This is a genomic window from Mucilaginibacter sp. OK283, assembly GCF_900110415.1.
In the GTDB taxonomy this organism is placed as follows: domain Bacteria; phylum Bacteroidota; class Bacteroidia; order Sphingobacteriales; family Sphingobacteriaceae; genus Mucilaginibacter.
The window spans coordinates 1036077-1121360 of record NZ_FODR01000001.1; the positions used below are offsets into that span (position 1 = coordinate 1036077).

Genomic DNA, 85284 nt, shown 5'->3' on the forward strand with positions numbered 1-85284 from the left:
TAAAAGTGGGCCTGCCTGCCGATACCAAACCCGATTCGGTAGTGTACCTAATGGAAGAAACCCGTTTAGGCGTAGCTAAAGATTCATCGGCCATCAGCGTGAAAACAGATACCATCCCCCTGGGTATAAAATTGATAACCGCCAAAGTTTACCAGGCAGGTAAAAGCCAGGATGTAAGCACCAATATATTGCTGCTGGCTGCAAAAGCACCTGAGGCTTATACTTATAAAGTAGAGAAAACTTATCCGCATGATACCAGTTCATACACCGAAGGACTGGAGTATTTAGATGGGATTATGTATGAAAGTACCGGTGAGGCTGGTCATTCTACTATTCGTAAAAACAATCTCGAAACCGGAAAAGCCATACAACTCACTAAATTAGGGGATCAGTATTTTGGCGAAGGGCTGTCAGTTGTTGGGAATAAGGTGATTCAGCTTACCTACCGCGAAAAAGTTGGTTTTGTGTACGATAAAAGTTCCTTGAAGCTGCTTAATACTTTTCCCAATAATGTTGGAGCCGAAGGCTGGGGCATGTGTTTTGACGGTAAAAAGCTTTACATGGACGATAGCACCAACAAAATCTGGTTCCTGAACAAGGATACTTACCAGGAAATGGGATCAATCAATGTATGCGATGATAAAAAACAAATAGATTCGGTAAACGAATTGGAATACATTGACGGAAAGCTATATGCCAATGTTTACCAAACAGACGATATCCTGGTTATAAATCCGAAAACAGGTGCTGTTGAGCAAAAAATTGACATGAAAAACCTGTACCCCGAATCGGAACGCCCCGCTGGCCGCGATTGGGGTAACAATGTACTTAACGGCATAGCTTATGATGCTGCAACCAAACGTGTTTTTGTTACCGGAAAAAAATGGCCCAAAATGTACCAGGTAAAGTTTAGCCCTAAAGCCCAATAAGCCCCCTAACCCCCTGAAGGGGGAACGAATGTGCGGATATGCAGATTTTTAAACAACAAAGGCCGGTTTCGAAGAAACCGGCCTTTGTTGTAATATGCTAATCAAAAAGCTCCCCCTTCAGGGGGCTGGGGGGCTTGGCTGCGTTCTTACCGCCACGCCTTATACAAATTAATCAACCCATTAGTTGATGAATCATGGCTGCTTATTTCGCTGTCGTCCTTCAATTCCGGCAGAATTTTGCCTGCAAGTTGCTTACCTAATTCAACACCCCATTGGTCAAAGCTGTAAATATTCCAGATAATGCCCTGAACGAAGATCTTGTGCTCATACATGGCAATTAACGAACCCAGGCTGTGCGGGGTGATTTTTTTAAGCAGGAATGAATTTGTTGGGCGGTTGCCTTCAAATACTTTGAATGGCGCTATAGCTGCAATTTCTGCTTCGGTTTTGCCGGCGGCTTTTAATTCTTCAATAACCACTTCTTCTGTTTTGCCGTTCATCAATGCCTCTGTTTGGGCGAAGAAGTTTGATAGCAACATGTTATGGTGCTCGCCAAGCGGGTTGTGCGATTGCGCCGGAGCTATAAAATCGCAAGGGATTAGTTTGGTACCCTGGTGAATCAATTGGTAAAAAGCGTGCTGGCCGTTGGTGCCGGGCTCGCCCCAAATGATTGGGCCGGTTGAGTACTCCACATGTTTGCCGTTACGGTCAACATGTTTGCCATTGCTTTCCATATCGCCCTGTTGAAAATAGGCGGCAAAACGATGCATATATTGGTCGTACGGTAAAATGGCATTGGTTTCGGCTTCGAAGAAGTTATTGTACCAGATGCCCAAAAGCGCAAGCGTTACCGGGATGTTTTCTTCAAACGGAGCAGTTTTAAAATGGTTATCTGTAGCGTGTGCGCCATCCAGCAACCGGGCAAAGTTATCAAAGCCGATGCTTAAGGCAATTGACAAACCAATGGCGCTCCATAACGAGTAACGACCACCAACCCAATCCCAAAACTCAAACATATTTTTTGTATCGATACCAAATTTTTCCACAGCGGCAGCATTGGTTGATAAGGCAGCGAAGTGTTTGGCTACATCAGCCTCGGTAGCACCGGCAGCTAAAAACCAGTTACGGGCGCTGTGGGCATTACCCATAGTTTCCTGGGTGGTGAAAGTTTTGGATGCTATCAGGAATAAAGTAGTTTCGGGGTTAACCGCTTTTAATGTTTCGGCTATGTGCGTACCATCAACGTTACTTACAAAATGCAGGTTAAGGTGGTTTTTGTAAGCTTTTAATGCTTCGGTAACCATTACAGGGCCTAAATCAGAGCCACCTATACCAATGTTTACCACATCGGTAATAGGTTTGCCGGTATAACCTTTCCAGGTGCCGGATATAATGGCTTCGCTGAATTCTTTCATGTGGTCAAGCACCCTGTTAACATCGGGCATTACATCCTTGCCATCTACATATATAGGTGTATTGCTACGGTTACGAAGCGCAATGTGCAGTACCGGACGTCCTTCGGTTACGTTGATGGTTTCGCCGGCAAACATGGCTTCTATTGCCTTATTTACAGAACATTCTTTGGCCAATTGTATTAATAAAGCTATAGTTTCATCGTCGATGCGGTTTTTAGAATAATCCAGCAGGATCTCCTCAAACTGGATAGAAAATTTATTAAATCGCTGATCATCAGCATCGAATAATTCTTTCAGGCTTTTTGATACGATATCAATGTAATGGTCGGCTAAATATTTATAGCTCTGGGTGGTTGTGAAATCGATATTTGGCAACATAGTTGAAGTGTTTTTGACAAAAGTAACAAGTTAATTGTTAGATGGATATTATTTATCAAACTTACTATTCTCAGTGTTATTTTAACACTACGCACATAGTGTTTAGTTTACACCTTTAAATTGCGAATTTTTAAAAAATATTTGCAAATTGTTTGGAGATTTAAAATTATTATTTAATATCTTTGTATTGTTGGTAATCAAATGAGTGATTTATCATCAATTTGTAAATTTCGGTATAAAATTGTTGCTGCTTATGTTTGGAAAACTTTTTTTGCTTGTAAAAAATAACGCCGGGACGGCTGTTATTAACAACCCCTCAATCCCTGTAAAACACCACGAAAGCGTGCTGATTGAAGCATCGAGCGCTATCATCGAGGTATTAAAAGGACAAATGGAAAACGGTAAATTGAAAGATTTAGTGAAGTATTTTCGCTCGTCGGGTATTTACAATCAATCATTGGTATCCAGTATGGTTAGCAGGTTTGCCAACCGGCTCAATACTTTTTATCATATCGACCCCGAGCAGGCGATGATCGCGTCAAAAGCATTGATTCCGGCTGTGATGACCGAGCTTGTAAAAGCTTCAAAAAGCGAGCAGGTTAAAGAATTTGGCCTTAAAAATATGCTTACCAAGCTAAATGGTAACCGAGCCGACTTAAGTTTGCTGGTTGACCGCGCTATGGTTGCTTAATATATTCATCTACCTTTTAAAAACGGGTCTGCAGGTTGCTAAACAATTTGCAGGCCTTTTTTTATTTATGCCGATAATCTAATTACCTATATTTGCCACATGACTAAAGAACAGATTCAGGATTTAAGGGATAGAGCAGCTTCCCTGAGGAGGCATCTTTGACATCGACAAGAAATTAGAGCTACTAAAAGCTGAGCAGGAAATAACCATTGGCCCGCATTTTTGGGATCACCCTAAAGAGGCCGAAAAGGTACTGGCATCCATCAAAGTAAAAAAAGTTTGGACAGATGAATTTCAAAAAGTATTGGCGGTAATTGAAGATACCGGCGTGCTGTTTGAATTTTACCAGGGCGGTGATGCTACCGAAGCCGAAATGCTGGAGCAGTATAATATGGCTATAAAGGCCGTAGAAGAGCTTGAATTTAAAAACATGCTGTCGGCCGAGGAAGATCAGTTTAACGCCGTACTGCAGATAACAGCAGGCGCAGGCGGTACCGAAAGCTGCGACTGGGCCGGCATGCTCATGCGTATGTACATTATGTGGGGCGAAAAAAACGGCTACAAAGTTACTGAGCAGGATTACCAGCCCGGCGATGTGGCCGGAGTAAAGACCGTAACCCTGCAATTGGAGGGCGATTTTGCCTACGGATACCTTAAAGGCGAAAACGGCGTACACCGTTTGGTCCGCGTATCGCCATTTGATGCCAATGCAAAGCGCCATACTTCGTTTGCATCGGTTTATGTTTATCCTTTGGTTGATGATACCATCGAGATTGATATTAACCCGGCCGATATCGAGTTTGAAACCTTTCGCTCGGGCGGTGCCGGAGGACAGAACGTGAACAAGGTAGAAACAGCCGTGCGTTTATACCACAAACCGTCGGGCATTATTATCAAAAACCAGGAGTCGCGCTCACAGTTGCAAAATAAGGATAATGCTATCCGCTTGCTGAAATCGCAGCTATACGAAATTGAAATGCGCAAGCGCATGGAAATAAGTAACGCTATTGAGGGTAACAAAAAGAAAATAGAATGGGGGTCGCAGATCCGCAATTATGTTTTGCACCCTTACAAGCTGGTTAAAGATTTGCGTACCGATCATGAAACCTCAAACGCCGCCGCCGTATTGGATGGTGAGCTTAACGAGTTTTTGAAGGCTTACCTGATGGAGTTTGGCGGGCCGAAGAGTTAGTAGTAAGTATCAAGTAGTAAGTATCAAGATCGCTTTTGCGTTCGTAAAAAATAGCAATATGATAGCGATGGGTTTATTCCATCGCTATTTTTTTTGCTGATGTTCAATACATAATTTGTAATTTGCCGATACCTTTTTATCTACCTAACAAATTATGAAAACTATTTTATCAGCCTTTGTTTTGACCATTGCAGCAACTATAGCCTATAGCCAGGAAAAACCGATGCCTTTATATCCAAAAGGCATACCCAACTCAAAACCAACACCGGCAGCCTATGTAGAAAAAACGGATGCCAATAACTGGATAACAGGTGTAAGTGTGCCAACCCTAACCACCTACCTGCCCGAAAAAGGGAAAGCCAACGGTGCTGCTGTTGTAGTTTGCCCCGGCGGCGGGTATTCTGGCTTAGCCAATGCGCACGAGGGGATGGCCATATGCCGGGAGTTTAATAAAATTGGTGTAACCGCCTTTTTATTAAAATACCGTTTGCCAAGTGATGATATTATGGTTGATAGGTCGATTGGCCCGCTGCAGGATGCGCAGATGGCTATATATACCGTCCGTAAAAATGCTAAGGAGTGGGGCGTTGACCCTGCAAAAATTGGCATCATCGGTTTTTCGGCCGGCGGTCACCTGGCATCAACCGAGGGTACACATTTTGATAAGCCTGTAATTGATGATAAAGATAACATTAGCCTGCGCCCCGATTTTATGATGCTGATATACCCGGTGATTAGCTTTGGCGAACAGGCCCACGTTGGCTCTCGCGAAAATTTGATAGGTAAAACACCATCGCAGGCGCAAGTTGATTTGTACTCCAACGAAAAACAAATTACCACCAACACCCCGCCCACGTTTTTGGTACATGCCAAAGATGATAACGTAGTACCTGTGCAAAACAGCTTGATGTTTTATGATGGCTTATTAAAAAATAAAATTAAAGCCGAGATGCACATTTTCCAGGAAGGCGGCCATGGCTTTGGGATGAATAACTCAAAAAACAAAGGCAAATGGTTTGACTGGGCTACAAGCTGGCTTGAAGAGAATGGTTTTTTGAACGGGAAGTAATTATAGGTCAGTAAGCCTGATGAAGAATTTTTTATTAACAATACTGCTGAGTGCCTTGGTTTTGCCTGTGCTGGCGCAAAAAATTACTTACAAAAGGGTTGCGAATGAAGGCCTTGTGGAAGTTTTGAATAACATAGAGAGTTATCATACAATTGAAGCAAATAGCTTTGCTGTTAATGTTTTTGTTGTGGCCAGGCCCCGTGAAAGTGCTGGAAACCCCGAGACAGATGAAACTATGGAAGCCATTTACATCGCCACTTCCGAATTTGATTTGGCACCGGAACAACATTTATTCAAGCTTACATCAGTTTATAATGCTAAAATTATCAGTTGGTCTAAGTCAAAAAAAAGTCCACAGTTTGTATTTACGTATGGGCCTGTGAATAAGCTAAAGAGTGTGATCGTTTCGGTATCTTTAAAGGGTTTGAAGATAGAAGAAAAAGCAATGTGAAAGGTAGTGCAGCATTGGGATGTATTTTAATTTATAAATCTTAATTTCCAAAACTTCACAAGCCTGGATTGGTTTAAATTACGATGCAACACAAACTGCCTTTTATAACTCTCCTTCTACTCGCTTTTCTTAAATCAAATGCCCAACAGCCTGTAGATAGTAATGTTACCAACCACCCCAAGCGCGAATTTCGCGGTGTTTGGGTAGCCACTGTCGAAAATATCGACTGGCCTGCTACACCCAATGAAACTACCGCCCACCAGCAACAGGAATTATTAACCATTTTAGATGCCCATCAAAAAACGGGTATCAATGCTATTATGCTCCAGATTCGGCCTGCTGCTGACGCTTTTTATGCTAAAAGTCGTGAGCCCTGGTCCAAATGGCTTACCGGGAAGCAGGGCCTGGCGCCTAACCCCGTTTACGATCCACTGGAGTTTGCTGTTAGCGAAGCGCATAAACGCGGAATGGAGTTGCACGCCTGGATAAATCCATACAGGGCAACTAAGGATAGTGCCTATTCGCAGCTTAGCCCACAGCATATTACCCGTATAAAACCCGAATGGTTTTTTACTTACGGCGGCATGAAGCTGTTTAACCCCGGCCTGCCCGAGGTAAGGGAGTACATCGTGCAGGTGGTGTTGGATATGATAACCAATTACGATATCGATGGTATTCACATGGACGATTACTTTTACCCTTACCATGTAGCCGGCCAGCAAATAAACGATCAGCAAGCCTATCAGCAATACGGCAAAGGTTTTACCAATATTGACGATTGGCGGCGCGATAATGTAAACACCCTGATAAAAATGCTGAACGATAGTATCCATCAGCATAACCCACGGATGAAGTTTGGCATTAGCCCATTCAGTATTTGGGCCAACAAAACCCAGCTGGCCAATGGTTCTGATACGCATGGCAGCGACTCTTATTACGCTCTGTATGCCGATTCGCGCAAGTGGGTGCAGGAGGGCTGGGTAGATTATATTAACCCGCAGCTTTACCGCCCCATTGATGATAAACTGGTGCCGTTTAAAACGATGATTGACTGGTGGGGCAACAATGCCTATGGCCGGCATTTGTACATTGGGCAGGCACCATACCGTATTATCGAAAATAAACTGCCCGGTTTCAGGTTGCCGGGCGAACTGCCGGGCCAAATAAAATACCTGCGTAAAAACGCGAGGGTGCAGGGCAGCGTATATTTTAGTTCCAATTCATTAATGAATAATCCGCTGGGTTTTACAGATTCGTTGCGGGCAAATTATTACCATTATCCGGCCCTGCCGCCGGTGATGCTCTGGCGCGATTCAATAGCGCCAAATGCGCCGGTAGGGCTTATCGCGAAGCCAGAGGCTAACGGCGTTAAACTGATGTGGCAAACACCATTGACAGCAAAGGATAATGAGCCGGTTTATGGCTATGTAGTTTATCGTTTTAGCACAGTTGCTAAACTAAACTTAGATAATGCCGAAAACATATTAAGCATTCAATATAACAGCAACACCTTCTATTTGGATACTACCGCAGAGAAAGGGAAAACGTATATTTATGTGGTTACTGCTATTGACCGGCTGAAAAATGAAAGTGAGAAAGCGTTCCCGGTTGAAGGGGTACGGTTATGATATGCCGATTGAAAATCACAGCCAGCTTATGAGTTTAAATCCCATTATAAAAAGTGTTGTCATTTCGATTCCTCGAAGGGATGGCCAAGGTTGGGAGGGGTAAGAATCTTATACCTCATGTATTCCAAGAAAAAACGATGTCATAAAACAAATCGTATAAGAGTTTTCGCTATGCTCAAGAGATAGTTTCTCACTCGTACCTCGTTTCGAAATGACAATTATTTTATTATACGCTGATTTATTCCTGGATTATTATCCAATATCCCCAACAATTCATTCAACTCCACCACCTTATCTGCCGCCCCTAAGTTTTCGTAGGCGCTTATCAGGTTACGGATAACGCGTTTAATAATATCGGTGTTGGAGCAGGGCTCATAAAACTGCTTGTCGAACTTGAGGTTAAGCTGCTTTAAAAACATATCTACATCGCGGCGGCCAAAAATAAAGCCTTTGTTAAAGGCATTGATATAAAACAGGATACCACCTTCAAAATTAGTTTCCATGCTTTCGTCAACATAGGCCAATATAAAGTGTTGCGGCAGGTTTACGCCGTATACCGGGATATCCAGTTTTTGGGCTATGATGGAGTAGATGATGGCCAGCGAGATCTGGTTGCCTTTTTTTGTTTCAAGAACCTGGCTCAGGTAGCTGTTTTGCGGGTCGAGGTGGTTGGAGGTATTGCCGCTGAAACCGTAGATATTGTAAAATACATGGTTGATGAGCTTGATCTGCTCCTTAGGGCTGGCCTCGTTCATCATCTGGATCCAGATATCGCGTTTAATGGATTCTACCTGGTTAATAACCCTTTGTTCGTCCAGGTCGGGGTATTGATAGCGGTTAATGATCAGGACGCCTTGCAGCAGGTCAAATGCGCCGCTTTGATGCCACAACTGCAAGTCGGTTTTTAACGATCCAAATTGAATTTCGTGCACCAGGTTAGCAATCCGCTCCTGTTGTATGGCATCAAAAGCCTGCTCAAAAGCGGTTTCCAGGTAGGCTATCACTTCGCTGCCGTAACCAAGCAATTTTTCGTGCACGTGATCATAGATCTCGTTATCGGGATCATCCAGCAATCGGATCAAAGAGTTTACTTCTGTCGGATTTATCATATGCTATAATGCTAAAATACTAAACTTTTTTACTTTTGCGGGGATGTGGAATCTCAGATTTGTGCAAGATTATTTACAACACCGGTTTACGGCCAATAACCGGCATGGCATTCACTCGCCATTTGTTTACAAACTGATTGACCACGTAATTTATGATTACACCGACCAAAAGGTATACCACGAGCCCGGATTTGTACAAAAAACAGGAGATGGAACTATAGGGTTAAAGCTCAAAATAGCCCGGCTAATTTACCGACTGGCAAAATATTTTAATCCGGCCAATATTATCGAACTGGGATCAAAAGGGGGTGAGGTAGGTGTTTATTTGCACCAAGCAGCTCCCAACGCCAATTTTTTCCTGCCGAAAAACGATGCTGAATTTGCGCGCCTTGATAAAACACAACCGGCTCTTGTGATTATTCATGGCGATAATTTACGGCAGGAAACAATAAGATACTTCGATCAATATCTGCCCGAAGTACATCCGGATACCATTATGCTTTTTACCGGCATGTACCTGAATAACCAACTGAAGCAAGCCTGGAACCAAGTTAAGCTAAACCCCAAAGTTACCCTCACCATCAACCTGTTTTGGATAGGACTGGTGTTTTTTAAGCAAGACAGGAAAGAAAAGGAACATTTTAAAGTGAGGTATTAAAAATACGCTCGTCGGGAAGGTTATCGCCTGGCATCACTCTGTTGCAGGGTTATTCTTCTGTTAAAACTGTAAACTCAAAATCAAGTGGTCCAAAATGGCGGATGAGTTCGTCAATGAACATTTGTCCCCATCTTACATACATCAAACCAAAGTTTTCGGTGCGTTCCTGCAAACTGTCTTTAGGGAAAAGCTCGGCTTTAACTACAGCCAATTGTTCGAGCCTGGTAGCATAGTTGCGTTTTTCTGCTTTGATCAGTTTTTTCTCCAGGTTATCTATGGCGTGTTTTAACCTTGCCTGTACTGCAGCTGCGGAAGGCGATAGGGTAGGGTCAATTTTATAGGAACGGAGTTTTATCTTTTCGAACAAGGCGCTCATTTCGCGCCATTCGCCTTCAAGGCTTAAGGTATGGTTGCTGTGTTTTTTTATCCAGTCGGTTTTAAGCGTATCGTTTGGTTTAAACAAATCGGCGGCCGTAAGGTCCATGTGTTTAACTTTGGCTGCCTGGTCCTTCTTTACAACCAGTGCCGAGTTACGCAGGATGAGTATGGGGAAATCAACCTTGTAGAAATCGAAATTAGATTTTAGTTCCAGCCAGTAAACCACCTCCGCACCGCCGCCAATGTAGGCTATGTTTGGCAAAATGCATTCCTGATACAGGGGGCGCATTACTACGTTAGGGCTGAAACGCTCCGGGTAAGTGGCTATTTCTTCCTTCAATTCCGCTTCAGTAAAACGGATTTCGGTATTCATCACCTGATAGCTGTCATGCTCAAATATTACGCGCTCGCGCAGGCTATCCTTCAGGTAAAAAAAGTTAATCTCGCGCGGGTTTACCTGGATGTGCACACTAAGTTTGTGCAGTTGCTCATTAGTGGCCGTGATGTTTTTAAAGCTGTTTTGATTGATGATATCCTGCTCCATAATTGGGGCAAACTGCTTTTTAAACTCATGGTCGTCGGCATCGATGATCACTAAACCATATTGGCCAAACAGCGCGTTTACCAGGTAACGGGTAGCATCGGCCAGTTTATCAAATTTGGTATAGGCGGTTTCTACAATTTCGGCAACCTCTACGGCGTGGCCCTCCATCCCTAACACACCTTTATACTGGTTTAGCGCCTGCCGCATAGTATCGGGATTGATACGGCCGGTTGCTCCCGAAGCTTCATACCACCAATGCACTTTTTTGCCGCCGATGTTGGTATAGTTGATCTCGGCAAAGTCATGGTCCTCACTGGCCATCCAGTAAACGGGCACAAAGTTTTTGTCGGGATGAGCAGCTTTTAATTGTTGGGATAATTTAATTGCGGTTGCAATTTTATAAAGAAAATAAAGCGGACCGGCAAAAATATTGAGCTGATGCCCGGTTGTAATGGTGTAGGTGCTGTCGAGTTTTAGGAGTTCTAAGTTTTGGGCGGTAAGTGGTTGTACGTTATACGTTATACGTTTTACGTTACCCTCACCTTCAGACTTCCCGACTTCCGGACTTCCCGACTTCCGGACTTCCTGACCTTCGGACTTCTCCGCGTATTGCTTTGATAAAACACGGTACAGAATTTCGCGATCGGCAACAACTTTTTTATTTTTCAGCAGTTCGGCAAATCCGTCCATATCCGGGCGGTATCCGTAAAAAGGTTGCAGGTCGGCCCGGTTTTCGATGTAGTCAATAACAGTGGGCGAAAAAAATCCGGTTTCTTTATAACTTATACAGGAGGCTTCCATCTTGATTTTGGATTTCGGATGTTCGATTTCGGATTTAAAAAATCAGATAAGAAACATCGGCTAAGCATCAAAATATTAAATGCTGGTGTCGAAATTAGATTTTTAATCTCAATTCACTCAACAGCAAGCCGCAAATTAATATTATTTTACAATTTGTCCATAAAGATCAAAGTCTTCGGCACTGTCTATCTTCACGTTAACAAAGCTGCCAACGGTTGCATAATCAATGCTGGCATCAATTAAAACCTCGTTGTCAACTTCCGGAGAATCAAATTCTGTACGGCCAACAAAGTAGTTGCCGTCTTTTTTATCAACCAAAACCTTAAATGTGTGGCCAATTTTTTCCTGGTTTTTGTCAAAAGAAATTCCCTGCTGAATTTCCATAATGGCGTCGGCACGTTCCTGTTTTAGGTCGTCGGGGACATCATCTATCAGCGAATGGGCATGTGTTTTTTCCTCATGCGAGTATGTGAAGCAGCCAAGGCGATCGAATTTGGTGTCCTCAACCCATTGGGCCATTTCTTCAAAATCTTGTTGGGTTTCGCCCGGGTAGCCGGTGATGAGGGTAGTACGCATGGCAATGCCGGGCACTTTATCACGAATCTGGTTTACCAGGTCGATAGTTTTTTGTTTGGTGATACCGCGACGCATAGATTTAAGCATATCATCGCTGATGTGCTGTAATGGCATATCCATGTATTTGCAAATGTTATCACGCTCGTTCATTACATCTAAAACCTCCATCGGGAAGCCGGATGGGTAAGCGTATTGCAGCCTGATCCACTCTACACCGTTAACGTCGCTCAGGCGGCGTAATAACTCATCCAGATTACGTTTACCGTACAAGTCGAGGCCGTAGTAGGTTAAGTCCTGGGCAATGAGTATTAGTTCTTTGGTGCCGTTTTTTACCAGGTTTTGGGCATCTTTAACCAATTGGTCAATAGGTGTGCTCAAATGCTTGCCGCGCATCAGCGGAATGGCGCAGAATGAACATGGGCGGTTACAACCTTCGGCAATTTTAAAATAAGCAAAATGCGACGGAGTGGTTAATAAACGTTCGCCAATTAGTTCGTGTTTGTAGTTTGCCCCTACAGAAGCCAGCAGGTTTTGCAGGTCATTGGTACCAAAGTAAGCATCAACGTTGGTTATCTCGGCTTCCAGCTCTGGTTTGTAGCGCTCGCTTAAGCAACCGGTAACTATTACCTTACCAACTTTGCCTTGTTCTTTAAGTTCGCTATATTGGAGGATGGTATCGATAGATTCCTGTTTGGCGTTATCGATAAAGCCGCAGGTATTGATAACGATGATGTCGTTTTTACCTACTTTTTCGGCCTCGTGCACCACATCAAACTGGTTGCCTTTCAGCTGGCCCATCAATATCTCAGAATCGTATATGTTTTTTGAACAGCCTAAAGTAACCACGTTAACACGTTGTTTAACAGGTTTAGCTATCGGCCGGGAAATTTCTTTTGTCTTCATAACACACTAATCGTTGCAATGAAAAAATTGTCATTGCGAGGAACGAAGCAATCGCGAACTATACAAGGTTGAATTGCAAGGGAAGAGATTGCTTCGTCGTTCCTCCTCGCAATGACATAATTTTTATTGTTTGAATAAGGAGTCGACAAAAGCTTGCCTGTCAAACAATTGCAGGTGCTCCATGCCTTCGCCTACACCTATATATTTTACCGGGATTTTAAACTGATCTGATATCCCTATTACCACACCACCTTTAGCCGTGCCATCAAGCTTGGTTAAGGCCAGGGCGTTTACATTGGTGGCCTCGGTAAACTGCTTGCATTGCTCAATTGCATTTTGACCGGTTGATGCATCCAATACCAATAGTATTTCGTGTGGCGCGCCGGGAATTACCTTTTGCATCACATTTTTAATTTTGGTAAGCTCGTTCATCAGGCCTACTTTATTGTGTAATCTGCCGGCAGTATCAATTATCGCTACATCATCACCGTTGGCAACAGCCGAGCGAAGGGTATCATAAGCTACAGAAGCAGGATCGGAACCCATTGGCTGTGCCACTACTTTTACATCAACCCGTTTGCCCCAAAGTTGCAATTGATCGACGGCTGCCGCACGAAAAGTATCGGCAGCGCCAAGCACTACTTTATTGCCGGCTTGCTTTAGCTTATGTGCCAGTTTGCCAATAGTAGTAGTTTTACCTACGCCGTTAACGCCAACCACCATGATTACATAGGGCTTATGATCGCCATATTCAAAATTGCGGAAATCGTTACTGTTATTTTCGGCCAGGAGTTTTTGGATCTCATCTTTCAGCAACACATTCAGTTCGCCGGTGCCAATGTATTTATCGCGGGCTACACGTTCCTGAATGCGTTCGATGATCTTGAGCGTGGTTTTTACACCCACGTCTGATGTTACCAGGATCTCTTCCAAATCATCCAGCACATCATCATCAACGGTTGATTTACCTGCGACGGCCTTGGTTATCTTTGAAAAAAAATTATCCTTGGTTTTTTCTAAACCGGTATCAAGGGCTTGCTGCTCCTGCTGTGTATTTTCCTTTTTCTTAAAAAAATCAAATAATCCCATTTTAGATGTGCAGATTTTAGATTACAGATGTGCAGATTGTTTTTCTGAACCCGAATTAAGCGAATTTAGGAATTAATAGAATTCTGGTAATTTTTTAATTCGTTTAATTCCGGTTCAGACCTCAACAAAAAAGCCCTCTCGTAAAAACAAGACGGCTTCGATATTTTGATCAAAAGTTTAAGCAAATATTATTTGCCTGCAATGATGTCCTTAACAGCGTCGTTAGGAACAATTTGCTCTTTGAATGAATAAGCACCGGTTTTTGGTGATTTGTTCATTGTGATAACTTTTGAATATTCTTTGCCTTTACCTGCTACTTTCAGTGTTGCAACTACTTTCTTTGCCATTTCTTTTAATTATTGAATTAGTGAATCATTGAATTAGTGAGTTAACTGATGGTCAGGGATCTAAACCTAATCAACCAATCAACTTAATCAACCAATTACTTAATCTCTTTATGAACAGTTACTTTCCTTAAAACCGGGTTGAATTTTTTCATTTCCAGTCTTTCAGTTGTATTTTTTTTGTTCTTGGTGGTAATATAGCGAGACATGCCTGGCATACCGCTTGTTTTGTGTTCAGTACACTCTAATATAACCTGAACCCTGTTGCCTTTTTTTGCCATTTTCTTTTTATGTTGTACGCATCACCGTCACGGCTTACGTAATTTTTCAAATTATACTGTACGTCGTTAATTTTACAAGTTGTAAAACCGTTAACGTACAACTACTAAATGTATCCTTTTTTTACAAATTTATTGATACAGGCAGTAATACCATTTTTGGTGATAGTTTTTACTGCTGAAGTAGATACCTTTAAGGTAATCCATTTATCCTCTTCAGGGATATAAAACTTTTTAAGTTTTAAGTTAGGATGAAATCTGCGTTTAGTTTTAACGTTTGAGTTAGAAACGTTGTTACCAACTATAGATGCTTTTCCTGTTAGATCACAAATTCTTGACATGACAAATATTTTTAATTATCAACCCTTTATTCAAAAAGAGTTTGCAAATATCAGACTTTTTAATCAAATATTCAATAGCGGTATTAAAAATAATTCAAAAAGATTTTAGATAGGCTAAACACCTCAATAATAGCTGATTTTACGGGTTATGGTATCGGTTCTCGGATCAAAATGTAGTGGAGGATAGGCTTTATATCGAACTATAGCCTTTATCCAGTTTTTTTTCGAATCTACGACAGTATATTCATAGGTCTTCTTGGATAAAAGTAGATCAACTGGTTCATATTCTGTTTCTTCAATAACGCGGTTTTGTTTATCGTATTTATATCTGGTTGCCGTAGGTTCAAGTTTTGTTTCCCATTCCGCGTATATAAATTCAATTAGATTACCATGCTTGTCGTATTTATAACGGTTAACGTTATGAGTTATAATTGTGTCTCCTTTGTCATCTATAGGACGGCCTAATGTGTCAAAGTTTAGTTTGGATGATTCTTTACTCCCATTTGTTATTGTTTCCCCAATCATTGATTTAACCTTGCCGTTTTTGTCATTGTAAGTATAAGTTGTATTTTCTTTCGTTATCGTAGTGTCAGTTCTATTTTCCAGTATTGCTATACTCAACGTATTTACACTTGAAGTTAGCGTACGCCCTTCCTGGTCAATTGTAAGCCTTGTAAAATCGTATTTTGAAGAATAAGAATATATTTCTTTCACGTGTCCATTTAATGTTTCTGTTTTGCCATTGATATTAACCTTGGTTTTTGTTGAGTCTGTTTTTTTACAGGTGAAAACTAACAAACTAATAATAAGCAATATTGATGTCTGGTACCTCATAATTAAGTTAACTCATGGTGAATGAAACAATTGTAGATTTGATAAAAAAAGGATATTTTAAAAAACATAAAAATAAATCAAAAAACGGCTATTAGTACCCAAATGATGGTATTCTGCTTGTTTGCCATACACTTACCTTTTAAATTTATACACTTTTTAAATAATTTTAAAAAGTTGCAGAATTAATATTTACATCATATATAAATTATTAAATTAGGCCCTCCATTATAAACACTATGAAGATTACATCATTTGACGAATACAAGCAAGTATACCAACAAAGTATTGAGCAACCCGAAGAATTTTGGGCCGGTATAGCCGAAAACTTTTTATGGCAAAAAAAGTGGGATAAGGTATTGGACTGGAATTTTAAAGAGCCTAAAATAAAATGGTTCCAGGGCGCCAAACTAAATATAACCGAAAATTGTCTCGACCGTCACCTTGAAACTATTGGCGATAAACCGGCCATCATCTGGGAGCCTAATGATCCGCAGGAAGATCACCGGATATTAACCTATCGCCAGCTGCACGATAAAGTTTGCCAGTTTGCCAATGTTTTAAAAAATAATGGCGCAAAAAAAGGCGACCGTATTTGTATTTACATGCCAATGATTCCCGAATTGGCTATAGCCGTTTTGGCTTGTGCCCGTATTGGCGCTATCCATTCTGTAGTATTTGGCGGTTTTTCGGCACAATCCATTGCCGATAGGATAAACGATGCCGAGTGTAATATAGTTATTACTGCCGATGGCGGCTTCCGTGGCAATAAGGCCATACCGTTAAAAGGTGTTATTGATGATGCGTTGGTGCAATGCCGGTCTGTTAAAAGAGTAATAGTATTAACCCGCAGCCGTACGCCGGTATCCATGATAAAAGGCCGTGACGTTTGGTGGGAAGATGAAGTTAAAAAGGTAGAAACCCAGGGTAACCCCGATTGCCCCGCCGAAGTAATGGATTCCGAGGATATGCTGTTCATTTTATATACCTCCGGCTCAACAGGCAAACCTAAGGGCGTGGTGCATACTACAGGTGGTTACATGGTTTATACAGGTTATACCTTTGCCAACGTATTTCAGTACAACAAAGGCGAGGTTTATTTTTGTACTGCCGATATAGGCTGGATAACCGGGCACTCATACATTGTTTATGGCCCGTTATCGCAGGGCGCAACAACCTTGATGTTTGAAGGCGTACCAACCTACCCGGATGCCGGCCGTTTTTGGGATATTGTAGATAAGTTTAAAGTAAATATATTATATACCGCGCCAACCGCTATCCGTTCATTAATGAGCTTTGGCGAGGAGCCTTTGAAAGGTAAAGACCTAAGTTCGTTAACCAAACTGGGTTCTGTAGGGGAGCCGATAAACGAAGAAGCATGGCACTGGTACGATGAAAAAATTGGCCACGGCAAATGCCCTATTGCCGATACCTGGTGGCAAACAGAAAATGGCGGGTTAATGATATCGCCAATTTGCAACGTTACCCCAACTAAGCCGGGGTATGCAACTTTACCATTGCCAGGTGTACAGCCGGTACTGGTTGATGAAAATGGTAAAGTGATTGAAGGTAACGGCGTAAGCGGCAACCTTTGTATCAAGTTTCCATGGCCGGGAATGCTGCGTACTACCTATGGCGATCATGAACGCTGCCGCACCACCTACTTTGCCACTTACGAAAATATGTACTTTACCGGCGACGGTTGTTTACGTGACGAAGATGGATACTACCGTATTACAGGCCGCGTTGACGACGTGCTGAACGTATCGGGCCACCGTATTGGTACCGCCGAGGTAGAGAATGCCATCAACATGCACAGCAGTGTGGTTGAATCAGCCGTTGTGGGTTATCCGCATGATATTAAGGGGCAGGGCGTTTATGCCTTTGTGGTATGCCCCAACCAGCATGGCGATGCCGAACTTGCTCGCAAGGATATCACCATGACGGTTGCCCGCATTATAGGCGCTATAGCCAAGCCTGATAAAATCCAGTTTGTGACCGGGTTGCCAAAAACCAGGTCGGGAAAAATTATGCGCCGTATTTTGCGCAAAATAGCCGAGGGGGAAACATCCAACTTAGGTGATACCTCTACCTTGCTTGACCCTGCTGTGGTTGAAGAAATTAAAGCGGGAGCTTTGTAGGGTAAGAATCAAGAATCCGGAGGCAAGACAAACAACGTCTTGCCTCTTTTTTTGTAACTTGCAGCACATATCTAACTGTATGCATAAACGAAATTTATGTCGTTTAATATTATTTGCCTGTTTTGCAGTCTTAATTTCCCTGTTTTCATTTAAAAGCCATCCAAATCCTTCTGCACGATACAGACTCGATTTTTTTACCAAAGAGAACCAGTTTTACCTTTGTGATTCGGCATTTACCGGCGAAACAGGCGACCCTGGTTTTTGGACATCCTCGGCATATAACGATAGGATGGCAACTGCAAAAGACAGGGATATAGTTGGCCTCAGCATTGGAAGCTTTGGTCATGTAAAAGCACAGCTTGATATACTGGATGCCCCGAGCAGGGAAAAAGATTTTAAAAAATACGATCACGTGGTTGAGGCGGGTGTAAGGATAAGCTCGGGAATACTGGAAGTGCTTGATTATCCGGATAGCAAAATTCAACTAAAAGCCATCGTAACGCCTGGCTACTACCGCATCAGGGTTTATTCGTACGATTTGGCCAACAACGATCCCGAAGCAGATGAGGGTACAGACCATTACAAAATAGAGCTATGGCCCTCTCATGATTTTGAACGAAAAGTGTTGAAGCAGTTTGTGGAAGAATAGGGGGAGAGTCAAGAGATTAGAATCAAGAAGCTGCCATGACATGCATTAATTTGGCTCTTTATGCTTTTCGTCTTAACTCTTGATTCTAATATCTTGCCTCTTCCTCAAAAACCATATAGTTTCCGGGGTGTTATACAAATACATCTAAATAGAAAACATCATGGATAAATTACAAATTAAGGGCGGCTGGAACGAGTTGAAGGGTAAAATAAAACAAGCCTACGGCGATCTTACCGACGATGATTTAACTTACGAAGAAGGTAAGGACGACGAAACATTAGGAAAACTCCAGCAAAAAACCGGTAAAACGCGCGATGAACTGGTGAAATGGATAAACAGTTTATAATAAGGAAAAAGGCCCCGGGAACGGGACCTTCTTATTTGAAAACCTTTTCAAGTTCTGTTGCAAAACCCGGCAAGATCATAGATTTGAGTGTTTCGCTTTTTTGCGCTTTTTGATGAAGGTAATAAGCGCCATCCCTTAACACATAAAGGTCGGCGTTTTGCGCTATAGGGTCAATAATGATGTATTCTTTTACACCGTATTTTTCGTATGTGTCTTTTTTAGGGCGAAGGTCATAATAGGCGTTCTTTTCCCATAGAACTTCAACAACTATATCGGGCGCGCCGTAAACATAATCCCTAATGATATCGCGCCTTTCTTCGGCAACGTAAACAATGTCTGGCTGAAAGGAGTTTTGATTGCCGAGTATTACTTCAATTGGTCGCATTAAATAAGTGCCTTCGTTTTTAACCTGTCTTCATAAGTTATAAAGGCTGTAGCTACCGCTGCAAGGGTAAGTTGATGATTTACTGTTCGGGATGGCCAATCAATCAAGCACCCGTTGATGTATTGGTAAGGTGCACCAACGGGCATCTGCAGATATTCATCAAGAGTTATTTCTTTTCAGTCGTCAGCATAAATCAAATATAATTAATTTCGCATGATGAAATCAATCAAACCAACCATACTCGTTGTTAACGATGATGGTATAACCGCCCCCGGCATCAAAGTATTAATTGAAGCCATGAGCGAGATAGGCAGGGTAGTGGTTGTTGCGCCCGATAGTCCGCAATCGGGCATGGGGCATGCCATTACCATAGGTAAACCCTTGCGTTTAGATAAGGTAGATATTTATGAGGGCATCGAAATGTACCGCTGCTCTGGTACGCCGGTTGATTGTGTGAAGCTTGCCGTAAATAAAGTATTTAAAGGGCTTAAGCCCGATTTATGCGTATCGGGCATTAACCATGGCTTAAATAATTCCATTAACGTATTGTACTCCGGCACCATGTCGGCAGCTGTTGAAGGCGCTATTGAAAGTATTCCATCTATTGGTTTTTCTTTAGATGATTATAACCTGGATGCTAACTTTAGCCATTGCGTTAAATATATTAAGGAACTTGCCCTGCAGGTTTTAGCCAATGGTTTACCGGCAAATACGTTACTTAACGTGAATTTTCCGAACACCCACGATATTAAAGGAATCAAGATTTGCCGGCAGGCTAACGCCAAATGGGCCGAAGAATTTGATGAAAGGGTTGATCCGCATAAGCGACCTTATTACTGGCTCACCGGGGTTTTTCAGTTAAACGATGGTGGCGAGGATACCGATGTTTGGGCTTTGGAGCACAATTACGCATCGGTAGTTCCTGTTCAGTTTGATATGACGGCGCACCACGCCATCCCGTTTTTAAACACCTGGGCATTTAATGTGTAAATTGCTGTGCTAAATAAAATACATGCTTAAAAATAACAGTATATTGGTTGGTTTACTTGGTGGCTCGATATTGCCGGGTATCAGCCTGTTTATTTTTTTATACCTGCTTAAAGGCAGCTTTTTGATATTAAATAAGCCGGGTATTCCGTATTTGGTTGCCATAGCGCTGAATCTTTTTATCATCCGATATTGTTTTAAGCAGGGGAAAGACAATACAGGCACGGGGATGATATTGATCACCTTTGTATTTACGGCAGCGGTGTTTTTACTCAAATTGCAACCCATCCGATGAAGTATTACCTGGTAGCCGGCGAAGCTTCGGGCGATTTACACGGGGCCAACCTGATGAAGGCGCTAAAGGAGCTTGATTCCGCGGCGGAATTTCGCTTTTTTGGCGGTGACCTGATGCTGGCTGAAGGCGGAACTTTGGTGAAACATTATGCAGATATGGCCTTTATGGGCTTTGTAGAGGTGGTTGTTAACCTGCGCACCATTCTCAAAAACCTGAAAGCCTGTAAAGAGGATATTGCCGCATATCAACCCGATGTTTTGGTGCTCATAGATTTCCCGGGTTTTAATTTAAAAATAGCGGAATATGCCAAAACCATCGGCTTGTCGGTTAATTACTACATTTCGCCCAAAGTATGGGCCTGGAACCAAAAACGGGTATTAAAAATCAAGCGGATAGTTGATCATCTGTTTTGCATATTGCCTTTTGAAGTTGATTTTTATAAAAGCTGGGGAATGGATGTTGATTATGTAGGCAATCCGTTGCTGGATGCAATAACTGCATTTGAGCCTAATCCCGAATTTTTAAAGCAAAATAATGTATCTGGTAAAAAGATCATAGCGCTGTTGCCGGGCAGCCGCAAACAGGAAATAAATTATTTATTGCCGGATATGATTGCCGTAGCCAGGCAGTTTAAAGACTATCAGTTTGTTATAGCAGGAGCGCCATCATTTAAGCCAGGGTTTTACAGCCAGTTTGTTAAGGATACCAATATTCCTGTAATATTTAATGCCACATACGATTTGTTAACCAACGCGCATGCCGCCATTGTTGCCTCGGGAACTGCAACTTTAGAGACTGCCTTGTTTAACATACCACAAGTAGTAGTATATAAAGGCAACGCGTTAACCATCGCGATAGCCCGTATGTTGGTAAAAATTAAATTTATATCGTTGGTTAATCTTATTGTGGATAAGGGCATAGTAAAAGAGCTTATCCAGGAAGACTGTAATGAGCTGAAAATAGCTGCCGAACTTGGTGCACTGATTAATGAAGGCAGTTACCGTGAAACGATGTTGAAAGATTATGATGCCCTTGACCAAAGGATGGGCCAACCCGGTGCATCGGCCAAAACCGCGAGCCTGATTGTTAAATACGCCAAAAAAAATAAAGCCCTGTTTTAGCAGGGCTCTATCGTTTTGATAGGTGCGATGTTGTACTTTAATAGGTAGATGTAGATATATGATGGTCAGGCAGCTTTACGTGTTGATTGTACTACTACCTTCTTGTTGTTGTGCACAAATTGATTTCTTACTTTGAAGTTCCTAAGATCTTCCAATAAAATGTTCAGTAACTCGTCGTCAAAGCGGGCAATTAATTCGCTGATGGCTGGATTTGTTTTAGAAGCTTTCATAGGTAGATGTTTTATATATAGGTAAGTGTGTTGTAAGTTTTAATTAGGCTGCGGTTGCTAAACGGGTTGCTTTAGCTTTTATAGATTTCAAATCATTCATCAGTAACAATTTTAATTCGTTATCAAAACGCGCTACTAATTTGTTGGTAGATAATTTTTTGGTGCTTTTCATAGTTTTAGTTTTTTTGTATGTTTTAAATGTCTTTGTTTAATCGTTTTTTTCAGTCTCCTGGTTTTCGGTAAGGTTATTTTTGCGGCGTTTTGCTTCATTGTATTGCCTTAAAATTTGCTCCTCATCGCGTGCATCTGTTGTTTTTGTTGGCTCCACCGGGTTTTCCCATTCCTTTTCGCTTTCCTTAACCGTTGTTTTCTTAGTTTCCATAACAGCTACGTTTGCTGAGTAGTATTCCAACAGCGTGCCAAAAAGTCAAAAAAAGTCATTGGTGGCTCAAGATATTTTTACAATAACATGTAAATATCTGTTTTTGAGTAACTTTTATTTTTAATAAAAATTCAAATTTTTGAAAGCGTGGATTTCAAAACGCAAAAATCACTGTTCGCTTAGTACTCAATAACCGAACACTTGCTTTAATTCCGAACGTTTTTTTTGTAGTTAATAAAGTGCGCAGCCAGCGCGATGGCTGCCAATGTAACACCAATGGCACACACGCCGGTCCACTGGTAAGTTTTCCAAACCAGGCTGGCCAAAAATGTGCCCGATGCGCCGCCTATAAAATAACACACCATGTATACCGTGTTTAGCCTGTTACGCGCCTCTGGGATCAAGCCGAATATGATAGATTGGTTAGAAATATGTGTAGCCTGCACACCCATATCCAATACAATTACCCCTATAATTAAACCAACGATGCTGCTGTTGGAGAAATAGAAGATGATAAAAGAAACGAGTACTAATAATAGTGTATATCCTGACAGTTTGTATGAATCCATTCTGTCGCTTAACCTGCCCATTAAGCCGGCTGCCAACGCGCCAAACGCGCCGACTAATCCAAAGAGGCCGGCAACAGAACTACCTTCGTTGAATTGGGGCTGTTTTAGTAAAAATACCAGCGTTGTCCAAAACGCGCTAAAACCGGCAAAGCATAGGGCCCCCCGGAAGGCAGCCATCCTGAGTTTTGGCTGAGTTTTAACCAGGTGGATGAGCGATTTCATCAGGTTTTTATAATTGCCTTTATAATCGGGTTCAACTTCGGGCAAAAAGAAAAATATCATTAGCCACATGGCCAGCATTAACCCCGTAGCTATATAGTACATTGTACGCCAGCCAAAATGTTGGCCAATAAAACCACTTAGCGTACGTGATAATAGTATACCTATCAACAGGCCGCTCATTACAAAGCCAATTTTTTTACCGCGTTCGGCCGGTTTGGCCAGGTGCGCGGCCATAGGTATCAGTAATTGTGGTATTACCGAAGATGCCCCCACTAAAAATCCGGCTATTGTTAACACCAGCACCGATGGTGCTACCGCGCTTATTAATAACGAGATAATGACAAGGGCAAAATCTATCAATATTAATCGCTTACGTTTAAGCATATCGGCCAGTGGTATAATAAACAATAAACCGGTTGCATATCCAATTTGAGTAAATAGCGAAACCTGCTGGGCTTTTTTATCAGAGATTTTAAAAGTGTGTGCAATATCGGCCAGCAAAGGTTGGTTGTAGTAAATATTGGCCACCACCAGACAAGTGGCAATGGTCATAATCCATAAAGTGAACGATGTTAAATGCGGGTGTGCTTTTGTAGGCGGGTTAGTTGTCATAAATTTAAAACTGTAAAACGCGCTGCAAAAATGAAGATGCAGTTTTTAAATTGTGCTTATTTAAAGTAAATTTTATCCCGGTGTTCACAATATCTTCAGATGTAGGAAGTTTAAATTGTCAATAAAAATTCGGATTTTTTTGATGGATGGGATTAAAAAAATGGATTTTATGTATTTTTTTATTTAAAGATGGTTTTTTGGAATAAAATTTGACATAAATTCAATTGAAAATCATTTTGAAATATTTTTTAAGTGATTTTTTGATTTTTATGCTGTTTGTTTCGACTTATTTTAACTTTTGATGGAAAAAAATGAAGGAAAGTATAAAATTATTTTTGTCTTTTTGGTTTTATAAAACGTAAGAATTAATTTTTTTAAAAATTATCACATTAATAATGAATTATTTGTATTTTTGAAAATCAAACAGCGGTATTAAGGTGTTTTGATAAAAGTTACAATAAAATTACAAAATAATTTTTAATAATATAAAAACTTAGTGTTACTTTTACACCGTAACACAAACACAAAAAAGTCTTCTCATAATTTAGGTTTATAATTGGTTAGTAAAGGCCCCTGCCCATCAGGGGCTTTACTTGTTTTAAGGACTTGAGTTTAAAACCATCATTTGAGTAATTTTGACGAAAATCTTCAGGGGTTAAAACTATTGAAGAATGCTTTCAGGGTTTATGTTTATATAATGGATTAAAATACTATGGAAAACAGAAATACTGATTTGACCATTCGGCTGGCATCAATCAAAGATGCCCAAGGTATACTTGATATTTACAATGATGCCATATTGAATACAACGGCCGTTTATAGTTATGAACCCCATACTATAGATATGCGCCTGCAGTGGCTGGAGGATAAGCGCCACCACAATATTCCTGTTTTAGTGGCCGAGGTTGATAGCATGGTAACCGGATTTGCAACTTATGGACCCTTCAGGGCGTGGCCTGCCTATCAGTATACCGTTGAGCATTCAGTATACGTTCACAAAGCCTACAGGCAACAAGGCATAGCCGAAAAACTTTTGCGGCAACTCATCGAAATAGTAAAACAGCAACCAATACATACTATCGTTGCGGGCATTGATGCCGGGAATGTCGCGAGTATTAAACTGCACCAGAAGCTTGGTTTTACAGAGATAGGTACTTTTAAGCAGGTTGGTTATAAGTTTGACCGTTGGCTGGATTTGAAATTTATGCAATTGATATTGGATAGCGATTTTAAGCCCGGTAGCTAATTTTTTAAAATCAAATTCTTTTTTAATACTTAAAATTATATATTTGCCACCCGCAACGGGGGATTAGCTCAGCTGGCTAGAGCGCTTGCATGGCATGCAAGAGGTCATCGGTTCGACTCCGATATTCTCCACTAAGATAATCAAGGCTTTACGATAATCCGTAAGGCCTTTTTTATTGTTAATAAAAAAATAAAAAATGTTGAAGCTGCCCGCAAAGAATCAACGTTAAATTTACTTACAGGAAAGTCTGGGTGTGATCATTAAACGTGACCTGCAACGATTTTTGGGCGGATTTATCCCTGTAAATTAAACAAGTCGCCAAAGAGTCAAAGATTATTGTACCCCAGACGAAGGAGCGCCTGATTATCAGGTGGTGATGGTGGTAAAAGGCTGTCTTGTGAGCAAACGGAATAATTTCGGTTTATTTTAATCCCGGCGCCGCCATTATTTGTATGGGGAACAGGCTTATCGCAAAAACTTATTAGTTATAACTGCTTGTATAACAAATTATATTGCGCCAATTTCCTTGCAGGTAAAATCTCAAATTACTTCTGTCTCAAATCTCATAACTCACATCTCAAATCTATCTTTTTAGCTAACTTAGCAGCGTTAAAAACACACAATGAAAAGAGATAAACTGATATTTAAACTTTTGGATGAAGAGCAACAACGCCAGGAGGAAGGCATTGAGCTAATAGCATCTGAAAATTTTGTAAGCCGTCAGGTAATGGAAGCAGCGGGTTCTGTTGCTACCAACAAATACGCCGAAGGTTTACCGGGCAAGCGCTACTACGGCGGCTGCGAGGTGGTTGACGAAATTGAAACCATTGCTATTGAGCGTGCCAAACAATTGTTCAACGCCGAGTGGGCAAACGTACAACCGCACTCTGGCGCGCAAGCTAACGCCGCGGTAATGCTGGCCTGCCTGCAACCTGGAGATAAAATATTGGGCTTTGATCTTTCGCATGGTGGCCACTTAACACATGGCTCCCCAGTGAACTTTTCCGGCAAATTATACGAGCCGCATTTTTACGGTGTAGTAAAAGAAACCGGTTTAATTGATTATGATCAGCTTAAAAGGGTTGCTTTGGAGCAAAAACCAAAACTGATCATCTGTGGTGCTTCTGCCTATTCACGCGATTGGGATTATGAATTTATCCGTGCCGTTGCCGATGAAGTTGGCGCTTTGGTATTGGCCGATATCTCGCACCCATCGGGCCTTATTGCCCGTGGCCTGCTGAAAGATCCGCTTCCGCATTGTCACATTGTTACTACAACCACGCATAAAACCTTACGTGGCCCGCGCGGTGGTTTAATTTTATTGGGTAAAGATTTCGAAAATCCATTCGGTGTAAAAACGCCAAAAGGCGAAACCAGGATGATGTCGTCCTTACTTGATATGGCTGTATTCCCTGGTACCCAAGGTGGCCCACTGGAGCATATTATTGCCGCTAAAGCCATTGCTTTTGGCGAGGCTTTAAGCGATAGCTACATGAAATATATTGTACAGGTTAAAAAGAATGCAGAAGCTATGGCCGAAGCATTTGTAAAACGCGGATACCAGATCATTTCGGGCGGTACAGATAACCACCTGATGCTTATCGATCTTCGTAATAAAAACATTACCGGTAAAGCTGCCGAGAATGCTTTGGTTAGTGCCGATATAACGGTAAATAAAAACATGGTGCCTTATGATGATAAGTCGCCGTTTGTAACTTCGGGTATCCGTGTGGGTACTGCTGCCATCACTACACGCCATATGAAGGAGAAGCATATGGAAGAGATTGTAGAGTTGATAGATGCCGTAATTTCTGACCCCGAAAACGAACATTCTATCAAGAAAATTCGTAAAAGGGTGCACAAACTGATGCACGACTTCCCGTTGTATCGCCAGGAAGGATCAGAATAAATAAATGGCAACAAAGCAGCATGGATTTATAGATGATGAGAAAGGGCGTTTAACCGCGCTGCAATCATACCATGTGCTTGATACACTGCCCGAAGAAGAATATGACGCTATAACGCGCCTGGCATCCTATATATGCCAGGCGCCTTTAGCCTTTATTACTTTTATCGACGATCACCGGCAGTGGTTTAAATCAAAAGTTGGCCTGCAGATTGATTATATCCCCAAAACTGATTCCTTTTGCCGCCATACTATTTTGGGCGATGATATAATTGTCGTTCCCGATGCCTCCAAAAATGATTTGTATGCCAATACCGATCTGGTAAACGGCGATATGGGGATCCGATTTTATGCGAGCGCGCCTTTGATTGACCCGCAAGGTTACCGCATAGGTACACTTTGCGTTTTTGATCAAAAAATAAAGGTTCTGAACGTTGAACAGGAAGACGCGTTAAAAACACTTGCCAAAGATGTGATGTCGCACCTTGAGTTGCGTAAACAGAAGCGCGAATTGGAGCACAACCTGCAAATTCATAAAGATTTTTACAACCTGTTTGATAGTTCGCCCGATGTTCATTGCATTATGGACAGGGATTTTAACATTGAACAGATCAATCGCTCGGTTGATACTGTTTTGGGTATTAGTCCCGAAAAGGCTATTGGTCAGCCCATCTGGAATTTTTTCCCCGAAGAAGAAAGGGTTCGGACTTTGAATGTGCTTAAAACAGGGCTAAGTAAGCAACAACGTAAATTTGATATTGAAACCATTGTTTTAACACCCGAAGAAGCTATTAAATGGGTAAGCTGGTCGGTTAAATTTAGCGGTGATAAATGGTTTGCCAGTGGACGCGATATTACCTATCAAAAACATATCTCGCAGGAGTTTGAACAATTGGCGCTGGTGGCAAGTAAAGTTAGTAACGGCGTTGTAATAAGCAACGCTGCCGATGAGGTTGTTTGGGTGAATGATGCATTTGAACACATTACTGGTTTTACCTTAGCCGATGTCAAAAATAAATGGTTGGGTGCTACACTCAAAGGCACCGTTGTAGATGCGGCTGCCGAGGCTAAATTGATCGCCTCGATAAAAAATAAAGAGTCATACGAGGTTGATCTTTTAATAACACCCAAAAACAGTAAGCCTTTATGGGTTACGGTTATTAATTCTGCAATACGTAACAGCAAGGGCGAAATCGATAAATATATCAGGGTGATTATTGATATATCGGCCCGTAAAAAAGTTGAGCAGGATCTGGAGATATTATCTTTTGCAGCCCGAAAATCGCCCGGAGGTATATTTATCCGTGATATCGAGGGGCGGTTTATGTGGATGAACCAGGCCCTTGAAACTATTATAGGTTATTCATTTGCCGAGCTGGAAGGGAAGGCAATTGGTACATCGTTGTTGGGAAAGGACTCTGACCTGAGTGTTTTTGAAGGCGCTGTACAGGCTGTTAAAGAAAACCGGCCGTATGAGGTTGAAATAAAAATATACAAAAAAGACGGCACGCCAATATGGGTCTGGCTTTCAAACAGCCCTATATTTAACGAAGTGGGGAAAGTTGACCGGCAGATAGGCGTAATGGTTGATATCACAGAACGTAAAAAGGCCGAAGAAGAGCTCACGCTGTTATCCCTTGTGGCAAGCAAGGTTACCAGTGGCATTGTTATTAATAATAGTGAAGGCCGGGTTGAGTGGGTTAATGAGGCTTTTGAGAAAATTACAGGCTACCGGATAAATGAGGTAAGTGGCAGGCATCTGGGCGATATATTAAAGGGGGCGCTAACCGATGTTGCCATTATCGAGCGTGCACGTGAGCTTTCCAGAAACAAACAATCTTTTGAGGTTGATTTGCTAATTTACCGTAAAGACGGCCAGCCTTTATGGGTTTCTGTAATCAATTCGGTGATATCAGATGCAAGTGGAAAAGTTGACAAATACGTTGAGGTAATTATTGATATTACCGAAAAAAAGAAGGCCGAAATACAATTGATTGCCGCCAAAGAAGAAGCGCTGCAATTGAGCAGGGCCAAGGATATGTTTATATCGGTAATGAGCCACGAAATTCGTACGCCGCTTAATGCCGTTATTGGCATGTCGCACTTGTTGCTGGATGAAGATCCATTGGAATCGCAGAAAGAAAATCTGGGCATTCTTAAATTTTCGGCCGAAAATTTACTGACGCTGATAAACGATGTGCTTGATTTTGCTAAGATGGAAACAGGTAATGTGGAACTTGAGTATGCGCGGATGGACCTGCGCGATATGGTACAGAGTATCAATAACTCATTGCAATACAAAGCAGTCGAAAAAAATATATATCTTAGCAAAAGCATTGATGACACTGTGCCGTCAATTATTTTAGGCGACCGAACCCGTTTAAGCCAGATAATTTTAAACCTGGTGAGCAACGCGGTTAAGTTTACCGAAAAAGGGGGCGTTAACGTTGATTTGAAAGTTATCCAGGAAACGGATAAGGATGTAAGGATTAGGTTTTCGATCACAGATACCGGTATAGGTATTGCGCCTGATAAAATAAATGTAATATTTGAGCAATTTAAACAAGCCGAAGCCGATACTACACGTAAATACGGGGGCACAGGATTAGGCCTGGCCATCAGTAAACGCCTTATTGAATTGCACGATTCGCGTATTAACGTGGATAGCGTGCCAGGTCAGGGTTCAACTTTTTGGTTTACCATTACTTTCAATAAAGCAGATAAGCAACTAAATAGCAATAATAACAAAGTGGAAGAAGGACTGAAAATTAACGTTTTAGTAGTTGATGATAACCAGATAAACAGGTTATTGATCAATAAAATCCTTAAAAAATGGGGCGCGGATGCTGATTTTGCCGAAAACGGGCTCGAGGCAGTAAACAAGGTTGTAGCCAACCAAAATTATAATGTAGTGTTGATGGATATACATATGCCCGAAATGGGCGGCCTGGAAGCTACCCAGGTGATCCGTTCAAATCCCGAACCATATTTTCAGCAATTGCCTATCATCGCTTTAACCGCATCTATGCTTAGCAACCAAATGGGCGAAATAGATAACGCCGGGATGAACGATTACATCCTGAAACCATTTGATCCAAAAATACTTTTCGAAAAATTGAGCAGGTATCAGCATCAATAGGCCCCCCAGCCCCCTGTAGGGGGAGCTAAAATAAACGCAGCTAACCGCTGCCGCGAGCTTCCAGCTCGTGGTTGCACATGGTTTCAGCTTTCAGCTGAACTTACTGGCAGGCTAAACCGCATAGGCAATTGTAGCAATACTCAGCTTCAGGCCAGGCACCTTCAATAACTCAATCCCACAAGCCTCCAGGGTCGATCCGGTAGTTACAATATCATCCACCAGCAAAACGTGCTTACCTTCCAGTCTGTCTGGTTTATCAACTGCAAATACTTCCTGCATATTTTCAAACCGGGCAAAGCGCGATTTATGGGTTTGGGTAACTGTGGCGACTTTCCGTATCAAATTATCCAATTCAACGGTAGCTGTCAGTTTATCAGCCAATCCATCGGCAAAACAGGCACTTTGATTGTAGCCGCGCTCTTTTAAACGCTTTTTATGAAGTGGAACTGGGATAATGTAATCTATGGTATTAAAAATCGGGTTCTCTTTTAATTGGTTGCCGGCAATATTTCCTGCAAGGTTACCAATTTGTTTCATGCCGCTATATTTAAAATGGTGCATCAGGTTTTGCACCCGGCCGCCTTTATTAAAAAAGTAAAGGGCATAGGCTGCTTCAATCTTTATTTTTCCATAAAACTGTTGCGCAACAATGTTATCGGCCTGGGTATGAAAGTTGGTAAATGGCAAATTATACCGGCAGTCCGAGCAAATGATACGCTCATTAGTTACCAGGCTGGCATTGCATGCGGGGCAAAGCTGAGGGAAAAGTAACGAAACAAAATCGGCAAGGTAGCCGCCTGGCAATTTCATGCCCTTAAGGTAAGGCTGATTTTTTTAAACTTCTACAGTTTTTGCTTTTTCTTTAATAGCAAGCTGGCCGCATGCCGCGTCAATATCTTTACCCCGGCTGCGGCGAAGGTGCGTATTAATACCTTGTTTAGTTAAATAGTTGGCAAAAGCCTCTACCTTATCCTCATCGGCATTAATATAACTGGCGAAAGAAATGGGGTTATACTCAATGATGTTCACTTTGCAGGGCAGGTGCTTGCAGAATTTGGCAAGCTCCATTGCATCCTGGATGCCGTCATTTACACCATCAAAAATAATATACTCGTAGGTTACCGGGTTTTTGGTTTTGGCGTAATAATATTTAAGGGCTTCGGCAAGCGCTTTTAACGAGTTTTGCTCGTTAATGGGCATAATCGTGTTACGCTTCTCGTCGTTAGCGGCATGTAATGAAAGTGCCAGGTTAAATTTTACTTCGTCGTCGCCCAGTTTTTTTATCATTTTAGCTATCCCTGCAGTTGATACGGTGATGCGCTTTGGCGACATGTTTAAGCCATCTTCGGCGGTTATGCGTTCTATCGAGTCCATTACATTTTTGTAATTCAGCAATGGTTCGCCCATTCCCATGTACACAATATTTGATAGCGGGATGCCATAATTTTCTCGTGCTTGCTGATCAATCAGCACCACCTGGTCGTAAATTTCGTCGGGATTAAGATTTCTTTTACGCTCCATGTAGCCCGTAGCACAAAATTTACAGGTAAGGCTGCAGCCAACCTGCGATGATACACAAGCCGTCATGCGGCCGGGGGTTGGAATTAAAACACCCTCAATTAGGTGAGTATCGTGTAAAATAAAAGAATTTTTTATAGTTTTATCAGCACTAACCTGTGACGTGTTTATTTTAACGTTGTTGATGACAAAGTTTTCATTCAGTTTAGTGCGCAGTTCTTTTGAAATATTGCTCATTTCATTAAATGAGAAACATGATTTTTTCCAAAGCCATTCATAAACTTGTTTAGCCCTGAAACCTTTTTCGTCCATGCGGATAAAATGTTCCTGTAAAGCACTCAAACTCAGGCTGCGGATGTCTATTTTGTTTTTTGCAATATTCACGTTGCAAAGGTACTTAATTTAAAAAAATGTTTTTCTTTTTTAAAGTCATTCTTTTTGATGATAAAAAACAATAACTAAAAGTTAATTGTATTAATTGAAATTGGGCATATTTTGGAAAAACTTTTTTAGACAGATACCAAGTTTTACAGATGAATGAAAAGTTTTAGAGCCGATTACATTTTCCCAGTTTATGCCGATCCTATTAAGAATGGAATTGTTACCGTTGATGATTTTGGTAAAATAATTTCGGTTACCGATTCAAACAACCCGCCAGGCGGCCCGATAGAAAATGTTAGCGGTATTATTTGCCCCGGATTTGTAAACACCCATTGCCACCTTGAACTTTCACATCTAAAAGCCAAAATTAAAACCGGCGGTGGGCTGGTTTCTTTTATAAAAGATGTTCAGGCTTTCAGGAATTCCGACGAGCAGTTGGTGACAGATGCCATTGAAAAGGCCGATCAGGAAATGTATAACAATGGCATTGTTGCTGTTGGCGATATTTCAAATACCAATTTAAGCTTAGCCACAAAAGCTAAAAGCAAACTTTATTACCACACTTTTGTAGAAACCTTTGGCTTTTTACCGCAAAATGCCGCAGATGTTTTCGATAAAGCTATGGCCTTGCTTAATGAGTTTAAGCCACTATCAGCTTCTATAACGCCACATGCGCCATACTCTGTATCCAAAGAGCTGTTTAAGCTGGTAAGGAAACACAGCGAAGAAGGGCACAATCTTATCAGTATCCATAACCAGGAGTGCGAAGACGAAAATAAGTTTTATCGTTATAAGCTCGGCGGCTTTTTGGACCTGTACCAGCATTTTGGCCTCGATATCAGTTTTTTTAAGCCTCAGGCCCGCAACTCTGTGCAATCAATTATTCCGCTGCTTAGCAATAAGCAAAAGGTGCTGTTGGTGCATAATACCTGTACCAATTTAAAGGATATCTATTTTATTAAACGTTTTGACCGAAAAGTTAATTTTTGCTTTTGCCCCAATGCCAATGTATATATTGAAGGCAAACTGCCTAAAATTGAACTTTTTGTTGACCAGGGTTTTAATATTACCCTGGGCACCGATAGCCTGGCATCCAATGATAGCTTATGTATATTAAGCGAAATGCGCGCTATTCAAAAAAAATTCCCGGCTTTAAGTACCGAAAGATTAATAAAATGGGGCACTCTTAACGGGGCTGAGTTTTTAGGAATCGACGATGAAAAAGGCTCGTTGCAAGTTGGCAAAACACCCGGCCTTAACTTAATAACCGGCCTTGATGGTTTGAAGATAACACCGGAAGCGAAAGTGAAGAAATTAATTTGAGAATTTGAAGATTTGAGAATTTGAAAATAAAGAACTTTGCAAATCATTTTCAAATCTTCAAATTCTCAAATCAAAATGATGAAACATCTCAATATAACAGTTAAAGGTAAAGTGCAGGGCGTTTCCTTTCGTAAATCAACGAAGGCAACGGCCGATCAGTTGGGTGTAAAGGGCTTTATTTTGAACGAACCAAATGGCGACGTATACATTGAAGCCGAGGGCGACGATTTTGCGATGGGCATGTTTATGGATTGGTGCAATGAAGGCCCCGAGTATGGCGAAGTAACTTCTGTTGAAACCCATGAGGGCGAATTAAAAAACTATCGTAATTTTGAGGTTGTAAAAAGGCGCCCGTAATTGTAACGGAAGCAGATTAATTACACTGAACATCAACATTGTCAACCGCTAAAAAATTTGCAGGGCAAACCGCCGTTTATGGCTTAAGCACCATTGCCGGGCGAGTGCTTAGTTTTTTCCTCACCCCGATTTATACTCACGCCTATGCCGCCGGTGTTTACGGCATATTAACAACTATGTTTGGCTGGGTTTCTATCTTAAACGCGGTATTGTCTTTCGGGATGGAGACAACTTTTTTCAGGTATCTGAATAAGTATCCCGAAAATAAAAAACGGGTTTACAATAATTCCTTTATAGCCATTTTTGCAGTTACACTGCTCTTTTTATTAATTACTCTTCCTTTTTTAAATTTTATAACTGGCTTTATTAAAGTTGGTGAGCTTACCAGTCACGATGATTTTTTAATTTTTATAAAAATCTTCATAGCCATATTGGTATTAGATGCCTGGGGCACGGTACCGTTTGCCAAATTACGAGCTGATGGCCGTCCTGGCCGGTACGGAGCTATTAAGTTTTTGAACATTATCATTTTTATCGGTTTTAATCTTCTTTTTATTTATGTGCTGCCGTTTTGGCTTAGTCATAATCTTGTTGGTGCGGCTTGGATACATACGTGGTATGTGCCGGGTTGGGTAGGGTATGTTTTCGTATCTAACCTTATAGCCAGTATTTTTTCATTACTGATGCTGTTGCCCGAGTTTTTAAGACTTAGTCTCGATTTTGACAGGAAGATGTTTGCCGAAATGTTTAAATATAGCTGGCCTGTGCTTATAGCCAATTTATCTTTCCTGATTAATGAAAATTTAGATAAAATACTTTTGGGCAAGTTGCTGCCCCAGCACATCAGCGTACGCGAGGTTGGCATTTACGCTGCTTGTGCCAAGATATCCTTATTCCTGAGCATTTTTGTACAGGCGTTCCGATTGGGGGCCGAGCCATTCTTTTTTAGTCATGCTAAGAATAAAAATGCGGGGCAAACCTACGCCCGCATTATGGATTACTTTGTAATTACTGTGTGTATAATATTTGTAGCCCTGGTGGCCAATATCGAAATCCTTAAGTACTTTGTTAAGGGGCACGATAAAACGCAAACTGATTTATATTGGACTGGTTTAAAGGTGGTACCACCTTTGGTGTTCGGGTATGTCAGTCTGGGTATTTATATGAATCTTTCGGTATGGTATAAGCTATCCGATCAAACTAAGTATGGTCTGTACATTTCTGGTATAGGAGCAATTTTAACCATTGTTTTAAATGTATTGCTTATACCCAAATACAGTTATATAGCCTCTGCCTGGATTTCGTTTGCTGCATATACTACCATGATGATATTATCATACATCTGGGGACAAAAAAATTACCCAATCCCGTATAATATCAAAAAAAATCTGGCTTACATTGTAGCGTCAATAATACTGGTGTACATATCGTTCACTATATTTAAACGAAATATATTTGTAGGCAACGCTTTAGTCCTTTTGTTTGCGGGCACAGCTTTTTATTTTGAACGTAAACCGCTTTTAGCTATTTTAAAAAGATAATGAACATACGCATAATCAACAAATCAAGCAACAGCTTGCCTGCCTACGAAACCGCCCACGCCGCGGGTATGGACTTACGGGCCAACCTGGAACAATCCATTCGGTTGAACCCAATGGAGCGCAAACTGGTGCCAACTGGTTTGTATATCGAATTACCGGTAGGATTTGAAGCGCAGATACGGCCACGTAGTGGTTTGGCGTTTAAGCATGGTATAAGTATTGTTAATTCGCCGGGCACTATTGATGCCGATTACCGGGGCGAAATAAAAGTACTGCTCATTAATTTGGGCGCAGAGTCATTTGAGATTAACCATGGCGACAGGATAGCCCAGATGGTAGTTGCCAAACACGAAACCGTAAGTTGGACTCAGGTAGAATTATTGAATGATACCACCAGGGGCGAAGGCGGTTTTGGGCACACAGCGGTAAAATAGAACCAAGAGATTGGAGTCAGGAATCAATACTTTTTGAGAATAGGTGAGCAGGCGAAATGAGCAATTTAGTGTAAATTTGAATATGAAGGACAAGGGTTTGGGATATAGGAATACAATAAACAGGACATGGCACTTGCAAATTGCAGTTGTCTTGATTCTTGGTTCTTGCTTCTTGCCTCTTCACCTCATTGCCCAAACCACTGCTGCATCAAAACAAATGGGGGGCCTCGATAGCAGCGAAATCAGGCAGCTGTTTTTCTCGGCTTTGCGAGAGAAAACGGTAGAAAACTTGAAGCATGCATCAGAGTTGTTTGAGCGCGTGATTCAGGCCGATCCGGCGAATGATGCCTCACTGTATGAACTGGCCAATCTTAAAAAAATACAAAACGATTATACCGGTGCACAACCATTACTTGAACGTGCCGTTGCCGTAAAACCTAATAACGAATGGTACTGGAGCGCACTTGCCGATAGTTATGAAAAAAGTAACAACATCAATAAATTGGAGAACGTGTTTAACCAGCTTATTCGCCTTAATCCAAGCAAGCCCGAGTATTATTTTGATAAAGCCAATGCATTAGTTATTTTAAAAAGATATGATGATGCGTTAAAAGTTTACGATCAGTTAGAGCAAATTACCGGTCCCAATGACGACCTGTTAGGCAGCCGTCAAAAAATATACCTTAAACAAGGTAAGGTTGACCAGGCCGCAGCCGATGTTGAAAAAGCGATAGCCAATAATCCAGGTCAAATTCGTTATTACCTGTTACTTTCAGAGATATATAACTCAAACGGCTTTGGCGATAAGGCGTTAAAAGTTTTGCTGCAGGCCGAAAAAATTGATCAGGGTAACGGCATGGTGCACCTGGCGCTTGCAGATATTTACCGGGAAAAAAAGAATAATGATGCAAGCTATAAAGAACTTACCCAGGCGTTTGCCATACCCGAGGTCAGTATCGATCAAAAAATAAGAATCATAACCGGTTATTACCCCAAATTTCCAGATCCGAATGCCAAAGCCAGCGCACTTGAGTTAAGTCGTATACTCACAATTACGCATGCCAGGGATAGTAAAGCTTTTGCCATGTATGGCGATATGCTGCTACAGAGCGATAAATTGAAGGAAGGAAAAGACGCCTACAGAAAATCGATAGAACTGGATGGGCAGGTATACCAGGTACATGAGCAATTAGTGCGTATTGAGCTAAGTATGAATGATTTGGATGGTGCTGTTAAAGACGGGGAGAACGCCCTTTCGCTGTTCCCGAACCAGGCCTGGATGAATTATTTGGTAGGCGTGGCCTGGGCGCAAAAAAAAGATTTTAATAAAGCGTTGGGTTATGTTAAAAATGCAACTTCATTAGAAATTCAGGATAAGGAACTACTTTCGCTAAGCTTTTCGTTATTAGGAGATTGTTATCACGACCTGAAGAACAACAAAAGTTCGGATGATGCTTATGATAAGGCCCTGGCCATTAATCCCGATAATGCATATACCTTAAACAATTATGCTTATTATTTATCGTTAAGAAATGAACAGCTGGATAAGGCGGCCCAAATGTCGGCAAGATCAACACAGCTGCAACCAAACACGGCATCATTTGAAGATACTTATGCATGGATACTGTTTATGCAGAAAAAATATCCCGATGCCAAAGTGTGGATGGAGAAGGCGCTAACGCACGATAAAGATAAAAGTGCAGTTAAGTATGAACATTACGGCGATATTTTGTTTTACCTTGGTAAAGCAGATGAAGCAGTAGATAACTGGAAAAAGGCCAAAGGCTACGGTGAGCAATCGCCGGTTTTAGATCGAAAGATAAATGAAAAAAAATATTTTGAATAGGTTGCTGATAGTTTGCGGTTTGCTTGCCATAGTAAGTTGTAAAGCACGCAAGCAGGTTATGGTAGCCCGCAAAGCCGATGTTGTTGCTACGCCCGATAATAAAATAAACACAAAACTGGCAGCTATAAAAGCGCAGCAGGTAAACTTTAATACATTTTCGGGCAAGGCCAAAACTAACCTGGATATTAACGGCAACAGTAATGATGTTACACTCAATATCCGCATCAATAAAGGAAAAAAAATCTGGGTATCTATTACGGCGATATTGGGTGTAGAGGTTGCACGAGCGGTGATTACGCCCGATAGTATATTGCTGATAAACAGGCTGGAAGGTGTTTACCTCAAAAAGCCATTTAGCTATGTTTACGCATATGCCAGCAAGCAGGTGAATTATAAAACACTTGAATCATTACTGATAGGTAATGCTATTCCTGAACTGCTTACCGAAAATGCCGATTTTACAACCGTGAACGGCAACACTACGCTAAGCGGTACCCTTGATGATTTGCTTTACAAATTGATAGTTGGGGCCGATAATAAAGTAACGCAAACCAACTTGAACAGCCAAAGCGAAGGGCAATCATTACAGGTAGCCAATAATACTTTTATACAGGCCAATAACCGTATCCTGCCATCGCAGATAGATATAGCATCAACAGTAAAAGATAAAAACATCCATGTAAACCTGCATTATACCAGGGTCGATTTTGACCAGCAACAGGAGTATCCATTTAGTATTCCGGATAGATATGAGCCGGCCAAATAATTCCTATTTTTGTTTGATGAAATTTTTAAAAGCAATTCTCTTTTTTATAGCAGTACTAATCGCTGTCGATGCACATGCACAAAGCAGTGCCGAACTAAAGCGCAGGCGCGATAAATTATCAGAAGAACTTGACCAATTGAATAAGGATTACCAGGAAACGTCAAATAACAAAAGGGCGACATTAAAGCAATTAAGCTTGCTAAAGGCGCAGATAAGCCTGAGAGAGGAAAAAATAAGCAACATTAACTCCGAAGTAAGAAATTTGGATAGCCAGATATCCGAAAGCAATAATACTGTACATAGCTTACAAAGCCAGCTGGATCAGTTAAAAAAGGAATACGCGGGAATGATACTTTTTGCCTACCGTAACCAAAGTGCTTACAATAAGCTGATGTTTATTTTTGCATCAAAAGATTTTAACCAGGCTTATAAACGGCTAAAATATTTACAGCAGTTTGGCGCCTACCGTGAGCGCCAGGCCGGTTACATACAGGGAACGCAAAAAGAACTGCATGTAAAAATAAACGAACTTGATAAAACCAAGCAGGAAAAAAGCAATTTGCTTCAAGACCAGGAAAAAGAAAAGAAAACCCTGGGTGCGCAGAAAAACGATCAGGTTAAAGTAGTTAAAGACCTATCTCAACATGAGGGGCTGTTAAAGCAGCAACAAAAGGAGGTTCAAAACAAACTTGCTAAAACAAACCGCGAGATTGCCAATGCTATCCGCCGGGAGATAGAAGAAGCACAGCGCAAGGCAGAAGCCGAAGCGCGGGAAGCAGCAAGGTTAGCCGCCGCGAAAGCCAAGGCCGAAAATAAGCCGGCCCCGGTAGCTCCAAAGGCGGTTGCCAAAACAAGTTCCGGGTATTTGAACGCTACCCCCGAAGCGGCAAGGCTATCTAACGACTTTTTGGGCAACAAAGGCCGTTTGCCATGGCCGGTAGCCAACGGTATAATAACCCAGGGATTTGGAACTTATACTTCTGAAGGTATCAGGAGCGAAAATACAGGGGTAGACATCCGCACGAATGCCGGCAGTGCTGTAAGAGCAGTATTTGAGGGGGAAGTGATTAGGGTAGTTGATGTGAGCGGTACCTACCTGGTAATGATAAAGCACGGAGAGTACTTTACAGTGTATGGAAACCTACGCTCGGTTACGGTGGCGCGCGGGCAAAAAGTAACCACCAAACAAAATTTAGGTGTTGTTGCCACCGACCCTTCAACGGGCGAAACTGAAGTTAACTTTGATATATATAAGGCTAAAGATGCGCAGAATCCTAAGTTTTGGCTGGCGCCTAATTAGTTGTGAATCAAAAAAAATCAAGAATTAAGACAGGAAACAATAATAGGCTAACTTATGCTCAGCTTAGCTGAAGAAACAGCTTACAAGGCAGTAATTTAATATAAAACTTTTTTGCTGTTATCTTAATTCCTGACTCTTAACTCTTGATTCTTAATTATAAAGATATTAATTGTTTATATTTGTAACCTTAAAAAAAATGCAATGCTAAGTACAGTTTTTTTATTTTTAAATATTGGTACGGGCGAGATGGTACTGATACTTTTTGCAGCATTAATGCTATTTGGTGGCGAAAAGCTTCCGGGTATGGCGCGTACGCTGGGCAAAGGCCTGCGCGATTTTAAAGATGCATCCGAGGATGTTAAACGCGAAATCAATAACCAGATCAATAATTTTCAGGAAAAACCGGAGGCTACTAAAACTGTTGAGCCGGTAATTGAAGAGCATGTAACGCCACTTATTGAAGAACACTCTGTTGACGAAACGCCGGTTGCCGAAAGCGTAGAGCATCATCCCAACCCGGTGATTGCCGAAAATAAAGTTCCAAATACAATCCCTGCAGCCGAGTTTCACGTAGGTACCGATCAGGAACCGGTTACTGAATCAAAAATCGACCTTAACAAACACTAAAAAAGCTGCTTCGGCAGTTTAATAAAAAGGACATTCTATCATTAATAATAATATTAACTTATATAAAACTTAAAATCATGGGTTTAGGGGCACCAGAAATTATTCTTATCATCTTGGCAATTCTTTTATTATTTGGCGGTAAAAAAATACCCGAACTAATGAGAGGTTTAGGAAAAGGCGTTAAAGAATTTAAAGACGCGCAGAACAACGAAGGCAGCACATCTTCTACAGAAGAGAAACCTAAAGTTTAATACTTTAGACCGCTGTTTTTTAATACCTTATTTACGATATAAACTTATCTGTTGAATTAATTTGTTATTTCAACGGATAAGTTTTTTATTTTAGCCCCATGGCTAAATTTTATTCCTCTTTAACCGAGATAAAGAGCGGGTTGCTGCGTGCGGAAATTACTGTTCAGGGCTTGGTAAAAAACTATTTGGGCGAAATTAAAAAGAACGCCCATTTAAACGCTTTTAATGAAGTGTTTGAAAAAGAAGCGCTTATCAATGCAAAAAAAGTTGATGAACGGATAAAAAACGGAACAGCCGGTAAACTGGCCGGTATGGTGATAGCCATAAAAGACAATATTTGCTACAAAGGACATCAGGTAACCGCCTCGTCAAAAATCCTTAAAGGTTTTACGTCCATATATTCATCAACTATAGTTGAACGCCTGCTTGCCGAAGATGCCGTAATTATAGGCCGTTGTAATTGCGACGAGTTTGCTATGGGAGGCTCCAATGAAAATTCATTTTACGGACCGGTAAAAAACTACGCAGATGAAAAACGGGTATCGGGTGGTTCATCAGGTGGTTCGGCGGTTGCTGTACAGGCCAATATGTGCCATGCGGCCATCGGTACTGATACCGGAGGCTCTGTTAGGCAGCCGGCTGCGTTTTGTGGGGTGATAGGCTTTAAACCTACTTACGGTCGCATCTCCAGGCACGGCATTATTGCCTATGCCTCGTCCTTTGACCAGGTTGGCCCAATTACCCGCTCGGTTGAAGACACCGCCCTGTTGTACGAAGTAATGGCCGGTCCGGATGATTACGATAATACGCTGATCCAGCAAAAGGTATCGCCAATAACCGTTGATACTGAAAAACCAGCAAAGAAAAAGATAGCTTATTTACAGGAAGCCTTGTCAAGCCCAGGCGTTGATGCCGAGGTTAAGGATGTCCTGGTACAATACATTGAAAAATTACGCGCCGAAGGCCATACGGTAAAACCCATCGCGTTTGAACAATTGGATTACCTGGTACCTACTTACTATATATTGGCAACGGCCGAAGCTTCGTCAAACCTGGCGCGTTTTGATGGCGTGCATTACGGGTACCGAAGCCCGGCTGCCGATGATTTGCAATCAACTTATAAACGTTCGCGTTCCGAAGGTTTTGGCAAGGAGGTTAAGCGCCGCATTATGCTGGGTACCTTTGTACTTAGTGCCGGGTACTATGACGCGTACTACGCCAAAGCCCAAAAAGTACGTAGGTTAATTAGGGAAAAAACCAACGAGATACTGAACGAATACGACTTTATACTTATTCCAACCGCGCCCGAACCGGCCTTCCCGATAGGTGCCGAAGAAAAAGATCCCGTGGTAACGTATCTTTATGACATTTTTACCGTACAAGCATCTTTAACCGGGGTACCCGCCATATCGTTGCCAACCGGCAATAATAGCCAGGGTTTGCCGTTAGGATTACAATTATTAACAAAACATTTTAACGAACAACAACTGTTAGATTTTGCTGAATATTTCTTAAAGCTATAAAAAAGCCATATTTTAGTAAAATTAACCGATGCAGGAAGCATCATTACTTAATCAAATCCCACTAATGAAGAGATTATTTACGCTTACCATCTGCCTGTCGCTGTTACAAATCATTCAAGCCATTGCCCTCCCGTCTGTAAAGCAAAGCAACCATTTTGCTGCTTTTCATGGCGAAATTAATGCCGATACCACCATTTTGCCGATTATAAACCACCCGCTGCCTATAGGCGCGCAAGGTAACGTTTATAAGCGCCGGCTTGATTCGGTCAAAAAAGATATCCAGCTTGATTATAATGAATATGTACAAAGCTACATCGACCTTTACATGCACAACCGCGATGAAATGGGCCAGGTTGCCGGTTTGGCCAGGTACTATTTCCCAATTTATGAGAAAGCTTTTCATGATGCCGGCATCCCCGATGAAATAAAATTTTTATCGATTGTTGAATCTAAACTTGATCCTAATGCGGTATCAAGGGTAGGTGCAACGGGTTTGTGGCAGTTTATGGGCACCACCGCGAAAATTTATGGCCTTAACATGAACGAGTATGTTGACGAACGCCGCGATCCGATACAAGCAAGCTATGCTGCAGCAGCCTATTTAAAAGATGCCTACCAGGAGTTTGGAGACTGGCTTTTGGCTATAGCATCATATAATTGCGGCAAAAGCAATGTGGAGCATGCTATGGAAAAGGCCGGTGGCGGCAGCGATTTTTGGGCTATACGCCAATACTTACCCGCCGAAACCCGTGGTTATGTACCTGCTTTTATAGCCATGAATTATGTGATGAATTATTTTGGCAAGCACAACATTATAGCTCAGGCATGCAACTTTTCGTTAAAGACGGATACCGTTATGGTTAAAAAGTTTGTGTCGTTGGGTAATGTTGCCCGGGCTTTAAATGTGGGCATCGGCGAAATAACCATTCTTAACCCAGCCTATCGCAGGTTAATTGTAAATGGTACGCCAAAAACTCCACGCAGGCTTATCCTGCCGCAAACCTCAAAAGAAAACTTTACTGCTTTATATAATGTGCTGAACAGTGCCGGCGATGCGGTGGCCCCTATGGAGTTTGCCAAACCTACCCCGGTTTATGCAGTAGCGGCTCCTGCGGCCCATCCTGCTTATGTGGACCTGCCTAAGTCTGATCGTAAGATAACTACCTATCATAAAGTAAAAAAAGGGGAGACTTTGGCTGGTATAGCCGACTTGTTTGGCTGCGAGGTACGTGATCTTAAATTATGGAACAACCTGGAAAGTAACCGCGCTCCCGTTGGCAAAACAATAAGAGTAGCTGCCGGCGGCGATATTTCGGCAAGTGTATCTGCCGATATAAAACCTACGTTGTAACCGCAGGATAATATCCGGTAAAAGCATAGCCCGATTTTGACATGTTTCAAAACCGGGCTTTTTTATTTCAGGTTACCATAAAAAGAATTGTAATTTTGAGCGCTTGAATTTTGAGAAGATGAACAAGAACAACCGTAAACAGGACGCGCTGAATTACCACTCCATGGGCCGCCCTGGTAAGATACAGGTAGTGCCCACCAAGCCTACCAATTCGCAACGAGATTTAACCATGGCCTACTCGCCTGGTGTTGCCGAACCCTGCTTGCGCATAGCCGAAAATGTTGATGACGTATATAAATATACTGCTAAAGGCAACCTCGTAGCCGTTATCAGTAACGGTACAGCCGTGTTAGGCCTGGGCAATATTGGTCCCGAGGCCAGTAAACCTGTCATGGAGGGCAAGGGCCTGCTGTTTAAAATTTACGCTGATATTGACGTGTTTGACCTGGAGGTGAATGCCAAAAGCGTAGATGAGTTTGTGGCGATAGTAAAAGCGCTTGAGCCTACATTTGGCGGTGTAAACCTGGAAGATATTTCGGCACCAACATGTTTTGAGATAGAGCGCAGGCTTAAAGCCGAGATGAACATCCCTGTAATGCATGATGACCAGCACGGTACGGCTATTATATCGGCCGCTGCTTTGATGAACGCGTGCGAAATTCAGGGTAAAAAACTGGATAAAATAAAACTGGTAGTTAATGGTGCAGGTGCCGCCGCGGTGTCCTGTTCAAAAATGTACCTTTCTATAGGGGTTAAAAAAGAAAACCTGGTAATGTTTGATATCAACGGCGTGCTCGACCAGCACCGTACCGATCTGGATGATATCAGGATGGAATTTGCCACCACCCGTACCGATGTGAAAACATTATCGGATGCCATGAAAGATGCCGACGTATTTGTTGGCCTGTCTGCCGGTAATGTGGTTACCCCGGCAATGCTCAAATCGATGGCTAAAAAGCCGGTGGTTTTTGCAATGGCTAACCCCGTTCCTGAGATTGATTATGATTTGGCAACTGCCGCCCGCGAAGATATTATTATGGCAACCGGCCGATCCGATTATCCTAACCAGGTAAATAACGTGTTGGGTTTCCCGTACATTTTCCGTGGCGCGCTTGACGTAAGGGCTACCGCTATTAACGAGGAGATGAAGATAGCCGCTACCCACGCTATTGCCGAAATGGCTAAAAAGCCGGTTCCCGAAGCCGTAAACCTGGCTTACAATATCACCAACCTTAAATTTGGAAGGGATTACATCATCCCAAAACCGATGGATCAGAGGTTGATAACTGAAGTATCTATGGCGGTTGCCAAAGCAGCTATTGATTCAGGTGTGGCCCGCAAGGCTATTACCGATTGGGATGCCTATGCAGAAGAGCTTAGGTCGCGTTTGGGTAACAACGACAAACTACTGCGCAACCTTACCAATAAGGCCAAGCAGAGCCCTAAAAGAGTAGTATTTGCCGAGGCAGATAATTATAAGATCCTAAGATCGGCCCAGATAGTAAAGGATGAAGGTATTGCTACCCCGATACTGTTGGGTAACATAGAAAAGATAAAACGGATCATGCGCGAAAACGAGCTTGACCTGGGCGATGTACAGATCATCGACCCGCGCGAGGGCTGCGAAAACATGGATGAATACGTTAATTATTTATACAATAAACGCCAGCGCCGCGGCATCACTATGTACGAGGCCAAAAAACTTATGGTCGACCGTAATTATTATGGTGCCAGCATGGTGCAGTTTGGCCGTGCCGATGCACTTATCTCGGGTCTTACAAAAGATTACGTAAGTACCGTAAAACCGGCATTGCAGATTATTGGTACCGAAGAGGGCGTAAACCGCGTGGCGGGTATGTACATGATGATAACACCCAAAGGCCCTGTGTTTTTTGGTGATACTACAGTAAACGTGAACCCAACAGTGCAGGAACTGGTAGATATTACCGTATTGATAGAACGGTCGGTAAAACGCTTTAACATTACCCCCAGGGTTGCTTTATTATCTTATTCCAACTTCGGATCGAACGAGGGCGTAATCCCCGAAAAAACAAGGGAGACGGTAAGGATACTGCACGAAAAATATCCTGATATGGTTGTTGATGGCGATATGCAGGCAAACTTTGCCCTAAACTCCGATTTGCTGGCCGATAATTTTCCTTTCTCGACATTAAACGGAAAGCCGGCCAATACGTTGATATTTCCTAACCTTGAATCGGGCAACATCGCTTACAAATTACTGCAGGAAATAGGCGGTGCCGAGGCAGTTGGGCCTATATTGTTAGGCTTAAAAAAGCCGGTTCACGTATTGCAGTTAGGTAGTTCAGTCCGCGAAATTGTGAACATGGTTACTATTGCCGTAATTACCGCGCAGGTTAAGGCAGCCAACCAATAGCTTTTTTGATAAACTAAAGAATAAAATAATATTTATGTACGATTATATTAGTGGTAAACTGGTTTCTAAAAACCCATCGCATGTTGTTATTGATGCCGGCGGTGTAGGTTATCACATTAATATATCGGTAAATACATATTCAAGGCTTGGCGCCGATGAAAGCTGTAAGCTATACATATGGCAACATGTAAAAGAAGATGCGCTCACCCTGTACGGCTTTGCCGATGATGGTGAGCGCCGCTTGTTTATGCACCTGATTTCGATATCTGGCATCGGGCCAAATACAGGCCGTATGATGTTGTCGTCTATAACACCTGCCGAGATCCAGGCAGCCATAGTGAGCGGTAATGTTTCGCTTATCCAACGGATAAAAGGGATCGGACCTAAATCAGCACAAAGAATCATTTTAGAACTCCAGGATAAGCTACGTAAAGAAGGGCCTGACACCTTAACTGTAGTGCCGGTAAATAAAACCGCTAAAGATGAAGCACTTACTGCATTGGTAATGCTTGGCTTTGCACGCAATACTGCCGAAAAGGTTTTGGAACAGGAAATGAATAAAAATAGCGGCGATTTAACTGTTGAACAACTTATTAAATTCGCTTTAAAAACCTTATAATTACGTATAAATTTCGACTTGACTTTTGATTAGAATATTTACTTATAATATTATTATAAGTGTATTGGTAATTCTCACTTTCGGTGTGCTTAACGGCGCTTATGCGCAGCAGATACCGAAAATAAGGACCGATACGACTCAAAAAAGCGCACCAATGGACTTAGCCCAACCCAAAAATGTTAGGGTCAGGGAAGGTATTTTTAGTTCCGATCCTCCGGGGCTTGTGCGTACAGTTGAATATGACGCCGCCACAAACCGCTATATTTTGTACGAACGTGTGGGTAACCTGCTCTACCGCCCGCCGCAGTACCTCACTTTTGCGCAGTATTTAAAGCTTACAGATAAATCAAAGCAGCGTAATTACTACAAGCAACTGGCAGATAACTATGCCTATGACTCGCAGCAGCCGGGCTTTATTCCTATCATCAAAGTAAGAAGCCGCACTTTTGAGCAAATTTTCGGTAGCCAGAATATCGATATCCGTCCGCAGGGATCAGCCGAGATGATATTGGCCGGGCAGGTAAACAAAAATGAAAATCCGTTATTTAACACCCGCCAGCGCAAGCAGTTCAATTTTAATTTCGATCAGAAAATTCAACTAAACGTAACCGGTAATATAGGCGATAAATTAAAAATTACCACCAATTACAATACCGATGCGCAGTTTCAGTTTGAAAACCAGGTAAAGCTGGATTACACCGGCTCGCCCGACGAAATCATCCAAAAGATAGAAGCAGGTACCGTGAGTATGCCGCTGCCTACCACACTGATAACCGGCAGCCAGGCGCTTTTTGGCGTAAAAACCAAATTGAAATTTGGAAGGTTGGATATCACCAGTATTTTATCGCAACAACGGTCACAGTCAAAAACCATTACTATAACCAATGGCTCCCAACAAGGCGAGTTCAGGCTAACCCCTGCGGATTACGAGGCCAATAAGCACTTTTTTTTATCACAGTATTTTCGCAATAATTATAACAAGGCGCTGGCCAATATCCCGATCATTAGTTCAAATATTAACATTACAAAAATTGAGGTTTGGACAACTAACCGAACCAATGTAACCACCGATTCAAGGGATATATTAGCTTTCCTTGACCTGGGCGAAAATAAACCATATAATACATCAAAGATACAAGGCGGGGCCGGCTTTAGCGGTTTGCCCGCCGGTTTTAAGGGCCCCGGCTTTGCACAGCAATCCAATTCTTTATTAAATAATTTACCAGCGGATGCAAGACATACCAACTCAAACGCCGTAGCCAGTTATTTTCAATCAACAGGTAATACAGATAACTATGCTAAGCTAACTTACGCCCGCAAGCTTACCGATAAAGAATATACACTGCACCCGCAATTGGGCTACATCTCTCTCAATTATCCTTTAAATAACGACGAGGTTTTGGCGGTTGCCTATCAATACACTATCAACGGTGTACAGTACCAGGTGGGTGAATTTAGCAGCGATGTGGCGGTTGATCCCAATACGCCTAAAGTGTTATTTGTAAAATTGCTAAAAAACGAACTGCTGAAAACCAATTTGCCATCCTGGGATCTGATGATGAAAAACATCTACTCGCTGGGCGCGTTCCAGATTGCTCCAACAAATTTTAAATTGACGGTGACCCGCCTGGACGATAAATCGGGGATCGAAAAAACGGTGATGGAGGAGGGGGCCAACCTTAAAGGCAAATTGTGGCTGCAGGTTGCAGGGCTTGATAATCTTGATCAGCAAAGCGCTAAACAACCTGACGGGTATTTCGACTTTTTGGAAGGCGTTACCATCGACTCGCAAAACGGCCGCATCTCGTTTCCAACCATTGAACCTTTTGGGTCCGATCTGGCTGCCAAATTTAACGCCGGCGAAACGGACCTTACCAAGCGTTACGTATACCAGCAGTTGTACGATTCTACGAAAACTATAGCACAGCAATATTTTCCGGCCTTAAACCGCTATGTCATTAAAGGTACTTACACTTCAACCGGCGGATCAGAATACCAGCTGAATGCCGTGAATATTCCACAGGGTTCAGTAACAGTAACTGCTGGCCAGCTTAAATTGACTGAGGGCACAGATTATACGGTTGATTACAACTCCGGCCGGATCAGGATCTTGAATCAGGCCTTGCTGTCGTCGGGCCAAACCATCAGCGTAAAGCTGGAGAATAATGAGTTGTTTGGGGTTCAGCAAAAGTCATTATACGGATCGAGGTTTGATTACCATGTGAACGATAAACTGAATTTGGGCGGTACGCTGATGCACCTTACCGAGCAGCCTATTACTCAAAATGAAACAGCAGGCGAGGAGTCAATCTCCAACACCATATGGGGTTTTGATGTTAACTACAGTTCAGATTCGCGGATGCTTACCCGCCTGGTTGATAAAATACCGCTGATCCACACCAAGGCGCCATCATCGGTTACCTTTTCGGGCGAGTTTGCACAGTTATTGCCCGGTAGCCCCGGGGCGTTAAATTTTGCAGGCTCAAAAAACGGTACATCATACCTGGATGATTTTGAAAACAGCCAATCCGTCATCGATATAAAAAGCGCCAATGCCTGGCAAATTTCGGGTACGCCGCAATTGTTCCCTGAAGCCAGCCGGTTTGACGACCTGAGCTATGGTTACAACCGCGCCCGCCTGGCATTTTATAATATCGACCCTATATTTTACACCAATTCAAATAACATCGCCATATCCAGGGCGGACTTATCCAATCATTACGCAAGGCAGGTCCTGGAGCAGGAAGTATTCCCTTACAAGCAGTCGAGCACCGGGCAGCCATTAACCCTGGCTACTCTGAATATGGCATTTTATCCCAATGTGCGCGGTCCGTACAACTATACTACTACAGGCTTTAATCCTGATGGTACTTTGCAAAATCCAAAAACACGCTGGGGCGGTATGTTCAGGAAACTGGAAACCAATGATTTTGAATCGTTAAACGTATCATACATTGAGTTTTGGGTGCTCGATCCCTTTATTTACAAACCCAACTCGGCAGGCGGCGACTTGTATTTTAACTTAGGCAGCGTATCTGAAGATATATTGAAAGATGGCCGTAAAAGCCTGGAGAACAGTTTGCCCGTGAACGGCGATGTTACCCAGGTTGACGAAACTAACTGGGGTAGGGTATCTAAACTACAGCCGGTTATTAACGCTTTTGACAATAACCCCGATGCGCGCCGTTTGCAGGATGTGGGCCTGGATGGGTTGAATGATGCCGACGAGCAGAAGAAATTTGCGTCGGTAGTTACCCAGGTTAAAGGGCAACTGAGCGGGCAGGCGGCCACCAATTTTGCTAATGACCCGTCATCAGACGATTATCAATACTACCAGGGATCGGCACTTGACCAGGCAAGGTTAGGTATTCTTGACCGTTATAGCAAGTACAACGGTACCGATGGCAACTCCAAAACATCGCAACAATCGCAAGCGGAACTGGGTATTCAAAATTCGGCATCAACCTCGTTACCCGACGGCGAGGATATTAACCGCGATAATAACATGAGCCAGGAAGATTCGTACTTTCAGTACAAAGTATCTATCCGCCCTGGCGATATGGTTGTTGGGCAAAACAACATCAGCGATAAGGTAACGGCCAATGTTAAGCTGCCCGATGGTACAACACAATCAGTAAACTGGTACCAGTTCAGGATTCCGATTACGGATTACCAAAGCAAGGTGGGTAATATTGGCGATTTTAAAGCCATTCGTTTTATGCGGATGTTCATGACCAATTTTGCCGATACCGCCATCCTCCGCTTCGCGACATTAGAATTGGTGCGCGGCGAATGGCGGGCTTTTAATATCGAGAGAAATCCGCTTAATGTTATTGCCGATCCATCGATCAGCAACCCTCCTTTAGATAACTCGACACTCGATGTGCAGGCAGTGAATATCGAGGAGAATGGTAACCGTACGCCAATCCCTTACGTGGTACCGCCGGGTATTCAGCGGCAGCGTAATTATAATAACCTACAAACAAATACCAAGCTGAACGAGCAATCGTTATCATTAAATGTAAAAAGCCTGCGCGATGGTTATTCAAGGGCGGCTTTCCGGACATTTTATAACGATTTGCGCAAATACAAACGCGTACAAATGTTTGTGCACGCTGAAGGCGAGTTACTGAAAGATGATGACCTGAACGCGTTTTTACGCCTTGGCGTTGATTACCAGGATAACTATTACGAATACGAAGTGCCATTAAAAATTACGCAGCCGGGCACCAGCAGTCCTGATGCTATATGGCCCGACGCTAATGCCATCGACCTGGAGCTTGGCTTGCTTACCCGTGCAAAGCTTGCCCGCAACCACAGCAACATAGCCTTTAACCAGGTATTTAAATATACCGAAGGCACCCAAACTGTGTATATAAAAGGCCAGCCCGACTTAAGCCGCCTGCGTACCATCATGATTGGTGTGCGTAACCCTTTAAAAGGCAGCCAGGCAACCGGTACAGATGATGGGCTGGATAAAACAGGTACGGTTTGGTTTGATGAACTGCGCTTAACTGATTTTGATCAGCGTGGCGGCTGGGCCGCCACTGCCAGACTGGATACCAAACTGGCCGATTTTGCCGATGTTACCGTATCGGGCAGTAAAACAAGCATAGGTTTTGGAACGCTGGACTCGCGGTTGAACGACAGGAGCCAGAGTGATAACCAGGTTTACGATATATCGGCCACTGCCGAGTTAGGTAAGTTTTTTCCGGCTAAAAGCGGGATCAGCATTCCAGCCTATATCAATTTATCATCGCAAAAAAGTATGCCTCAATATGATCCGGGGTCACCCGATATTGAATTGAAGCAATCGCTTGCCGCAGCCACCAGCACTAAAGAACGTGACTCGATAAGGAACGCTGCGGTTGATTATACTTTCAGGAAGAGCTTCAACTTTACCAATGTACATAAAACAAAGCTTGACCCTACAGCTAAAAACCATGTTTGGGACATTGAGAACCTGAGCGCCAGCTATGCGTTTACACAATTTACCCATCATGATTTTACCACCCAAAGTGATTTGGAGAAAACTTATCATCTAACCCTTGCTTATAACTTTACCAATGCGCCCAAATATTATAATCCATTTGCCAAAATCATCAAAAGCAATTTATTGGCGCTGGCTCGCGACTTTAACTTTAGTATACTGCCATCAAGGTTAAACTTCAGTATTAACTTTGATCGTTTTTATTCGGAAAATACCTTGCGGGATAACGACCCTAACAATTTTATCCCTGTACCTACCACTACATTTAATAAGTATTTTAACATTACCAGGGTTTACGGAATAGGCTGGAATTTATCAAAATCCTTATCGTTAGATATTGATGCCACCAACCTATCGGTAGTTGATGAGCCGGCGGGGCGCATTAATGGATTAAAGCGCGATACCCTTTGGGATAACCTTAAAAAGCTGGGCCGCACTACCAACTACAACCACACCATCAATATAAACTATACCCTGCCTATCAACAAGATACCGGGACTGGATTGGACGTCGGTAACTACCCGGTACAGCACGCACTTTAACTGGCAAACCCAGCCCTTGTTTGCCATCAATGATCCATCATATGATGTGGGCAACAGCATCAGCAACCTGCGTGAGATACAGGTTAACCCTACTTTAAATATGGTATCGCTGTATAATAAGTTCCCGTTCATCCGCAAGGCTGCTAACCCAAATTCGCCGGGAGGGTTGGGTAAAGTATTAATAGGGCTGCTTACCAGTGTTAAAAATGTAAGTGCCACTTACTCGCGTAAACAAGGCACATATTTGCCGGGCTACCTACCGCAATCAGGAATTTTTGGCCAAAATGCCGATTATAACGCGCCGGGTATCGGGTTTTTATTGGGCAGCCAAACCGATATACGCGCCAAAGCTGTAGCCAACGGGTGGATAACTACCGATACCCTGCAAAATCAATTGTATACCACATCGCTTAATGAGGATATGCATTTCAGGGGCGTTATTGAACCATTTAAAGGCCTCAAGATTGACCTTATCGCTTTTAAAACACAGGATCATAACTACCAATCAAACTTTAAATACCTGGCCGCAACCAACAGTATTGAATCATTAAGCCCGGTTACCACGGGTAATTATAGTATCTCGTATTTAACTATAGGTACGGCGTTCAAAAAAACCACGGGTATTGATAACAAATCGCCACTGTTTCAGCAGTTGTTGGCCAACCGTACCATTATATCGCAAAGATTGGCCGCCCAAAACCCTAATTCAACACAACTGATAGATTCGGCCGGTTTTAGGGACGGATATGGACAAAATTCGCAAAACGTGCTGGTGCCTGCGTTTTTGGCTGCCTATACCGGCAAAAAGGCAGCGAAGGCCAGCACATCACAATTTCCTAAAATACCTATCCCCAACTGGGATATCAGGTACAGCGGCCTGGCCAAAATCCCTTTCTTTGCCGATGTTTTCGACTCCTTCGATCTGAGCCACGGTTACAGGTCGTCGTACAACGTAAATGGTTTTACTACGCTGTTGCAATACCGCGAGGCGGCCGGCGCAAGTAGCGCGCGCGATTTAAATAATGATTTTTTACCGCTTTACCAGTTTTCGCAGGTTACCATATTTGAGCAGTTTGTGCCTTTACTGGGCGCTAGCGCGAGGTTTAAAAATAGTATGACGGCCAACGTTGAGTTCAGGCAGAGCCGTACACTGAGCCTGAGCCTGCTCAATAGCCAGCTGGCGCAGCAGAACGAAAGAATTATTGTTTTTGGTTTCGGCTATCATACCAAAAATTTCCACTTCCCATTCGGATTGCTTCCGGGAGGCAGCCCTAAGGATGTTAACTTTAAACTCGATTTCTCGCTGCGCGACAACAAAACGCTCATTTACCGTGCCGATGTAGAAGCAGCAGAAATTTCGTCCGGCGCGCAAAACATTACCGTAAGGCCATCCATCGATTATGTGATAAACCAGCGTTTTAACCTCAACCTGTTTTACGATTCAAACATCACCCGGCCATACACCTCGCAAACGTTTAATACCGCGTTTACCAATTTTGGCATCAACCTGAAATTATTATTGCAATAAATTAAAACTGATTTGAAAATTTGAGAATTTGAAGGTTTGAAAATGCATTGTCAACCCCTTTATTTTTCAAATTCTCAAATCTTCAAATTTTCAAATCGAATTGATTTCCTTTGCCGCCTTTTTATCGGCCCTCCGTTTTTTACGCTCGGCTTTCCTTACTAATCTTTCCTGCTTGTTTTTTTTGTGTTCCGTTAGGCGCCCCATCGCAGCTTGCTGTGATTTTTCATCCAGACCGGCGCATTCTTTTATGCCCTGTAATAACGTGCGCCAAACGGTTTTAAAAAACGGCGAGTCTTTTGGCCGCAAATAATTAACATCCGAAAATCGGGGCGCTTTGCCTGCAACATCCGGGTTATTGCGTTTTATAACAAACAGGTTGGCAAATATGGATATCAGCTGTTGCTTTTTTAAGCGGTTGTTGGCGGTGTCGGCTTCCAGGATGGATACTTTTAAATCGTTATATAACAATGCTATCCGGCCTTTAAAAGCCTTGCGGTTGGCGTGGATATCAAAATTAAATTGGTTGATATTGCCCGATGTTATTTTGAGCATGGCCAGCGGCACAGTTGCCTGGTTAAGCTTGTTGGCCACCATATTGCCCAACGATCCGTTATAGTTGAATGAGCCATCAGCATCGGTTAAATTAAACAGGAACTGCACGTCCAGTCGCCCACGGTTCATGAAATAGCTGCTAAGGCGGACATCAGTAATGTTGTTTTTGGCAATTGCTACCTTGTTTGTAGTAACATTATGAAACTCGCCGCTGGTGTTATTAAATTCTACCGATCCCGTTTTTTTCGTCTCTGCATTAAATTCCGAATATGATACCTCGATGTGTTTTAACCGGATAGTATCTATTGTCAGGTCGGTATCTGTGTTACGTACCAACACATTGGGGAAGGTGGATACTTGATCTGCCGTCACCCGCTTACTTTTGTTGGGGTTGCCAAACACCCTTAAGTCGCCATCGGCAAGGTCAAGGCTTGATGCTTTAAGGCGCCGGTATTTATGGTAATTCAAAAAATCGAAGTTGTTGAGTTGTAATGAATCAACCCCCAGGGTAAAGCTGTCGCTTTGGCTTTTGTTAAAAAACAGGTCGTTTTTTGCGGCCTGCAATTGCAGGCCCCTAATGTTGAGCCTGGAGTACATGGTTGATAGCCTAAGGTAATTTATTTTATAATCGTACAACCCATTGTCGGTTTTGCCGCTATAATTATTAAGCTCCATAACAATATCCTTGCAGTACAACAGCCGCGATTTGTCAGTCTGGGTCGCCGAGTCGATCAGGAGGTCGGTAGCGCTTAGGTTCATCTCTTTAAGAGTAGATATAACCACCTTATGGCCCGAGTAATCCTCATACTTAAATTTCACATCGTTAAAGTAAATCTGGCCTACGCTTATGGAGCGTAGGGCTTTGGAAACTTTTTGCCAGGTTGTCTGGTAATCCTTTAAAACGGTATCCTGTGTATGGTTAAGCGTGTAGCTAACATTCAACTCGGGCTCGTTCAAAATAATTTGGCTGATATTTAACTTATGCCTGAAATAATAACTAAAGGGGTGAATATGTTTTAAAATTAGTTTTTTTACATGCAGGGTCACCAGGTTATTTGGCGCTATGTGCTGCTGTTTTTTGCGGTTGTACACCACAGTATCCGGTATAAGACTGATATTATATATGGTAACTTTTCCTTCTAATAAATGCAGCTCGGCTTTGGTAAAGTCGGCGTGGTACAGGCTATCGCTGCCGGTTAAAACAGCCTCACGCACCTGCGTGGCCAAAATGGGGGCCAGGTAGTGGTTAAGTATAAGGGCTATTATAAAAACAATGAGTACCGGTACCAATACAAAGCTAAATGCTATTTTTTGCCATTTGTGCCTTAAGAAATTCAGCTTCATTTATAAATATCCGTTTACTTTTATGGTGTTACTGGTACGCTTATACGTATAGAATCAGAAATATAACAATATTTTTTTGATTTTGTTAAATGCTGACAATATGTCATTCGCGTATTTAAATTTTGTGTATTTTTGCAAACTAATTTTTAATGGAATGATGGATTTGGTTCTTCCGGATAAGGTACATGATGAGAGTAGGCAAGGCGAGGCTTTGGTTTTGGAGCAACCGGTGACGGGTAAAAATAACGGCCGTAAACTTTATATTGAAAGTTATGGCTGCGCAATGAATTTTAGCGACAGCGAAATTGTTGCATCCATATTAGCTGAACAAGGTTTCGAAACCACCGGCGATCATAACATGGCCGATGTTATATTTATAAACACCTGTTCTATCCGCGAAAATGCCGAAACACGCGTGCGTAACCGCTTAAAGGAGTTTGCCATTACCAAGGTAAAAAATCCCGGCCTGGTGGTAGGCGTGTTGGGCTGTATGGCTGAACGCCTGAAATCGAAATTTTTAGAAGAGGAAAAACTGGTTGACGTAGTTGTTGGTCCCGATGCATACCGCGACCTGCCTAACCTGATAGACCAGGTTGACAGCGGCCAAAAAGCTGTTAACGTATTGCTATCCCGTGAGGAAACTTATGCAGATATAAGCCCGGTACGTTTAAACAGCAACGGCATTAACGCCTTTGTATCTATTATGCGTGGCTGCGATAACATGTGTTCGTTTTGCGTGGTTCCGTTTACCCGTGGCCGCGAACGCAGTCGCGACCCGCAATCAATAGTTGCAGAATGTACCGATCTGTTTGATAAAGGATACCGCGAGGTTACTTTGTTGGGGCAGAATGTGGATTCGTATAAGTGGAAAAAGAGTTCTGAGTCGGGAGTTCTGAGTTCTGAGTTGGAAGCGCAAACTGATCAAAAGGTTTCTTCTACCGGGCCAAATTTGGGAGTGGCTGATGCGCCCGTTACCAACTTCGCCAATCTTTTAGAGATGGTGGCGCTCATTAATCCAGATTTGCGCGTGCGTTTTTCAACCTCGCATCCGAAGGATATTACCGACGAGGTTTTATACACTATTGCCAAATACGATAATATTTGTAACTACATACACCTGCCGGTACAATCGGGCAATACCCGCATCCTTGATTTGATGAACCGTACTTACGACCGCGATTGGTATATTAACAGGATTGATGCTATTCGCCGGATTATTGGTGATTGTGCAATTTCTACAGATGTAATAACCGGTTTTTGTACCGAAACCGACGAGGAGCATGCCGATACAGTAAGTATGATGGATTACGTGAAATACGATTTTGCCTACATGTTTAAGTATAGCGAGCGCCCCGGAACATTGGCCGCAAAACGCTATGCCGATGATATTCCCGAGGAAGTAAAACAAAAACGATTAACAGAGATAGTAGCTAAGCAACAGGAGTACTCTTACTACCGTGCACAGGCACGCATTGGTAAGATAGAAAAAGTGCTTATAGAGGGCTTCTCCAAAAAATCAAAAAACGATTATTGCGGCCGCAGCGATCAAAACGCCATGGTGATTTTCCCGGTAGCCGATAATTATAAGCCCGGCCAATACGTGAACGTTTTGATTGAACGGACTACTACGGCTACGTTGATCGGGCAGGTTATCCCCCAAACCCCCTGAAGGGGAGTTACGTCCTGCGGCTGATTGGGCGGAATATGTTTTGGGGTAATTAATTAAATAAAATAATACACTTTAGTTCCCCCTTTAGGGGGGGTAGGGGGCATGGAAATACAAGAAATAAAACAACGCTTCGGTATCATTGGCAATTCGCCATTGCTTAACCGGGCCATAAATATAGCCAACCAGGTGGCGCCTACAGATATTTCGGTGCTGATTACCGGCGAAAGCGGGAGCGGTAAAGAAGTGTTTTCGCACATCATACACCAGATGAGCCCACGTAAGCATGGGCCTTTCATAGCGGTGAACTGTGGCGCTATACCTGAGGGAACTATCGATTCGGAATTGTTCGGCCACGAAAAAGGTTCCTATACCGGTGCTGTTGGTGAACGTAAGGGTTACTTTGAAACCGTAAATGGTGGTACCATATTTTTGGACGAAATTGCCGAGATGCCATTAGGCACCCAGGCACGTTTGCTTAGGGTGCTTGAATCTGGCCAGTATATTAAAGTGGGGTCGTCAAAGGTAGAGAAAACCAACGTGCGCGTTATAGCTGCTACAAATGTTGATGTTTACGATGCTGTAAAAAGTGGCAAATTTAGGGAAGATCTGTACTATCGTTTAAATACAGTACCCTTAAAAATACCGCCTTTACGCGATAGGAAAGAGGATATTTACCTGTTGTTCAGGAAATTCACATCCGATTTTACTGATAAATACCGTACGCCGCCAATTCAGCTTGATGAAGAGGCGCAACAGGTATTAATTAACTACAGCTGGCCGGGTAATGTAAGGCAGCTTAAAAACATGGCCGAGCAGTTAGCTGTATTGGAGCGGGACCGCATTATTACGGGGCCAACCTTGTTAACATATATCCCACAAGAGGCTAATGGCCGCAATTTGCCTATGCGTGTAGGTAACCCGGGTAAAGAAGATTTTTCGGAACGGGATATATTGTATAAGGTGTTGTTTGATATGAAACGCGATATGGTTGAACTGAAAAAGCTGGTGGCCGATATTATTGAGCATGGCGGTGTATCAGCCAATTACGCCAGTCACTCGCAAACGCTTAACCAGCTGTACCGCGATATTGAAATTCCGGGTAGCCCCGAAGGACAATTTACTTTGCAGCAACCCGTTAATACAAATAATAACAGCAATTTAGGCGGCAACGATGCGTATAACATAACCCACGAAGCCGAGGAGGTAGAAGAGTCACTATCGCTGATTGAAAAAGAATCAGACCTGATCCGTAAAGCTTTAAAAAAGCACAAAGGAAAACGTAAACTCGCCGCCAATGAGCTGGGCATATCTGAGCGTACATTGTACAGAAAAATTAAAGAGTTAAATTTATAGTTGATGAAAAGGTTATACGGAGCAATTATTGTTTTAAGTTTGGGTTTACTTTCATCGTGCTATACACTTAAAAACTCTGCCATACCCCTTGAGGTAAAAACCATCAACATCCAGTTTTTTGAAAACAACGCGCCGCTGGTGGTAAATAACTTGAGCCAAACTTTTACGGAGGCATTAAAAGACAGGATTCGTACCCAAAGCCGTTTAAGTATTGTGAGGAACGAGGGCGATGTGATCATGTCTGGTGCCATTATTGGCTACCAGATTGCGCCGGTATCTATCGAGGCTACTAATAACAATACGGCTCCAATTGCCGATGCCAATAAATTAAGTATTACGGTAAGGGTGAAATGCGTTTACGAGAAGGATAAAAAGGATAAAAATCTTAACTTTGAGGAAAGTATGACCCGGTTTGCTAACTACAGGGGAGATATAAATTCGCAAGAACAAAAGCTCATCCAGGAAATTACAAAGCAAATAACCGAAGATATTTTTAACAGGGCCTTTTCTAATTGGTAGGCATTTCGTACTTTCAACCACGTGGATCAATATTTAAATAACAGGCAAAACGAGATATTATGGGAGTTATTGGCCAATCCGGCCGATAATGGCCAGTTGCATAACTATGATTTGCAGCAGTTGGTTGATGAATTTCCGCAAAGTGGCATATTAAGGGCCATGCTTGCCCATGCAGGTAACGGAAGCGACCTAAAACACGCCGCCGCCTACTTTAGCCCCAGGTTGCTGCACAAACTTATTAACGATCCTGAGAACCTGCCTGTAGTTTCTGCCGGGCAAATTGCCGGTTTTAAAAATGGGGCGGCGCCTGTTTATACACCACCCGCCCGTGAAAGCGAAAACTATTTTAACATAGGTACGGCAACCGAAGTAACCGGGGAGCCGGAAGGCCTTAATGGATCGGAAGACCAATTTGAAATATTAACAGAGACGCTCTCGCCCGAATCTGTAACAAATAATGAAGCTGATGCGATAACTCAAGAGTTGGAAGAACCCGGAGCAGGGCCTGCTGTGGAAGAGTTATCAGCAGCAAATGATCAAACAGATGCTGAAGTACCGGTGTTTGTTGCAGAAGATGCGCCGCCTGTTGTTGTAAAGCCAGAGGTAGCCGACGAAAAAAACGAGGAAGATATCGAAGATGAGATTTTTGACGAAATTGTAGGCATTGAAAACATTAGTTTTGATGGCAGCTCATCAGATATAAAACCCGGGCAAGAAGTTAAAAACGATGCTGCAACCGAACAAGCGCCAGTTACCGCCGAAGAGCCTGACATGGGTGGGCAGGCCGTTGCAGAACCCAGGAAAAACCCGGCAGATATTAATTTTGAAACAGAAAAATGGATTATTGGGAGCATTGCCTCCACCGATTATTTTATGTTTGATAATTCGATAGCTGATCAAAAAGGAGCTGATAACCCTGCTTCGGTTGCTACAAGGGCGCTTCCTTTAGTTACCACAGGAGTTGATAATGCCCACGAAGCCGAAACTGTATCAAAGTATCATGATGAAAAGATGCCTTATACCTTTATGTGGTGGCTTGATAAAACACGTAAGGAGTACGCATCAACCTATCAGCCATATTTGTCTCCGGTACAACAGCAGGCGACGCAAGGGATAACTGCCGAAGAGAAAAAGGAGCACGCTGCCGACGAATTGCAACAGCAATATTTTGAAAATATATTTCACGACAAATCGCTTCTGGACCTGGAAAACGCCCCAATACCAGATGCTCCTGAGGTAAAGCGCAAGGAAGATATTATTATTGAAAAGTTTATCAAAGAAGAACCACAAATAAGGCCGCCATCAATAAACAAAATAGATAATGAGAATAAGGCCAAAAAAAGTTCGGAAGATAAAAATGAGTTGGTAAGCGAAACCCTGGCGCAGATATACGCCGATCAGATGCTATATCACAAAGCGATTGCTACTTATAAAAAATTGATGTTGAAATTCCCGGAAAAAAGCCGTTACTTTGCCCACCAAATTGAACAATTAGAAAAGAAAACGAATTAATATAAAATAAAGAAATGTACATTTTAATTATCCTTACCGTTATTGTATGCGCTCTGTTAGGGCTAATCGTATTGATCCAAAACCCTAAAGGCGGCGGTTTGTCATCTAATTTTTCAAGTTCATCGCAGTTGATGGGCGTTCAAAAAACAGGTGACTTTTTAGAAAAAGGCACCTGGGTATTGGCAATTACCGTAATGGTATTGGCGTTAGCCATTAACGTGGTAGCCAAAGGTGGTTCGGCAAGTACCGTAAACCCTTTGCAAAACCAGATTGATAAAGCTTCAAAACCTTCATCAACCGCGCCCGTATCACAGCCGTTGAATCTGCCTGCAACACAAACTCCAAATAAAACGAAATAAGCTTACGCTTAGTAAATAGTAAAAAACGGCTTTGGAACAATCCAAAGCCGTTTTTTTGTGCCCAGCTTAACTGACACGATGGCACGGGCAGGTTAAAATACTGTTAAGGGTAAAAAGTAAAAAAACGTTTTTGCTGCCATTACAACAGTTAAGTATGTCAATATTTGCCATTGCCGGCCCTTGGCATAATTGATGAGGATTTGGTGTTTGAAAAACTTAAATAAATAAACAGTTATAACTATGTCATTAAACATTAAACCAATCGGCGACAGAGTGGTTGTAGAGGCCGCAGCGGCCGAAGAGAAAACCGCCTCGGGAATCATTATCCCTGATACCGCTAAAGAAAAACCTCAGCGTGGAACTATCGTTGCAGTAGGTAACGGTAAAGTAGATGAGCCTTTAACAGTAAAAGTTGGTGACCAGGTTTTATATGGTAAATATGCCGGTACCGAAATTACCTACGAAGGAAAAGAGTATTTAATTATGCGCGAATCTGACGTTTACGCGGTATTGTAAATTAATTAGTGAATTATTGAATTAGTGAGTTAGTGAATGCCCGACTTGCTGATCAACAAAAAATCACTGGAATAATCAAAAAACAAAACGGAAAAACAATTATTGAGCGTGAAAATTAAATCACTAATTCACTAACTCAATAATTCAATAACTAAAAAAATGGCAAAACAAGTTAAATACAATGTTGAAGCACGCGACGCCTTAAAACGCGGTGTTGATATTTTAGCTAATGCGGTTAAAGTAACATTAGGCCCTAAAGGCAGAAACGTAATTATTGATAAAAAATTCGGCTCACCATCAATCACCAAAGATGGTGTTACTGTTGCTAAAGAAATCGAACTGAAAGATGCTTTAGAAAACATGGGTGCCCAAATGGTTAAAGAAGTTGCATCAAAAACTGCTGATATTGCAGGTGATGGTACTACTACTGCTACCGTTTTAGCACAAGCTATTGTAACCGCAGGTATTAAAAACGTGGCTGCCGGTGCAAACCCAATGGATTTAAAACGTGGTATTGATAAAGCTGTTGCAGCTGTTGTTGAGGATTTAAAAGCTCAATCACAAACTGTAGGCGAAGACAATAACAAAATAAAACAAGTTGCTGCAATTTCTGCAAATAACGACGAGATCATCGGTTCGTTAATTGCCGAAGCTATGGCTAAAGTTGGTAAAGATGGTGTTATCACTGTTGAAGAAGCAAAAGGAACTGAAACTGAAGTTAAAACTGTAGAAGGTATGCAGTTTGATCGTGGTTACCTTTCTCCTTACTTTGTTACCAATGCTGATAAAATGGAAGTGGAGTTAGAAAATCCTTACATCCTGATCTACGATAAAAAGATCTCGTCGATGAAAGAATTGCTTCCCATCCTTGAAAAACAAGTACAAACAGGTAAACCATTATTGATCATTGCCGAAGATCTTGATGGCGAAGCATTGGCTACTTTGGTAGTTAACAAAATTCGTGGTTCGCTGAAAGTTGCTGCTGTTAAAGCTCCTGGCTTTGGCGATCGTCGTAAAGCTATGTTAGAGGATATTGCTATCCTTACTGGTGGTACTTTGATCTCGGAAGAAAGAGGTTACAAATTAGAAAATGCTGACCTGACTTACTTAGGTACTGCCGAGAAAATCATTATCGACAAAGATAACACAACCATCATCAATGGTGCCGGTTCTGCCGATGAGATCAAAGGTCGTGTTGGCCAGATCAAATCTCAAATCGAATCAACTACATCTGATTACGACCGCGAAAAATTACAGGAGCGTTTAGCCAAATTATCTGGCGGTGTTGCTGTACTTTACGTAGGTGCTGCTACAGAAGTTGAAATGAAAGAGAAAAAAGATCGTGTTGACGATGCTTTACACGCAACACGTGCTGCTGTTGAAGAAGGTATTGTTGCTGGTGGTGGCGTTGCCTTCATCCGTGCGGTAGCTGCTTTAGCTGATTTGAAAGGTGATAACGAAGACGAGAACACTGGTATCCAGATCATCCGTCGCGCTATCGAAGAGCCTTTACGTCAGATTTGCCAGAACGCTGGTATCGAAGGTTCAATCGTAGTACAAAAAGTTAAAGAAGGTACAGGTGATTTTGGTTACAATGCCCGTACCGATAAATACGAAAACCTGATTGCAGCAGGCGTTATCGACCCAACTAAAGTTGGCCGTGTAGCTTTAGAGAACGCAGCTTCTATCGCAGCTATGTTGTTAACAACAGAAGTTGTATTGGCTGATGATCCTGAAGATGCTCCTGCCGGTGGCCCACCAATGGGCGGCGGTGGCATGGGCGGCATGATGTAATAGCCCCCCGGCCCCCTGAAGGGGGTGTCTGAAAATATATACTATTTGAAACCCTGTATGCTTTTGTATACAGGGTTTCGTTTTTTCATAGGGTGACTATAGTCATTTGAACGTAAACGGATGGTCATTAATTAATCATTTGATTAGTTTTTAAAATTATCTTAACAGCTAACCTGTATTTTTGCGTAACAATCCTGAAAGATAGTTTCTTAGGCACAGGATTTGAATAGCGTAGGATGATATGAAAAATATAACACAAAAATCAAAACAAATACACAGCGCCATAGTAGACTGGTTGTTGTTTAAGGGGCCCGAATTATTTATAACTATTTACGGTAAGTAATTAATTTTTACTTTTGCCTCCAGTTATGGAGTTGAAAGATTTTTATATTGATACACACAAATGGATAGTTGATAATTGGGTGCGCTATTCATTCGGATTAATAGTTCTGATTGTTGGTCTTTGGTTCATCAAATTTTTAAGGGCGCGGCTACGCAACCGGATGCTTCAAAGGCAGGTACACTCATCGTTACAACCTTTTCTTCTTAGTCTTACAATTACCAGTCTTTATATATTACTTATCATTTCGGTAATTAATATTTTTGGCTTCCAGCTTACCATTTTCACCACCATAATTGGCGCGTTTAGCGTTGCCGCCGGTTTGGCCCTTTCGGGGACATTTCAAAACTTTGCCGGTGGTGTGCTTATCCTGTTGTTAAAGCCATTTGAAGTTGATGATAGCATAATAGCCCAGGGACAGGATGGTAAAGTAGTATCTATCCAGATTTTTTACACGGTTTTGATTACTGCCGATAACAAGCAGGTAATTATTCCTAACGGAAAGCTTTTTAACGAAGTGATTGTAAACGTAACCCGCGAGGGTAAACGCCGGTTGGATTTTGAGATTAAGATAGCCTACGCCAATGACCTGGATAAAGTGAAGGGTATCATTAACCAGGCCATCAGTTCAACCCATGACCTGCTTACAGAGCCGGCCGCAAGGGTAGGAATTATCAGTATGGAAATAGACTCAGTACGTATTACCATAAACGTATGGGTGGAACCGGCCAACTTTTTAACCGCCAAAATAGCCCTGCAGGAAAAGATATTTAAGGATTTCAGCGCTAATGGAGTTGCGTTCCCGAAGGCGGGGTAGGGTAGCGTAGAGTTAAAAGGTTATAATCAACAATTAAAACCTTTTTCTGAAAAGGGAAGTTCTGTTGCAATTTCTCCCTGAAACCAAAGCACTCCCGTCACTAACATGCCCTTTAGTATTTTATTGGCTTTAATGTTAGCATTGGTCACGTATGCATCAATAATGTTGTTGCTGCCCGGACGATCGCTGCAATTAAGTTTTAATGCCATTATGCAGCCTATGCAAAAACGGTCAACCGAGGCAGCTTTTATATCGAGAATAACGCCTTCAAATGAAAAATAACTCTTATTGTCGTAATTTTTGTTTTGCTGCATTGCCCTTGGCTGCTGTCTGGTGTCGTTGGTGTTTCTTTTAACGTCAACAAGTTCCAGTACAAAGGCCGAGAGCCGGATCTCAATCTCCGGTCGGCTTTTGTATATAACCTGATTTACTGCATAGTCGGTTGCAAAAAAGCACAGGGGATATAGGTTATTTAATCTGCCCTCTATTTCAGCCTCCACAATCGGGTCGCCGTTATCCCATTCGGTAATCTGTTCGGTACGAAAGCTTATTTTGCTTGTAGTGCGGAGATAGGGGTATACGGCTTCTGTAAAGTTATTGATGGTAACAACACGTAAAAACGGATTTGTTGGGGTGCCACCCAATTGCGCAAAGGTGGATTGCCTTATGGCGGCCTCTTTATGTTGAATTATAGGCGCAGTATTCAAAGCCTTGTTGGCGATAGTTGACAGTAAGGCTCTGCCATTTATATTATAATAGCTATCAAAATTAGTTAAAGTACAAAAATGCAGGGCATGATCTTCGCCGGGATGTGTGTCCATTTTAATCGGCGTACTTGATACATTTTTTAGCGATTGTTCATAGAGTTCAAATACAGTGAGTTCAGGCTTACCCCCGGTTTCGTTAACCCATTTTTTGTAAGCGCGCTGGGCTTTATCTAATACTACGTCCAGGTGGTCTTCGTGTAACCCCTTTTTTAGCAGGTTCGCTTTAACTTCGTCTATTTTTTTGCCATCATTGATCATGGCATTTGTTGCAAAATCGATGTATTGTAAGATTGTTCTCGATTTTCGCCGGTATAAAGCCGAATCTAAATGTTGTACAGGCTCATCGTCTTCGGCAAGCTTAATAATGCCTTTTATAGCGTGGTATACTAAATGCAAAAGCATAACCCTAAATCTTCTGTTTAGCCTTTAATTCCAAATACTTGTTGATGGTATTAACCGTCAAATTTTGCGGCGCACTTAAAATAGATTGGATACCATATTTAGCCAGCTCTTTTACAATCAATTTTTTATCGTAAGCGAATTTTTCTGCGATAGTTTTTATGTAGATGCCTTCAAGGTCGGTTGCCTGTTTTTCGCTCAGGGTTTTAAGCTCGGTGTTTTCAAAAAAAACAACCAGCAGCAGGTGAAATTTGGCTATCCGTTTCAGGTAGGGCAGCTGCCGGTTAAGGGCGTTCATGCTTTCGTAATTGGTGAAAAAGACTACCAGGCTGCGCTGTTTTATTACTGTACGTACAGTGCTGTATAATAGTTCCATGTTGGTTTCCAGGTAACGGGTGCGCTCCTTGTACAAAACCTCCAGTATCTTATTCAATTGCGACGATTTTCTATCGGCAGGAATAACGGCGCCAATTTTTTCAGATGCCGTAATTAAACCGGCTTTATCTTCTTTTATCAGCGCAACACTTGAGAGTACCAGGCTGGCATTTATAGCATAATCCAACAGGCTTAAGCCTTCAAAAGGCATTTTCATCGCCCTTGACTTATCTATTATACAATATACGTGCTGCGATTTTTCGTCGGTATAGGAGTTAACCATCAGGTTGCCCTGCCTGGCGGTGGCTTTCCAGTTAATGGTGCGGTAGTCATCGCCGGCAACATAATTTTTTACCTGTTCAAATTCAAGGCTGTGGCCAATGCGACGTATTTTTTTGATGCCGATATCTGTGAGCCGGTTAGAGATAGCCATCAACTCGTATTTACGCATCTGGAGGAAGGATGGGTATACCGGCAATGTCTCGGATTGCTGAAAAGTATAACGCCTCCTGATGAGCCCTAATGGCGATTTGGCGTAAACCCGGATATCGCCAAATTCGTACTCGCCGCGTTTGGTAGGCCGCAAGCTATAGCTTATCAGTTTGCGCTCATGTGGTTTTAAGGTTGTTTTAAACCAGATGTCGCGTTTTTGAAACTGAAACGGAATCTCGTCGATAATGCCAATGCTGATATTAAAAGGATACCAGTTTTCACAATAAACACCCAGTTCGTTTTCGTCGCTGTTGCTTAATCTTTCGGGAGCATGGCGCTTGGCAAACACGCCTTTGGCGGTTTTATAAAGCATGAGCACATCAATCATAAACAGCAATACCAACGCCCAGAAAACCAATGCCGGTATTACCCCAAGCCAGGGAAAAAAGAATGATAGCACAAACACTACCACGCTTATTCCCAAACCGGTAAACAGGCGGTTGGTTAAAAAAAGATCTTTGTAAAACAGGCCGTAAATGTTTTTCACAAAAAATGGGTTATCGTGGTACCTCTATTTTTTGAATAATTTGCCCAATTACATCGTCGGGGCTCAGGCCTTCCATTTCCTTATCGGGCGTAAGCATTACCCGGTGCCTTAATACCGGGGCTGCGACATAAATAATATCATCGGGAGTAACAAAATCGCGCCCTTTAATGGCTGCCAGTGCCTTAGCCGCGCTAATCATAGCCAGCGAAGCCCGCGGTGAACCACCCAGGTATAATGATTTATGGTTGCGGGTTTCAAAAACAATTTTAGCTGTAAATTCCAACAGCTTGCGCTCAACATGCAAAGCCCGTACCTGTTGCCTTAAAGATATAATTTCTCCAGCCGATAATACAGGAGTAATATTGTTTAACTGATCTGTGTTTTTTTGCTGATGCTGTTGGGTAATTATAGCTATTTCCTCTTCCAGCGACGGGTATTTAATTTCTATTTTAAATAAAAATCTATCCAGTTGTGCTTCGGGCAGGCGGTAGGTACCTTCCTGCTCAACCGGGTTTTGGGTAGCTAATACAGTAAAGGGCTCCTGCATTTTATAGGTATGTCCGTCAATGGTAACCTGCTTTTCTTCCATCACCTCAAACAAAGCCGATTGTGTTTTTGCCGGTGCGCGGTTAATTTCATCTATCAGGATGATATTGCCAAATATAGGTCCCTGCTTAAATTCAAACTCAGTTGATTTAGGATTGAATACAGAAGTACCTAATATATCTGATGGCATCAAATCCGGAGTAAACTGAATGCGGGAGTATTTGGCATCAATAGCTTTTGAAATAAGTTTGGCGGTGAGTGTTTTGGCTACTCCGGGTACCCCTTCAATCAAAATGTGCCCATCAGCCAGTATGCCAGCTATCAGCAAGTCGATAGAAACAGTTTGCCCCACAATAATTTTACCCAGTGTAGCTTTTATCTGGTCAACAGCCAGGCTTAACCTGCTCATATCAGTTCGTTGTTCAAAAAAATCATTTTCCATTGTGTCCGGTTTGGCTGTAAAATTTCTCTATAAGTTTATTTAATCTAATTAATTCATGGTCGGTAACATGGTGTTGCGCACCTACAAAAATTACCGAATGCACCAGGTCGGTAATAAATTCGATGGCTACGCCCGTTTTTTTTGATAAAGTATCTATAAATTCATTATCAAGTTTGTTGGTTTTAAGGCGGTAATAGTCTCTGAAATGCTCCAATAAATAAATCACTTTTTTGTGGGCTATGTTGGCATTGTCGCGTTTTTCATAATAAACCTGCCCTACAACAGTTACAAACTCCAGGGTCGAATTTTGTAAAGGCTCTACTACCGGTATAACCCGCTGGCGGCGTTTCATTTCGAAAAAAATAAAAACTAAAATACCGCAAAGGCTCAGGTAATATGCCCATTGCAAAGCTGGGTTAGCAAAAAATACCCTTAATGGTGAAAGATCTTCAGGGATATCGCCATTTTGAAATTGGTCCCAATACAAATGGCCGGTAGCCGGTAGGTAGGAGAATGCTTTTTCGACAAAGTCGGATCCTTGCCTGGTTAATAGGCTGTAGTTGGTGAATAAGTCGGGTGTAGCACATAAATACAGGTGCCCCTTGCCAAAACTGTAACTCATAAAAGTGCAGTGGTTGGCATAATTTTGAGCCAAAACGGTTGCTTTGGCTGTATCAAGACTGCTAAAATATTGGTTTGCAATATCTCGGTTAAACAGGTAGTTACTTTGAGCCCGTAATTTGCTGTTAACAAAATTAAAAGATACGTTATGTTTAGCATACTCGGCCTGCGACTCAATTTTTAGCGAATCGGCAAGGTAGCCACTCCAATTAAATGCCGACATAAACACCGAGTTGCCTGCTTTGACGTATTTCATCATTTCGTCAAAATCAAATTTATTGAGCTTTATGTTTTTGGCTATAATGATGTAATTGCCCTGCTGCAGGCTATCGTTATGGAAAACGTTGTAAATAGATTTGTTGGTATTGACAATTTCGGCGCCGGGAAAAAGCTTTTCAAGCTGGTTATGCAAAATATAAGTACCAAACGGAATTTTATCGTTTTTGGCAAGTGTTGATTGCCAGTTAATAGCGTTGGGCTTATTGTACTGCGCAACAAGGTATACTATGAGCAGGATGCTGGCAATTGAAATATAGATTTTAAAATCCTTCATGATATCTCCTTTTTAAAATCTGTAAATAATGTACTGATGTTTTTAAAAACGGAGGCATCAATGCCAAACTCGCCATACCAAATATATTCAAACTGTAGTGTTAGGGTTTTAAATACCTGGCGCTGATTGGGGTTGGTTAATTCATTGATGTAGGCATTGTTTGTTTTATCAATTTGCCATTTAATAAGCTCTGCATCGCTCAGCTGCTTTAAGCATTTTAAATACAGCAGCCTTACAGCCAGGCGGTAATTGTGCTGCGCGATGGCTCGCTCCAATTCGTCGTCAAAATTGATGTCGTGGATGTTTTCCAACGATTCCTGGTAGGGCAAATTCGCCCCCATTGATTTGCGCCTGAACACATGCAGTAAATCGATACCGGCCAGTTTAAGAACCAGGAACACCACAGCCGCAAGCCCTGCGCCTATGAAAAGATACTGCAGTACATATAACAGCACCTGGAAAAACGGGTTCACTTTATTATCCGAAATTTTTGCTGGTTTAAACAGGTTTTTAAGCCAGGTCCAAAACCAATGCCAAAAGCGTGTCCACCATGATGGGTCTTTTTGTATTTCTTCATCGTATTTAAACTCGGGAAGTTTGCTGTAGGCTTTAATAGCTGCGCTATCCAGGTGCCGCACATTTACCTGTTGGGTGTCCAGCTTCAGTATTAAAGGTTTCGTGCTCTTTTTAGCAGGAACAACACCTTTAACTGAATGAACGGGAATAGCGAATGAAAAAAATATAAAGCAGAGCAGGCGCAGCATATTAATATTCTTCAAGCGGTAAATCATTCTCGGGCGTTATTGTGCCCACCTGGTTTATCCTGTTTAATAGGCTGGTGCCATCTTTACTTTCGGTTAAATTGAAATAGCAAAGGGAAAGGCTAACTACGGGTATAATAATAAATACCTGGCACACTTGCTGAAGTGCCGCGCCAATTACTGCAGCAGCTATTGAAAAATGTGCACCCCCTTTAACATGGGTTACTAAACTGATAGCATTAACAATGCTAACTGGCACAACGATAATTGCACGGCACACCGAGAATATTATCCAGGTAACTACCAATGCGCCAAAAGTTGCCCACCAGTTTTCCTTTATCAAAACAAAACTGCGGTTAAAAGCGTAGCCAAAACTGGTGTTTTCCATGATCATTATAGGGGCCACTAATGCCAGGATAGGAGACATGTATATACCAGGGATCAAACAGAATACAAAACCAACCGCCAGTAGGAGGTTGATCAATATTGAGCTGCCTAATATTTTTAGAAAATAAAATTTGATATAACCCCACATCTCTTCGGCTCCAGGCACCTGGTTGCCCTTCTCTTTATACAAAGCCATATAGCAAAAAACAGTAACCATTATGGCCGTAATGCTTAACAGGGTAAACACCATAGTTAACACAAACTCGGTTCCCAAAAAATTAAAAAAGGATGGCGCGTATTGGTTAGAATAAGCCCCGCTGGAAAGGTTATTAAAATTAGTGGTCATTTTTAGCTGCATCAGGCAAGCGCTAATGGTTGCTGCTACTATAAAAATACCGCAAAACGTAAAAAAGTAACTAAGCAGGGGCTTTAGGTTTTGTTTAATAAAAAGAAACGTGTCGCTTATTATTTCGCCAAAATCGCGGGTTTTAGCTAATTCAATTTTTGGTTGCATAGTGGTTTAGGGTTTTATAAATTTTATTGGGGTATATAATTACATACCAAATGATAAACAATAATGACGAAGTTAAAATGCTAACACTAAGCCAAACAGGCATTTCGGTATGGCGGGTAACAAAGCCTTCAAAAAAAGCGGCAACAATTAAAATAGGTACTATGCCAACGGCCACCTTCATACCGTCTTTAGCCCCTCTTTTTAAGGATACCATACGGGAAAAGGTTTTGGGGAATAAAAGGCTATTCCCTAAAATAATGCCGGCAGCACCGGCTATCATGATTGCTGAAATCTCTAAAGTGCCATGAATCCACACCACAAGGATTGATTTTATACCCAACCCCTTACTGAAAAAGTAGTATTGGAACGAGCCCAGCATCAGCCCGTTACGGAAAAGGAAGTAAATTGAGCCGACAGAAAATATAACGCCGCTTACAAACGTAACCAGCGATACATAGATGTTGTTGGCTGCTATAGCCAAAAACATCAATGTTTCGCCACCTTGTTTGTACACGCCAAACGGGTCGCCTTTGGCAATGTTTGCATTGGTCATGTCTATATAACTGTCGCCCAAAATAAGGCGCACAAAGTTTTCATCATATTTTGCCGATAGTGCACCTATCGAGCAAAATATGATGAAAAATATAAATGAGTATAGCAACGGCCTTTGATAGGTTTTAAACAAAATGGGCAACTCGTATTTCCAAAAGGTTAAGAAACGGTTGCTTTTTTCACTCTTGTTTTTGTAGATGGATTGATGTAAACCTGCTGCCAGCCCGTTAAGGTAGGCCGTGGTTTTTGATTTTGGATAAAATGTTTTGGCGTAAGCAAGGTCGTCGGTTATTTGGATAAACCTTTCGGCAAGCTCATCAGGATCGTCCGTTGGCGATTGTTCAAAGCTGCTCCATTTGGCAGCGTTTTGTTTTACAAAAAGAGGTTCGCGCATCAGTTATCCAACATTGAAATATTTTGTTAAAATAATTACAAATGCGATATATAACAACTAAAAAAAACATAATTAGCGTTTATATTTGATGATATGCAAACTATAAGGATAACCACATCACAAAACATTGATATTGACTACGAAGTTGCCGGCCTGGGCGAACGTATTGTTGCTTACCTGATTGACATGGCCATGTTTATAGTGATATTCATTGCTGCCATGATCGTAATGTCGATGTTAAACATCCTAAACTCCGAAGGCGCGCTAATTGGCGTTTTGGTTATTATATATGCATCGCTATACGTGTTTTATGATTTGGCTTGCGAAATTGCCATGAATGGGCAAAGTGTTGGCAAGCGCATCATGAAAATAAAGGTGATAAGCCTTGACGGTGCCCGGCCCCGGTTTAGCCAATACTTGCTGCGCTGGCTGTTCAGGATTATTGATTTTTTCCCGGGCACTATGCATTTGTGTGGGTTGATAAGTGTTGCTGTATCCGATAAATCGCAGCGAGTGGGCGATATGGTTGCCGGTACAACACTCATCCGCACCCAGGCGCGCACAAAAATCAACAATATAGCTTTTAGCCCCTCTGCCGATGATTATCAGCCGGTTTTTGCTGCCGCTGCCAGCCTTAATGATAAAGATATTGAATTGATAAATGAGGTAATAAATAGCTATATTAAAAATCGTAACAGCGTGCTGGTGTTTAATATGGCACAACGTATCAAAAACCTCTTAGGGATAACACCGCCAGCCGAAATGAACGATATGTTGTTTTTGCAAACCATTATAAAAGATTACAGCCACATTGTAGCTCAGGCAGATGTACTATAATGCCGGTAAAGGCTGTACATTTTGATGCAATAGCTAATAAGCACTATACTGCCAACAATCATAAACAGTGTTTTTTTTACCGCTGATTTTTTGGTGTCGAGCTTAAAATAGTTATCTGCAATACCGTAGGCAAAAAATAAAAGGAGAGGGATGGCAGGAGGGTATGACGTGAAGCTTTTATTTAAATCGCCTTGTACAAGGGCAATTACCGAACGCTGAAAGCCGCATCCGGGGCAATCAATACCGGTGAAATATTTAAACGGACAGGGTATTAAATGATTTTGCAGCCAGTGGATAAAACCCAACAGACTGCAAAATAATTGTAATGTGATAAAATTGGGCAGCATTAAGCTTGCGGCGGCGTATTAGGGTTAAACGGATCCTGATAATCTTTTGAAGGATCATATGGTTGAAAACCCGCAAAACCAGCACCAGCAGGGCCAATATATTGGTAATTACCAAAGCCGAGTATTGGATAAAATATAAATGGCAATAGTAATAAGCCTATGGTAAAACCTTCGCTTTGGCCGTAGCTTTTACTTAATAAGTTAGTTGACCATATAAAGAAAATAAGACTTGTACAAGGGAATATGATAAGGAAAATCCACCAGATTGGTTTACCGATAATTTCGAGGGTAACTATTGTGCTGTAAATCGGAATTAATGCTGCCCAACCTGGTTTTCCGGCTTTTTCATAAATTTTCCATTTTCCTACGGCCTGGATAACCGCCATGATCAAGATAGGAATAAACATCATGCCGAGAAGAGCCATAACAACACCCACAGACGCTGCCGACGAAGAATCGTAATTTTCCATTTTTTAAGGTTTTGAGTTTTTTGTAAGTTTTTAAGTTCCTGCAAAATATAAATTTTTTAAATAAAAATTAAGCACTCCATCATATTTATTACAAAGCTTAGTTAGCTTATTATTTTTAAATTTGATGCCGATGGTAAGGGAGCAAATTTCGGTATTTGATATGTTTAAAATAGGGATAGGGCCGTCAAGCTCGCATACCCTTGGGCCGTGGCGCGCTGCCCAGCAGTTTGTATTATCGTTGCAACAGCAGGAGGTGCTGCCGCTTGTTAACCAGGTACAAATACTGCTTTATGGCTCTTTAGCCAAAACGGGCCGGGGCCATGGTACCGATATCGCTATTTTGCTCGGCTTGAGCGGAGATGACCCTGTAACTTTTGAGGTTGACAAGATTACCCCTAAAATTAACCACATCACTACATCACATAAATTGATTTTAGGTGGAATTAAAGAAATTGAATTTTCGGTAATTAACGACCTGTTGTTTTTGTTTAACGAAAGTTTGCCTTTTCATCCCAACGCGGTTACTTTCCAGGCGTTTTTGAGTAATGGCAAAGCGGTGTCCGAAACGTATTACTCCATAGGCGGAGGATTTGTGGTTAAGGATGGCGCATCCGCCCAATCAAAACACGAGGTCGATCTGCCGTTCCCGATTGATACTGCTGCCGATTTATTGCACTGGTGTATAAAAACAGGCCTTCGGATTTCGGAAGTGGTGATGGAGAATGAGCTGGCGTGGCGTACTGAACAGGAAACCCGTGCAGGTGTGCTGAATATTTTTAAGGCTTTAAAAGAGTGTATGTACCGCGGCTGCCATACCACAGGCCAGTTACCCGGCGGTTTAAATGTGGCCCGGCGTGCCTTTAAACTGAATGCAAAACTAATAAACAACAGGCCTTACAGTAACTACGATGAATGGATTACCGCTATAAGGCAAACAGGCGATAGTTTTAAAAATATATTGGATTGGGTGAGTTGTTTCGCGTTGGCTGTAAACGAGGAGAATGCCTCTTTTGGTAGGGTAGTAACCGCGCCAACCAACGGCGCTGCCGGCGTTATCCCTGCTGTATTACAATACTATATTGTTTTTTGCGAGGGTAACACTGATGAAAAAGTCATCCAATTTTTGCTGACGGCTTCCGAAATTGGGAGCATCTTTAAAAAAGGCGCCACCATATCGGCAGCCATGGGTGGTTGCCAGGCCGAAATTGGTGTTTCATCTGCTATGGCTGCTGCCGCATTAACAGAATGCTTGGGTGGCACCCAACGGCAGGTACTCATGGCTGCCGAAATAGCCATGGAACATCATCTTGGCCTTACCTGCGACCCTATTGGCGGCCTGGTACAAATCCCCTGCATCGAGAGAAATACCATGGGGGCCATAAAAGCCATCACGGCATCGCAGTTAGCTTTACAAAGCAATCCCGAAAAAGCCAAGGTAAGCCTGGATGCCGTAGTAAAAACCATGTGGCAAACCGCGCTTGATATGAACTCCAAGTATAAAGAAACATCTGATGGCGGGCTGGCTATTAATATCCCTATCAGCTTGCCGGAGTGTTAAGCCCCTGGCCCCCTAAAGGGGGAGTTGTGTATCAGGTCAAACGCATCTAATTGGGTTAACATAACTTAACACATTTCAGATATGCTTTTCATAAATATCTAATAATCAATCTATTGTATTTAAACATGGTTAACACTAAACTGATTGCGCAATGGAGGCGAATCAAAAAATATTTGTGCCTGGTGTATTGAAATAGCAGTTATCTTATCAGAATTCCAGTGGGGGTGTTTATTACTCAACGTTATACAGGTAAACTATCCGGCCCAAATTACCGTCGGCATCAATTCCTTCCACGGTTACGCGGTAAGTGCCCCTGGTATCGGCGTTAAAAAACTCAAATTCGGCAACGGCTTTGTCGACTATAATGGTTGGGTTCCAATAAATGGTTGTACGCAAATCGGGCTTTGAGTCGCTTTCATTGATCTTATCATATTTGGGCGAATAAAACTCCCTTGCCTTGTATAATCCGTTTGATTGGTATGTGATAACATCCGGTGTTGATGGTTTAATTGCGGTGCCGGAATGTTTCCTGGAAATGAGGTAAAGTACTTCCCTTGCGCCTGTTGTCATATCCATTTGCCCGGTTGTTCTGATTACTTCGGCACTTTCAATATCTGTCAGTAAAAGGGCACTAAAAATGGCCGGGTCAATAATACTTCCGTCAAGCTTTACCATCATTGGCGGCGGGTTTGGGTAATATTTAGCTATAGACCGTGCGGTATAAAACGAAGCGCCTTCTGCCGAGCTCCTCATCTCGATACCGCGTAGGCGTACGCCCAAAAAAGTGCTCAGGCTTTCTCCGGTCGGCTCTTTCGGAAAATCATTTATCACCTGGTCGGGGTGTTCTGCATGGCTAAAAATGTCTTTTGGCGTATCCTTTTTGTCTTTTATCACCACTTCTTTAAGTTGTATAGTGCGCTTGTCTAAACTTAATTTTAGTTGTTGTTTAACCTGCTTTTGGTAAGCAGTTAATTCTTTTATTGTATCCTTTTCGCCGGGTGCGTTTCTAAACGCAAATGATTTATAACCGGATAAGGTATCAAGCACAACCATTACATTTTTTTTATCCTTATCGGTGCGTGCTTGTATCACGTACCTTGCGCTATCCTCAGGCAGCCTGTTAAAGCTGAATTTTCCGTTTTCATTGGTTACGGTATCCAGCATGAAAATGCCAGCTTTGGTTGTTAACAGCTTTACTTTGCCGTTGGGTACCGGTTTGCCATCTAAAGTTTTTACATATCCGGAAATCTGTAATGATTTTTCGGCTTCAAATACCGGTTGCTGGTGCTTATCAGCTAATACCTGTTTCCATTCAAAACGACGATAACCCTGCGTAAGCATTAATATATCCAGGTCGGCCCGGGTTTTATCGGTTATATCAGTAAAGTAGTAGTTGGGCTGCTCGATATATCCTTTAATATCCGAAGTAAGCAGCAAATTATTCAGGATCGTGTTTTCTGACAATTCATCCACAGGTGTAAAATCTTCGTTGATCACAGATACCGAAAAGCTTCCTGTAGTATAGCTATCGTCGGCAGTTTTGGCATCTAAGCTAAATTTTACTTTTTGCCTGGCTGCAGAAGTTTTGCCTGCCGATGTTACGCTGAGTTTGAGTGCATGGTTATTTTGGATAAAGACTACGCGTTCATTAAGCGGCTCGCCATTTGCAGCAAATAGTGTAAATCGTGTTATCCCTGTTGGGAAACGTTTTTTATCAATAACCGTATTGAAGCTTTGTGCCGCCAGCCTGAATGCGGCTGTGTAACAAATTTTACCAGCCGACTGTGCAAGCAGGTAATAGCCTGCGCTTTTTTGAGTTTCAAATAGCTTATTTGAGGCAACTATGCGTACACTTAAACTATCGGCCTGTGTATTATTAATGGCGATGGCAAAACCTTCGTCATGCGCTTTTGGTAAATCAAAGGCATACCGGTTGCCATTTTTACACGTTATTTTAACCTTGTAAAGTTTGCCTGTTGCCGGCGTAATGGCAAATACCCCCATTCCTAAATGCCGGGTTTTAAATTCGGCTACTTCATTGTCGTCATTATCTGTTACTAATCCTTCCAGGTCTTCGCCCAGCCCTTTTTCGTCTAACGACTTTACAGCTACTTTTGATCGCAGGCCGTTAATTAGCATGCCTCCTTCCGGGAAAAATTGCACATCGGGCTTAGCCGTTATATTTTGTTTTTTTGCTTTTACCGTTTGTAAATCGCCTATACTTATCTGTTGGCTAAAGAAATAAGCCGGATCATCGTTACGCATCCAATTGGTATAGGCCCGCATTTGATATTTACCCGTTTTTAACAAGGCGGGTAAGGCAATATCGCCCCAGCCTATGCCCGAGCTTAAAGGCAAGGCCATCCGGCTTATTACCGAATCTTTTGCTGTAAGTAATTCAACATACGCCACGTTGCTGATTGACGACAAGGAGTGGTTTTCGCCGGTTACCACATAGGCCTTAAACCAAATGGTATCGCCAGGCATATACCCCTGTTTATCAAAATGCAGATGAACCTTCTCTACCGGGTTTGCCGATGAATATTTTTCGAGCGCATTAATGGTGCGGGCCAAAAACGCCGAATCGGTTTGGGCAAAGCCGTTCAATGCGCAAAATAAAGTAAACAGGAAAATGAAGGTTAGGCTAAGTTTCATAAAAAACAATAAATGCAATAGTTGAGGGGGCACGCAATAATTAACTGCTACCAACCCGGTTTACTCCACCTTATAGGTATAAACCTGCCGGCCAAGGTTACCCTCAACGTCAATTCCTTCAATTAAAATGCGGTAAGTGGCTTTAGCATCTGCATTAAAGAAAGAAAACGTGGCATTGCCATCTTTATCCGTTATAATATTAGGTTTCCAGTATATGGTTGAGCGTAAATCCTGCATCTGCGTATTAGTTTTAGGGTCGTCATACGCCGGCGAATAAAATTCGCGGGCTTTGTAATATCCCTTTGGTGCATAGGTTACAACACCCGGTGCATAGCGGTTGTAAACAGAGCCATCGCCGCCGCGCCTTGTCGTGATAACCAAAACGCCACCTCCACCACGAAAGCCATAAATTGCCGTATTGCCTATGGTGCGTAAAACTTCAACACTTCCTACGTCATTTGTAGATAAAGTATTTAAATAATCTCCATCAACCTGCATTCCATCAACCATAACGGTCATCGGCTGGTTTTGGCTGCGGGTTGAGTAAGGGACTCCATTTCTAAAAGTCACCCCAAATATTTTCATTTGTAAGGAAGAGACAAAGTTTCCGCCCATGTTCTCAAAATCTTTGTAAGTAAGTACCTGGTCGGCGTTGCCGGGGCCATTTAAATTGTTGGAGTTTTTAACAAGGTCTTTTTTGCTCTTTACGTCCTTTATAAATACTTCTTTTAAAACAATAGTATGGTTGCCAAGCCCATATTTAATATCCTCGTTAAACTTGCTTTTGCTGTTTTTAAGGTAAATAGCCTGGCCATCGCTGATGTTTACCTGTATATCGGGAGCATTTTTGTTTTTGCCTGTGGCTTGCGGCGCAATATTATCCAGTTCAATTTCCAGGTTTTTGCGGTCTTTAGCGGTGCGCGCCTGTATTACAAACCGGATGCTGTCCCTGAAAACAAGATCTTTAAAAACAAAGTTACCCTTATCGTCAGATACCGTATCAATCATAAAAACACCGCCCGCTGTAGTGAATAACGTTACTTTACCCCTTACGACAGGTTTGCCCCAAAGGGTTTTTAAATGGCCGGATACCTGCAATGTTTTTTCGGGTTTATAAACTATTGGGTTAAAACTATCATTCAGTATTTTCTTCCATTCAAAACGATGATAGCCTTGCGTCATGAGCAGCACATCCAGGTCGGCCTGTGCATTTGCGTTCGCGTTGTGAAAATAATAGCCCGGTTTTTCGATATATCCTTTCAAATCGGACGAAAGCAGGATATTTGATAGGATAGTTTCTTCTGCCGTTTCATCAACCGAAACTTTCGACAGATCGATAACCGCGGCCGAAAAACTGGCGCTTACCGGCTTGTCCTCGGTATTTTTGGCATTCAGGCTGATGGTCACTTTTTCACGCGGGACGTATTTTTGCTTGTCGCTGGTTACCGAAAGTTTTAAATCATCATTGTTTTTAACAAACACCAGGCGCTCGTTTAGCGGTTCGCCCTTGTCCGAGAATAGGGTAAATTGCACAATCCCCGATGGAAATTTGCTTTTGGGTATAGTTGCTGTAAACGTTTTACCTCCGTTGGGGCTGTTGCCTGCATAATAAATCAGGCCGCCCACCTGGGCCACCAACAAAAGGCTGGTTGCCGGGGTGGCGCTATTTAGCAGGTCTTTACCTGGCAGTATTGTAACCTCTATGTCGTCATCAGCGGAATTATCTATAGCCAAAGAATAGCCATTATCAACGGCCCCGGGTAAATCAAACACCCCTTCGGAGCCATCAGGATAAGTAACATGCGCTTTATAGGTTTTTCCTGCAGATGGTGCAAATTTAAAAACGCCCATGCCTAGGTGGGTACTGTTAAAGGCTGTAACCATTTGGTTTTGGTTATCGGCTACGGTTCCTTTAATATCTACGCCCAAACCATCGGCGCCAACTGCTTTAAATGCTATTTTTGAGTTTACCCCGTTAACCAGGGTGCCGCTTTCGGGAAAAAACTGAACGTCAATTTTATTAGATACTGCTTTTATTGCGATCGTTTTATCGGCTGTTTTCTTGTCGGCGTATTTGATGGTTGTTAGAATTTGCCCCGTGGCAGCTAAATCATTAGTGGTATTTATAAAGCTTGCATTAATATTGCCCTTATCGTCGGTAATGCCTTTGCCTTTAAAAATGTTTTTGCCATTTAGCTGTATTTGGTAGCCTACTTCTTTAGCCACGTAAGGTTCGCCATTGATATTGCTGTAAGTGATAAGCGCGTTTACTTTTTGTTTGCCGTTTTGGGTGGTGTAGGTAAACGCCGTTTTAGTAAAAACATCATTCCTGATGCTATTTACAACAGTGATGGTTTTATCAAAAAAATAAGCATCGCTTTCGTTACGCATCCAGTTGGTATAAGCGCGGACGCGGTAGGTGCCTTCCTGCATCGAATCGGCAAGGGCAAAATCGCCATTGGCCAGGCCGCTAATTAGTGGTAGTTTGATGCTGCGTTTTACAGAGTCATTTTCATCAATCAGGTCTACATTCAAAATTTCGCTTAATGCCGAAAGCTGGTGTTTATTACCGATGGTTACGTACGCCTTAAACCAGATATCATCGCCAATGGCATAGCTGGGCTTATCAAATTGCAGGTAAACTTTTTCCTGCGGATGCTCCGCCCGCCATTTATCAAGCTGGTCGACCATTTTGCGCAGCAGTTCTTCGCCCGGGCCTTTGAAACCCAAAATAGCTGTAGCGATTACAGTTATCAATAAACCGGCAAAAAGATGTTTGTTTTTCATCAGGTAAATAATTTTCAATCTACGGAAAATATTATAATAATATTATAACAAGTGTGTTACGGGAGGGAAGGCTCGAAAAATGGTTTAGGTTTTACGTGCTACGTTATAAGTTTTACTTTGATAAAACTGTGTTTAAAGTTATGGAGGTTTTGGGTTTTCATAGGTAGAGGTTTTGGATTGTTGGCGGTTTGACTGTTGGTTTAGGTAAAGGTTTAATCCGTCAGAAAAAAAAGCGAAAATGTTTCTTACGACTAAAGGCTAATTAGCCCTAAAAAAAACGTACGACGTATCACGTATAACTTACAACGTACTAAAACTTATTCTTCCACATCATGCTTTCAACCGGGCGGGTAGTAGGGTTGTTGTATTTGGCGTTGTTTTTGGTATTGTACAGGGTTTCAATTTCGCCCTCAACGGCAAAATATATCAGCTGCCCAATGGGCATGCCGGCGTATACGCGCACGGGTTGGGCGCATGAAATTTCCAGCGTCCAGGTATTGCAAAAACCAACATCGCCTTTGCCGGCTGTGGCGTGTATATCAATACCCAAGCGCCCGGTGCTCGATTTTCCTTCCAAAAAAGGTACATGTTTATGAGTTTCGGTATACTCTACCGTTACGCCCAGGTAAAGGGTATTGGGTTGTAGTACAAAACCCTCTTTGGGTATCTCAAAGGCATCAATCTCGTTATGTTTTTTGGCGTCAAGTACCCTATCGCGGTAAGTAGCCAGGTGTTTACCCAAATGCACATCATAGGAATTGGTGCCAAGCTTCTCGCGCGCAAATGGTTCAATAATGATGGTTCCTTTTTCTATTTCTTCGAGGATGCGCTTATCAGATAATATCATAGCCAAATTTGATGAGGGGCGAAAATATGACTAATTACCGCAACAGGCAACAATAAACAATCAAACATTGTTGAAATTGATTGTTGAATGGAATTTGGTATACAGTTAATTAAAAATCAATCGTTTATGAATATGATATGGCAATTATTATAATTAAATTTATTTGGCATAAGTTTGCGTCCGATTTTGCAATTTTACTTTTATGGCGATAGCGTACCGGCAGCGTATTGATGATGATACTGAGTTTGCACTCTGGAAAATAGAGGAGCAGGCGGATGACCTGTATAAACAATTGCAATTAGATGAAGATGAGAAAGCTTATGTTGAAAAACTAAGCCACAGTAAGCGCTACCTGCATTGGCTTGGTACCCGCGTATTGTTGCGCAAAATGCTGAGCACTGATGAATATATTGATTGCAAGGTTGACGCGCATGGTAAGCCGTACCTGGTAAACCTGCCATACCATATTTCGCTGAGCCATTCGTTTGATTATGCCGCTGTGATGATTAGCAAAACCCATAAAGTGGGAATTGATATTGAGCAGATAAAAGAAAAAGTTGAACGCATAGCCGCTAAGTTTATGCGCCCTGACGAACTTGCTTTTATTGGCGATGATAAAAAGATAGAACACCTGTATGTATGCTGGTGTGCCAAAGAAGCCGTTTATAAATGCAACGGACAAAAAGAGGTATCATTTGTCGATAACATTTTTTTAGAGCCTTTTAACTTTGAACACCATGGCGTGCTGAATGCCAATTTGCATAAAAATGAACTTAATTTGGACTACACAGTTGGCTATATGCAATACGCCGATTATATGATTGGCTACGTAAAAGGGGATAGGTGATGAAAAACAAGAAAGTATTTTTCCAGGATTGGGGCCTCATAGATTACCAGCGGGCCTGGGACAGGCAGGAAGACCTGTTTTCGGCAACTGTAAAAACCAAACTGGATAACCGCAATAACGAGTTGGCCTATGCCGAGGCAGCTAAAGCCCTGGTGCCGGCAAATACATTTGAGCCTTTTGAAGCCGATGAAACCTTCAATTACCTGGTTTTTTGCGAACACCCTCATGTGTATACCTTAGGCAAAAGTGGCAAACCCGAACATTTACTATTGGATGAAGCCGGGCTGAAAGAAAAGCAGGCCGTTTACTATACTATTAACCGGGGTGGGGATATTACCTATCATGGCCCGGGGCAGATAGTATCGTACCCGATATTGGACCTTGATAATTTTTTTACTGATATCCACCTATACCTGCGTACGCTGGAGGAGGCTGTGATATTAACCCTGGCCGATTATGGTTTAAAGGCCGGCCGTTACCCAGGCTACACCGGTGTTTGGTTTGATGCCGATAACGACAAGGCCCGCAAAATTTGCGCTATGGGTGTGCGCTGCAGCCGTTGGGTAACCATGCATGGCCTGGCATTTAACGTAAACCCCAACCTCGATTATTTTAAAAACATTGTGCCTTGCGGCATTGATGATAAAGCAGTAACCTCGATGCAGCAGGAACTTGGCTACGAGGTAAATATAAATGAAGTAAAAGAAATCCTTAAACACCACATTTCCGTATTGTTTGATATGGAGATGTTGTCATGAAAGCACTGTTTTTAATTTTATTTTCGATAAGCACGCTAACCGCATGCTCAAAAAAGACCGACCCGATGCAAAATATTAATAGCGGCCCCATTCCAGCATCAACAGATACTGTACCGGTAATCAGTGTAGCAACCGATACACTGAGCTACCTTGCCCTGGGCGATTCATATACCATCGGGCAGTCTGTAACGGCTTCAGAGTCGTTCCCTTATCAGCTTGCAGCCGTTCTGCCAGGGTTTAAAGTAACCGAACCGACAATTATAGCCCGTACCGGCTGGATAACCGACCAACTGATAGATGCCATCAAAAACAGCACTATCAATGATAAAACTTATGATTTTGTAACCTTACTCATTGGTGTTAACGACCAGTACGGAGGCTATAGTAAAGATAACTACCGTATTAAATTTGCAGCGGTTTTAAACACGGCTATCAAGTTTGCAAAAGGCAATAAAAAGCATGTATTTGTTTTATCTATCCCGGATTATGGCGTAACACCCTTTGCCAATGGAAATGATGCGTTGATTGGACCCGATATAGACAAGTTTAACGCCATTAACCTGGATGAAAGCAAAAAGGCAGGGGTTATTTATGTTGATATTACCGGCATATCAAAACAAGCCGCGTTTGACCTCAGCCTTCTGGCTAACGATAGGCTGCATCCATCTGCCAAAATGTACAACCAGTGGGTATTAAAACTAATACCCGAGATACTGGCACAGTTTAAAAAATAGGCCTGGGTTTTGGTCGGTTTTCATCGGCTTAAACCCAAACCCGATAACTAATCCTTAATTTTTATTGAGGTAAAACTTTTCCCAAAAATCGGTTGATTTGGATAGCTCGCTGCGGCTGCCTTCGGCACCGCCGCCGCCCATGCCTCCTCCACGACCGCCCCTGCCTCCACGTCCGCCGCCACCTCCCATACCGCTGCCACGTCCTCCGCGACCACCTCCGCCGCCCATGCTGCCACCTTGCCGTTCACCATTGTTTTCCGTTCCGTCACCTTTTGGTTTTTGGATGCCGTTTATTTTAAAATTGAAAGCCCATTCGGTCTTAAACTGGTCATCGGCATGGAAAAAACTTAGGGGTATCGCCATTTCATAAATGAGGTTACCTTCGGCATCGTAATCAATGGCCGCCTTGATACCGTAGGTATTCGAGGTGGTGATCATGTCGCCTTCGATATCTTTAAAACCAACTACTTTAATGTCGCGTAATTTGGTTATGCGTTCGCGCTGCAAATCGTCGCGGTCTTGCTGGGTAACTTCGGTATTGTCGTCGGGGCGTTTGCTAAAATCGGGTTTGCTGCCCGGTTCGGCTAAGGGGAAGGTGAGCGAAAAGCTTTCTTTCTTTTTGCCTTTGGTATCAATGCTTAGGGTGATGCCGGCATTCAGCGTGCGCATCTGATCCATTTTATCGGTTATTTTGATGGCAGCGTAAAGGGTTGTCTGGTCATTAGCCAAAGCATAGTTTAGTTTCCGGTCTTCGTTAAAGTAGCGCAGGCTATCGCCCCAATCCTTGTCATCACCGTCTATTTTGATGGTTGTTGGTGGTGGTAGTAGCCTCACCGGACCGTTTTTTGGCGCCTGAGCGTTTGCCGTGGCAGTGGCAAATACTTGAACTGCTAATGGGATAATAATACAAACGGCGATTTTTTTCATGTTGTTTAGATTGTCCGGCGTGTAGCAGGCACGCCGTTGGGGTATGATTTTTAAGTGAATTGAACACGATTTTACTATTTTTATTATTGTTTTTGAGTAATTTTGTAGTTACGTATGCCAACTGAAACACAGGAAGAAACATTTACCCTCGAAGAATTACTGGCAGGACTTAAGGAAGTTCACCGCCTGATATTATGGAACGATGATTTCAACACGTTTGACCATGTGATCCACTGTATGATGAAGTACCTGGATTACTCCGAACCGCAGGCCGAAAAAATTGCCTGGAAGGTACACAACGAAGGCAAATGCGCAGTGCTGGAAGGCTCCTTTACCGAAATGGAGATCTACCGTAAAATTCTTCAGCAAGAAGGATTGACCGTATCGGTTGATTAAATTTTTGACGGCACTTTAGGAATTGTATCTTGCCTTATATGAAAAGATACGCCGTACTCCCCGCCATAATTTTATTGCTGTTGTGCCTGGTAACGTATAACGTTAAAGCACAAAACAAAAATCTGAAACTGATTTTTATTCGCCATGCTGAGAAGCCTGCTGATGGTGATAACCTTTCCTGTGCCGGCTTAAATCGTGCCCTTAAACTTCCGGAAGTTTTAAAAGCTAAATTTGGGGTACCCGCTCAAATTTATGTACCTGCATTGCATCTGGGCAAAACAACCCCAAGAGCAAGGATGTTCCAGACGGCTTCGCCCTTTGCCAGCAAATATAATATACCTGTTAATACCAAATTTGAAGAGGAAGACGCCAAAGACCTTGCCGATGACCTGGATGGCAAAAAAGGCACCATCCTGGTTGTTTGGGAACACAACTATATAAAACCGGTAATAAAAGCCCTGGGCGTTAAAGTTAAAGGGATAGATTGGCCCGATGATGATTACGATACTATATGGATTGTAACCTTTAAAAATGGCGAACCGGCTTTAACAAGGGATAAAGAAGGGATAAAACCGGTGGGGAATTGTAGTTTGTAAGTTGGGATAGTTAAATAAGATCGTAATTGCGAGTAGCCATAAGGTAAAGCCTGAAAAAAATCGTTATGGCAGGCAATGGATATCGTTAAGCAAATATTCTAAACTACCGTCATTGCGAGGAACGAAGCACTCCCGAACAATGTAGGGCTTAGCGTGTAGAGGATTGCTTCGTACCTTATAATGACATGATTATAATGCGTTGATTATCAAGCGTATTTTTCATTCCCCTCTCGAGAGGCATAGCCGTCAATTTAAGCCCAAAAAAATGTTTTAAGCGCAAGAATCGAAACATCAAAATTGAGTCAATTATTGCAAAGGCTTAATTCAGAGGTA

General features: G+C 42.2%; 74 protein-coding genes, 1 tRNA gene and 1 pseudogene (1 of these 76 cut by a window edge). 46 read left to right on the plus strand and 30 right to left on the minus strand.

Going from position 1 to position 85284, the window contains the following annotated elements; translation table 11 throughout:
* Nucleotides 1–929, plus strand: partial view of a glutaminyl-peptide cyclotransferase gene (locus BMX56_RS04435; protein ID WP_255369769.1) — the 3' portion only. 151 nt of this gene lie to the left of the window's left edge; the window shows 929 of its 1080 coding nt (coding positions 152–1080); the start codon falls outside the window, past its left edge; the stop codon is at nucleotides 927–929.
* 146 nt (nucleotides 930–1075) lie between these two features.
* Here BMX56_RS04435 and pgi read toward each other — a convergent pair whose 3' ends face one another.
* A complete protein-coding gene (gene pgi / locus BMX56_RS04440; protein ID WP_090641249.1) occupies nucleotides 1076–2722 on the minus strand; it encodes a glucose-6-phosphate isomerase in 1647 nt (548 codons plus the stop codon).
* Nucleotides 2723–2975: 253 nt separating this feature from the next.
* Between pgi and BMX56_RS04445 the strand changes: the two genes are divergently transcribed.
* The 5 genes from BMX56_RS04445 to BMX56_RS04465 all read left to right on the plus strand — a co-directional run bounded on the left by BMX56_RS04445 (nucleotide 2976) and on the right by BMX56_RS04465 (nucleotide 7753).
* Nucleotides 2976–3413 (plus strand): hypothetical protein, encoded by a 438-nt coding sequence (locus BMX56_RS04445; protein ID WP_143065358.1) that lies wholly within the window; start codon nucleotides 2976–2978, stop codon nucleotides 3411–3413.
* Between the two features lie 99 nt (nucleotides 3414–3512).
* Nucleotides 3513–4605 (plus strand): peptide chain release factor 2 gene (gene prfB / locus BMX56_RS04450; RefSeq protein ID WP_143065359.1). Its coding sequence is split into 2 segments (ribosomal slippage): nucleotides 3513–3572 and nucleotides 3574–4605, totalling 1092 coding nucleotides; the frame shifts between segments, so codons are not numbered across the junction.
* 154 nt (nucleotides 4606–4759) lie between these two features.
* Complete coding sequence (locus BMX56_RS04455; RefSeq protein ID WP_090641258.1) at nucleotides 4760–5674, plus strand: alpha/beta hydrolase; 915 nt, start codon at nucleotides 4760–4762, stop codon at nucleotides 5672–5674.
* Nucleotides 5675–5693: 19 nt separating this feature from the next.
* On the plus strand, nucleotides 5694–6125 hold the full coding sequence (locus BMX56_RS04460) for a hypothetical protein (RefSeq protein ID WP_090641263.1): 432 nt from the start codon (nucleotides 5694–5696) through the stop codon (nucleotides 6123–6125).
* Nucleotides 6126–6208: 83 nt separating this feature from the next.
* Entirely contained in the window at nucleotides 6209–7753 is a 1545-nt protein-coding gene (locus BMX56_RS04465) for a glycoside hydrolase family 10-like protein (protein WP_090641268.1), read from the plus strand.
* Between the two features lie 218 nt (nucleotides 7754–7971).
* Here BMX56_RS04465 and BMX56_RS04470 read toward each other — a convergent pair whose 3' ends face one another.
* Nucleotides 7972–8862 (minus strand): transglutaminase family protein, encoded by an 891-nt coding sequence (locus BMX56_RS04470; protein WP_090641275.1) that lies wholly within the window; start codon nucleotides 8860–8862, stop codon nucleotides 7972–7974.
* Between the two features lie 43 nt (nucleotides 8863–8905).
* Here BMX56_RS04470 and BMX56_RS04475 point away from each other — a divergent pair, with 43 nt between their 5' ends.
* A complete protein-coding gene (locus tag BMX56_RS04475; protein WP_090641281.1) occupies nucleotides 8906–9520 on the plus strand; it encodes a hypothetical protein in 615 nt (204 codons plus the stop codon).
* A gap of 49 nt (nucleotides 9521–9569) precedes the next feature.
* Here BMX56_RS04475 and bshC read toward each other — a convergent pair whose 3' ends face one another.
* From bshC to BMX56_RS04510, 7 genes are all read right to left on the minus strand, one after another.
* Nucleotides 9570–11243, minus strand: coding sequence for a bacillithiol biosynthesis cysteine-adding enzyme BshC (gene bshC, locus BMX56_RS04480; RefSeq protein ID WP_090641288.1), 1674 nt, complete (start codon nucleotides 11241–11243; stop codon nucleotides 9570–9572).
* Nucleotides 11244–11384: 141 nt separating this feature from the next.
* The gene (gene rimO / locus BMX56_RS04485) at nucleotides 11385–12722 is read right to left on the minus strand and encodes a 30S ribosomal protein S12 methylthiotransferase RimO (RefSeq protein WP_090641294.1); all 1338 of its coding nucleotides are present in this window, start codon (nucleotides 12720–12722) and stop codon (nucleotides 11385–11387) included.
* A gap of 123 nt (nucleotides 12723–12845) precedes the next feature.
* A complete protein-coding gene (ftsY, locus tag BMX56_RS04490; protein WP_090641298.1) occupies nucleotides 12846–13811 on the minus strand; it encodes a signal recognition particle-docking protein FtsY in 966 nt (321 codons plus the stop codon).
* Between the two features lie 188 nt (nucleotides 13812–13999).
* On the minus strand, nucleotides 14000–14158 hold the full coding sequence (locus BMX56_RS04495; RefSeq protein ID WP_090641302.1) for a DUF4295 domain-containing protein: 159 nt from the start codon (nucleotides 14156–14158) through the stop codon (nucleotides 14000–14002).
* Nucleotides 14159–14253: 95 nt separating this feature from the next.
* Nucleotides 14254–14436, minus strand: coding sequence for a 50S ribosomal protein L33 (gene rpmG / locus BMX56_RS04500; protein ID WP_067063463.1), 183 nt, complete (start codon nucleotides 14434–14436; stop codon nucleotides 14254–14256).
* A 104-nt stretch (nucleotides 14437–14540) separates the two neighbouring features.
* Entirely contained in the window at nucleotides 14541–14774 is a 234-nt protein-coding gene (gene rpmB / locus BMX56_RS04505) for a 50S ribosomal protein L28 (RefSeq protein ID WP_090641306.1), read from the minus strand.
* A gap of 123 nt (nucleotides 14775–14897) precedes the next feature.
* Complete coding sequence (locus tag BMX56_RS04510; protein ID WP_090641313.1) at nucleotides 14898–15608, minus strand: mitochondrial porin family protein; 711 nt, start codon at nucleotides 15606–15608, stop codon at nucleotides 14898–14900.
* 236 nt (nucleotides 15609–15844) lie between these two features.
* On the opposite strand from BMX56_RS04510, the gene acs reads away from it, so the two are divergent.
* The 3 genes from acs to BMX56_RS04525 all read left to right on the plus strand — a co-directional run bounded on the left by acs (nucleotide 15845) and on the right by BMX56_RS04525 (nucleotide 18741).
* Nucleotides 15845–17746, plus strand: a complete 1902-nt coding sequence (acs, locus tag BMX56_RS04515; RefSeq protein WP_090641318.1) for an acetate--CoA ligase — start codon at nucleotides 15845–15847, stop codon at nucleotides 17744–17746.
* Nucleotides 17747–17825: 79 nt separating this feature from the next.
* Nucleotides 17826–18395, plus strand: a complete 570-nt coding sequence (locus BMX56_RS04520; RefSeq protein WP_090641325.1) for a hypothetical protein — start codon at nucleotides 17826–17828, stop codon at nucleotides 18393–18395.
* 160 nt (nucleotides 18396–18555) lie between these two features.
* A complete protein-coding gene (locus BMX56_RS04525) occupies nucleotides 18556–18741 on the plus strand; it encodes a CsbD family protein (protein WP_090641334.1) in 186 nt (61 codons plus the stop codon).
* A 31-nt stretch (nucleotides 18742–18772) separates the two neighbouring features.
* Here the strand turns inward: BMX56_RS04525 and BMX56_RS04530 are convergent.
* A pseudogene (locus tag BMX56_RS04530) lies at nucleotides 18773–19132 on the minus strand (Uma2 family endonuclease); the annotation flags it as partial.
* 210 nt (nucleotides 19133–19342) lie between these two features.
* Between BMX56_RS04530 and surE the strand changes: the two are divergent.
* Genes surE through lpxB form a run of 3 tightly spaced genes read left to right on the plus strand, consistent with a single transcriptional unit; the run spans nucleotide 19343 to nucleotide 21529 of the window.
* Nucleotides 19343–20116 (plus strand): 5'/3'-nucleotidase SurE, encoded by a 774-nt coding sequence (surE, locus tag BMX56_RS04535; RefSeq protein ID WP_090641345.1) that lies wholly within the window; start codon nucleotides 19343–19345, stop codon nucleotides 20114–20116.
* 22 nt (nucleotides 20117–20138) lie between these two features.
* Nucleotides 20139–20408 (plus strand): hypothetical protein, encoded by a 270-nt coding sequence (locus tag BMX56_RS04540; protein WP_090641350.1) that lies wholly within the window; start codon nucleotides 20139–20141, stop codon nucleotides 20406–20408.
* Nucleotides 20405–21529 (plus strand): lipid-A-disaccharide synthase, encoded by a 1125-nt coding sequence (gene lpxB, locus BMX56_RS04545; protein ID WP_090641356.1) that lies wholly within the window; start codon nucleotides 20405–20407, stop codon nucleotides 21527–21529. Before BMX56_RS04540 ends, lpxB begins: the two co-directional genes overlap by 4 nt.
* Nucleotides 21530–21594: 65 nt before the next feature.
* On the opposite strand, the gene BMX56_RS30035 is transcribed toward lpxB, so the two are convergent.
* From BMX56_RS30035 to BMX56_RS04555, 4 genes are all read right to left on the minus strand, one after another.
* Nucleotides 21595–21759: a hypothetical protein gene (locus tag BMX56_RS30035; protein WP_177183706.1), complete on the minus strand. Its 165-nt coding sequence runs from the start codon at nucleotides 21757–21759 to the stop codon at nucleotides 21595–21597.
* A 43-nt stretch (nucleotides 21760–21802) separates the two neighbouring features.
* Nucleotides 21803–21931 (minus strand): hypothetical protein, encoded by a 129-nt coding sequence (locus BMX56_RS30460; RefSeq protein WP_255369770.1) that lies wholly within the window; start codon nucleotides 21929–21931, stop codon nucleotides 21803–21805.
* A 36-nt stretch (nucleotides 21932–21967) separates the two neighbouring features.
* Complete coding sequence (locus BMX56_RS30040) at nucleotides 21968–22141, minus strand: hypothetical protein (RefSeq protein ID WP_177183707.1); 174 nt, start codon at nucleotides 22139–22141, stop codon at nucleotides 21968–21970.
* Nucleotides 22142–22347: 206 nt separating this feature from the next.
* On the minus strand, nucleotides 22348–23544 hold the full coding sequence (locus BMX56_RS04555; protein WP_218152375.1) for an MFS transporter: 1197 nt from the start codon (nucleotides 23542–23544) through the stop codon (nucleotides 22348–22350).
* Nucleotides 23545–24256: 712 nt separating this feature from the next.
* Between BMX56_RS04555 and BMX56_RS04560 the strand changes: the two genes are divergently transcribed.
* The 4 genes from BMX56_RS04560 to BMX56_RS04575 all read left to right on the plus strand — a co-directional run bounded on the left by BMX56_RS04560 (nucleotide 24257) and on the right by BMX56_RS04575 (nucleotide 29835).
* Nucleotides 24257–24790, plus strand: coding sequence for a GNAT family N-acetyltransferase (locus BMX56_RS04560; RefSeq protein WP_090641367.1), 534 nt, complete (start codon nucleotides 24257–24259; stop codon nucleotides 24788–24790).
* Between the two features lie 57 nt (nucleotides 24791–24847).
* Nucleotides 24848–24921, plus strand: a tRNA-Ala gene (locus BMX56_RS04565).
* A gap of 491 nt (nucleotides 24922–25412) precedes the next feature.
* Complete coding sequence (gene glyA / locus BMX56_RS04570; protein WP_090641370.1) at nucleotides 25413–26699, plus strand: serine hydroxymethyltransferase; 1287 nt, start codon at nucleotides 25413–25415, stop codon at nucleotides 26697–26699.
* A 4-nt stretch (nucleotides 26700–26703) separates the two neighbouring features.
* A complete protein-coding gene (locus tag BMX56_RS04575) occupies nucleotides 26704–29835 on the plus strand; it encodes a PAS domain S-box protein (protein ID WP_090641374.1) in 3132 nt (1043 codons plus the stop codon).
* Nucleotides 29836–29946: 111 nt separating this feature from the next.
* Here BMX56_RS04575 and BMX56_RS04580 read toward each other — a convergent pair whose 3' ends face one another.
* Complete coding sequence (locus tag BMX56_RS04580; protein WP_090641377.1) at nucleotides 29947–30645, minus strand: ComF family protein; 699 nt, start codon at nucleotides 30643–30645, stop codon at nucleotides 29947–29949.
* Nucleotides 30646–30669: 24 nt separating this feature from the next.
* A complete protein-coding gene (gene rlmN / locus BMX56_RS04585; RefSeq protein ID WP_369829628.1) occupies nucleotides 30670–31731 on the minus strand; it encodes a dual-specificity RNA methyltransferase RlmN in 1062 nt (353 codons plus the stop codon).
* Between the two features lie 159 nt (nucleotides 31732–31890).
* Between rlmN and BMX56_RS04590 the strand changes: the two genes are divergently transcribed.
* From BMX56_RS04590 to sprA, 14 genes are all read left to right on the plus strand, one after another.
* Complete coding sequence (locus BMX56_RS04590; RefSeq protein ID WP_090641383.1) at nucleotides 31891–33057, plus strand: amidohydrolase family protein; 1167 nt, start codon at nucleotides 31891–31893, stop codon at nucleotides 33055–33057.
* Between the two features lie 78 nt (nucleotides 33058–33135).
* Nucleotides 33136–33414 (plus strand): acylphosphatase, encoded by a 279-nt coding sequence (locus tag BMX56_RS04595; protein WP_090641718.1) that lies wholly within the window; start codon nucleotides 33136–33138, stop codon nucleotides 33412–33414.
* Between the two features lie 38 nt (nucleotides 33415–33452).
* Nucleotides 33453–34955: an oligosaccharide flippase family protein gene (locus tag BMX56_RS04600; protein ID WP_090641386.1), complete on the plus strand. Its 1503-nt coding sequence runs from the start codon at nucleotides 33453–33455 to the stop codon at nucleotides 34953–34955.
* Nucleotides 34955–35389, plus strand: coding sequence for a dUTP diphosphatase (gene dut / locus BMX56_RS04605; RefSeq protein WP_090641389.1), 435 nt, complete (start codon nucleotides 34955–34957; stop codon nucleotides 35387–35389). The genes BMX56_RS04600 and dut overlap by 1 nt, the downstream gene beginning before the upstream one ends.
* 172 nt (nucleotides 35390–35561) lie before the next feature.
* Nucleotides 35562–37235, plus strand: coding sequence for a tetratricopeptide repeat protein (locus BMX56_RS04610; protein ID WP_177183708.1), 1674 nt, complete (start codon nucleotides 35562–35564; stop codon nucleotides 37233–37235).
* On the plus strand, nucleotides 37213–38001 hold the full coding sequence (locus BMX56_RS04615) for a lipoprotein insertase outer membrane protein LolB1 (RefSeq protein ID WP_090641395.1): 789 nt from the start codon (nucleotides 37213–37215) through the stop codon (nucleotides 37999–38001). Before BMX56_RS04610 ends, BMX56_RS04615 begins: the two co-directional genes overlap by 23 nt.
* 16 nt (nucleotides 38002–38017) lie before the next feature.
* Nucleotides 38018–39301: a murein hydrolase activator EnvC family protein gene (locus tag BMX56_RS04620; protein WP_090641398.1), complete on the plus strand. Its 1284-nt coding sequence runs from the start codon at nucleotides 38018–38020 to the stop codon at nucleotides 39299–39301.
* A 201-nt stretch (nucleotides 39302–39502) separates the two neighbouring features.
* Nucleotides 39503–39928: a Sec-independent protein translocase subunit TatA/TatB gene (locus BMX56_RS04625; RefSeq protein ID WP_090641402.1), complete on the plus strand. Its 426-nt coding sequence runs from the start codon at nucleotides 39503–39505 to the stop codon at nucleotides 39926–39928.
* Between the two features lie 77 nt (nucleotides 39929–40005).
* Nucleotides 40006–40179, plus strand: coding sequence for a Sec-independent protein translocase subunit TatA/TatB (locus BMX56_RS04630; RefSeq protein ID WP_090641406.1), 174 nt, complete (start codon nucleotides 40006–40008; stop codon nucleotides 40177–40179).
* A 98-nt stretch (nucleotides 40180–40277) separates the two neighbouring features.
* A complete protein-coding gene (gene gatA, locus BMX56_RS04635; RefSeq protein WP_090641413.1) occupies nucleotides 40278–41702 on the plus strand; it encodes an Asp-tRNA(Asn)/Glu-tRNA(Gln) amidotransferase subunit GatA in 1425 nt (474 codons plus the stop codon).
* A 64-nt stretch (nucleotides 41703–41766) separates the two neighbouring features.
* A complete protein-coding gene (locus tag BMX56_RS04640; protein ID WP_177183709.1) occupies nucleotides 41767–43053 on the plus strand; it encodes a lytic transglycosylase domain-containing protein in 1287 nt (428 codons plus the stop codon).
* Nucleotides 43054–43171: 118 nt separating this feature from the next.
* Complete coding sequence (locus BMX56_RS04645) at nucleotides 43172–45448, plus strand: NADP-dependent malic enzyme (RefSeq protein WP_090641419.1); 2277 nt, start codon at nucleotides 43172–43174, stop codon at nucleotides 45446–45448.
* 34 nt (nucleotides 45449–45482) lie between these two features.
* Nucleotides 45483–46067, plus strand: a complete 585-nt coding sequence (gene ruvA / locus BMX56_RS04650) for a Holliday junction branch migration protein RuvA (protein WP_090641422.1) — start codon at nucleotides 45483–45485, stop codon at nucleotides 46065–46067.
* A 154-nt stretch (nucleotides 46068–46221) separates the two neighbouring features.
* Nucleotides 46222–53127, plus strand: a complete 6906-nt coding sequence (sprA, locus tag BMX56_RS04655) for a T9SS outer membrane translocon Sov/SprA (RefSeq protein WP_090641721.1) — start codon at nucleotides 46222–46224, stop codon at nucleotides 53125–53127.
* A 90-nt stretch (nucleotides 53128–53217) separates the two neighbouring features.
* Here sprA and BMX56_RS04660 read toward each other — a convergent pair whose 3' ends face one another.
* Nucleotides 53218–55023 carry a hypothetical protein gene (locus tag BMX56_RS04660; RefSeq protein WP_090641425.1) on the minus strand — a complete coding sequence of 602 codons (1806 nt, stop codon included), beginning with the start codon at nucleotides 55021–55023 and terminating at the stop codon, nucleotides 53218–53220.
* Nucleotides 55024–55177: 154 nt separating this feature from the next.
* On the opposite strand from BMX56_RS04660, the gene BMX56_RS04665 reads away from it, so the two are divergent.
* From BMX56_RS04665 to BMX56_RS04700, 8 genes are all read left to right on the plus strand, one after another.
* Complete coding sequence (locus tag BMX56_RS04665) at nucleotides 55178–56692, plus strand: MiaB/RimO family radical SAM methylthiotransferase (RefSeq protein WP_090641427.1); 1515 nt, start codon at nucleotides 55178–55180, stop codon at nucleotides 56690–56692.
* A 102-nt stretch (nucleotides 56693–56794) separates the two neighbouring features.
* A complete protein-coding gene (locus BMX56_RS04670; RefSeq protein ID WP_090641430.1) occupies nucleotides 56795–58045 on the plus strand; it encodes a sigma-54 interaction domain-containing protein in 1251 nt (416 codons plus the stop codon).
* 3 nt (nucleotides 58046–58048) lie between these two features.
* Nucleotides 58049–58564 carry an LptE family protein gene (locus BMX56_RS04675; RefSeq protein ID WP_090641433.1) on the plus strand — a complete coding sequence of 172 codons (516 nt, stop codon included), beginning with the start codon at nucleotides 58049–58051 and terminating at the stop codon, nucleotides 58562–58564.
* A gap of 21 nt (nucleotides 58565–58585) precedes the next feature.
* Nucleotides 58586–60076, plus strand: coding sequence for a hypothetical protein (locus tag BMX56_RS04680; protein ID WP_090641435.1), 1491 nt, complete (start codon nucleotides 58586–58588; stop codon nucleotides 60074–60076).
* Nucleotides 60077–60090: 14 nt separating this feature from the next.
* A complete protein-coding gene (secG, locus tag BMX56_RS04685) occupies nucleotides 60091–60435 on the plus strand; it encodes a preprotein translocase subunit SecG (RefSeq protein ID WP_090641438.1) in 345 nt (114 codons plus the stop codon).
* 240 nt (nucleotides 60436–60675) lie between these two features.
* On the plus strand, nucleotides 60676–60951 hold the full coding sequence (groES, locus tag BMX56_RS04690; protein WP_090641441.1) for a co-chaperone GroES: 276 nt from the start codon (nucleotides 60676–60678) through the stop codon (nucleotides 60949–60951).
* Between the two features lie 159 nt (nucleotides 60952–61110).
* On the plus strand, nucleotides 61111–62745 hold the full coding sequence (gene groL, locus BMX56_RS04695) for a chaperonin GroEL (protein ID WP_090641444.1): 1635 nt from the start codon (nucleotides 61111–61113) through the stop codon (nucleotides 62743–62745).
* A 368-nt stretch (nucleotides 62746–63113) separates the two neighbouring features.
* Nucleotides 63114–63902, plus strand: coding sequence for a mechanosensitive ion channel family protein (locus BMX56_RS04700; RefSeq protein WP_090641447.1), 789 nt, complete (start codon nucleotides 63114–63116; stop codon nucleotides 63900–63902).
* A gap of 26 nt (nucleotides 63903–63928) precedes the next feature.
* Here the strand turns inward: BMX56_RS04700 and BMX56_RS04705 are convergent, their stop codons facing one another.
* Genes BMX56_RS04705 through BMX56_RS04735 form a run of 7 tightly spaced genes read right to left on the minus strand, consistent with a single transcriptional unit; the run spans nucleotide 63929 to nucleotide 71192 of the window.
* Complete coding sequence (locus BMX56_RS04705; RefSeq protein ID WP_090641450.1) at nucleotides 63929–65071, minus strand: hypothetical protein; 1143 nt, start codon at nucleotides 65069–65071, stop codon at nucleotides 63929–63931.
* A gap of 4 nt (nucleotides 65072–65075) precedes the next feature.
* Nucleotides 65076–66422 (minus strand): DUF58 domain-containing protein, encoded by a 1347-nt coding sequence (locus BMX56_RS04710; protein WP_090641453.1) that lies wholly within the window; start codon nucleotides 66420–66422, stop codon nucleotides 65076–65078.
* 10 nt (nucleotides 66423–66432) lie between these two features.
* Complete coding sequence (locus BMX56_RS04715; protein ID WP_090641457.1) at nucleotides 66433–67410, minus strand: AAA family ATPase; 978 nt, start codon at nucleotides 67408–67410, stop codon at nucleotides 66433–66435.
* The gene (locus BMX56_RS04720) at nucleotides 67400–68584 is read right to left on the minus strand and encodes a DUF4350 domain-containing protein (protein ID WP_090641461.1); all 1185 of its coding nucleotides are present in this window, start codon (nucleotides 68582–68584) and stop codon (nucleotides 67400–67402) included. The genes BMX56_RS04715 and BMX56_RS04720 overlap by 11 nt, the downstream gene beginning before the upstream one ends.
* Nucleotides 68581–69375, minus strand: a complete 795-nt coding sequence (locus BMX56_RS04725) for a DUF4129 domain-containing protein (protein WP_177183710.1) — start codon at nucleotides 69373–69375, stop codon at nucleotides 68581–68583. The genes BMX56_RS04720 and BMX56_RS04725 overlap by 4 nt, the downstream gene beginning before the upstream one ends.
* Complete coding sequence (locus BMX56_RS04730) at nucleotides 69350–70246, minus strand: hypothetical protein (RefSeq protein WP_090641465.1); 897 nt, start codon at nucleotides 70244–70246, stop codon at nucleotides 69350–69352. Before BMX56_RS04730 ends, BMX56_RS04725 begins: the two co-directional genes overlap by 26 nt.
* Nucleotides 70230–71192: a stage II sporulation protein M gene (locus tag BMX56_RS04735; RefSeq protein WP_090641467.1), complete on the minus strand. Its 963-nt coding sequence runs from the start codon at nucleotides 71190–71192 to the stop codon at nucleotides 70230–70232. Before BMX56_RS04735 ends, BMX56_RS04730 begins: the two co-directional genes overlap by 17 nt.
* 93 nt (nucleotides 71193–71285) lie before the next feature.
* Here BMX56_RS04735 and BMX56_RS04740 point away from each other — a divergent pair, with 93 nt between their 5' ends.
* The gene (locus tag BMX56_RS04740; protein ID WP_090641471.1) at nucleotides 71286–72029 is read left to right on the plus strand and encodes an RDD family protein; all 744 of its coding nucleotides are present in this window, start codon (nucleotides 71286–71288) and stop codon (nucleotides 72027–72029) included.
* Here BMX56_RS04740 and BMX56_RS04745 read toward each other — a convergent pair.
* Both BMX56_RS04745 and BMX56_RS04750 read right to left on the minus strand, forming a co-directional pair.
* The gene (locus tag BMX56_RS04745; RefSeq protein ID WP_090641474.1) at nucleotides 72011–72376 is read right to left on the minus strand and encodes a DUF2752 domain-containing protein; all 366 of its coding nucleotides are present in this window, start codon (nucleotides 72374–72376) and stop codon (nucleotides 72011–72013) included. The genes BMX56_RS04740 and BMX56_RS04745 overlap by 19 nt on opposite strands.
* Complete coding sequence (locus tag BMX56_RS04750; RefSeq protein ID WP_090641477.1) at nucleotides 72376–72846, minus strand: DUF5684 domain-containing protein; 471 nt, start codon at nucleotides 72844–72846, stop codon at nucleotides 72376–72378. Before BMX56_RS04750 ends, BMX56_RS04745 begins: the two co-directional genes overlap by 1 nt.
* Before the next feature lie 130 nt (nucleotides 72847–72976).
* Here BMX56_RS04750 and BMX56_RS04755 point away from each other — a divergent pair, with 130 nt between their 5' ends.
* Nucleotides 72977–74404 (plus strand): L-serine ammonia-lyase, encoded by a 1428-nt coding sequence (locus BMX56_RS04755; RefSeq protein WP_090641723.1) that lies wholly within the window; start codon nucleotides 72977–72979, stop codon nucleotides 74402–74404.
* A gap of 231 nt (nucleotides 74405–74635) precedes the next feature.
* On the opposite strand, the gene BMX56_RS04760 is transcribed toward BMX56_RS04755, so the two are convergent.
* From BMX56_RS04760 to dcd, 3 genes are all read right to left on the minus strand, one after another.
* Nucleotides 74636–77059 (minus strand): carboxypeptidase-like regulatory domain-containing protein, encoded by a 2424-nt coding sequence (locus BMX56_RS04760; protein ID WP_090641479.1) that lies wholly within the window; start codon nucleotides 77057–77059, stop codon nucleotides 74636–74638.
* Between the two features lie 60 nt (nucleotides 77060–77119).
* Nucleotides 77120–79846 (minus strand): TonB-dependent receptor plug domain-containing protein, encoded by a 2727-nt coding sequence (locus BMX56_RS04765; protein ID WP_090641482.1) that lies wholly within the window; start codon nucleotides 79844–79846, stop codon nucleotides 77120–77122.
* Between the two features lie 310 nt (nucleotides 79847–80156).
* Nucleotides 80157–80693: a dCTP deaminase gene (gene dcd, locus BMX56_RS04770; protein WP_090641484.1), complete on the minus strand. Its 537-nt coding sequence runs from the start codon at nucleotides 80691–80693 to the stop codon at nucleotides 80157–80159.
* A 202-nt stretch (nucleotides 80694–80895) separates the two neighbouring features.
* Between dcd and BMX56_RS04775 the strand changes: the two genes are divergently transcribed.
* From BMX56_RS04775 to BMX56_RS04785, 3 genes are all read left to right on the plus strand, one after another.
* On the plus strand, nucleotides 80896–81540 hold the full coding sequence (locus tag BMX56_RS04775; RefSeq protein WP_090641487.1) for a 4'-phosphopantetheinyl transferase family protein: 645 nt from the start codon (nucleotides 80896–80898) through the stop codon (nucleotides 81538–81540).
* Nucleotides 81540–82298 carry a lipoyl(octanoyl) transferase LipB gene (gene lipB / locus BMX56_RS04780; protein ID WP_090641490.1) on the plus strand — a complete coding sequence of 253 codons (759 nt, stop codon included), beginning with the start codon at nucleotides 81540–81542 and terminating at the stop codon, nucleotides 82296–82298. The genes BMX56_RS04775 and lipB overlap by 1 nt, the downstream gene beginning before the upstream one ends.
* A 65-nt stretch (nucleotides 82299–82363) precedes the next feature.
* Complete coding sequence (locus BMX56_RS04785) at nucleotides 82364–83032, plus strand: SGNH/GDSL hydrolase family protein (RefSeq protein ID WP_255369771.1); 669 nt, start codon at nucleotides 82364–82366, stop codon at nucleotides 83030–83032.
* A gap of 54 nt (nucleotides 83033–83086) precedes the next feature.
* Here BMX56_RS04785 and BMX56_RS30045 read toward each other — a convergent pair whose 3' ends face one another.
* Nucleotides 83087–83959 (minus strand): hypothetical protein, encoded by an 873-nt coding sequence (locus BMX56_RS30045; protein ID WP_177183711.1) that lies wholly within the window; start codon nucleotides 83957–83959, stop codon nucleotides 83087–83089.
* A gap of 114 nt (nucleotides 83960–84073) precedes the next feature.
* On the opposite strand from BMX56_RS30045, the gene BMX56_RS04800 reads away from it, so the two are divergent.
* Entirely contained in the window at nucleotides 84074–84355 is a 282-nt protein-coding gene (locus BMX56_RS04800; RefSeq protein WP_090641497.1) for an ATP-dependent Clp protease adaptor ClpS, read from the plus strand.
* Nucleotides 84356–84393: 38 nt separating this feature from the next.
* The gene (locus BMX56_RS04805) at nucleotides 84394–84951 is read left to right on the plus strand and encodes a histidine phosphatase family protein (RefSeq protein WP_090641501.1); all 558 of its coding nucleotides are present in this window, start codon (nucleotides 84394–84396) and stop codon (nucleotides 84949–84951) included.
* Nucleotides 84952–85284: the final 333 nt, after the last annotated feature.

What these genes read in the sequence shown, in the direction of transcription:
- pgi (WP_090641249.1), bottom strand. Translation starts at nt 2,722, where the DNA reads ATGTTGCCAAATATCGATTTCACAACCACCCAGAGCTATAAATATTTA.
- BMX56_RS04445 (WP_143065358.1), top strand. Translation starts at nt 2,976, where the DNA reads ATGTTTGGAAAACTTTTTTTGCTTGTAAAAAATAACGCCGGGACGGCT.
- BMX56_RS04455 (WP_090641258.1), top strand. Translation starts at nt 4,760, where the DNA reads ATGAAAACTATTTTATCAGCCTTTGTTTTGACCATTGCAGCAACTATA.
- BMX56_RS04460 (WP_090641263.1), top strand. Translation starts at nt 5,694, where the DNA reads ATGAAGAATTTTTTATTAACAATACTGCTGAGTGCCTTGGTTTTGCCT.
- BMX56_RS04465 (WP_090641268.1), top strand. Translation starts at nt 6,209, where the DNA reads ATGCAACACAAACTGCCTTTTATAACTCTCCTTCTACTCGCTTTTCTT.
- BMX56_RS04470 (WP_090641275.1), bottom strand. Translation starts at nt 8,862, where the DNA reads ATGATAAATCCGACAGAAGTAAACTCTTTGATCCGATTGCTGGATGAT.
- BMX56_RS04475 (WP_090641281.1), top strand. Translation starts at nt 8,906, where the DNA reads ATGTGGAATCTCAGATTTGTGCAAGATTATTTACAACACCGGTTTACG.
- bshC (WP_090641288.1), bottom strand. Translation starts at nt 11,243, where the DNA reads ATGGAAGCCTCCTGTATAAGTTATAAAGAAACCGGATTTTTTTCGCCC.
- rimO (WP_090641294.1), bottom strand. Translation starts at nt 12,722, where the DNA reads ATGAAGACAAAAGAAATTTCCCGGCCGATAGCTAAACCTGTTAAACAA.
- ftsY (WP_090641298.1), bottom strand. Translation starts at nt 13,811, where the DNA reads ATGGGATTATTTGATTTTTTTAAGAAAAAGGAAAATACACAGCAGGAG.
- BMX56_RS04495 (WP_090641302.1), bottom strand. Translation starts at nt 14,158, where the DNA reads ATGGCAAAGAAAGTAGTTGCAACACTGAAAGTAGCAGGTAAAGGCAAA.
- rpmG (WP_067063463.1), bottom strand. Translation starts at nt 14,436, where the DNA reads ATGGCAAAAAAAGGCAACAGGGTTCAGGTTATATTAGAGTGTACTGAA.
- rpmB (WP_090641306.1), bottom strand. Translation starts at nt 14,774, where the DNA reads ATGTCAAGAATTTGTGATCTAACAGGAAAAGCATCTATAGTTGGTAAC.
- BMX56_RS04510 (WP_090641313.1), bottom strand. Translation starts at nt 15,608, where the DNA reads ATGAGGTACCAGACATCAATATTGCTTATTATTAGTTTGTTAGTTTTC.
- acs (WP_090641318.1), top strand. Translation starts at nt 15,845, where the DNA reads ATGAAGATTACATCATTTGACGAATACAAGCAAGTATACCAACAAAGT.
- BMX56_RS04520 (WP_090641325.1), top strand. Translation starts at nt 17,826, where the DNA reads ATGCATAAACGAAATTTATGTCGTTTAATATTATTTGCCTGTTTTGCA.
- BMX56_RS04525 (WP_090641334.1), top strand. Translation starts at nt 18,556, where the DNA reads ATGGATAAATTACAAATTAAGGGCGGCTGGAACGAGTTGAAGGGTAAA.
- surE (WP_090641345.1), top strand. Translation starts at nt 19,343, where the DNA reads ATGAAATCAATCAAACCAACCATACTCGTTGTTAACGATGATGGTATA.
- BMX56_RS04540 (WP_090641350.1), top strand. Translation starts at nt 20,139, where the DNA reads ATGCTTAAAAATAACAGTATATTGGTTGGTTTACTTGGTGGCTCGATA.
- lpxB (WP_090641356.1), top strand. Translation starts at nt 20,405, where the DNA reads ATGAAGTATTACCTGGTAGCCGGCGAAGCTTCGGGCGATTTACACGGG.
- BMX56_RS30035 (WP_177183706.1), bottom strand. Translation starts at nt 21,759, where the DNA reads ATGAAAGCTTCTAAAACAAATCCAGCCATCAGCGAATTAATTGCCCGC.
- BMX56_RS30460 (WP_255369770.1), bottom strand. Translation starts at nt 21,931, where the DNA reads ATGAAAAGCACCAAAAAATTATCTACCAACAAATTAGTAGCGCGTTTT.
- BMX56_RS30040 (WP_177183707.1), bottom strand. Translation starts at nt 22,141, where the DNA reads ATGGAAACTAAGAAAACAACGGTTAAGGAAAGCGAAAAGGAATGGGAA.
- BMX56_RS04555 (WP_218152375.1), bottom strand. Translation starts at nt 23,544, where the DNA reads ATGACAACTAACCCGCCTACAAAAGCACACCCGCATTTAACATCGTTC.
- BMX56_RS04560 (WP_090641367.1), top strand. Translation starts at nt 24,257, where the DNA reads ATGGAAAACAGAAATACTGATTTGACCATTCGGCTGGCATCAATCAAA.
- glyA (WP_090641370.1), top strand. Translation starts at nt 25,413, where the DNA reads ATGAAAAGAGATAAACTGATATTTAAACTTTTGGATGAAGAGCAACAA.
- BMX56_RS04575 (WP_090641374.1), top strand. Translation starts at nt 26,704, where the DNA reads ATGGCAACAAAGCAGCATGGATTTATAGATGATGAGAAAGGGCGTTTA.
- BMX56_RS04580 (WP_090641377.1), bottom strand. Translation starts at nt 30,645, where the DNA reads ATGAAATTGCCAGGCGGCTACCTTGCCGATTTTGTTTCGTTACTTTTC.
- BMX56_RS04590 (WP_090641383.1), top strand. Translation starts at nt 31,891, where the DNA reads ATGAAAAGTTTTAGAGCCGATTACATTTTCCCAGTTTATGCCGATCCT.
- BMX56_RS04595 (WP_090641718.1), top strand. Translation starts at nt 33,136, where the DNA reads ATGAAACATCTCAATATAACAGTTAAAGGTAAAGTGCAGGGCGTTTCC.
- dut (WP_090641389.1), top strand. Translation starts at nt 34,955, where the DNA reads ATGAACATACGCATAATCAACAAATCAAGCAACAGCTTGCCTGCCTAC.
- BMX56_RS04615 (WP_090641395.1), top strand. Translation starts at nt 37,213, where the DNA reads ATGAAAAAAAATATTTTGAATAGGTTGCTGATAGTTTGCGGTTTGCTT.
- BMX56_RS04620 (WP_090641398.1), top strand. Translation starts at nt 38,018, where the DNA reads ATGAAATTTTTAAAAGCAATTCTCTTTTTTATAGCAGTACTAATCGCT.
- BMX56_RS04625 (WP_090641402.1), top strand. Translation starts at nt 39,503, where the DNA reads ATGCTAAGTACAGTTTTTTTATTTTTAAATATTGGTACGGGCGAGATG.
- BMX56_RS04630 (WP_090641406.1), top strand. Translation starts at nt 40,006, where the DNA reads ATGGGTTTAGGGGCACCAGAAATTATTCTTATCATCTTGGCAATTCTT.
- gatA (WP_090641413.1), top strand. Translation starts at nt 40,278, where the DNA reads ATGGCTAAATTTTATTCCTCTTTAACCGAGATAAAGAGCGGGTTGCTG.
- BMX56_RS04640 (WP_177183709.1), top strand. Translation starts at nt 41,767, where the DNA reads ATGAAGAGATTATTTACGCTTACCATCTGCCTGTCGCTGTTACAAATC.
- BMX56_RS04645 (WP_090641419.1), top strand. Translation starts at nt 43,172, where the DNA reads ATGAACAAGAACAACCGTAAACAGGACGCGCTGAATTACCACTCCATG.
- ruvA (WP_090641422.1), top strand. Translation starts at nt 45,483, where the DNA reads ATGTACGATTATATTAGTGGTAAACTGGTTTCTAAAAACCCATCGCAT.
- sprA (WP_090641721.1), top strand. Translation starts at nt 46,222, where the DNA reads ATGGACTTAGCCCAACCCAAAAATGTTAGGGTCAGGGAAGGTATTTTT.
- BMX56_RS04660 (WP_090641425.1), bottom strand. Translation starts at nt 55,023, where the DNA reads ATGAAGCTGAATTTCTTAAGGCACAAATGGCAAAAAATAGCATTTAGC.
- BMX56_RS04665 (WP_090641427.1), top strand. Translation starts at nt 55,178, where the DNA reads ATGATGGATTTGGTTCTTCCGGATAAGGTACATGATGAGAGTAGGCAA.
- BMX56_RS04670 (WP_090641430.1), top strand. Translation starts at nt 56,795, where the DNA reads ATGGAAATACAAGAAATAAAACAACGCTTCGGTATCATTGGCAATTCG.
- BMX56_RS04675 (WP_090641433.1), top strand. Translation starts at nt 58,049, where the DNA reads ATGAAAAGGTTATACGGAGCAATTATTGTTTTAAGTTTGGGTTTACTT.
- secG (WP_090641438.1), top strand. Translation starts at nt 60,091, where the DNA reads ATGTACATTTTAATTATCCTTACCGTTATTGTATGCGCTCTGTTAGGG.
- groES (WP_090641441.1), top strand. Translation starts at nt 60,676, where the DNA reads ATGTCATTAAACATTAAACCAATCGGCGACAGAGTGGTTGTAGAGGCC.
- groL (WP_090641444.1), top strand. Translation starts at nt 61,111, where the DNA reads ATGGCAAAACAAGTTAAATACAATGTTGAAGCACGCGACGCCTTAAAA.
- BMX56_RS04700 (WP_090641447.1), top strand. Translation starts at nt 63,114, where the DNA reads ATGGAGTTGAAAGATTTTTATATTGATACACACAAATGGATAGTTGAT.
- BMX56_RS04705 (WP_090641450.1), bottom strand. Translation starts at nt 65,071, where the DNA reads ATGCTTTTGCATTTAGTATACCACGCTATAAAAGGCATTATTAAGCTT.
- BMX56_RS04715 (WP_090641457.1), bottom strand. Translation starts at nt 67,410, where the DNA reads ATGGAAAATGATTTTTTTGAACAACGAACTGATATGAGCAGGTTAAGC.
- BMX56_RS04720 (WP_090641461.1), bottom strand. Translation starts at nt 68,584, where the DNA reads ATGAAGGATTTTAAAATCTATATTTCAATTGCCAGCATCCTGCTCATA.
- BMX56_RS04725 (WP_177183710.1), bottom strand. Translation starts at nt 69,375, where the DNA reads ATGATTTACCGCTTGAAGAATATTAATATGCTGCGCCTGCTCTGCTTT.
- BMX56_RS04730 (WP_090641465.1), bottom strand. Translation starts at nt 70,246, where the DNA reads ATGCAACCAAAAATTGAATTAGCTAAAACCCGCGATTTTGGCGAAATA.
- BMX56_RS04735 (WP_090641467.1), bottom strand. Translation starts at nt 71,192, where the DNA reads ATGCGCGAACCTCTTTTTGTAAAACAAAACGCTGCCAAATGGAGCAGC.
- BMX56_RS04740 (WP_090641471.1), top strand. Translation starts at nt 71,286, where the DNA reads ATGCAAACTATAAGGATAACCACATCACAAAACATTGATATTGACTAC.
- BMX56_RS04745 (WP_090641474.1), bottom strand. Translation starts at nt 72,376, where the DNA reads ATGCTGCCCAATTTTATCACATTACAATTATTTTGCAGTCTGTTGGGT.
- BMX56_RS04750 (WP_090641477.1), bottom strand. Translation starts at nt 72,846, where the DNA reads ATGGAAAATTACGATTCTTCGTCGGCAGCGTCTGTGGGTGTTGTTATG.
- BMX56_RS04755 (WP_090641723.1), top strand. Translation starts at nt 72,977, where the DNA reads ATGGTAAGGGAGCAAATTTCGGTATTTGATATGTTTAAAATAGGGATA.
- BMX56_RS04760 (WP_090641479.1), bottom strand. Translation starts at nt 77,059, where the DNA reads ATGAAACTTAGCCTAACCTTCATTTTCCTGTTTACTTTATTTTGCGCA.
- BMX56_RS04765 (WP_090641482.1), bottom strand. Translation starts at nt 79,846, where the DNA reads ATGAAAAACAAACATCTTTTTGCCGGTTTATTGATAACTGTAATCGCT.
- dcd (WP_090641484.1), bottom strand. Translation starts at nt 80,693, where the DNA reads ATGATATTATCTGATAAGCGCATCCTCGAAGAAATAGAAAAAGGAACC.
- BMX56_RS04775 (WP_090641487.1), top strand. Translation starts at nt 80,896, where the DNA reads ATGGCGATAGCGTACCGGCAGCGTATTGATGATGATACTGAGTTTGCA.
- lipB (WP_090641490.1), top strand. Translation starts at nt 81,540, where the DNA reads ATGAAAAACAAGAAAGTATTTTTCCAGGATTGGGGCCTCATAGATTAC.
- BMX56_RS04785 (WP_255369771.1), top strand. Translation starts at nt 82,364, where the DNA reads ATGCAAAATATTAATAGCGGCCCCATTCCAGCATCAACAGATACTGTA.
- BMX56_RS30045 (WP_177183711.1), bottom strand. Translation starts at nt 83,959, where the DNA reads ATGAAAAAAATCGCCGTTTGTATTATTATCCCATTAGCAGTTCAAGTA.
- BMX56_RS04800 (WP_090641497.1), top strand. Translation starts at nt 84,074, where the DNA reads ATGCCAACTGAAACACAGGAAGAAACATTTACCCTCGAAGAATTACTG.
- BMX56_RS04805 (WP_090641501.1), top strand. Translation starts at nt 84,394, where the DNA reads ATGAAAAGATACGCCGTACTCCCCGCCATAATTTTATTGCTGTTGTGC.